100 protein-coding genes and 2 pseudogenes (2 of these 102 running past the window's edge) are annotated in these 115,343 nt (G+C 74.5%); 46 read left to right on the plus strand and 56 right to left on the minus strand.

Going from position 1 to position 115,343, the window contains the following annotated elements; all coding sequences use genetic code 11:
• Positions 1–242: the end of a spermidine synthase gene (locus H7X46_RS16050; RefSeq protein WP_186360171.1), read on the plus strand. It extends 637 nt beyond the left edge of the window; 242 of the gene's 879 nt are visible here — the last part of the coding sequence; its start codon lies off the left edge, out of view; its stop codon occupies positions 240–242.
• Positions 243–245: 3 nt separating this feature from the next.
• Here the strand turns inward: H7X46_RS16050 and H7X46_RS16055 are convergent, their stop codons facing one another.
• The 5 genes and pseudogenes from H7X46_RS16055 to shbA form a co-directional block, all read right to left on the minus strand.
• On the minus strand, positions 246–1,298 hold the full coding sequence (locus H7X46_RS16055) for a 2,3-butanediol dehydrogenase (RefSeq protein WP_186360172.1): 1,053 nt from the start codon (positions 1,296–1,298) through the stop codon (positions 246–248).
• Between the two features lie 89 nt (positions 1,299–1,387).
• Positions 1,388–2,518, minus strand: coding sequence for an endolytic transglycosylase MltG (gene mltG, locus H7X46_RS16060; RefSeq protein ID WP_186360173.1), 1,131 nt, complete (start codon positions 2,516–2,518; stop codon positions 1,388–1,390).
• Between the two features lie 140 nt (positions 2,519–2,658).
• Entirely contained in the window at positions 2,659–3,090 is a 432-nt protein-coding gene (gene ruvX, locus H7X46_RS16065; RefSeq protein ID WP_186360174.1) for a Holliday junction resolvase RuvX, read from the minus strand.
• The gene (gene alaS / locus H7X46_RS16070; protein ID WP_186360175.1) at positions 3,087–5,747 is read right to left on the minus strand and encodes an alanine--tRNA ligase; all 2,661 of its coding nucleotides are present in this window, start codon (positions 5,745–5,747) and stop codon (positions 3,087–3,089) included. Before alaS ends, ruvX begins: the two co-directional genes overlap by 4 nt.
• 592 nt (positions 5,748–6,339) lie before the next feature.
• Positions 6,340–7,011 (minus strand): annotated as a pseudogene (shbA, locus tag H7X46_RS16075) (RNA polymerase sigma factor ShbA); the annotation flags it as partial.
• Between the two features lie 375 nt (positions 7,012–7,386).
• On the opposite strand from shbA, the gene H7X46_RS16080 reads away from it, so the two are divergent.
• Positions 7,387–8,451 (plus strand): S1 family peptidase, encoded by a 1,065-nt coding sequence (locus tag H7X46_RS16080; protein ID WP_186360176.1) that lies wholly within the window; start codon positions 7,387–7,389, stop codon positions 8,449–8,451.
• Positions 8,452–8,477: 26 nt separating this feature from the next.
• Here the strand turns inward: H7X46_RS16080 and H7X46_RS16085 are convergent, their stop codons facing one another.
• Together H7X46_RS16085 and H7X46_RS16090 are read right to left on the minus strand one after the other, a co-directional pair.
• Entirely contained in the window at positions 8,478–9,650 is a 1,173-nt protein-coding gene (locus H7X46_RS16085; RefSeq protein ID WP_186360177.1) for an acyl-CoA dehydrogenase family protein, read from the minus strand.
• Positions 9,651–9,683: 33 nt separating this feature from the next.
• Positions 9,684–11,249 carry a class I adenylate-forming enzyme family protein gene (locus H7X46_RS16090; protein ID WP_255426147.1) on the minus strand — a complete coding sequence of 522 codons (1,566 nt, stop codon included), beginning with the start codon at positions 11,247–11,249 and terminating at the stop codon, positions 9,684–9,686.
• Positions 11,250–11,303: 54 nt separating this feature from the next.
• Here H7X46_RS16090 and H7X46_RS16095 point away from each other — a divergent pair, with 54 nt between their 5' ends.
• Positions 11,304–11,978 carry a TetR/AcrR family transcriptional regulator gene (locus H7X46_RS16095; protein ID WP_186360178.1) on the plus strand — a complete coding sequence of 225 codons (675 nt, stop codon included), beginning with the start codon at positions 11,304–11,306 and terminating at the stop codon, positions 11,976–11,978.
• Positions 11,979–12,073: 95 nt separating this feature from the next.
• Entirely contained in the window at positions 12,074–13,405 is a 1,332-nt protein-coding gene (locus H7X46_RS16100; RefSeq protein WP_186360179.1) for an MFS transporter, read from the plus strand.
• Positions 13,406–13,415: 10 nt separating this feature from the next.
• Here H7X46_RS16100 and H7X46_RS16105 read toward each other — a convergent pair whose 3' ends face one another.
• Both H7X46_RS16105 and H7X46_RS16110 read right to left on the minus strand, forming a co-directional pair.
• Positions 13,416–14,783, minus strand: a complete 1,368-nt coding sequence (locus H7X46_RS16105; RefSeq protein WP_186360180.1) for a replication-associated recombination protein A — start codon at positions 14,781–14,783, stop codon at positions 13,416–13,418.
• Between the two features lie 39 nt (positions 14,784–14,822).
• Positions 14,823–15,938 carry a hypothetical protein gene (locus H7X46_RS16110; RefSeq protein WP_186360181.1) on the minus strand — a complete coding sequence of 372 codons (1,116 nt, stop codon included), beginning with the start codon at positions 15,936–15,938 and terminating at the stop codon, positions 14,823–14,825.
• Between the two features lie 223 nt (positions 15,939–16,161).
• On the opposite strand from H7X46_RS16110, the gene H7X46_RS16115 reads away from it, so the two are divergent.
• Positions 16,162–16,383 carry a hypothetical protein gene (locus H7X46_RS16115; RefSeq protein ID WP_186360182.1) on the plus strand — a complete coding sequence of 74 codons (222 nt, stop codon included), beginning with the start codon at positions 16,162–16,164 and terminating at the stop codon, positions 16,381–16,383.
• Between the two features lie 12 nt (positions 16,384–16,395).
• Here the strand turns inward: H7X46_RS16115 and H7X46_RS16120 are convergent, their stop codons facing one another.
• A complete protein-coding gene (locus H7X46_RS16120) occupies positions 16,396–17,016 on the minus strand; it encodes a DUF4282 domain-containing protein (protein WP_186360183.1) in 621 nt (206 codons plus the stop codon).
• Between the two features lie 129 nt (positions 17,017–17,145).
• Between H7X46_RS16120 and H7X46_RS16125 the strand changes: the two genes are divergently transcribed.
• Positions 17,146–17,661 (plus strand): Lrp/AsnC family transcriptional regulator, encoded by a 516-nt coding sequence (locus tag H7X46_RS16125; protein WP_186360184.1) that lies wholly within the window; start codon positions 17,146–17,148, stop codon positions 17,659–17,661.
• Entirely contained in the window at positions 17,658–18,812 is a 1,155-nt protein-coding gene (locus H7X46_RS16130) for an aminotransferase class I/II-fold pyridoxal phosphate-dependent enzyme (RefSeq protein WP_186360185.1), read from the plus strand. The genes H7X46_RS16125 and H7X46_RS16130 overlap by 4 nt, the downstream gene beginning before the upstream one ends.
• Positions 18,813–18,821: 9 nt before the next feature.
• On the opposite strand, the gene H7X46_RS16135 is transcribed toward H7X46_RS16130, so the two are convergent.
• The 5 genes from H7X46_RS16135 to H7X46_RS16155 form a co-directional block, all read right to left on the minus strand.
• A complete protein-coding gene (locus H7X46_RS16135) occupies positions 18,822–19,670 on the minus strand; it encodes an SGNH/GDSL hydrolase family protein (RefSeq protein ID WP_370588799.1) in 849 nt (282 codons plus the stop codon).
• A 74-nt stretch (positions 19,671–19,744) separates the two neighbouring features.
• Positions 19,745–20,929: a hypothetical protein gene (locus tag H7X46_RS16140; protein ID WP_186360186.1), complete on the minus strand. Its 1,185-nt coding sequence runs from the start codon at positions 20,927–20,929 to the stop codon at positions 19,745–19,747.
• 11 nt (positions 20,930–20,940) lie between these two features.
• Positions 20,941–21,882, minus strand: a complete 942-nt coding sequence (locus tag H7X46_RS16145) for a DUF389 domain-containing protein (RefSeq protein ID WP_186360187.1) — start codon at positions 21,880–21,882, stop codon at positions 20,941–20,943.
• 3 nt (positions 21,883–21,885) lie between these two features.
• Positions 21,886–23,730: an aspartate--tRNA ligase gene (gene aspS, locus H7X46_RS16150; RefSeq protein ID WP_186360188.1), complete on the minus strand. Its 1,845-nt coding sequence runs from the start codon at positions 23,728–23,730 to the stop codon at positions 21,886–21,888.
• A gap of 33 nt (positions 23,731–23,763) precedes the next feature.
• Positions 23,764–25,830 (minus strand): intein-containing Rv2578c family radical SAM protein, encoded by a 2,067-nt coding sequence (locus H7X46_RS16155; protein WP_186360189.1) that lies wholly within the window; start codon positions 25,828–25,830, stop codon positions 23,764–23,766.
• 1,039 nt (positions 25,831–26,869) lie between these two features.
• Here H7X46_RS16155 and H7X46_RS16160 point away from each other — a divergent pair.
• The gene (locus H7X46_RS16160; protein ID WP_370588800.1) at positions 26,870–27,919 is read left to right on the plus strand and encodes a YibE/F family protein; all 1,050 of its coding nucleotides are present in this window, start codon (positions 26,870–26,872) and stop codon (positions 27,917–27,919) included.
• A gap of 4 nt (positions 27,920–27,923) precedes the next feature.
• Here H7X46_RS16160 and H7X46_RS16165 read toward each other — a convergent pair whose 3' ends face one another.
• Positions 27,924–28,469: a bifunctional 2-polyprenyl-6-hydroxyphenol methylase/3-demethylubiquinol 3-O-methyltransferase UbiG gene (locus H7X46_RS16165; RefSeq protein ID WP_186360190.1), complete on the minus strand. Its 546-nt coding sequence runs from the start codon at positions 28,467–28,469 to the stop codon at positions 27,924–27,926.
• Positions 28,466–29,794, minus strand: a complete 1,329-nt coding sequence (hisS, locus tag H7X46_RS16170) for a histidine--tRNA ligase (protein ID WP_186360191.1) — start codon at positions 29,792–29,794, stop codon at positions 28,466–28,468. Before hisS ends, H7X46_RS16165 begins: the two co-directional genes overlap by 4 nt.
• A 175-nt stretch (positions 29,795–29,969) precedes the next feature.
• Between hisS and H7X46_RS16175 the strand changes: the two genes are divergently transcribed.
• Entirely contained in the window at positions 29,970–30,794 is an 825-nt protein-coding gene (locus H7X46_RS16175; RefSeq protein ID WP_186360192.1) for a peptidylprolyl isomerase, read from the plus strand.
• Positions 30,795–30,836: 42 nt separating this feature from the next.
• On the opposite strand, the gene H7X46_RS16180 is transcribed toward H7X46_RS16175, so the two are convergent.
• The 8 genes and pseudogenes from H7X46_RS16180 to ruvC all read right to left on the minus strand — a co-directional run.
• Entirely contained in the window at positions 30,837–33,125 is a 2,289-nt protein-coding gene (locus tag H7X46_RS16180; protein ID WP_186362710.1) for a bifunctional (p)ppGpp synthetase/guanosine-3',5'-bis(diphosphate) 3'-pyrophosphohydrolase, read from the minus strand.
• Positions 33,126–33,227: 102 nt separating this feature from the next.
• The gene (locus H7X46_RS16185) at positions 33,228–33,797 is read right to left on the minus strand and encodes an adenine phosphoribosyltransferase (RefSeq protein WP_186360193.1); all 570 of its coding nucleotides are present in this window, start codon (positions 33,795–33,797) and stop codon (positions 33,228–33,230) included.
• Positions 33,794–34,960, minus strand: a complete 1,167-nt coding sequence (secF, locus tag H7X46_RS16190; RefSeq protein ID WP_186360194.1) for a protein translocase subunit SecF — start codon at positions 34,958–34,960, stop codon at positions 33,794–33,796. Before secF ends, H7X46_RS16185 begins: the two co-directional genes overlap by 4 nt.
• Entirely contained in the window at positions 34,957–36,687 is a 1,731-nt protein-coding gene (secD, locus tag H7X46_RS16195; RefSeq protein ID WP_186360195.1) for a protein translocase subunit SecD, read from the minus strand. Before secD ends, secF begins: the two co-directional genes overlap by 4 nt.
• A 166-nt stretch (positions 36,688–36,853) precedes the next feature.
• On the minus strand, positions 36,854–37,249 hold the full coding sequence (gene yajC, locus H7X46_RS16200; RefSeq protein ID WP_186360196.1) for a preprotein translocase subunit YajC: 396 nt from the start codon (positions 37,247–37,249) through the stop codon (positions 36,854–36,856).
• 571 nt (positions 37,250–37,820) lie between these two features.
• Positions 37,821–38,849: a Holliday junction branch migration DNA helicase RuvB gene (gene ruvB / locus H7X46_RS16205; protein ID WP_186362711.1), complete on the minus strand. Its 1,029-nt coding sequence runs from the start codon at positions 38,847–38,849 to the stop codon at positions 37,821–37,823.
• Positions 38,850–38,905: 56 nt separating this feature from the next.
• Positions 38,906–39,514, minus strand: a complete 609-nt coding sequence (ruvA, locus tag H7X46_RS16210; protein ID WP_186360197.1) for a Holliday junction branch migration protein RuvA — start codon at positions 39,512–39,514, stop codon at positions 38,906–38,908.
• 536 nt (positions 39,515–40,050) lie between these two features.
• A pseudogene (gene ruvC / locus H7X46_RS29740) lies at positions 40,051–40,641 on the minus strand (crossover junction endodeoxyribonuclease RuvC); the annotation flags it as partial.
• A 768-nt stretch (positions 40,642–41,409) separates the two neighbouring features.
• Here ruvC and H7X46_RS16220 point away from each other — a divergent pair.
• Complete coding sequence (locus tag H7X46_RS16220; protein WP_186360199.1) at positions 41,410–41,916, plus strand: hypothetical protein; 507 nt, start codon at positions 41,410–41,412, stop codon at positions 41,914–41,916.
• 76 nt (positions 41,917–41,992) lie between these two features.
• Here the strand turns inward: H7X46_RS16220 and polA are convergent, their stop codons facing one another.
• Together polA and H7X46_RS16230 are read right to left on the minus strand one after the other, a co-directional pair.
• Entirely contained in the window at positions 41,993–44,767 is a 2,775-nt protein-coding gene (gene polA, locus H7X46_RS16225; RefSeq protein WP_186360200.1) for a DNA polymerase I, read from the minus strand.
• An 83-nt stretch (positions 44,768–44,850) separates the two neighbouring features.
• The gene (locus H7X46_RS16230; RefSeq protein ID WP_186360201.1) at positions 44,851–45,600 is read right to left on the minus strand and encodes a YebC/PmpR family DNA-binding transcriptional regulator; all 750 of its coding nucleotides are present in this window, start codon (positions 45,598–45,600) and stop codon (positions 44,851–44,853) included.
• A 274-nt stretch (positions 45,601–45,874) separates the two neighbouring features.
• On the opposite strand from H7X46_RS16230, the gene H7X46_RS16235 reads away from it, so the two are divergent.
• A complete protein-coding gene (locus tag H7X46_RS16235) occupies positions 45,875–46,153 on the plus strand; it encodes a DUF1490 family protein (protein ID WP_186360202.1) in 279 nt (92 codons plus the stop codon).
• Positions 46,122–48,323 carry a heavy metal translocating P-type ATPase gene (locus H7X46_RS16240; RefSeq protein WP_370588801.1) on the plus strand — a complete coding sequence of 734 codons (2,202 nt, stop codon included), beginning with the start codon at positions 46,122–46,124 and terminating at the stop codon, positions 48,321–48,323. Before H7X46_RS16235 ends, H7X46_RS16240 begins: the two co-directional genes overlap by 32 nt.
• A 7-nt stretch (positions 48,324–48,330) precedes the next feature.
• On the opposite strand, the gene H7X46_RS16245 is transcribed toward H7X46_RS16240, so the two are convergent.
• On the minus strand, positions 48,331–49,641 hold the full coding sequence (locus H7X46_RS16245; protein ID WP_186360203.1) for a DUF1996 domain-containing protein: 1,311 nt from the start codon (positions 49,639–49,641) through the stop codon (positions 48,331–48,333).
• Between the two features lie 690 nt (positions 49,642–50,331).
• Between H7X46_RS16245 and H7X46_RS16250 the strand changes: the two genes are divergently transcribed.
• Complete coding sequence (locus H7X46_RS16250; RefSeq protein ID WP_186360204.1) at positions 50,332–51,408, plus strand: hypothetical protein; 1,077 nt, start codon at positions 50,332–50,334, stop codon at positions 51,406–51,408.
• Positions 51,409–51,444: 36 nt separating this feature from the next.
• Here the strand turns inward: H7X46_RS16250 and H7X46_RS16255 are convergent, their stop codons facing one another.
• Together H7X46_RS16255 and H7X46_RS16260 are read right to left on the minus strand one after the other, a co-directional pair.
• Positions 51,445–51,906, minus strand: a complete 462-nt coding sequence (locus tag H7X46_RS16255) for a hypothetical protein (protein ID WP_186360205.1) — start codon at positions 51,904–51,906, stop codon at positions 51,445–51,447.
• Between the two features lie 98 nt (positions 51,907–52,004).
• The gene (locus tag H7X46_RS16260; RefSeq protein ID WP_255426625.1) at positions 52,005–52,388 is read right to left on the minus strand and encodes a cupin domain-containing protein; all 384 of its coding nucleotides are present in this window, start codon (positions 52,386–52,388) and stop codon (positions 52,005–52,007) included.
• A 3-nt stretch (positions 52,389–52,391) separates the two neighbouring features.
• Here H7X46_RS16260 and H7X46_RS16265 point away from each other — a divergent pair, with 3 nt between their 5' ends.
• Positions 52,392–52,751, plus strand: coding sequence for a PIN domain-containing protein (locus tag H7X46_RS16265; protein WP_255426626.1), 360 nt, complete (start codon positions 52,392–52,394; stop codon positions 52,749–52,751).
• Between the two features lie 65 nt (positions 52,752–52,816).
• On the opposite strand, the gene pdxT is transcribed toward H7X46_RS16265, so the two are convergent.
• Positions 52,817–53,443 (minus strand): pyridoxal 5'-phosphate synthase glutaminase subunit PdxT, encoded by a 627-nt coding sequence (gene pdxT, locus H7X46_RS16270; RefSeq protein ID WP_186360207.1) that lies wholly within the window; start codon positions 53,441–53,443, stop codon positions 52,817–52,819.
• A 177-nt stretch (positions 53,444–53,620) separates the two neighbouring features.
• Here pdxT and H7X46_RS16275 point away from each other — a divergent pair, with 177 nt between their 5' ends.
• Positions 53,621–54,199, plus strand: a complete 579-nt coding sequence (locus H7X46_RS16275; protein ID WP_186360208.1) for a dihydrofolate reductase family protein — start codon at positions 53,621–53,623, stop codon at positions 54,197–54,199.
• A 37-nt stretch (positions 54,200–54,236) separates the two neighbouring features.
• Here H7X46_RS16275 and H7X46_RS16280 read toward each other — a convergent pair whose 3' ends face one another.
• A complete protein-coding gene (locus H7X46_RS16280) occupies positions 54,237–55,643 on the minus strand; it encodes an NAD-dependent malic enzyme (RefSeq protein ID WP_186360209.1) in 1,407 nt (468 codons plus the stop codon).
• Positions 55,644–55,752: 109 nt separating this feature from the next.
• Between H7X46_RS16280 and H7X46_RS16285 the strand changes: the two genes are divergently transcribed.
• The gene (locus H7X46_RS16285) at positions 55,753–57,846 is read left to right on the plus strand and encodes an elongation factor G-like protein EF-G2 (protein WP_186360210.1); all 2,094 of its coding nucleotides are present in this window, start codon (positions 55,753–55,755) and stop codon (positions 57,844–57,846) included.
• 16 nt (positions 57,847–57,862) lie between these two features.
• On the opposite strand, the gene H7X46_RS16290 is transcribed toward H7X46_RS16285, so the two are convergent.
• Positions 57,863–59,128 (minus strand): DUF4032 domain-containing protein, encoded by a 1,266-nt coding sequence (locus H7X46_RS16290; RefSeq protein WP_186360211.1) that lies wholly within the window; start codon positions 59,126–59,128, stop codon positions 57,863–57,865.
• Between the two features lie 6 nt (positions 59,129–59,134).
• Positions 59,135–60,154: a LacI family DNA-binding transcriptional regulator gene (locus tag H7X46_RS16295; protein WP_186360212.1), complete on the minus strand. Its 1,020-nt coding sequence runs from the start codon at positions 60,152–60,154 to the stop codon at positions 59,135–59,137.
• A 231-nt stretch (positions 60,155–60,385) separates the two neighbouring features.
• Here H7X46_RS16295 and H7X46_RS16300 point away from each other — a divergent pair, with 231 nt between their 5' ends.
• From H7X46_RS16300 to H7X46_RS16315, 4 genes are read left to right on the plus strand one after another with little or no spacing between them, the layout of a single operon-like run.
• Entirely contained in the window at positions 60,386–61,687 is a 1,302-nt protein-coding gene (locus tag H7X46_RS16300; protein ID WP_255426148.1) for an extracellular solute-binding protein, read from the plus strand.
• On the plus strand, positions 61,684–62,631 hold the full coding sequence (locus tag H7X46_RS16305) for a carbohydrate ABC transporter permease (RefSeq protein ID WP_186360213.1): 948 nt from the start codon (positions 61,684–61,686) through the stop codon (positions 62,629–62,631). The genes H7X46_RS16300 and H7X46_RS16305 overlap by 4 nt, the downstream gene beginning before the upstream one ends.
• Positions 62,632–62,633: 2 nt before the next feature.
• Positions 62,634–63,467: a carbohydrate ABC transporter permease gene (locus tag H7X46_RS16310; protein WP_186360214.1), complete on the plus strand. Its 834-nt coding sequence runs from the start codon at positions 62,634–62,636 to the stop codon at positions 63,465–63,467.
• 37 nt (positions 63,468–63,504) lie between these two features.
• On the plus strand, positions 63,505–64,746 hold the full coding sequence (locus H7X46_RS16315) for an ABC transporter ATP-binding protein (protein ID WP_186360215.1): 1,242 nt from the start codon (positions 63,505–63,507) through the stop codon (positions 64,744–64,746).
• Positions 64,747–64,911: 165 nt separating this feature from the next.
• Here H7X46_RS16315 and H7X46_RS16320 read toward each other — a convergent pair whose 3' ends face one another.
• From H7X46_RS16320 to H7X46_RS16330, 3 genes are all read right to left on the minus strand, one after another.
• On the minus strand, positions 64,912–66,375 hold the full coding sequence (locus H7X46_RS16320) for a DUF2867 domain-containing protein (protein WP_186360216.1): 1,464 nt from the start codon (positions 66,373–66,375) through the stop codon (positions 64,912–64,914).
• A gap of 207 nt (positions 66,376–66,582) precedes the next feature.
• Complete coding sequence (locus H7X46_RS16325) at positions 66,583–66,891, minus strand: AzlD domain-containing protein (protein ID WP_186360217.1); 309 nt, start codon at positions 66,889–66,891, stop codon at positions 66,583–66,585.
• Entirely contained in the window at positions 66,888–67,532 is a 645-nt protein-coding gene (locus tag H7X46_RS16330; RefSeq protein WP_370588802.1) for an AzlC family ABC transporter permease, read from the minus strand. Before H7X46_RS16330 ends, H7X46_RS16325 begins: the two co-directional genes overlap by 4 nt.
• A gap of 111 nt (positions 67,533–67,643) precedes the next feature.
• Here H7X46_RS16330 and H7X46_RS16335 point away from each other — a divergent pair, with 111 nt between their 5' ends.
• Positions 67,644–68,201, plus strand: coding sequence for a helix-turn-helix domain-containing protein (locus H7X46_RS16335; RefSeq protein ID WP_186360219.1), 558 nt, complete (start codon positions 67,644–67,646; stop codon positions 68,199–68,201).
• Here the strand turns inward: H7X46_RS16335 and H7X46_RS16340 are convergent, their stop codons facing one another.
• The 8 genes from H7X46_RS16340 to thrS form a co-directional block, all read right to left on the minus strand.
• The gene (locus tag H7X46_RS16340; protein ID WP_186360220.1) at positions 68,202–69,425 is read right to left on the minus strand and encodes a glycoside hydrolase family 16 protein; all 1,224 of its coding nucleotides are present in this window, start codon (positions 69,423–69,425) and stop codon (positions 68,202–68,204) included.
• Between the two features lie 803 nt (positions 69,426–70,228).
• On the minus strand, positions 70,229–71,146 hold the full coding sequence (gene pdxS, locus H7X46_RS16345; protein WP_186360221.1) for a pyridoxal 5'-phosphate synthase lyase subunit PdxS: 918 nt from the start codon (positions 71,144–71,146) through the stop codon (positions 70,229–70,231).
• Between the two features lie 16 nt (positions 71,147–71,162).
• On the minus strand, positions 71,163–71,744 hold the full coding sequence (locus H7X46_RS16350; RefSeq protein WP_186360222.1) for an NUDIX hydrolase: 582 nt from the start codon (positions 71,742–71,744) through the stop codon (positions 71,163–71,165).
• Positions 71,741–72,907 carry a glycosyltransferase family 4 protein gene (locus H7X46_RS16355; protein ID WP_186360223.1) on the minus strand — a complete coding sequence of 389 codons (1,167 nt, stop codon included), beginning with the start codon at positions 72,905–72,907 and terminating at the stop codon, positions 71,741–71,743. The genes H7X46_RS16350 and H7X46_RS16355 overlap by 4 nt, the downstream gene beginning before the upstream one ends.
• The gene (locus tag H7X46_RS16360; RefSeq protein ID WP_370588803.1) at positions 72,904–73,812 is read right to left on the minus strand and encodes a phosphatidylinositol mannoside acyltransferase; all 909 of its coding nucleotides are present in this window, start codon (positions 73,810–73,812) and stop codon (positions 72,904–72,906) included. The genes H7X46_RS16355 and H7X46_RS16360 overlap by 4 nt, the downstream gene beginning before the upstream one ends.
• Positions 73,805–74,419, minus strand: a complete 615-nt coding sequence (gene pgsA, locus H7X46_RS16365; protein ID WP_186360224.1) for a phosphatidylinositol phosphate synthase — start codon at positions 74,417–74,419, stop codon at positions 73,805–73,807. Before pgsA ends, H7X46_RS16360 begins: the two co-directional genes overlap by 8 nt.
• A gap of 46 nt (positions 74,420–74,465) precedes the next feature.
• The gene (locus tag H7X46_RS16370; RefSeq protein WP_186360225.1) at positions 74,466–75,041 is read right to left on the minus strand and encodes an HIT domain-containing protein; all 576 of its coding nucleotides are present in this window, start codon (positions 75,039–75,041) and stop codon (positions 74,466–74,468) included.
• A 16-nt stretch (positions 75,042–75,057) separates the two neighbouring features.
• Positions 75,058–77,106, minus strand: coding sequence for a threonine--tRNA ligase (thrS, locus tag H7X46_RS16375; protein WP_186360226.1), 2,049 nt, complete (start codon positions 77,104–77,106; stop codon positions 75,058–75,060).
• A 691-nt stretch (positions 77,107–77,797) separates the two neighbouring features.
• Here thrS and H7X46_RS16380 point away from each other — a divergent pair.
• The 3 genes from H7X46_RS16380 to H7X46_RS16390 all read left to right on the plus strand — a co-directional run bounded on the left by H7X46_RS16380 (position 77,798) and on the right by H7X46_RS16390 (position 82,559).
• On the plus strand, positions 77,798–78,805 hold the full coding sequence (locus H7X46_RS16380; RefSeq protein WP_186360227.1) for an LLM class flavin-dependent oxidoreductase: 1,008 nt from the start codon (positions 77,798–77,800) through the stop codon (positions 78,803–78,805).
• A gap of 1,156 nt (positions 78,806–79,961) precedes the next feature.
• Entirely contained in the window at positions 79,962–82,283 is a 2,322-nt protein-coding gene (locus H7X46_RS16385) for a transglycosylase domain-containing protein (RefSeq protein ID WP_370588804.1), read from the plus strand.
• A gap of 63 nt (positions 82,284–82,346) precedes the next feature.
• Complete coding sequence (locus H7X46_RS16390) at positions 82,347–82,559, plus strand: hypothetical protein (protein WP_186360228.1); 213 nt, start codon at positions 82,347–82,349, stop codon at positions 82,557–82,559.
• A 5-nt stretch (positions 82,560–82,564) separates the two neighbouring features.
• Here H7X46_RS16390 and H7X46_RS16395 read toward each other — a convergent pair whose 3' ends face one another.
• Entirely contained in the window at positions 82,565–83,455 is an 891-nt protein-coding gene (locus H7X46_RS16395; RefSeq protein ID WP_186360229.1) for a LysR family transcriptional regulator ArgP, read from the minus strand.
• A gap of 74 nt (positions 83,456–83,529) precedes the next feature.
• On the opposite strand from H7X46_RS16395, the gene H7X46_RS16400 reads away from it, so the two are divergent.
• Genes H7X46_RS16400 through H7X46_RS16425 form a run of 6 tightly spaced genes read left to right on the plus strand, consistent with a single transcriptional unit; the run spans position 83,530 to position 87,310 of the window.
• Positions 83,530–84,126: a LysE/ArgO family amino acid transporter gene (locus tag H7X46_RS16400; protein ID WP_370588805.1), complete on the plus strand. Its 597-nt coding sequence runs from the start codon at positions 83,530–83,532 to the stop codon at positions 84,124–84,126.
• A gap of 44 nt (positions 84,127–84,170) precedes the next feature.
• Positions 84,171–84,920 carry a MerR family transcriptional regulator gene (locus H7X46_RS16405; RefSeq protein ID WP_186360231.1) on the plus strand — a complete coding sequence of 250 codons (750 nt, stop codon included), beginning with the start codon at positions 84,171–84,173 and terminating at the stop codon, positions 84,918–84,920.
• Between the two features lie 11 nt (positions 84,921–84,931).
• On the plus strand, positions 84,932–85,780 hold the full coding sequence (locus H7X46_RS16410; protein ID WP_186360232.1) for an AraC family transcriptional regulator: 849 nt from the start codon (positions 84,932–84,934) through the stop codon (positions 85,778–85,780).
• On the plus strand, positions 85,777–86,169 hold the full coding sequence (locus H7X46_RS16415; protein ID WP_186360233.1) for a glyoxalase/bleomycin resistance/extradiol dioxygenase family protein: 393 nt from the start codon (positions 85,777–85,779) through the stop codon (positions 86,167–86,169). Before H7X46_RS16410 ends, H7X46_RS16415 begins: the two co-directional genes overlap by 4 nt.
• Entirely contained in the window at positions 86,166–86,567 is a 402-nt protein-coding gene (locus H7X46_RS16420) for an MmcQ/YjbR family DNA-binding protein (protein WP_186360234.1), read from the plus strand. The genes H7X46_RS16415 and H7X46_RS16420 overlap by 4 nt, the downstream gene beginning before the upstream one ends.
• A complete protein-coding gene (locus H7X46_RS16425) occupies positions 86,564–87,310 on the plus strand; it encodes an alpha/beta fold hydrolase (protein WP_370588806.1) in 747 nt (248 codons plus the stop codon). The genes H7X46_RS16420 and H7X46_RS16425 overlap by 4 nt, the downstream gene beginning before the upstream one ends.
• Before the next feature lie 161 nt (positions 87,311–87,471).
• Here H7X46_RS16425 and H7X46_RS16430 read toward each other — a convergent pair whose 3' ends face one another.
• Positions 87,472–87,897 (minus strand): TIGR03668 family PPOX class F420-dependent oxidoreductase, encoded by a 426-nt coding sequence (locus H7X46_RS16430; RefSeq protein WP_186360236.1) that lies wholly within the window; start codon positions 87,895–87,897, stop codon positions 87,472–87,474.
• A 91-nt stretch (positions 87,898–87,988) separates the two neighbouring features.
• On the opposite strand from H7X46_RS16430, the gene H7X46_RS16435 reads away from it, so the two are divergent.
• The 5 genes from H7X46_RS16435 (at position 87,989) to H7X46_RS16455 (ending at position 93,820) form a co-directional block, all read left to right on the plus strand.
• Positions 87,989–88,975 (plus strand): pirin family protein, encoded by a 987-nt coding sequence (locus tag H7X46_RS16435; protein ID WP_186360237.1) that lies wholly within the window; start codon positions 87,989–87,991, stop codon positions 88,973–88,975.
• Between the two features lie 74 nt (positions 88,976–89,049).
• On the plus strand, positions 89,050–89,406 hold the full coding sequence (locus tag H7X46_RS16440; protein ID WP_186360238.1) for a metalloregulator ArsR/SmtB family transcription factor: 357 nt from the start codon (positions 89,050–89,052) through the stop codon (positions 89,404–89,406).
• Positions 89,403–89,885, plus strand: a complete 483-nt coding sequence (locus H7X46_RS16445; RefSeq protein ID WP_186360239.1) for an SRPBCC family protein — start codon at positions 89,403–89,405, stop codon at positions 89,883–89,885. Before H7X46_RS16440 ends, H7X46_RS16445 begins: the two co-directional genes overlap by 4 nt.
• Before the next feature lie 37 nt (positions 89,886–89,922).
• Positions 89,923–92,997: a DEAD/DEAH box helicase gene (locus H7X46_RS16450; RefSeq protein ID WP_186360240.1), complete on the plus strand. Its 3,075-nt coding sequence runs from the start codon at positions 89,923–89,925 to the stop codon at positions 92,995–92,997.
• Complete coding sequence (locus H7X46_RS16455; RefSeq protein ID WP_186360241.1) at positions 92,990–93,820, plus strand: SWIM zinc finger family protein; 831 nt, start codon at positions 92,990–92,992, stop codon at positions 93,818–93,820. Before H7X46_RS16450 ends, H7X46_RS16455 begins: the two co-directional genes overlap by 8 nt.
• 238 nt (positions 93,821–94,058) lie before the next feature.
• Here the strand turns inward: H7X46_RS16455 and H7X46_RS16460 are convergent, their stop codons facing one another.
• On the minus strand, positions 94,059–94,529 hold the full coding sequence (locus H7X46_RS16460) for a DoxX family protein (protein ID WP_186360242.1): 471 nt from the start codon (positions 94,527–94,529) through the stop codon (positions 94,059–94,061).
• Positions 94,530–95,165: 636 nt separating this feature from the next.
• Complete coding sequence (locus H7X46_RS16465) at positions 95,166–95,495, minus strand: DUF3817 domain-containing protein (RefSeq protein ID WP_186360243.1); 330 nt, start codon at positions 95,493–95,495, stop codon at positions 95,166–95,168.
• 181 nt (positions 95,496–95,676) lie between these two features.
• Between H7X46_RS16465 and H7X46_RS16470 the strand changes: the two genes are divergently transcribed.
• The 8 genes from H7X46_RS16470 (at position 95,677) to H7X46_RS16505 (ending at position 104,815) form a co-directional block, all read left to right on the plus strand.
• Positions 95,677–96,258, plus strand: coding sequence for a TIGR03086 family metal-binding protein (locus H7X46_RS16470; protein WP_186360244.1), 582 nt, complete (start codon positions 95,677–95,679; stop codon positions 96,256–96,258).
• 116 nt (positions 96,259–96,374) lie between these two features.
• Positions 96,375–97,352: a helix-turn-helix domain-containing protein gene (locus H7X46_RS16475; RefSeq protein ID WP_186360245.1), complete on the plus strand. Its 978-nt coding sequence runs from the start codon at positions 96,375–96,377 to the stop codon at positions 97,350–97,352.
• Between the two features lie 65 nt (positions 97,353–97,417).
• Complete coding sequence (locus H7X46_RS16480; protein ID WP_186360246.1) at positions 97,418–97,972, plus strand: dihydrofolate reductase family protein; 555 nt, start codon at positions 97,418–97,420, stop codon at positions 97,970–97,972.
• Positions 97,969–98,646 carry a DUF998 domain-containing protein gene (locus tag H7X46_RS16485; RefSeq protein WP_186360247.1) on the plus strand — a complete coding sequence of 226 codons (678 nt, stop codon included), beginning with the start codon at positions 97,969–97,971 and terminating at the stop codon, positions 98,644–98,646. Before H7X46_RS16480 ends, H7X46_RS16485 begins: the two co-directional genes overlap by 4 nt.
• Positions 98,646–101,066, plus strand: a complete 2,421-nt coding sequence (locus H7X46_RS16490; RefSeq protein WP_186360248.1) for a M28 family peptidase — start codon at positions 98,646–98,648, stop codon at positions 101,064–101,066. Before H7X46_RS16485 ends, H7X46_RS16490 begins: the two co-directional genes overlap by 1 nt.
• Positions 101,063–102,553, plus strand: coding sequence for an MFS transporter (locus tag H7X46_RS16495; protein ID WP_186360249.1), 1,491 nt, complete (start codon positions 101,063–101,065; stop codon positions 102,551–102,553). Before H7X46_RS16490 ends, H7X46_RS16495 begins: the two co-directional genes overlap by 4 nt.
• 182 nt (positions 102,554–102,735) lie before the next feature.
• Positions 102,736–103,242: a DUF309 domain-containing protein gene (locus tag H7X46_RS16500; protein WP_186360250.1), complete on the plus strand. Its 507-nt coding sequence runs from the start codon at positions 102,736–102,738 to the stop codon at positions 103,240–103,242.
• Between the two features lie 55 nt (positions 103,243–103,297).
• Entirely contained in the window at positions 103,298–104,815 is a 1,518-nt protein-coding gene (locus H7X46_RS16505; RefSeq protein ID WP_186360251.1) for a GDSL-type esterase/lipase family protein, read from the plus strand.
• A 161-nt stretch (positions 104,816–104,976) separates the two neighbouring features.
• Here the strand turns inward: H7X46_RS16505 and H7X46_RS16510 are convergent, their stop codons facing one another.
• The 4 genes from H7X46_RS16510 to H7X46_RS16525 form a co-directional block, all read right to left on the minus strand.
• Positions 104,977–106,101: an NDMA-dependent alcohol dehydrogenase gene (locus H7X46_RS16510; RefSeq protein WP_186360252.1), complete on the minus strand. Its 1,125-nt coding sequence runs from the start codon at positions 106,099–106,101 to the stop codon at positions 104,977–104,979.
• A gap of 132 nt (positions 106,102–106,233) precedes the next feature.
• Positions 106,234–106,980 (minus strand): SDR family NAD(P)-dependent oxidoreductase, encoded by a 747-nt coding sequence (locus tag H7X46_RS16515; RefSeq protein WP_186360253.1) that lies wholly within the window; start codon positions 106,978–106,980, stop codon positions 106,234–106,236.
• Between the two features lie 97 nt (positions 106,981–107,077).
• Positions 107,078–107,566 carry a hypothetical protein gene (locus tag H7X46_RS16520; RefSeq protein ID WP_186360254.1) on the minus strand — a complete coding sequence of 163 codons (489 nt, stop codon included), beginning with the start codon at positions 107,564–107,566 and terminating at the stop codon, positions 107,078–107,080.
• Entirely contained in the window at positions 107,563–110,031 is a 2,469-nt protein-coding gene (locus tag H7X46_RS16525; RefSeq protein WP_186360255.1) for a molybdopterin oxidoreductase family protein, read from the minus strand. Before H7X46_RS16525 ends, H7X46_RS16520 begins: the two co-directional genes overlap by 4 nt.
• 102 nt (positions 110,032–110,133) lie before the next feature.
• Here H7X46_RS16525 and H7X46_RS16530 point away from each other — a divergent pair, with 102 nt between their 5' ends.
• Both H7X46_RS16530 and H7X46_RS16535 read left to right on the plus strand, forming a co-directional pair.
• Positions 110,134–110,973: a shikimate dehydrogenase gene (locus H7X46_RS16530; protein ID WP_186360256.1), complete on the plus strand. Its 840-nt coding sequence runs from the start codon at positions 110,134–110,136 to the stop codon at positions 110,971–110,973.
• A 55-nt stretch (positions 110,974–111,028) separates the two neighbouring features.
• On the plus strand, positions 111,029–111,826 hold the full coding sequence (locus H7X46_RS16535; RefSeq protein WP_186360257.1) for a methyltransferase domain-containing protein: 798 nt from the start codon (positions 111,029–111,031) through the stop codon (positions 111,824–111,826).
• A 53-nt stretch (positions 111,827–111,879) separates the two neighbouring features.
• Here the strand turns inward: H7X46_RS16535 and H7X46_RS16540 are convergent, their stop codons facing one another.
• A complete protein-coding gene (locus H7X46_RS16540; RefSeq protein ID WP_186360258.1) occupies positions 111,880–112,467 on the minus strand; it encodes a bifunctional 2-polyprenyl-6-hydroxyphenol methylase/3-demethylubiquinol 3-O-methyltransferase UbiG in 588 nt (195 codons plus the stop codon).
• A gap of 21 nt (positions 112,468–112,488) precedes the next feature.
• A complete protein-coding gene (locus tag H7X46_RS16545; RefSeq protein ID WP_222131333.1) occupies positions 112,489–113,391 on the minus strand; it encodes an RNA polymerase sigma-70 factor in 903 nt (300 codons plus the stop codon).
• A 169-nt stretch (positions 113,392–113,560) separates the two neighbouring features.
• Between H7X46_RS16545 and H7X46_RS16550 the strand changes: the two genes are divergently transcribed.
• On the plus strand, positions 113,561–114,046 hold the full coding sequence (locus H7X46_RS16550; protein WP_186360260.1) for a carboxymuconolactone decarboxylase family protein: 486 nt from the start codon (positions 113,561–113,563) through the stop codon (positions 114,044–114,046).
• Positions 114,047–114,080: 34 nt separating this feature from the next.
• Here the strand turns inward: H7X46_RS16550 and H7X46_RS30730 are convergent, their stop codons facing one another.
• Positions 114,081–115,343: the 3' portion of an ACT domain-containing protein gene (locus tag H7X46_RS30730; RefSeq protein ID WP_186360261.1), read on the minus strand. 489 nt of this gene lie beyond the right edge of the window; the window shows 1,263 of its 1,752 coding nt (coding positions 490–1,752); its start codon lies beyond the right edge, outside the window; it ends in the stop codon at positions 114,081–114,083.

The raw sequence follows: 115,343 nt of genomic DNA on the forward strand, positions 1-115,343 counted from the left end.
CGCTGATGGCGGCGCCGGACGTGCTGCACGGGCGCCGGTTCGGCAACCTCGTGCTGATCGGGTCGTGCCCGGAGCGCGACCTCCCGCTGCCGGGGCTCGTGCGGCGGGCCGCGGCGGACCCGTTCCCGGCCCGGGTGCTCGACGACGGCGGAACCCGGGCGCTCGGCCGGGGCGCCGCCGTCGTCACCGATGCGACCGCGGCACCGTCGCCGCGCCCGCCATCCGGGCTCTGGGGCCAGTAGCGATCAGGAGATCGACGGGTCGACCAGCACCTTCATCTTCTGCCCGGCCTTCAGCGCCTCGAAGCCCTCGGCCACGACGTCCGGCATCGCGATCTTCTCCACCCACCCGGTCGTGTCGTAGTGCCCCCGCCCCATCAGGTCGATCACCGCCCGGTAGTCCTCGGCGGTGTAGCAGAGCGAGCCCTGGATCCGGGACTCGTTCATCACGAGGTTGATCAGCGGGGTCTCGATCGGGGTCTCGTAGATCGCCACGCTGACCGTGGGCCGCCCGTTCCCGACCGACGCCGTCGCCGTCTCCACCGCGGCCCGCACCCCGGCCGCGTCGTAGGCCGCGTCGGCGCCCCGGCCGTGCGTGAGGTCCGCGACGACGGACGGCACGTCCACCTCGGCCGGGTCCAGGGTGCGGGCACCGAGCCGCTCGATCGAGCTCCGGCGGGTCGCCGACGGCTCGACGACGTGGACGTCCTGCAGCCCCAGCCCGAGCAACGCGAACCACAGGCCGATCCCGATCGGCCCGGCGCCGAACACGAGCGCCGTCGAGTCGGGGTTCACGTCGCCGAGCTTGGCCGCGTGGTAGGCCACCGACATGGGCTCGACGAGCGCGCCCATCTCCAGGGACACCCCGTCGGGCAGCTTGTGCAGCATGTGCTGGGGCACGATCGTCGTCTCGGCCATGCCGCCGTCGGCCATCAGGCCGTGGAAGCCGATCTGCGCGCACACGTTGTAGCGGCCGTCCGTGCAGGCCGGGCAGGTCCCGCAGTAGTAGAGCGGCATGACGGCGACCCGGTCGCCCTCGACGACCCCGTCGACGCCCTGGCCGACCTCGACGACGGTGCCGGAGAACTCGTGCCCCAGGGTCAGCGGGAGCTCCCGGCCGGTGAGCGGGTGCTTCTGCCCGTGCGGGATGAAGATCGGGCCGGCGAAGTACTCGTGCAGGTCGGTGCCGCAGATCCCGTTGAAGCCGACCCGCAGCCGTACCTCGCCGCTGCCGACCGGGGCCTCCGGCACGTCGGTGATGTCGAGGTTCTCGCGTCCCCGGTAGACGACCGCACGCATGGTTGTTCCTTCCCGCCGACGACTGGTGCGCCGACCGGTCTACCAACCGCGTGTGGCGCCGGTCACGGGTTGGACCGGGGTTGCATGCCTCAGAAAGCCCCCACCGCCTGGGCGCGCGCGACGTTGCCGCGGTGCTCCTCGAACGTGGCGGCGAAACAGGACCCGCCCTCGGGGGTGCAACGGACGAAGAACAGCCACGGTCCGGGCGGCGGCTCCTGCGCGGCGGCGAGCGCCGCCGTCGACACCGAGGCGACCGGCGTCGGCGGCAGCCCGGTGTTGAGGTAGGTGTTGTACGGCCCCGGAGCCCGGCGCGCCTCCGCCGTGGTCCGGAGCGCCTGGACGTCCAGCGGGTAGTTCACCGTGGAGTCCATCTCCAGGCGCTGGTTCACCGCGAGCCGGTTCTCGATCACCCGCGCGACCCGGGGCATGTCCGGTGCGAGCGCTTCTTTCTCGACGACCGAGGCAAGCACCAGCGTGCGGTACGCGTCCGGGCCGTCCAGGCCGGCGTCGGCGAGCCGCCCCGCGGAGACCGCGAGGACCTGGCGCAGCACGTCCTCCGGGGTGCCGCGCGGGTCGATGTCGTACGGGCCGGGGGCCACCAGGCCTTCGAGCCGCCGTTCCGGGGCGGCGGCGCGGTAGCCGGCGCGGGCCCATGCGGGCACGCCGAGTGCGGCCGGGTCGGCCGTGGCCATCGCCTTGCGCAGCTGCTCGACGCCGGTGCAGCGGGGCGCGCCGTCGGCCTCGCCCAGGCAGGTCGCCCCGGAGATCTGGCTGAGCACGCCCGGGCTGACCGCGCCGTTCGGGGCGCGGGTGTCGTCGAGCTGCACCCCGCCCTTGACGTCCAGGAACCCGACCCGGCGTTCCGGGTCGACCAGGGCCTCGGCGGCGGCGCTGCCGGACATCCGGGACCGCAGCTCGTAGTAGCCGGGCTGGATGCGCTGGATGCCCGGTTCGTCCTCGGCGGCCTCGACGAACGCTGCCCGCGACCGGACGACGTCCTGGGCGGCCAGGGACTCCCCGATGGCGCTGGTGGAGTCGCCGACCCGCACCCGGACGACGACCGAGCCGGTGCCGTCGCCGGTGTAGTCCGACGGGCCGAGCAGGAAGACCGCGGCGCCGACGAGCAGCGCCCCGACCAGCAGGGCGGAGCCGAGCAGCGTCAGCCGGCGCCGGCGGAAGTCGACGGGCGCAGGACGGTGGCGGACGGGTGGGGCGGTCACCGCCGCGCTCACACCCCGCCCCGTGCCGGGGGGCGTCGGTGCACGTCGTTCTCGCCGGGACCGGTCACGTGCCCGAGGGTAACGGGCCGGTGACCCGGCCGAGCAGCCGCCCGCGGGCCATGATCATGATCCGGCGACGGTCAGCCACGCGCCGTGTCCAGCCAGCCCTGCAGGATCTGCACGGCCGCCGCCTGGTCGACGACCGCCCGCTGCTTGCGCCCCCGGACGCCGCGCCCGGACAGCTGCCGGGCGGCGACGACCGTCGTCATCCGCTCGTCGGTCAGCTCCACCGGCACGTCGAGACCGGCCCGGAGGGCGTCGGCGAACTCGCGGGCCGACCGCGCGGCCGGGCCGTCCTGCCCGCGGAGGTTCCGCGGCAGCCCGAGCACGACGCCGACGACGTCGTACTCGGCCACCAGCTCGGCGATCCGGCGGACGTCCGCGCCGCCCTCGGCGTCCCGCGGGACGGTCTCGACCGGGGTGGCGAGGATCCCGTCGGGGTCGCACATCGCGACCCCGACCCGCACGGCGCCGACGTCGATGCCGAGGCGCCGGCCCCGCGACCAGCTCACCGCCGGATCGCGGCACGCAGCTTCTGCACGGCCGCGTCGATCCCGGACGGGTCGGTCCCGCCGCCCTGGGCGAGGTCCGGCTTGCCGCCACCGCGCCCGCCGACGGCCGGCGCGAACTCCGGGATCAGCTTCCCGGCGGCCAGCCCGCCGTCGCGGGCGGCCTTCGTGGTGGCCACCACGAACGACACCTTCCCGTCGGCGACGGCGAACAGCGCCACCACGCCGGGCCGGTCACCGAGCCGGCCGCGGACGTCGGCGGCCAGGGTCCGCAGGTCGTTGCCGGTCACCCCGTCCGGGGCGGTGACGGCCACGAGCGCGGTCCCGTCGAGGTCCTCGGCCTGCTGCGCGAGGGTCCCGGCGGAGGCGAGGACGGCGTCGGCGCGGTGCTTCTCCAGGTCCCGCTCGGCGGTGCGCAGCCGCTCGACGAGTCCCTGGATCCGGTCGGGCAGCTCCTCGGGACGGGCCTTGAGCTGGTCGGCGAGCTGGGAGACCAGCAGGTGCTCGGTGGTGGCGTGCCGGTAGGCGTCCAGCCCGACGAGGGCCTCGACGCGCCGGACCCCGGACCCGATGGACGCCTCGGACAGCACCCGGACCAGGCCGAGCTCACCCGTCCGGCGGACGTGCGTGCCGCCGCAGAGCTCACGGGAGTAGTCGCCCATGTCGACCACGCGGACGCGGTCGCCGTACTTCTCGCCGAACAGCATCATGGCGCCGAGCCTGCGGGCCTCGTCCATCGAGGTCTCGTAGGTCTGGATCTCCCGGTTCTCCTGGAGGACCGAGTTGACCTCCTCCTCGATCTCCGTCAGCGCCGCGGGCGGCACGGCCCCGGTGGGCGAGGTGAAGTCGAACCGGAGCCGGCCCGGGGCGTTCAGCGAGCCGGCCTGGGCGGCGGCCGAGCCCAGCGCACCGCGGACGCCGGCGTGCACCAGGTGGGTGGCGGTGTGCGCCCGGGAGACCGCGGCCCGGCGGTCGCCGTCGACCGAGGCGACGACCTCGGCGTCGAGCGTCACGGTCCCGGCGGTGACGACACCGCGGTGCACCCGCAGGCCGGCCACCGGGGACTGGACGTCGTCGACCCGGACCTCGAAGCTCGCCCCGCGCAGCACACCGGTGTCGGCCTGCTGGCCGCCGGCCTCGGCGTAGAACGGGGTGCGGTCGAGCAGCACCTCGACCTGCTCACCGTCCTCGGCGGCGGGCACGGTCTGCCCGCCGCGGAGCAGCCCCACGACGCGGGACTCCGAGTTCAGCGTCTGGTAGCCGAGGAAGTCGGTGGCCCCGTGGGTGTCCAGCACGGCCCGGTAGACCGACGCGTCCACGAAGCCGACCTTGCGCTCGGCGGCGTCGGCCTTCGCGCGGGCCCGCTGCTCGTCCATGAGCGCGGTGAAGCGCTCCCGGTCGACGGTGAGCCCGGCCTCGGCGGCCATCTCGAGGGTGAGGTCGATCGGGAAGCCGTAGGTGTCGTGCAGCTGGAACGCCTGGTCGCCCGGCAGGGCGGTCCGGCCCGCCCGGCGGGCGTCGGACACGGCTCCCTCGAAGATCTTCTCACCGGCGGCGAGGGTGGACCGGAAGGTGTCCTCCTCGGCCCGGATCACCGCGGAGATCCGCTCGAAGTCGGAGGCCAGCTCCGGGTAGGTCGGCGACATGGCGTCCCGGACGACGGCGGCGAACTCGCCCAGGCACGGACCGGTGATGCCGAGCAGCCGGGCCGAGCGCACGATGCGGCGCAGCAGCCGGCGCAGCACGTAGCCGCGGCCCTCGTTGCCGGGGGTGACACCGTCGCCGACGATCATCACCGAGGAGCGGGCGTGGTCGGCGATGACGCGGAACCGCACGTCATCGTCGGGGTCGTCGCCGTACTTCTTGCCGGACAGCTCCTCGGCCTTGGCGATCACCGGCCGGACGAGGTCGGTCTCGTAGACGTTGTGGACGTCCTGGAGCAGGAACGCGACCCGCTCGACACCCATTCCGGTGTCGATGTTCTTGTGCGGCAGGGTGCCGACCGGCGGGTGCCCCTTCTTCGGGGACAGCTCGCCGCGCTCGTCCTGCATGAAGACGAGGTTCCAGATCTCCAGGTAGCGGTCCTCGTCGGCCTCCGGGCCGCCGTCGGCGCCGTACTCCGGGCCCCGGTCGAAGTAGATCTCCGAGCAGGGCCCGCCCGGTCCGGGCACGCCCATGTCCCAGTAGTTGTCCTCGCCGCCGCGGCGCTGGATGCGCTGCTCGGGGAGACCGGCGATCTCCTTCCAGAGCTCGATCGCCTCGTCGTCGTCCTGGTAGACCGTGACCCAGATGCGCTCCGGGTCGAAGCCGTAGCCGCCGTCGGCCTGGCTGTTGGTGATCAGCGACCAGGCGAGCTCGATGGCGCCGCGCTTGAAGTAGTCGCCGAACGAGAAGTTGCCCGCCATCTGGAAGAACGTGGTGTGCCGGGTGGTCTTGCCGACCTCGTCGATGTCCGGGGTCCGGACACACTTCTGGATCGACGTGGCGCGCGGGTACGGCGCGGGGACGTCACCCAGGAAGTACGGCTTGAACTGCACCATGCCCGCGTTGACGAACAGCAGCTGCGGGTCGTCGAGGATCAGCGACGCGCTGGGCACCGGCGTGTGCCCGTTCTTCTCGAAGTGGGCGGTGAAACGACGGACGATCTCGTGGGTCTGCACCGGTTGGTCTCTCGTGACGGGTACGGCGACGGCTGGGCGGCGACGACGACGCCGTCGCGCGGGAACACCGTACGGCGGGACGGCGCGGGAGCGCCGGGGAGGCTCGCGAACGCGGGGCCGGGTCAGGCGCCCGCGCCGGGCGCTCGGTCCCGGAACGGTTCGCGGGGCACGGGGAACGGCACGACCGCAACGGGCACGCCGCCGGTCATGCGGATCCCTCCCCTCGTCCGGCCCTACGCGGGAATCGCCGTCCAGGCTACTCCCCGCGGGCGAGAGGGTTTCCGCCGGTCACCGGGACACGCCCGGGCCGCCACGGCGGGCGGCGGTGCCGCGGGCCTGCCGTTCCCGTCACGAGAGCGGACGCTCCTTCGTGGCGACCCCTCCCCACGAAGGGGCGTCCGCGTGCGGGAGGCGGCTAGACGGCGACGGGGAGGGCGGGCTCGGCGACGACGATCGGGGACCGCGGGTCCGGGATCGGCGGCGGGGTGACGGGCACCGGGTGGTGCCGGCGCGGCGCGGGCGGGGCGGGCTGCGGGCGGCGGTCCCGCGGCGCGGCGTGGGGACGGCGGTCCCGCGCCGCGGCGTCCCGCCGGACGGCGCGCTCCTCCAGCTCGCGGCGCAGCCGCTGCAGCGCCCGGTGCTGGGCGACGCGGACCGCACCGGGCGTGGACCCGAGCACGTCCGCGGTCTCCTCGGCGGACAGACCGACCGCGATCCGCAGCGTGAGGATCTCGACCTGCCGGGGGCCGAGGACGCTCATGAGCTCCCCGAGCCGCTCGTTGCGTTCGGTGTCCAGCACGACCTGCTCCGGGTCGTCCTCCCGGCTGATCCGCTCGGGGATGTCCGGGACCGCGTCGCAGCGGTTGCGGGCCATCGCCCGGAACGCGTCGGCGATCTTGTGCCGGGCGATGCCGAACACGAAGGCCCGGAACGACATGCCGGACAGCCGGTAGTCGGGCAGCACGGTGAGGACGGCGGTGCAGACGTCCTGGGCGACGTCGGCGGCCGATCCCAGGGTGGTCTCCCGGCGGCCGAGCCGGGCCCGGCAGAATCGCTCGACCTGGGGCTGGACCTTCGCCAGCAGCAGCGCGACCGCGGCCGGGTCACCCGCGACGGCGGCCTGCAGCAGCTCGGGCGGCAGCAGGTCGGTCGTGGGGCCCGGCGGGCGTTCCGCATCCACCACGGCGACGTCCTCCTCCGCGGGGGCGTCGTCGGCGATCACGACCGCGACGAGCGGTTCGTCCGGCACGGGTCCGTCGTCCATCGTTACCCAGAGCTCCTTCGCTGCAGCCCCCGCCGCACCCGCCCCGCGATGCCGCCGGTTCGGCTCATCGAGGAGGTGATCGGCAGCACGCTCCGTGTCCGACGACCGGGACGGTGACGCTCCGCAGCGCCGCTCGGCCGCATCCCGATCTGCGATCAACCCTGGCCAGACACCCGATCGGGGTCAATCAACATGCTCAATTTGCGGTACGTCGCGACGCGCGGTAGTGACGTTCGTCCCGAAGGCGCAACCGGAGCGGTTGCCGCGCGTCGTCGTCGACGTCACCGCGTCGCGTGCCGGCGCGGAGCGTGACCCGCACGGAGCAGTGTCGTTGAGCCGAGTGTCCGCTCCCCACGCTCCCCGAAGGACCCGCACGTGCCCCTGCGCCGCTCGAAACGTCTGCTCCTCGCCGTCGCCGGTACCGCCGCGATCGGGCTCGGCGCCGTCGCGACCGCCGTCCCGTCGGTCGCGGCCCCGCCGCTGGACCTCCCGGTGCTCTCCGAGGGGGCCGCGGCCGAGCTGGTGCCCGCGGTGACCGAGGCCGCGGGCGACTCGCTGGCCGGGGTCTGGTTCGAAGACGGCAAGCTCATGGCCGGGACCTGGGACCCCGCCCGCGCCCCGGTGCTGAGCGGCCTGGGCGCCACCCCGGTCGTGCGGGACGAGCCGCGCCGCGACCCCGCCGCCGTGCTGGACCAGCTCACCGTCCGCACCGCCCCGACGATGCCGGCCGGGGTGGCGTCCTACGGGGTCGACCCGCGCACCCAGCAGGTGGTGCTCGACGTCGTCGACGGGCCCGGCGCCGACACCCTCGCCCGGGAGCTCACCGCCGGTCTCGACCCGTCCGCCGTGCGGGTCGAGCGGGTCGCGGCCGCGCCGCACCGCCAGGCCGCGGTCGCCGGCGGCGACACGATCAGCGACGGCAGCCGCCGCTGCACCGCGGGGTTCGCGGCCTCCGACTCGGCGGGCGACTGGATCCTCACCGCCGGGCACTGCACCCGTGGGTCGTCGACCTGGTACGACTCCGGGCAGGAGTCCCTCGGCACCGGGGAGCCGCGGTCGGCCGAGGAGGGCATCGACGTCGGCGCGATCCCGGTCGAGCCGGGCAGCGCCTCCCCCACCGTCGCCGGGACCCGCGTGACCGGGTCGAAGGCGGCGCCGGTCGGCGCGTCGGTCTGCCTGTACGGCTCGAGCAGCGGCCAGTCCTGCGGCCCGGTCGAGCGCACCGACGTCACGGTGAACTTCGAGGGCCAGCAGCAGTCCGGTCTCACCTCGGTCGCCGCGTGCGCCCGGGAGGGCGACTCGGGCGCGCCGTACATCACCTCGGACGGGCAGGCGCAGGGCCTGCACACCGGGGCCGGCGGCGCCGACAACTGCACGAGCTACTTCACCCCGATCCGCACCGCCACGGACGCGCTCGGGGTGTCGCTCACGACGGGCTGAGGATCATCGGGTGCTCCCGCGGTCCCTCACGCCAGGAGGTTCTTCGCGATCCCGTTCTTCTGGATCTCCGAGGACCCGGTCAGCACCCGGAACATCCGCAGCCTGCGGAACAGCGACTCGATCTCCGATCCCTGGACCATGCCGGCCTTGCCGTGGATCTGCATGGCCTCGTCGGCGATCCGGAAGGCGTTCTCGGCGACGAACAGCTTGCACATGAACGCCTCGGTCGTCGGCTGCCGGCCCGCGTCCATGGCCGCCAGCGCGTCGTAGGTCATGGACCGCGCCGCGTAGTGCGCGGTCGCCATGTCCGCGATCTTGTGCTGGATCGACTGCAGCTCGGCCATCGGGCCGCCGAACACGTTCCGGTTCTTCACGAAGTCCACGGTCAGGGCGATCAGCCGCCGGGTGCTGCCGAGCACGGTGGGGCAGTGCAGCAGCCGGTTCGCCGTCACCCGGCCGATCCCGATCCGCAGCCCGTCACCCACCCGGCCCAGGAGCTGCTCGGGACCCACGTAGCAGCCGTCGAGCACGATGTCGGCCTCGATGTGCTGCCCGGACAGCGGGACCTCGCCGGCCGTCACCGTGCACCCCGCGGAGTCGAGGTCGACCAGGAACGCGGAGAACGCCTCCTCGTCCCCGGCCATCCGGGCGACCAGCACGGCGAAGTCGGCAAAGGGCCCGGCCGAGCTGAAGACCTTGTGCCCGCTGATCCGCCAGCCGTCACCGTCCGGGGTGGCCGTCGTGCGCATCGCGCGGACGTCCGACCCCGCGTCGGGCTCGGTCAGCGAGAAGCAGCAGGCGCGGTCGCCCTCGACCACGGGCCGCAGGTAGCGCTCGAGCTGGTACGGCGTGGCGAACCGGAAGATCGGGCCGACCCGGAGCGGGCCGCCCATGTCCCCCAGCACGCTGTGCCCGAGCACCCGCCCGGAGGCGGCCACCTCCTCCTTCAGCACGCCCAGCTGGGAGGCCGTCAGGCCCCGGCCGCCCAGCTCGGGAGGCAGGTGGATGCCGTAGAAGCCCAGCTCGCGGCTCCGCTTCCACACCGGCTGCAGGACCTCGCGCCCGTAGACCGAGTCGTGCCGCAGGCCGTGTCGGCGTTCGTGGTCGGCGAGCTCGCCGTCCAGGTAGGTGCGCAGCTCCTCGATCACCGGGTGCAGCTCCGGGTGCTCGGCGTGCTCCGGGGTCAGATCGAACGTCATGACCGTCCTCGTCTCGGGGATCGGATGGCGGGGTCAGCCGATGCGGCGGGCGCTGCCCGCCCAGTCGCGCTCGCGCAGGGCGCGCCGGTCGACCTTGCCGGTACGGGTGCGGGGCAGGCTGTCCAGGAACTCCACGACCCGCGGGAGCTTGTGCCGGGCGATCCGTGCCGCGCACGCGGCGACGAGGCCGTCGGCGTCCACCGAGGCGCCGGGGCGGCGCACGACACAGGCCTTGACCGTCTCGCCCCAGCGCTCGTCCGGCACGCCGTAGACGCACACCTCGTCCACCTCGGGGTGGGTGTACAGGGCGGACTCGACCTCCGAGCAGTACACGTTGTACCCGCCCGAGACGATCATGTCCTTCTTGCGGTCGACCAGGAACAGGTAACCGTCCGCGCGGAACCGTCCCAGATCGCCGGTGAACACCCAGCCGTCACGGAACGTCGCGGCCGTCGCGTCCGGCGCGTCATGGTATTCGCCGACGCAGTCCGGCCCGCGGGCCACGACCTCGCCGACCACCCCCGCCGGGACCGGACACCCGGCCTCGTCGACGACCCGGACCTCGGTGTCGAAGACCGGCCGCCCGCAGGAGAGCAGCAGTTCCGGGTCGGACTCGATCCCGCGCAGCACCTCCGCCGCGGACAGGTGGGTGATCGCGCTGGTGGTCTCGGCCTGGCCGTAACCCTGCTGGACGACCGGGCCGAACGCCGCCACCGCCTCCCGGAGCCGGGTCGGGCTGACCGGGGCCCCACCGATCGTCAGCGACCGCAGGCACGACAGGTCACGTGCCGCGAGCGTGGGCGAGGCCAGCACCCGGTTCAGCATCGCGGGCACCAGGAACGTCGACGTCACGCGTTCGCGTTCCAGCGTGTCGAGATAGCCCTCGACGTCGAAGGACGGCAGGACGACGACGGTCGACCCGCGGAAGAAGCAGGCGAGGATCCCCATGCCGCTGGCGTGTGTGATCGGTCCGGGCGCCAGGTACACCTCCGGCTCACCGGTGCCCCGCATGACGAGCTTGCGCATGTTCGCGAGCCGGTTGCCGACGGTCTGGACGGCGGCCTTGAGCGTCCCGCTCGACCCGGAGGTGAAGTTGAGGACCGCGGGGGTGCCTGCGGTGACCTCGACGGCGACGGCGGCGTCGTCGCCCTCCGCCACGAGCGTGTCGTAGGTGGTGGCGGTCCCGCCCGCGACCGGGTCGAGGTCCACGACGAGTGCCCCGCTCCCGGCGGCGTGCACGGTGCCGCGACCTGCCCGGTCCACGAGGACCGCGGTCGGGGCCGAGTCCGCGAGCAGCTGCCCGACCTCCGCCGGGGAGAGCCGGGGGCTCAGCGGCACCCGGACGTGGCCGGCCTTGCACATCGCCATCTCGGCGACGACGAGCTCGCCCCGGTTTCCCGCCAGCGTCGCCACCCGGGATCCCGGGCCGATCCCGCGGGCCAGCAGCGCCGACGCCAGGCGGTTCGACTCGGACTCGAGCGCGGAGTAGGACCACCGCCGGTCGCCGCAGACGAGTGCGGTGGCATTCGGCCGGTGCTGGGCGGTCCGGGTCAGGTAGTAGCCGAGGTTCACGTCGCCTCCTTGCAACATGCTGACCATTTATAGACATCATGTCCAGGATTGTCGAGAGAGCCCTGCTGGTAGAAACCGGGCATGCCCGCTGACGCCTCGACCGCCACCGACCGGCCGCACCGCGACACCCCGCCCCGACGCGAGGACCGCCGGACCCGGCGGACGCGGACGGCCCTGCAGCACGCCCTGGTCGAGCTGGCGCTCGAACGGGGCTACGCCCACCTGACCGTCGAGGAGATCGCCGAACGGGCCGACGTGGGGCGCGCGACCTTCTACACCCACTACCGCGACAAGGACGAGCTGCTCGACGCGGTCGTGCGGACCCTGCTCGACGAGCTCCGCGACCTCCTCGCCACGGAGCTCGACGACGACACCGGCTTCACCGGCCGGCCGGTGCACGTCCTGTTCCGGCACGCCGCGCAGCGCTCGGCCCCGTACCGCCTGATCCTGCGCGGCGACGGCGACGGCCGGGCGCTGCTCGCCCTCACCGACGCGCTCTCCCGGTCGACGTGGAGCATCTTCACCCGGCGGATCGCGGCGCACGGCGTGACACCGCGGGTCGACCCGGAACTCCTGGCCCGCGCCTGGGTCGGCGAGCAGCTCGCCGTCCTGACCTGGTGGTTCGACCGGCCCGATCCGCCGATGTCCCTCGACGACGCGGCGCGGATGCTGGCCGACCTGTCCCGGCACGGGCGGTGGTGGGCGACCGGGTTCGACGGGCCACCGCCGGAGGGGGGCGGCACACCACCGGCCTGAACGACCCCCTTGAGCGACTGCCGACCCTCGCGCTACTTTCCTGGACGCTGCGTCTATCAATAGACGTGGCGTCTTCAATGGTGAGGAGTCGTACCGTGCTGCCACATCGGCGTGAGCTGCAGACCTACCCGACCGGTGCCCGACGGCGCGCGTTGCTGGCCGTCGCGATCCTGGCGTTGTTCCTCACCGCTTACGAGGGTCAGCTCGCCCCGATCCTGAGCCTGCTGCTCGCCGACATCGGCATGTCCCTCAGGATGTACGGCCTGATCACGGCCTCGTCGCTGCTCGTCGGCGCGATATCCGGCTACGTCGGCGGCCGGATCGTGGACCGCATCGGGCGGGTGCGGCTGATGGTGCCGTTCCTGTTCCTGTCCGGCCTGTCGTGCCTGTTCATGGCGACCGCGGAGTCGGTCGGCCAGTTCACCGTCGCGCGGATCGTGCTGGCCCTCGTCGAGGGGATCGCGGCCGCCGGGACCGCGCCGCTGGTCCGCGACTACGCACCCCGGATGGGCAGGGCCCAGGCATTCGCGTTCTGGTCCTGGGGCCGGGTCGGCGCCAACTTCTTCGCCGCCGCGGTCACGGCGCTGACCCTGGACCTGCTCGGCGGGACCTGGCAGGCCCAGCTCTACCTGATGACCGTCATCTCGCTGGTGGGCTCGGTCGTGGTCGCCGCGACGATGCGGGATCTCTCGCCGGAGGTGCGCCGGGAGATCAGGCACTCCGAGGAGGCGCACACGCGCCCGCCGGTCACGGGCCCGGAGGCCGACGGCCCGCGCCCGCTGCTGCGCGACGGCACGGTGTGGATGTTCGTGGCGGCCATGTCGTCGCTGTTCCTGCTGCTCGGCACCCTGAACGCCTACGGCCAGATGCTCGTCATCGAAGCGCTCGACACGTCGGTCCGCTCCGCGTCCGCGATCGTGATGTTCTTCTGGGGCGCGAACCTGGTCGCCAGCCTCACGGCGTCGCGCTGGTCCGACCGGCTCCAGCTGCGCATCCCGTTCCTGCTCGCCGGCGGCGCGGGCTCGGCGGCGGCCCTCGCGGCGCTCGCCGCCCTGCTCCTGATGGGCGGCCGGGCACCGACCGCTCTCGTGATCACTGCGTTCGGCGGGCTCGGGATCGCGCTCGGCGCCGTGTTCGGGCCCTGGATGGCCGCGTTCTCCAGCTACGTGGAGGAGACCCACGTCGACGGCCAGGGGACCGCGTTCGGGCTGGAGCACCTGGTCAGCCGCCTCGTGGTGCTCGGCGCCGTGCTGCTCGCCCCGGGGATCGCGGCAGCGGCGGGATGGGCGGCCTGGACCGTGATGACGCTCCTGGCCGTGCTGGTGTTCGTCGCCCTGACCGTGGTCCTGCACCGGCGGGTGCCCGAGCGGACGGCACCGACGCCGTCCGGCACCTCGACGCCGGGCGTGCGCGATCGCGCGTCGTGAGGCCCCGGCGTCAGGTGTGCCCGCCGCCCCGCACCACCCGGCGCAGCTTCGGGACCCGCTCGGCGAGCGTCCGCTCGTGGCCGCGGCCCGACGGCGTGTAGTAGTCGACCCCGACGACGTCGTCGGGCGGGTACTGCTGGCGCAGCACGCCGTCCGGGTCGTCGTGCGGGTACCGGTACCCGACGGCGTTGCCGAGCTTCTGCGCGCCCGCGTAGTGCCCGTCCCGCAGGTGCGGCGGGACGGCACCCACCTTCCCCGACCGCACGTCGGCCATCGCCGCGTCGATCGCGGTGATCACCGCGTTGGACTTGGGCGCCGTGGCCAGGTGCAGGGTCGCCTGGGCGAGCGCGATCCGCGCCTCCGGCATCCCGACGAGCTGGACGACCTGCGCGGCCGCGGTCGCGGCGGACAGCGCGGTCGGGTCGGCGAGGCCGATGTCCTCGGACGCGTGCACCATCAGCCGGCGCGCGATGAACCGGGGGTCCTCCCCCGCGACGATCATGCGGGCGAGGTAGTGCAGCGCCGCGTCCGGGTCGGAGCCGCGGATGGACTTGATGAAGGCGCTGATGACGTCGTAGTGCTGGTCGCCGGCCCGGTCGTAGCGGACCGCGACCTCGGTGACGGCCCGCTCCACGGCGTCCAGGTCGATCACCGTGGACCCGCCTGCCGCCCCGAGGACGCCGTCGGCGGCCGCCTCCAGCGCGGTCAGCGCCCGGCGGCCGTCCCCGGTGGAGAGCCGGACCAGCGCGTCCTCCCCCTCGGGGGCGAGGGTGACGGCGCCGTTCAGGCCGTGCTCGGAGGCCACGGCGCGGCGCAGCAGCGTGCGCACGTCGTCCTCGGACAGCGAGTGCAGCTGCAGCACCAGCGAGCGGGACAGCAGCGGGGACACCACGGAGAACGACGGGTTCTCGGTGGTCGCGGCCACGAGCAGGACGAGCCGGTCCTCGACGGCGCCGAGCAGCGCGTCCTGCTGGGTGCGGGAGAAGCGGTGCACCTCGTCGATGAACAGGACCGTCGTCGTGCCGCTGCGGTCGCGGCGCCGGCGGGCCTCCTCGATGACGGCCCGCAGCTCCTTCACCCCGGCCGAGAGCGCGGACAGCGCGACGAAGTGCCGCTCGGCGCCGCCGGCCCCCGCCATGAGCCGTGCGAGGGTGGTCTTGCCGGTCCCGGGCGGGCCGTAGAGCAGCACGGACGCCGCCGCACCGCCCTCGAGCAGGCGGCGCAGCGGCGCCCCCGGCTTCAGGAGCTCGGCCTGGCCGACGACCTCGTCCAGGCTGCGCGGGCGCATCCGCGCCGCGAGCGGGGCGTCCGGGCGCGGGCCGGAGCCGGGTTCGTCCTCCGTCACGGGGTCGATGTCGAACAGGCCGTCGGTGCTCATCGCGTCCAGCCTGCCAGGGCACCGGTCCCGGCAGGCGCGTCAGGGGCGGTCGATCTCGTCGGCCAGGACCGGGGTGTGCACCGGGTTGTACTCGTGGAACCGGTTCTCGGCGTAGGTCACGACCGTCGCCCCGGCGGCCACCACGGCAACCGGGATGCCGATCAGCACGGTGCTCACCAGCTGCCCCAGCACAGGGCTCAGGGTCACGATCGGCCCGACCACCAGGCTCACGAGGAGGCTCGCCACGATCGCGGCCACCAGCAGGACCAGCAACCGCCCGAGCACCGGGAAGAACCGGGGGTTGACCAGCGTGAACGCCCGCCCCATCCCGGCCCGTTCGACGACGACGACGCCGAGCAGCGCGCCGGCGAACACGGTCGCCAGGTAGATGCCCGGCAGGACGAGGGCGAAGAACCCGAGCATCACGAGCAGCCCGGCGAGCAGCGACCAGCCGATCACCGGGAGGGCGCGGCTCCGCGCGAACGCCAGCGCCTGCTGCGGGGTGTAGGGCCGCTGCGCGGCGTCGCGGACGACCACGAACACCGAGGCCGCCTGCCCCAGGGCGGAGACCACCAGTGACACCGCGAACAGCAGCAGTCCGACCAGCAGCGTCCCGGTCAGGAATCCCGGGGACGGGAGGCCGGTCGGGTCGAGCCCGCTGGTGGCCGCGGTGTAGCCCGCCAGCGCAGCAACGGCGTTCAGGATCGCGATCGGGATGTAGACGGCCAGCTGGATGAGCGCCAGGGGCTTCCAACTGCGCTGCACCACGCCCACGATCTTGCTGAACCAGTCCCCGAACGAGAACGGGACGAGCGGGTCCGGGGACGTCCCGGACGGCGCGGCCGGGTACGCGGGATACCCGCCGGGGGCCGGGTACGCGTACGGCTGGCCGGTGGGCTCCGGTCCCCCGTACTGCTGGGCGCCGTAGTGCTGGCTGCCGTACTGCGGTGTGCCGTACTGCTGGCCCCCGTACTGGGGTGTCCCGTACTGCTGGCCGCCGTACTGCGGCTGCTGGCCGCCGTACTGCGGCCCGTAGGGCGGCGGCTCGTACCGCCCGCCGTGCGGCTGCTGGGCACCCGGCCTGTCCGGTTGCCCCGGCGACGATCCCCCTGCCCCCTGACGGGGGTCACCGCCCTGTGGCGGCTCATCACTCATGCGGGCGCACCCTAGCCCTGAACCGGCGATCCGGGGCCGGGTTCGGCCACATCTCCCCACGATTCGTGATCCGGCCCCCGGTTCACCCGGTCTGCCGCGGCGGCGGGGTCGCCTCCGGACAGCCCCGCTCCCCTGGGCGCGACCCCGGATCGTCGACGGAACGCAACGCCCGCGACGCGCCGCGTCACCGTCCGGCAACACGCGCCGGGCACCCTCACGGGGCATGGACACGATCCTGTGCTGCCCGCTCTGCACCCGTCTCCGCACCCCGGCCGACGCCCGCGGCCTCGACTGGAGCAGTCACCACGGCCCGGGCGGCCCCGTGTACGTCTGCGGTCCGTGCACCCGCGCCCACCTCGTCGACCTCGAGTGCGGCCTGCTGGACCCGGCCCGGCGGGTCCCGGCCGCGGGTCAGGTGCCCGCACCCGCCCGGCGGGCCGCCTGACCGGGGGCGCGGTCAGCGCCGGTGGTGGATGTCCTCGGACATCCGCACGACGGCGTAGTAGAACTCGAGCGTCACCCGGATCAGGGTCAGGTAGATCAGGAACGCGAGTGCGCCGCCGACCAGGGCCAGCAGCCCGACGCCGATCCCCTGCGTGAACCCGGCGATCACGACGCCGATCCAGCCGATCACCAGCACGGCGGTCAGCAGGATGTAGAGGAACTTGACGACGTAGGGCGTCACGAACTGGTTGAAACCGAAGTCGAACAGCGCCGTCAGCGGGTTCGACGGCGGCGGCGACGGGTTCGCGCCCGACGACGACGGGAACGGCGGGTAGCCGGGCGGCCGGCCCTGCTGCGCCCCGGCCGGGCCGGCGCCGTAGGGCGACTGCGCGTGCTGGGTCGGCTGCCCCTGCGGACCGGGCTGGCCCGGCTGGTTCTGCTGGCCGTGCTGCCCGGGCTGACCCGGCTGACCCTGTCCCGGCTGGCCCGGCTGGCCCGCCTGGCCGGGCTGGCCGTACTGCCCCGGCCCCTGCTGCCCGTACGGGCCCGGCTGCCCGGGCTGCTGCTCCGGCTGACCGTACTGATTACTCTCCGGGCGCTCTCCGGAACCGCCGAATGGAGGCTGATTGCTCATGGCTCGGGACGATATCCCGGGCCACCGATAGTGACGCGATCCGGAACGCGATCGTGTCGTGCCGTTCGGCCGCCCGTTTCCCTCGTGGCACCGGGCGGACCGCGGCGGACGGGTCGTAGGGTGCGGGGCGTGCGGGAGATCCTCGAGTTGCTCGAACGCGACGCGTCCCTGAGCCACGCCACCGTCGCCACCATGCTCGGCCTGCCGGTGGAGGAGGTCGACGCCCGGATCGCCGACTGGGAACGGACCGGGGTGATCCGGCGGCACAAGGCCGTCGTCGACTGGGCCCGCTACGAGGACGGCGGCCCCGGCGTGGAGGGCGCGGGCCGGGCCGGCGCCCAGGTCACCGCGTTCATCGACGTCTCGGTGACCCCGGCCCGCGGGGTCGGGTTCGACGACGTCGCCGCCCGCATCTCCCGGTTCGCGGAGGTCCGCGACTGCTACCTGGTCTCCGGCGGGCACGACCTGCGCTGCACGGTCGTCGCACCGGACATCCGGGCCGTCTCCGACTTCGTGTCGCACAAGCTGTCCACCATCGACCGGGTGCGGTCCACGGCCACCCACTTCGTGCTGGCGACCCACAAGCGCGACGGCGACACCTTCGCCGAGCCGGAGTCCGACCACCGCCTGCCGGTGACGCCGTGAAGCCGCTCAACGAGACGATCACGGCCATCCCGCCGTCCGGGATCCGGCGCTTCTTCGACATCGCCGCGGAGATGGAGGACGTCATCTCGCTCGGCGTCGGCGAACCGGACTTCGTGACCCCGTGGCGGATCCGCGAGGCCGGGATCTACGCGCTCGAGCACGGCTACACCACCTACACCGGCAACGCGGGTCTCCCGCGGCTGCGCGAGCTGATCTGCGCCGACCTGGCGTCCCGGTACGACGCGCACTACGACCCGGCCACCGAGTGCCTGGTCACGACCGGGGTCTCCGAGGGCCTCGACCTGGCGTTCCGGGTGATCCTCAACCCGGGCGAGGAGGTGCTCGTCCCGGAGCCCTGCTACGTGGCGTACCAGCCGTGCGTGTCGTTCGCCGGCGGCGTCCCGGTCGGGGTCCCGACCCGCGCCGAGGACGGCTTCCTCATCGACGTCGCCGCCGTCGAGGCCGCGGTCACCCCGCGCACCAAGGCGATCCTGATCGGCTCGCCGGCCAACCCGACCGGCGCGGTGCAACCGCCGGAGGTGCTGCGCGCGCTCGTCGCGCTGGCCGAGCGGCACGACCTCTACCTGCTGTCCGACGAGATCTACGACCGCTTGACCTACCAGGGCACCCACACCTGCCTGGGCGCGGTCCCGGGCGCCCGCGAGCGGACGGTGGTGCTCGGCGGGTTCTCCAAGGCGCAGGCGATGACCGGCTGGCGGGTCGGCTGGCTGGCCGCACCCCGCCCGATCGCGGAGCTCTGCCTGCGGGTGCACCAGTACACGATGCTGTGCGCACCGCACATCTCCCAGCTGGCCGCGGTGGAGGCGCTGACCCACGCCGAGGGCGACGTCGCCGAGATGGTGGCCGACTACGACCGGCGCCGCCGGGTGTTCGTGAAGGGCCTGCGCGAGATCGGCCTGGACTGCCGGGAACCGGAGGGGGCGTTCTACGCGTTCCCGAGCATCCGCGCGTCGGGGCTGGACTCGGAGACGTTCGCGGAGCGGCTGCTGCGTGAGGAGTCGGTCGCCGTCGTCCCCGGGGACGTGTTCGGCCCGTCCGGTGAGGGCCACATCCGGTGCTCGTACGCGACCGCGCTGCCGCAGCTGGAGCAGGCCGTCGAGCGGATCGGGAACTTCCTGCGCCGGCTGTGAGCCCGCGGCTCACCGCAGCCGTGCACCCTCCGCCACCCCGCGGAGCATCACCGGGCCGAGGTCGCGGCCGCGCCGGCACAGCCACGGCACGCCCTTGACGACCAGCCACGCCCCGCGGTGCCACGCGGTCACCTCCCGGCCGCCCTCGGGTGCCAGCCCGACCGTGCCGGGCACCGCCCAGCCGCGGGCCGCGAGCAGCTCGGCCATCCCCCGGGCGAGCAGCCGGTGTCCCAGCTCGGACGGGTGCAGCCGGTCGACGCTCCAGGCTGCGGCCTCGTAGGAGGCCGGCACGTCCAGGTCGAGCACGCCCACCGGGATCCCCGCGTCGGCGACCGCGCCGTCGAGCGCCGCGTTGAGCGCCGCGATCCGGGCCGCCAGTGCCCGGCGCAGCACGGCCGGCAGCCGGAACACCCGGGTGTGGTCGTGGAACCGGACCAGCAGCACGGTCACCCCGGCCCGGCCCAGCAGGTCGAGGGCCTCGGCACAGTCCCGGCGGAGCGCCGCCGGGTCGAAGTCCGAGCGCATCGTGTCGTTCATGCCCGCGCACAGCACGACGACGTCGGGGCGGGCGGCCGCAGCCGCCGGGACCTGCTCGTGCCGGGTGGCGGCCATCCGGGCGCCGGTGCGCGCGTGGTTGTCGAGGCGGACGTGCCCGTCCGGGCGGGACGGGTCGGACAGGGCGTCCCGCAGCAGCGGGCCGAACCCCCGCCAGCCGCCGCCGGGCCGGGGGTCTCCCAGCCCGACGGCGGTGGAGTCGCCCAGCACGACCAGGTGCCGGACGGGGCGCCCGCTCCCCGGCGGGGTGGCGCGGGTACGGGCGGGATCGGCGACGGTGGTGGACGCGATCACGGGGCGCACGCGCCCACGATCACCCGCCGGCCCTCCGCGGGGGTGTGCAGCCGGTGACGCGTCCCGGACCGGGACGCGAACAGTTACCGGTCGGGCACCCGGAACGCCGGGAACACCGGGAGCTCGGACGGCGCGTCCGGGAACCGGGCGTCCAGCGCGTCGACGACGGCGCCCGCCAGGTCCGCGGTCGCCGGCCGTTCGGTGTCCGCCGCGACCGCGGCCAGCCCGCGCCAGTAGTGCCGCAGCGCGGTGGAGATCCGCGGGGACCGGCCGGCGTCGGCGCCGATCGGGCCGTCCCGGTGCAGCAACCGGGGCAGCAGCAGCCAGGTCGACCACCACACCCACAGCAGGTGCGCGTCACCGAGCCGGGACTCGAGCACCTCCGGGTCGTCGAGCTCGGGCCACACCGGGGTGACCTCGGCCCGCCAGGCGTCGAGCATCTGGGTCGCCACCGGCGCGGGCAGCGCGAAGCTGGCCGCGCAGGCGGGGAACGGGAGGCGGACGTAGGCGGCGTCCAGCACGACGTCCCGGAAGCAGCCCCACTCGAAGTCGACGAACCGGACCCCGCGGCTGGTGACCAGGTTGTTGTCCGGGCAGGTGTCGGACGGGCTGAACGCCCGGAACCCGGTCCCGCCGAGCAGCCGGACCCCACCGTGCGCCTCCAGCACCGCCAGGTCGGGCACGTGGACGCCGAGGGCGTCGGCGAGCAGGTCCGGGAGCCCGGCGAGCGCGGCGCGGGCCTGGTCTGCGACCGGGTCCCGGCGGACCTTCTCGCCGAGGCGGCGCAGCAGCGCCCCGAAGTCGCCCTCCCGCCCGGCGGTCGCCGCCTGCATCCGGCCCAGGCCGCGCGCCCAGCCGAGCAGGCAGGTGCGGGCGGCCTCCCGGTCCGGGCCGAACAGCTTGTCGGCGAGCGTCATGCTGCGGCCCAGGTCCTCGAGCACGAGCAGCCGCTGGTCCGGGTCGTGCGCGATGATCACGGGGCTGGGCCGGACGTCGGCGGGCAGCGCGGTGAACAGCTGGCAGGACGCCACCTCGTAGCGGAACGGGTCGGAGGGCCCGGGGACGTCCTGGTACTGCTTGATGACGACGCTGCGCCGGTCCGAGAAGGGGTTCTGCGCCATCCGGGCCCGGGCCACGACCGAGCTGCCGCTCCCGCCGAGGTCCTCCGGTTCGGAGAGTTCCACCTCCGAGCCCGCCCGCCGGGACAGCAGCCGCGCGGCGCCGGCCACCGCCGCGACCGCGCCGGGAGTCGCCTGCGGATCGGTCATCGGAGGAGACCCTACCCGTCGGGGAGCCCGCGGTCCGCGCCCCGACGCCGGGTACGCCGGCGGGCCAGCAGCAGGACCAGCGCCGCCGCGACGGTCATCCCCGCCAGGTTGACGCCCAGTTGCAGGGCCGACATCCCGGCCTCGTACCAGCGGCCCTCGACGGCGGCGGCCGACGCGAACCCGGCGGCCGGCACCGTCACCACCGAGATGAACACCCCGACCAGCGCCGAGGACCGTGCCGAGGTCAGCGACAGCATCCCGGCCGCGCCCGCCAGCACCGCGACGACCAGCGAGAACGGCCCGACCTCGTAGATGAAGTCGGTCTGGGGCAGGTGCGCGAGCGACGACGCCGACAGCCAGCCGAACAGGTCGAACAGCAGCGTGGCGCCCGCGGTCACCAGCATCGCGAACGGGAACCCGGCCGCCAGGGCGAGGCCGCCGCGGCGGAGCAGGTCGCCCCGGCGCAGCACCAGGCCGACCGCCGTCGCCGCGATCGGGCCGAACTCCGGGCCGAGCACCATCGCCCCGACCACGGTGACCGGGGAGTCGGTGACGGCCCCGATCGCGCCGAGCAGGCAGGCGATCGTGAGGAACGCGAGGAACGTGGCCGAGAGCCGCGACTCGGTGCCGGTGCGGTTGATCAGCTCGTCCCAGACGACGGCGTCCGTCCCGTCCCCGGGGGCGGCCTCCTCGGCCGCGTCGGCCCGGTCGGACAGCACGGTGTCGAGCTCTTCGAGGGTGATCCCGCCGTCGTGGTCGACCCCGAGGTCGGCGAGGCGCGCGAGGACGTCGTCGGCGCACTCGCGCGCGACGACGGCCTCGACCAGGTCCCCGGCCGGCTGCACCGCGACCCCGCGCTGGACGACCAGGTGGGCCGCCCCCGGCTCGCCGGTGAGGACGTCGCGGACGTCGGCGGTCCGCTCGGGCGGGCAGACCACGCGCAGGTGCAGCACGGGCTACGCGGCGGGCCCGGGCTTCTCCGGGGCACCGCCACCGGTCTCGCCGGGCTTGCCGGGGGCGGACCCACCGGGGGCGCGACCGGCCGGCGCCGCGTCGACCCCGGCCTCCTTGCGCTGGGCGGCGGTGATCGGCGCCGGCGCGTGGGTCAGCGGGTCGAAGCCGCCGCCGGTCTTCGGGAACGCGATGACCTCCCGGATCGAATCGACGCCGGCGAGCAGCGCGGTGATCCGGTCCCACCCGAACGCGATCCCGCCGTGCGGGGGCGGGCCGTAGGAGAACGCGTCGAGCAGGAAGCCGAACTTCTCCTTGGCCTCGGTCTCGGACAGGCCCATGACCTCGAAGACCCGCTTCTGGACCTCGGGGTCGTGGATACGGATGGAGCCGCCGCCGATCTCGTTGCCGTTGCAGACGATGTCGTAGGCGTACGCGAGCGCGTTCCCGGGGTCCTGCTCGAAGGTGTCGATCCACTCCGGGGTCGGCGAGGTGAACGCGTGGTGCAACGCCGTCCAGGCCCCCGAGCCCACCGCGACGTCGTCGGTGTCGGCGGTCGACTCGAACAGCGGGGCGTCCACGATCCACACGAACGACCACGCGGACTCGTCGATCGCGCCGATCCGCCGCGCGATCTCGCCGCGGGCGGCGCCCAGCAGGGCGCGGGCCTCGGACGGCGTGCCGGCCGCGAAGAAGATGCAGTCGCCGGGGTTCGCACCGGTGGCCTCGGCCAGCCCGGCCCGCTCGGCCTCGGACAGGTTCTTCACGACCGGGCCGCGCTCGTCGACCGTCCCGTCCTCACCGATCAGGACGTAGGCGAGCCCGCGGGCGCCGCGCTGCTTGGCCCACTCCTGCCAGCCGTCGAGCACCTTGCGCGGCTGCGCGGCACCTCCCGGCATGACGACGGCGCCGACGTAGGGGTTCTGGAACACCCGGAACCCGGTGTTCGCGAAGTACCCGGTGAGCTCGGTCAGCTCGATGCCGAACCGCAGGTCCGGCTTGTCGGACCCGAAGCGGGACATGGCCTCGGCGTAGCTCATCCGCGGGATCGGCGTCGGGATCTCGTGGCCGACCAGCTTCCACAGCGCGACCAGCACCTTCTCGGCCAGCGCGATGACGTCGTCCTGCTCGACGAAGCTCATCTCGATGTCGAGCTGGGTGAACTCGGGCTGCCGGTCGGCACGGAAGTCCTCGTCCCGGTAGCAGCGCGCGATCTGGAAGTAGCGCTCCAGGCCGCCGACCATCAGCAGCTGCTTGAACAGCTGCGGGCTCTGCGGCAGCGCGTACCACGAGCCGGGCCGCAGCCGGGCCGGGACGAGGAAGTCCCGGGCGCCCTCCGGGGTCGAGCGGGTCAGGGTCGGCGTCTCGACCTCGATGAAGTCCTCGCCGGCCAGCACGTCCCGGGCGGCCTTGTTGACGTCGCTGCGCAGCTTCATCACCGACGCCGGGCCGGTGCGGCGCAGGTCGAGGTAGCGGTGCGTCAGGCGGATCTCCTCGCCGACGCCGGTGTGCTCGTCGATCGGGAACGGCAGCGGCGCCGACTCGGACAGCACCCGCAGCTCGGTGACCGTGACCTCGATGTCACCGGTGGGCAGCTCGGGGTTCTCGTTGCCGGCGGGGCGCCGGACGACCTCGCCGACGACCTGTACGCAGAACTCGGCCCGCAGCCGGTGGGCCCGCTCGGCCATCTCGCCCTCGCGGAACACCACCTGGGCGCTCCCGGACCGGTCACGCAGGTCGATGAAGATCACGCCGCCGTGATCCCGGCGGCGCGCCACCCATCCGGCGAGGGTCACGGTCTGGCCGGCGTTCTCGGCACGCAGCGTGCCGACGGGGTGGGTTCGCATCACGGCGGACAAGGCTATCCGCCCGCCCTCGCGGCGTTACAGCAGGCTCAGCTGGCCGGCCCGCGGGTCGGGCACGGCAGGTGGCTCCTCCTGACGGGTCCAACCCAGATCCCGCACCGGCTTCCGCGACGCGGGGTCCCCGGCTGCCGGATCCCGCCGGTCCAGGCCGTGCCGGGCCAGCAGCGGGACGACCCGCCGGTGCAGCGCGGTCCGGTACTCCCGGTCGGCGTTGGCGCCCCGCCGGTAGAGCCGCTCGTAGCGCGGCAGCAACTTCGGGTACTCCCGGGCGAGCCACTGCAGGAACCATTCCCGGGTTCCGGGGCGCAGGTGCAGCGCGAGCACCGTCGCACCGGTCGCGCCGGCGGCGGCGATCTCCGCGAGCACCGCGTCGAGCGCCTCCTCGGAGTCGGTGAGCCAGGGCAGCACGGGCGCGACCATCACCCCGCACGGCAGCCCGGCGTCGGTGATCCGGCGGACCAGGTCCAGGCGGGCCCGCGGGCTCGGTGTCCCGGGTTCGAGCCGCGCCTGCAGGCCGCGGTCCAGCAGCGCGATCGACACCCCGGTCCCGACCCGGACGTCGGCGTTCGCGGCGGCCAGTTCCGGGAGGTCCCGGGTGAGGACGGTGCCCTTGGTGAGGATCGAGAACGGCGTGCCCGACCGGGCGAGCGCGGAGATCACGCCCGGCATCAGCCGGTAGCGACCCTCGGCGCGCTGGTAGGGATCGGTGTTGGTGCCCATCGCGACGTGCTCGCGGCGCCAGCCCGGCCGGGCCAGCTCCCGTTCCAGGACGCGGGCCACGTTCACCTTCACCACGATCTGCGAGTCGAAGTCGGCGCCCGCGTCCAGGTCCAGGTAGGTGTGCGTGTTCCGGGCGAAGCAGTTGTGGCTCACGACACCGGCCGCGACGAAGTCGCCGGTGCCGGTCGTGATGTCGACCATCGGGACGATCTCCCCGGTGTCCTCCACGTCGACGACCCGCGGGGCACCGTCCGGTGGTTCCTCCACGAGCGCGCCGCCGACGTCGCGCACCCGGGCCACGGCCGGGTCGGCGGCGGCGACCAGCCGCAGCTGCTCGGCAGCCCCGCCCAGCACCCGCAGGGCGCGGCCGCCCGGCCGGCCCGACGGTTCGGACGCGACCCGGAACCCGAGCCGGCGCAGCGCCTCGACGGTCGCCCGGGTGAGCACCTCGTCGGCGGGGACGACCCGCAGCACTCCGGCGCTCACCTCGCCGCACACGTCCAGCACGCCACCGAGGAAGCCGGCGGACCAGCCGGGGCCGGGTCGGTCCGGCCAGGCCGCCGGTGAAGGCCGCTCCCCCGCGACCGCCGCGACCCCGCCGGCCGCGGGACGCGGCGCGCGGTCCGGACCGTGCGCCACCACCGGCCGCGACGTGAGCAGGTGGTGGGCCCGGGCCAGCGCCTCCAGCTCCACCCATGCCGACGGGAACGGAGCGGCGGTCACCCGGCCGCGGACCGCATCGGCCCGGGCCAGCCCGCAGAGGTAGCCCTGCGCGTAGCCGTCCGGCCGGGGCCGGCCCGGCATCGCCGCGGCACCGGGACCGGCCAGCTCCGAGCCGGGGCGCAGGTGCGGCCGGTCCGCCGACGCCCGGCACCGCCCGGGCCGGACGTGCGCCCACCCGCCCCGGGTGAGGAAACGGTGTTCGGCCGAGGTCACCAGCAGCGTGCCGTCGTCGAGGACCACCCGCTGCGCCCGGCGATGGGTGGACCAGCGCGCCAGCACCGGGGTGCGGACGAACCGCCGCCGGCCGCGCGCGTCGGGCACCGTGCCGACGACCTCGTCGCCGGCCCGGAGCTCGCCGATGGGCCGGGAGCGGCCGTCGGCGGTCAGCACCGGGGTCGCCCCGTCCAGGCAGTAGGTGCAGGCATGGGAGCAGCCGCGGTACGGGTTGACCGTCCAGCCGAACGGCATCGGCGACGACGACGGCACCCGGTTCAGCACCGACCGCGCCTCCACCTCGTGGAAGACCGTGCCCGCGAACTCCGGGGTCCGCACGCTGCGCAGCAACCCGCGCATCCCGGGCAGCGCCGCATCGGTGCCGATCCCGTCGAGTCCCACCTGCTGTCCGCTCCACCGCACACCCATATTCGAACACAAGTTCGAGCAGCCGGCAACCGGTCGTCGCCGGACGGTGTCGTCCGGGCGAGCGCCGGTCGGCGATCCGGAGATCGACTGCGAGGATGCGGGGGTGCACCCGCCCGATCCGCGCCGTCCGGGCCCGCCGGACGCCGAGCCGCCGCGCCGGAACCCGCGCCGGCCGGACGGGCGACGGCCGGACGGACGCGGACCGGACGCCCCCCGACCGAACGACGCCGGACCGAACGACCCCCGGCAGGACGACCCCGGGCAGGACCCGCGCAGGCAGGACGGACCCGGGCAGCACGAGCCCGGGCGTCGCCGGGCCGGGGGCAGCCGGCACCGGGCGGCGGAACCGGACACCGAGCAGGTCACCCGCGCCCGCCGCGCCGCGCACCCCACCGGCGGCGACGACACCCCCCGGGCACCGAGACACGCATCCGGCCCGGCCGAGAACCGTCCGGTCACGAGCGGACCGGCCGAGAACCGCCCGGCCGAACACCGCCCGGCCGAGAACGGCCCACCCGCGGAGTGGTGGGGCCGGTACCCGATGGCACCCGGCGACCGGACGGGCGGGCATCCGGCCTCTCCCGCGTCACCGCCGGACCGGCCCGGCGCGCCGCCGGCAGGTGAGGCCGGGAGCGCGGCCGTCGACCGGTCCCCGACGTCCGGCACCACGAGGTCACCCGGACCGGAATCCGACCACCCAGCGGAGGACGGTCCGGAGGGCACCGGCTCGTCGCGGGCCCGGTCGGCGGCCCCGGAACCGGCCCGCCGGCGCCGCCGGCCGGCTCGCGGACCGGCACGGTCCGGCGGTACGCCCCCCGGAACCCGGCACACACAGCCCGGCGATGCGCCCCCCGCGACCGGGCACGCACAGCCCGGTGGTACGCCCCCCGCAACCGGGCACACACAGCCCGGCGATGCGCCCCCCGCGACCGGCCACGGGCACGGCCACGGGCACGGCGCCGCCACCCCGGCCGGCCGCCGCGTCCGGAACCTGCTGGTCGCCCTGCTCGTGCCGTGCGCGCTCGCCACCCTCGCCGGGGTGGCGCTGCTGTGGCCCGGGCAGGCCCCGGTGCCCGAGCTGCCGCCGACCCAGCAGGTCCGCGCCGAGGTGACGGCCGTGCAGGTCGCCGACTGCACCCCCGGCTCCGGGGACGGCGCCTGCACCGGCGTCACCGTCACCATGACCGACGGTCCACGGGCCGGCCGGACCCTCGTGCAGCTCGTCCCGGACGAACCGTCCAGCCCGCGCTTCGCCGCCGGCGACCCGGTGACGCTCGCCTGGTCCGGGGGCAACCCCGACGAGGCCGGGTCCTACCAGCTCAACGACTTCCAGCGCGGACCCCCGCTGATCTGGCTGGCGGCGGCGTTCGCGCTGGCCGTCGTGCTGCTCGGCCGGCTGCGCGGGCTCGCCGCGCTGGCCGGGCTGCTCCTCAGCTTCGCGGTGCTGCTGTGGTTCGTGCTGCCCTCGATCCTGTCCGGGCGCTCGCCGCTGGCGGTCGCGGTGACCGGCGCGTGCCTGATCATGTTCGTGGTGCTGTACCTGACGCACGGGTTCAGCGCCCGGACCTCCTGCGCCGTGCTGGGGACGCTGGCCTCGCTCGCCCTGATCGGCGTGCTCGGCTCCGCGTTCACCGCCGCGGCCCGGCTGACCGGCCTGGACGACACGACCACGAACCTCATCGGCACCCTCGGGCCCGGCGTCCCGATCGACCCGCGCGGGCTGGTGCTGGCCGGGCTGGTGATCGGCGCCCTGGGCGCGCTGGACGACGTCACGGTCACCCAGGCGTCGGCCGTCTGGGAGCTCGGTGCCGCCGACCCGGAGCTCGGTGCCGGGAAGCTGTTCGCCGCCGGGATGCGGATCGGGCGGGACCACGTCGCGTCCGCGGTGAACACCCTCGTGCTGGCCTACGCCGGCGCCGCGCTGCCGTTGCTGCTGCTGTTCAGCGTCGCCGCCGGCGGGGTGACCGAGGTGCTGACCAGCCAGGACGTCGCGACCGAGATCGTCAGGACGCTGGTGGGCAGCATCGGGCTGGTGGCCGCGGTGCCGGTCACCACGGGCCTCGCGGCACTGGTCGTCGCGCGGCGCTGACCCGTCAGGCGGGGCGCCTCGCCAGCAGGTGCGCCTCCCCGGCGTCCTCGTGGTGCGCCACGATCTCCAGGTCTGCGAACGCCCGGACCAGCTCGCCGGGCGCGGCGCGGAACCGCCCGCCGGCGTCGCCGACCTCGGACAGCACGGTGATCGCCAGCAGTCCGCCGGGCGCGACCGCCGACGCCAGCACCGGGTACAGCGCGGGAGCCCGGAACCGCTGGCAGACGACGACGTCGTAGGTCCCGTCCTCGATCGGGAACCCGTCGTCGAGATCGGCCTCGACCCAGCGGATCCGGCCGGGCGGCCGTTCCGCGGTCGCCAGCTCCGCCGCGGCGGCCAGACCGGCCGGCGAGACGTCGACGGCGACGACGTCCAGGCCCCGGCCGGCCAGCCACACGGCGACGGCGCCCCGCCCGCACGCCACGTCCAGGGCACGGCCCTGGGCCGGCACCAGGTCGAGGTGCCCGCGCAACGCGTCCGGCGGCTGCGGCGTGCCCGGGCCGAGCCCGAGGTGCCGGGCGTCCCAGCGCTCGCGGTCCTCCCCGCTCATCGGCCGCCGGGATCGACCTCGGCGGCGACCGCGGTCACCACGGCCTCCACGACCGCGTCCAGCGGCACGTCCTGCTGCTCGCCGGAGACCAGGTCCTTGAGCCCGATCGTCCCACCCGCCAGGTCCCGCTCGCCGAGCACCAGCGCGAACCGGGCTCCGGACCGGTCGGCGGACTTCATCGCGCCCTTGAGCCCGCGGCCGCCGTAGGACAGGTCCACCCGGACCCCCCGCGCCCGCAGCCCGGCCGCGATCGTGACCAGGCGGCGTTTCGCGGCGTCCCCGAGCGGGACGCCGAACACCTCGGAGCGTGCCGCCGACCACGGCTGGACGCCCTCGACACCGCAGGCCAGGAGCGTCCGGTCGACGCCGATGCCGAACCCGACCCCGGACAGCTCCGGCCCGCCGAGGGTGGCCATGAGGCCGTCGTAGCGTCCGCCGCCGCCGATCCCGGACTGGGCGCCGAGCCCGTCGTGCACGAACTCGAAGGTCGTCTTCGTGTAGTAGTCCAGGCCGCGCACCATCCGCGGGTTCGGTGTGTACGCGACACCGAGGTCGTCGAGGTGTTCGAGGACGGCGGCGTGGTGCGCCGCGGCGGCGTCCGACAGGTGGTCCATGAGCAGCGGCGCCTCGGCCATGGCGGCGCGAACCTCGGGCCGCTTGTCGTCGAGCACCCGCAGCGGGTTGATCTCGGCGCGGGCCTTCGTCGGCTCGTCGAGGTCCAGCCCGGCCAGGAACTCCTGCAGCCGCGCCCGGTAGGCGGGACGGCACTCGGCGTCCCCGAGCGAGGTGATCTCCAGCCGGTAGCCGGTGAGGCCGAGCGCCTTGAAGCCCTCGTCGGCGATCGCGATCACCTCGGCGTCGAGCGCGGGGTCGTCGACGCCGATCGCCTCCACGCCGACCTGCTGCAGCTGCCGGTAGCGCCCGGCCTGCGGGCGCTCGTAGCGGAAGAACGGCCCCGTGTAGCGCAGCTTCACCGGCAGGCCCTGCTTGTCGAGGCTGTGCTCGATCACCGACCGGACGACGCCCGCGGTCCCCTCGGGCCGCAGCGTCACCGACCGCTCGCCCCGGTCGGCGAACGTGTACATCTCCTTGGAGACGACGTCGGTGGACTCCCCCACCCCGCGGGCGTAGAGCCCGGTCTCCTCGAAGACCGGCAGCTCGATGTGGCCGTACCCGGCGCGGGCCGCGGCCGCGGCGAGGGTGTCCCGGACGTGCACGAACCCGGCCGAGTCCGGCGGCAGGTACTCCGGGATGCCCTTCGGCGCGGCGAACGGCTCGGGCTTGCGCGCCCGGGCGCCGTCGGCTCGCTGCTCGGTGGCGGTCACAGTGGGTCCACGTCCTCTCGATGCCGGCAGGTGCGCGGAACCCGCGCCCGGCCACGGTCGAATGCGCAGGGTCCCGCGCCCCCACCCTAGAACCGTGGTCTCCCGGATTCGCTCCCAGGTCGCCCCGCTACCCTCCCCGCGGGACGAGTGATCATCGCAGGGGAGTCGGCGGAGCGTGGCGACGAATCAGCAGCGCCGGGAGGCGGCGAAGCGGAAGCTGGCGGCCCAGCAGGCCCGCCGGGCCGAGCGGGCGGCGAAGCGGAAACGAACCACCACGATCGCCGCGGTGGCGACGGTCCTCGTGGTTGCGCTGGTCGCCGCCGTCGTCTACGCGCTCACCTCGGCGTGGAGCGGGCCGGCCGAGCCGGCGGCCGCGGGCGGCGGGCCGGACACCTCGGCCCTGCCGACGGTGCCGCTGCCGCAGCGCCCGACCGCGCTGCCCGCGTCGGTGAACTGCGACTACCCCGCGTCGCCCGAGCCGGCGTCCAAGCCGGTCGGCCCGCCCGCCGCCGGTCCGGTGCCCGCCGCGGGCACGGTGCCCGCCACCCTGCAGACCAGCGCCGGGCCGATCGACCTCACCCTCGACCGGGGGCTCGCGCCGTGCACGGTGCACAGCTTCGTGCACCTCGCCGAACAGGGTTTCTTCGACGGCACCTCCTGCCACCGGCTCACCACCAGCCCCGGCCTGCAGGTCCTGCAGTGCGGTGACCCGACCGGGCAGGGCAACGGCGGCCCCGGCTACTCGTTCGCGGACGAGGTCTTCCCCGGGCTCACCTACGGCCGCGGGCTGCTCGCCATGGCGAACGCCGGCCCGGACACCAACGGCAGCCAGTTCTTCATGATCTACGGCGACGCCCAGCTGCCGCCGAACTACACGGTCTTCGGTTCGATCGGCCCGCAGGGCCTCGCGACCCTGGACACCGTCGCGAAGGGCGGCGAGTCGGCCGGGTCCGGGGACGGCACCCCGAACGTCCCGGTCCGCATCGAACGCACCTCGTGAGTGGACAGGAGGGCTCCGGCCCTCCCATCCACTCACGGGCGGCTACGCCGCACTCGTGACGCGGTAGACGTCGTAGACGCCCTCGATGTTGCGCACCGCCTGCAGCAGGTGCCCGAGGTGCTTGGGGTCGCCCATCTCGAAGGAGAACCGGGAGACCGCGACCCGGTCCCGGGACGTCGTCGTCGACGCCGACAGGATGTTGACCTTCTCGTCGGCCAGCACCTTCGTCACGTCGGACAGCAGCCGGTGCCGGTCGAGCGCCTCCACCTGGATCGCGACCAGGAACACCGACTCCGGCGACACCGACCAGGCGACGTCGACCAGGCGCTCCTCCCGCGCGGTGAGGTCGCCGGCGTTGGTGCAGTCGGTGCGGTGCACGCTGATCCCGCCGCCGCGGGTGACGAAGCCGAGGATCTCGTCACCGGGTACCGGGGTGCAGCAGCGGGCGAGCTTGACGTACAGGTCGCCCATCGGGTTGCCGTCGGCGTCCTGCACGACGACGCCGGCGTCCCCGGACGGCCGCCGGTGCCGGACCGTGGACGGCGTCGCCCGCTCGGCGAGCTCCTCCTCGGCCTCCTCCTCGCCGCCGAACCACGCCACCAGCCGCTGGACGACGTGCTGGGCGCTGGCCTGGTGCTCGCCGACGGCGGCGTAGAGGGCCGAGACGTCGGTGAAGTGCATCTCCCGGGCGATCGCGGACATCGCGTCGGCCGAGACGAGCCGCTGCAGCGGCATCCCGGTACGCCGCGCCTCCCGGGTGATCGCCTCCTTGCCCTCCTCGACGGCCTCCTCGCGGCGCTCCTTGGCGAACCACTGCTTGATCTTCGCCTTCGCCCGCGGGGACTTGGCGATCTGCAACCAGTCCCGGCTGGGGCCCGCGTCCTCGGCCTTCGAGGTGAAGATCTCGACGACGTCGCCGGAGGACAGCTCCCGTTCCAGGGCGACCAGCTTGCCGTTGACCCGCGACCCGATGCAGCGGTGTCCGACCTCGGTGTGCACCGCGTACGCCAGGTCGATCGGGGTCGCCCCGGTGGGCAGGGTGACGACGTCGCCCTTCGGGGTGAACACGAAGATCTCCCGCGCGGCGAGGTCGAAGCGCAGCGAGTCGAGGAACTCGCCGGGGTCGGCGGCCTCGCGCTGCCAGTCGAGCAGCTGGCGCATCCACGCCATCTCCTCGACCTCGACCTCCTTGCCCGCGCCGCCGCGGACCTCCTTGTACCGCCAGTGCGCGGCGATGCCGTACTCGGCGGTGCGGTGCATCGCGTGCGTGCGGATCTGCACCTCGAGGGGCTTGCCGTCGGGGCCGATGACCGTGGTGTGCAGCGACTGGTAGACCCCGAACCGGGGCTGGGCGATGTAGTCCTTGAACCGGCCCGGCATCGGCTGCCACAGCGCGTGCACCATGCCGATCGCGGCGTAGCAGTCGCGCACCTCGTCGACCAGCACGCGGACGCCGACGAGGTCGTGGATGTCGTCGAAGTCCCGGCCCTTGACGATCATCTTCCGGTAGATCGAGTAGTAGTGCTTCGGGCGTCCCTCGACCTTCGCCGGGATGCGGGCCGAGTCCAGCTGCGAGGTCACCTCGTCGATGACCTGGCGCAGGTAGGTGTCCCGGGACGGCGCCCGGTCGGCGACCAGCCGCACGATCTCCTGGTACTTCTTCGGTTGCAGGATCGCGAACGACAGGTCCTCCAGCTCCAGCTTCACCGTGGCCATGCCGAGCCGGTGCGCGAGCGGGGCGAACACCTCCAGGGTCTCGTTCGCCTTCTTGACCTGCTTCTCCGGCCGCAGGAAGCGCATGGTGCGCATGTTGTGCAGCCGGTCGGACAGCTTGATGACGAGCACCCGCGGGTCACGGGCCATCGCCACGACCATCTTGCGGATGGTCTCGGCCTCGGCGGCCGAACCGAACTCGACCTTGTCGAGCTTGGTGACGCCGTCGACCAGGTGCGCGACCTCGTCGCCGAAGTCGGCCCGCAGCCGTTCCAGGGAGTAGTCGGTGTCCTCGACGGTGTCGTGCAGCAGCGCCGCGACCAGCGTGGTCGTGTCCATGCCCAGCTCGGCGAGGATCGTCGCGACGGCGAGCGGGTGGGTGATGTACGGGTCACCGGACTTGCGGGTCTGGCCCTCGTGCTTGGCCTCGGCGACGTCGTAGGCCCGCTGGAGCAGGACGAGGTCGGCCTTCGGGTGCAGCGAGCGGTGCACCGCGGCCAGCGGCTCGAGGACCGGTTTGACGATCGCCACCCGCTGCGGGGTCATCCGGCGCGCGATCCGGGCCCGGACGCGCCGGGTCGCGGACGGGCGCGGCGGTTCGTCGTCGGCAGGGGTCAGCGGCCGCGTGGCGGGGTGGACACTCGTCCGGTCGACCTCGGTCACCGCACCTCCTGCTCGTGCCGGGTGGCGGGAGTGTGGTCCCACCGGTGAGGATAGTCCCTACGCGTTCAACAGCGCGTCCACCCGCAGGTCACCCAGCCGCGACCGACCGTTCAACGTGGTCAGCTCGATCAGCGTGCCGAACCCGGCGACGTCCGCGCCGGCGTCGGCGAGGAGCGCGCAGGCCGCGGCGGCGGTCCCGCCGGTGGCGAGGACGTCGTCGACGACGTACACCCGGGTGCCCGGTTCGATGACACCGGCCGGGACCTCCAGCGTGGCGCTCCCGTACTCCAGCTCGTAGCTGCGGGACGCGGCGACGGCGGGCAGCCTGCCGGCCTTGCGGACCGGCACCGTCCCGAGCCCGGCGACGAGCGCGACCGCGGCGCCGAGCAGGAACCCGCGGGCCTCGACCCCGGCGACGAGGTCGGCGTCGCCGGTGTGCGCGGCGAGCTCGGTCACGACGGTCGCGAACGCCTCGCCGTCGGCCAGCACCGGGGTGATGTCGCGGAACAGCACCCCCGGGGCGGGATGGTCGGGCACCGACCGGACGAGCTCGGCGACCCGCAGCAGGTCCGCACCGGACTCGGCGTCGATCCCGGGGCCGACCCGGATGCCGCCGACGGCGGTCACCGTCGCCTCCGCCCGGTCTTGCCGGTCGGGCGGGCACCGGGCCGCGGCGGGGCCGGGGCGGTGCTGCTCACGGCCGCGAGGGTGTCGTCGGCGGCCGGGTGGCCGTCGCCGGTCTCGGGCACGGCCTCGCCGTTGCGGACGGCGGCCACGCGGGCCCGGCGGGCGGCGACCCGCTCGGCCTGCTCGCGGAAGCGCCGGTCGCGCATCTTGAGGTCCACCAGGACCGGGGTGGCGAGCAGCAGCGACGAGATCACACCGGTGATCATGCCGACGAGCTGGACGAGCGCGAGGTCGGCCAGCGTGCCGACCCCCAGCAGGCCGACCCCGATCACCAGCAGGCCGAGCACCGGCAGGATCGCGATGAGCGAGGTGTTCAGCGACCGCATGAGGGTCTGGTTCAGCGCGAGGTTCGCCGCCTCCGGGTACGTGCGCCGGGTCAGCTTCAGCAGCCCGCGCGAGTTCTCCCGCACCTTGTCGAACACGACGACGGTGTCGTACAGCGAGAACCCGAGGATCGTCAGCAGGCCGATCACGGTGGCCGGCGTGACCTCCAGACCGATGATCGAGTACACGCCGGCGGTCACGACGATGTCGTTGACCAGCGCGACCAGCGCCGCGACCGCCATCGCCCGCTCGAAGTAGACGGCCAGGAAGATCGTGACCAGCACGATGAACACCGCCAGCGCGATCAGCGCCTGGGTGGTGACCTCGCCGCCCCAGGTGCCCGACACCTGGGAGTCGCTGATCGCGGCCGCGCTGGGTGCACCGCCGGCGCCCAGCGGTTGCAGCTGCGTGAACAGCGCGTCCCGCAGCGGGACCAGCCGGTCCGCCCCGAGCGGCTCGGACTGCAGCACGATCGACGCCGACTCCCCGGTGCCGACGGACTGGGTCACCTCCGGCGCGGTCCCGACGACGTCCCGGTAGACCTGCTCGACCTGCTGCACGGTGATCGGCCCGCCGGCGCCGTTCGCGGGCAGCTGGATCTGGGACCCGCCGGTGAAGTCGATGCCGAGGTTGAAGCCCCGGAACACCAGCGAGAGCACGCACACCGCGAGCAGCACGCCGAAACCGATGTACCAGATCTTGGTGCGGCCGACGATGTCGACGCTCGCGGTGCCGGTGGTGAGCCGGGCCCAGCCCGACAGCCGCTCGGGGGCCGTCATGATCCTGCTCCCTTCGCGGTGGTGGTGCGCCGCCCCACGGCGGGCTTGTCACGGCGGTGCCGGGCCCCGATCCGGTCGACCGCACCCAGCCCGGACAGCCCGGGGCGCCCCAGCGACTTCGACCGGGAGATCAGCATGACCAGCGGGAACGTCACGAGGAACACGACGACCAGGTCGAGCACGGTGGACATGCCGAGGGTGAACGCGAAGCCGCGGACCTCACCGACGGCGAGGATGTAGAGCACCGCCGCGGCGAGGAAGCTGACCGCGTCCGCGGTGAGGATCGTCCGGCGGGCCCGCTCCCAGGACCGCGGGACGGCCGAGCGGAACGTCCGGCCCTCCCGCATCTCGTCCTTGAGCCGTTCGAAGAAGATCACGAACGAGTCCGCGGTGATGCCGATGGCGATGATGAACCCGGCGACGCCCGCCAGGTCGAGGGTGAACCCGATCCAGCGTCCGAGCAGGATCAGCACCGCGTAGACGACCACGCCGGACAGGGCCAGCGACAGGATCGTCAGCACGCCGAGCAGCCGGTAGTAGAACAGGCAGTAGGCGAACACCAGCGCCAGCCCGATCGCACCGGCGATCAGTCCGGCCTGCAGCGAGGCCAGGCCGAGGGTCGCCGACACGGTCTGCGCGGTGCCGGAGTCGAACGACAGCGGCAGCGAGCCGTAGCGCAGGGTCTGCGCGAGGTCCTGGGCGCGTTCCTGGTTGAACTGCCCGGAGATCTCGGTCGGGCCGAAGATCGGGCCGTTGACCCGCGGCGCGGAGACGACCTCGCCGTCGAGCACGAACGCGGTCTGCTTGCCCACGTTCTGCGTCGTGTACTGGCCCCACGCGTTCGCGGCGCGCGGCTCGAAGGTCAGGCTGACCACCCAGCCGGCGCCGGTCTGGCTCTGCTGGGCCTGCGCGGACGCGATCTCGGTGCCCTCGATGAACGACGGGCCCAGCACGTACTTGGCCGTGCCGTCCTCACCGCAGGTGACCAGCGGCTTCGTCGGGTCGTCGTAGCCCTGCAGGGGGTCCGGGGCGCCGCAGTCGAGGGTGAGCAGCGCCTGCACCTGGGTCGCCGGGTCCTCGCTCTGCCGGGTCGCCCGCAGCCGCTGGACCTCGGCGGCGACCCGCGGGTCGTCCGGGGAGGCGGCCCCGGGGGGCGGCGGTTCCGGTGCCGGCGGGGGGTCCTGCAGCGGGGCCGTGGCCGCGACCGGTGCGACGGCGCGGGTCTGCGCGGCCGGGTCGCCCTGGCTCTGCGGCTGCGACGGCGCCGGCCCACCGGGTGCGTTCCCGGGCGGCGCCTGCCCGGGCTGCCCCTGGCCCGGCTGCCCCTGCCCGGGCGGGGCCGCCGGGATCTCCTGGACCACCTCGCGGAACCGCAGCTGCGCCGTCTGCCCCAGCGAGCGGGCCTGCTCACCCTCGTCGCCGGGGACGGTGATGACGATGTTGCTGCCGTCCAGCTGCACCTCGGCGCCGCTGACCCCGAGGCCGTTGACCCGCTGCTCGATGATGTCCTGCGCCTGCACGAGCTGGTCGCGCGGCGGCGGCTGGCCGTCCACCGTGCGGGCCGTGAGCGTGACGCGGGTGCCACCCTGCAGGTCGATGCCCAGCTTCGGCGTCACGTTCCCGGCCCCGGTGAACAGCACCAGGGAGTAGAGGACGACGACGATGCCCAGGAAGGCCGTCAGGTAGCGCCAGGGGCGCACGTGCTGCTGCCCCGACGACGTTGCCACGTGTCTGTTCTCCTGATCCGACTCGCGAGGCGGCTGCGGCCGACGGCACGGCCGGCCGACCGGCGCCGGCCGGCCCGGTCGTGCGGACCGCGCGGGGCCGCGGCACCGGACCCGGCCGTGCGACCGAGCCACCGGAACGGGCCGCGCGGCCCGCTCCCCGTGGTGCTCAGTGAATCGTCGGCTTGTTCTCCGACTGGTCCGTCTGGGCCGGCTTGTCCGCCTCGGCGGTCTCCTCGGTGGTCTCCTCGGCGGTCTCGTCGGGGGCGGCGGCGACCTTCTCCCGGATCGCGGCGCGCAGCCACGTCGTGACCACACCCTCGGCGATCTCGAGGTCGACCGTCTCCTCGTACGAGCTGTCGACGATCGTGCCCCGCAGCCCGGACGTGGTGACGACGACGTCGCCGTCCTCCAGCGCCTGCTGCATGGCCTGGGTCTCCTGCATCTGGCGGCGCTGCTTGCGGCCGTTCAGGAACAGCGGCACGAACAGCAGCAGGATGATGAGGAAGGGCAGCAGCGACAGCAGGCCCGAACCACCGGCCTCCTGTGCAAGGATCAGATCCATCGTGCGGGGTCTCCGTCTCGTCTCGTCGTCGTGAGTGTGCCAGCCGGGACCGACACCGACGGGCGGGCCCCTCCCGGGGCGTGGACCGCTCGTCGCACTGCGCCGGGCCGAACGGTGCCCGCGGGCGACCGGCCCGCGGGACAACGGCCCGGATGTCCGGATCGTTCCGGCGTGCTCACCACCGGACGTCGTGACGTCGCACGGTGTCCGGGTTCTCCCGCGCGGTGCGCGGACCCACCAGGATGCCTCGCCGGCCACCCGATGGCTGCCCGATCCGTTCGGTCCGTCCGGATCCTCCCACGCCCGCTTCCGGAGCGTGCGCCCCCACTCACCCACATGCCGCACCGGGTGGGTCCGGGGCCGCACGCGGGCCTCCCCGAAGCCGGGGGATCACCGATTCGGCGTGATTCCGGCCGTCGATGGCCGGATCCGCGCCAGATTCGTGATCACCGCCGACGGCGTCCGACAGGGCGGCCCTCGCCGTGTGATCGCCGGTTCGGCACGGTGTCCGGCCATTCCTGACCGGGTACCGTGCCCGACCGGCGATCACCGCGGGCGGCGGGCCGGTCGGTCAGAAGAGCGGGTCGACGCGGTGGCCCGCCGGGGCGTCGGCGGGCGGGGTGAGGCCGAGGTGCGTCCACGCCAGCGGGGTGGCGACCCGGCCCCGGGGCGTCCGGGCCAGCATCCCGGCCCGCACCAGGTACGGCTCGCACACCTCCTCGACCGTCCCGGCCTCCTCCCCCACCGCGACGGCGAGCGTCGAGATCCCGACCGGGCCGCCGTGGAACGAGCGGACCAGCGCGGTCAGCACCGCGCGGTCGAGCCGGTCGAGGCCGAGCTCGTCGACGTCGTAGACGGCCAGCGCGTCCCGGGCGACGTCGCGCCGGATGACGCCGTCCGCCCGCACCTCGGCGAAGTCGCGGACCCGGCGCAGCAGCCGGTTCGCCACCCGCGGCGTGCCGCGGCACCGGCCGGCGATCTCCTCCGCGCCGTCCGGGCGCAGGTCGATGCCGAGGATCCCGGCCGCCCGGTTGAGGACCTGCTCCAGCTCGGCGTCCTCGTAGAACTCCATGTGCCCGGTGAACCCGAACCGGTCCCGCAGCGGCCCGGTCAGCGAGCCGGCCCGCGTGGTCGCGCCGACCAGCGTGAACGGGGCGACGTCGAGCGGGATCGACGTCGCGCCCGGCCCCTTCCCGACGACGACGTCGACCCGGAAGTCCTCCATCGCCAGGTAGAGCATCTCCTCGGCGGGCCGGGCGGTGCGGTGGATCTCGTCGATGAACAGGACGTCCCCGGGCACCAGGTTCGACAGCATCGCCGCGAGATCACCCGCGCGTTCCAGGGCCGGCCCGGAGGTCAGCCGGATCGCCGCCCCCAGCTCCTGCGCGATGATCATGGCGAGGCTGGTCTTGCCGAGCCCGGGCGGCCCGGACAGCAGGATGTGGTCCGGCGGGTCACCGCGCCGCTTCGCGCCCTCCAGCACGAGCTCCAGCTGCTCGCGGACCCGGGGCTGCCCGACGAACTCGTGCAGCGACCGCGGGCGCAGCGACGCCTCGACGTCGGCCTCGCCGGGCTGCGCGGTCGCGTCGATCTCGCGCATCCGGTCGAACGCCCCGGCGTACGGATCGGTCTCCTCCACCGGACCCGGCTCGGGGTTCATCGGGACCGGCCCAGCGTCGCCAGCGCGGTGCGCAGCAGCACGCTCGCGTTGCTGTCAGGTTGCTCGGCGAGGACGCCGTCGACGGCCTGCTCGGCGGGCTTCTGCGGGAACCCGAGGCCGAGCAGCGCCTCGACGACCTGCTCGCGAACGCCGAGCACGGGCGTCGGTGCCGATGTCGCGGCTGCGCCGGCCGGCGCGGGTTCGGGCGCGGTCACCTTGTCCCGCAGCTCGACGACCAGCCGCTCGGCGCTCTTCTTCCCGACGCCCGGGATCCGGGTGAGGACGGCCAGGTCACCGTCGGCGAGCGCCCGGCGCAGCGTGTCCGGTTCGAGCACCGCGATCGTGGCCAGGGCCAGCCGCGGCCCGATCCCGGAGACCGTCTGCAGGAGCAGGAACAGCTCGCGCTCGTCGGTGTCGGCGAACCCGAACAGCGTCAGCGACTCCTCGCGCACCACGAGGGTGGTCGCGAGCCGGGCCTCCTCGCCACGGCGCAGCCCGCCGAGCGTCGCCGGGGTCGCGTGGACGGCCAGGCCGACCCCGCCCACCTCGACGACGGCGTGGTCCAGCCCGATCTCCAGCACCGGGCCGCGCACCGAGTGGATCACCGAGGAGCCCCCCTTCCGCGAACGGTCGTTCGATCCGGGACGGTACCGCGCGCCCCCGACGGTCCCGCACCCGACACGGCGCCCGCGGGCCGTGCAGGGCCGCGGCCCCCTCGACACGTGCGGCGACGGCACGGTGCGGCGGTGACTCGGCGCGGTGCCCACCGGCACGAGCAGCGCCGCCCCGTCCCACCGGAGATCGACGATTGTGGAGTGCAGCGTTCGTGTAGCGAGCGCTGCACTCCACAACGGGTGATCACCGCCCGAGGGCGAGCCGGATCGCGGCAACTCGGCCAGCGGCTGGACCCGGCGCAGCAGGGCGGTCGCGCCGCCCGCGTCGACATCGGGTACGCGCCGACACCTCGTCGACGACCGGGTCGACACCGGGGGCCGGCGACGGTGAGGAGGTCGATCGGCCGGCCGCGCCGGATCGGTCAGCGGCGGCGCGCGTTGCCCCGGCGGTCGCCGGTCACCGCCGGGCCGGGTGCCGTCCACGTTCCCGCGGAGCGGGCGTCGGCGGCCGCCCGGGCGGCCGCCCACTGCTCGGCCGCGGTCGGCGCTCCGCCCTGGTGCGCGGCCCGGGCCTCCGCCAGCCGCGCGCGGTGCACCGCGGCCAGCTCCTCGGCCCTGGCCTGCGCCTCGGCCATCCGGTCCAGCATCGGCGAACGCCAGCAGTGGCAGATCGCGAGGGCGAGCGCGTCGGCGGCGTCGGCAGGCTTCGGCGGGGCATCCAGCCCGAGCACCTTGGTGACCATCGTCGTGACCTGGGCCTTCCCCGCCCGGCCCTCCCCGGTGACCGCCGCCTTCACCTCGCTGGGGGTGTGGAAGGCGACCGGCAGCCCGGCCCGTGCGGCGACCAGCGCGACGACGCCGCTGGCCTGCGCCGTCCCCATCACCGTGCGCACGTTGTGCTGGCTGAACACCCGCTCGACGGCGATGACGTCCGGCCGGTGCCGCGCCACCCAGCGCTCCACTCCGTCCGCGACGGCGAGCAGCCGGCGCTCGAGCGAGAGGTCGGACCCGCTGCGTACGACGCCGACGTCCACGAAACCGACCGAGCGGCCGGCGCCGGACTCGACGACCCCGATCCCGCACCGGGTCAGGCCGGGGTCGACCCCGAGCACCCGCACCGCGTCACCCCTTCCGCACGCACGTTCGAGCCCGCACGCTACCGGCCACCGCCCCACGCCGGGCCGGGGCGCGCCCGGGACCGATGAGACGCCCGTATTCGCCCTGGCCGGGGCGGGATCGTGCCGATCGACCCGGCCGGGGCATTCCCGTTGCACGATGTCGCCCCGCCCGGGGCACCATCGTGCAGATCGACTCGGGTCCGCTACTCGGGGCGCACGGTGTCGTCCCACCGAGGGCGGCAACGTGCAGCTCGATCCCCGCGCAGACCTCGAGGTGCACGATCCCGCCCCACCCAGGGCAACACCGCGCAGATCAACTCGACCTCAGCGCTCGACACGCACGCTCCCGCCCCAACCAGGGCGACAACGTGCGACTCAACCCCGCCCAGCCCCCGAGATGCACGATCCCGCCCCACCCAGGGCAACACCGCGCAGATCAACTCGACCACAGCCATCCCGACTACGGCCCGGGCCGACCGCGCAGTCGAATGGGCTCGGCGCACAACGACGCACCTCGCGCCCGCCCGGAAGGCGGGATCGCGCTGATCGACCCGGGCCGCGGGTGCCGAGATGCTCCTCGATGCCGCCACGCTGGCCGAGCCCCGGTCGTCCGGGCGGCGCCCGGGTCACGTCCCAGCAAGCGCCCCGAGTCCGACCACCGCGTTCGCTGATTTCGGCGATGCACCGACCCGCCGATCCGGCGCACCCTGACGCGAGCCGGCCGCGGACGGTGCATCGGCCGCCGCGACGGCACGGAGGGGGACGGCCATGACGACGACGGACCCCACCGGCCACCGCGGTCCCTCCCCGGCCCGCGACGACGTGCACGAGGTCGGCGCGCTTCCCGGGACCCGGATCGAGTGGGTGATCGCGGCGGCGCGCGCCTCGGGGCTGCTGCTCGCCCTGCGCGCCGCCGAGGTCGCCGGCCGTGCGGCCCCGCCCCCACCGCTGGACAGTGGCCGGGCGCTGCGGGCGTGGGCGCGCGTCGTGCGGCCGGTGCTGGACCGCTCCGGGTGCACGACGGTCGGGGTCGGGCTCGACGACCTGCGGATCGTGGCCGCGGCGGCGGCCGCGCTCGGGTCGGCGCTGTGCCGCTCCCGGGCCGGCGGCACCGCCGATCCGGTCGTGGAGGTGCTCCGGGCGGACGCCGCGGCGCAGCAGGTGACGGCGGAGGACCTGGTCGCGCAGCTGGCCCGGGTGCACGGTGTGCTCACCGCAGCCGGCCCGGGATCGGCCGCGGAGATCTGGTGGGCCGGGGCCACGCCCCGCGGGTAGGCGTCAACCGCGCGGAGAGCCGTCTGCGGTCGACGCCAGGCGTCCGGCGCGGCGCATGCCCCGGGCGCGGCCCCGCTCAGTGCGCCGCCGCGTCCCAGCTGCGGCCGTAGCCGACCGACACCTCCAGCGGCACCGACAGCTCCGCGGCGGCCGCCATCTCCCGGCGCACGAGCGCCTCGAGGACCTCATGCTCACCGTCGGCCACCTCGAGCACCAGCTCGTCGTGCACCTGCAGCAGCATCCGGCTGCGCAGCCCCTCGGCCTGCAGCGCCCGGTGCACACCCAGCATCGCGACCTTGATGATGTCCGCGGCGCTGCCCTGGATCGGCGCGTTGAGCGCCATCCGCTCGGCCATCTCCCGGCGCTGCCGGTTGTCGCTGGTCAGGTCGGGCAGGTACCGGCGGCGGCCGAGGATGGTGGCGGTGTAGCCGTCCTTGCGGGCCTGGTCGACGACCCCGCCGAGGTAGTCCCGCACCCCGCCGAACCCGGCGAAGTAGTCCTCCATGAGGCCCTTGGCCTCGTCGGTGGAGATCCGCAGCTGCGTGGACAGGCCGTACGCCGAGAGCCCGTACGCCAGGCCGTAGTTCATCGCCTTGATCTTGGCGCGCTGCTCGACGGTCACCGCGGCCGCGTCGACGCCGAACACCCGGGCGGCGGTCTCGGCGTGGAAGTCGTGCCGCGACCGGAACGCCTCGATCAGCGCCGCGTCCTCGGACAGGTGCGCCATGATCCGCATCTCGATCTGGCTGTAGTCCGCGGTCATGAGCTCGGCGTACCCCGGCCCGACGACGAACGCGTCCCGGATCCGGCGCCCGGCGGCCGTCCGGATCGGCACGTTCTGCAGGTTCGGATCGGTCGACGACAGCCGGCCGGTGGCCGCGATCGTCTGCGAGTAGGTGGTATGGATCCGCCCGTCGTCGGCCACGGACTTGATCAGCCCGTCGACGGTGACCTTCAACCGGGTCGCGTCCCGGTGCTGCAGCAGGTACTGCAGGAACTCGTGACCGGTCTGCTCGTAGAGGCTCTGCAGCGCGTCCGCGTCGGTGGTGTAGCCGGTCTTGGTGCGCTTGGTCTTCGGCATCTCCAGCTCGTCGAACAGCACGACCTGCAGCTGCTTCGGCGACCCGAGGTTGATCTCCTTGCCGATCACGCGGTACGCGTTCTGCGCGGCCTCGCGGACCTGGCCGCCGAAGTCCGACTCCAGGTCGGACAGGGCCTCGCCGTCGACCGCGATCCCGGCCGCCTCGCAGTCGGCCAGCACGAACGCCAGCGGCAGCTCGAGATCGGCGAGCAGCTCGGTGCCGCCCCGGTCGGCCAGCTCGGTGTCGAGCGCGTCCGCCAGCTCGGCGATCGCCGACGCGGCCAGCATCTCCTGCTGAGCCGCCTGCTGGTCGGCCTCCTCCTCGCCACCCAGCAACGACAGCTGCCCGTCGGCCGGCTCCTCGGTGCGCAGCTCGCGGCGCAGGTAGCGCAGCGCCAGGTCGGCCAGGTCGAACGTCCGCTGTCCCGGCCGCGCCAGGTACGCGGCCAGGGCGGTGTCGCTGGTCAGCCCCTCGAGGGTCCAGCCGCGCGCACGCAGGGCGTGCAGCACGGCCTTCACGTCGTGCGCCGCCTTCGGCACCGACGCGTCGGCCAGCCACTCGCCGAGCGCCGCCTCGTCGTCCGGGGTCAGGCCGGTCAGCGTGAGGTACCCGGCCTGCGGCACGCCCGCGGCGGCACCGGCGGCGCGCTGCTCGACGGTCGCCTCCCCGGTGGCGAGCGCGATCCCGGCGACGTCGCGGGCCGCGACCGGACCGCTCACGCCGGCGAAGCTGAGCGCGACCCGGCGACCGTCCCGGGCGTGCGCGTCGAGCCACGCCCGCACCCCGCCGGGTGCGATCACCGCGCCGGAGATGTCGAACCCGGACTCGGCCTCCGGCTCGGCCGACTGCAGCGTGGCGAACAGCCGCTCACGCAGCACCCGGAACTCGAGCTCGTCGAACAGCCGGTGCACCGCGTCGCGGTCCCAGGAGCGCACCTCCAGCTGCTCCGGGCCGATGCCGAGGTCGACGTCCCGGACCAGCTCGGTGAGTTGCCGGTTCAGCAGCACGTTGGCCAGGTTGGCCCGCAACGCGTCACCGGCCTTGCCCTTCACCTCGTCGACCCGGTCGGACAGCGCGGCCAGCGAGCCGAACTCGCGCACCCACTTGGCCGCGGTCTTCTCCCCCACTCCGGGGATCGACGGCAGGTTGTCCGACGGGTCTCCACGCAGCGCCGCGAAGTCGGGGTACTGCTCCGGGCTGAGCCCGTACCGCTTGTCCACCTCGGCCGGGTCGATCCGCCCCAGGTCCGACACGCCCCGCTTCGGGTAGAGCACGGTGACGTCGTCGGTGACCAGCTGGAACGCGTCCCGGTCGCCGGTCGTGATGAGCACCTGCATGCCCTGGGCCGCCGCCCGCGTGGCGAGGGTGGCGATGAGGTCGTCGGCCTCGTAGCCCTCGACGGCGAACACCGGGATGTTCAGCGCGGCGAGGACCTCCTTGATGAGGTCGATCTGGCCGCGGAAGTCGTCCGGCGTGGTGGTGCGGTTCGCCTTGTAGTCGGCGAACCGCTCGGCCCGGAACGTCTTGCGGGAGACGTCGAACGCCACCGCCAGGTGGGTCGGCTCCTCGTCGCGCAGCAGGTTGATCAGCATCGACGTGAAGCCGTAGACCGCGTTCGTGGTCTGGCCGGTGCCGGTGCGGAAGTTCTCCGCCGGCAGCGCGAAGAACGCCCGGTAGGCCAGCGAGTGGCCGTCGAGCAGCAGCAACCGGGGGCGGTCGGAGGTCGGCGTCGCCGCCTGCGTCGAGGCGGTCCGTGTGGCGGGGCTCATCGGCGGCGAGTCTAGAACCGACCCCCGACAACGAACGCGGCCGCGCCCCGGTGGGACGCGGCCGCGGGGGGGGTGTAACGGCGTCAGCCGACCTCGGCCATGACCTCGTCGGACACGTCGAAGTTCGAGTAGACGTTCTGCACCTCGTCGGAGTCCTCCAGCGCCTCGATCAGCCGGAAGATCTTCTTGGCCCCGTCGGCGTCCAGCTCGACCTGCATCGACGGGATGAAGGTGGCCTCCGCCGAGTCGTAGTCGATGCCGTTCTCCTGCAGCGCCGTGCGCACCGCGACGACGTCGCCCGCCTCGGACACGACCTCCCAGCTGTCGCCGAGGTCGTTGACCTCCTCGGCGCCGGCGTCGAGCACGGCCGCCAGCACGTCGTCCTCGGCCAGGTCGCCCTTCGGCAGGACGACGACGCCCTTGCGGGAGAACAGGTAGGCCACCGACCCGGGGTCGGCCATGGTGCCGCCGTTGCGGGTCATCGCGGTCCGGACCTCGGTCGCGGCCCGGTTCCGGTTGTCGGTCAGGCACTCGACCAGGACGGCGACGCCGTTCGGCCCGTACCCCTCGTAGGTGATCGCCTGGTACTCGGCGCCCCCCGCGTCCGCCCCGGAACCGCGCTTGACGGCGCGGTCGATGTTGTCGTTGGGGACCGAGCTCTTCTTCGCCTTCTGGATCGCGTCGTAGAGCGTCGGGTTGGCGTCCGGGTCACCGCCGCCGGTCCGGGCCGCGACCTCGATGTTCTTGATCAGCTTGGCGAACATCTTGCCGCGGCGGGCGTCGATCACGGCCTTCTTGTGCTTGGTCGTCGCCCACTTGGAGTGGCCGCTCATCGGCTGTCTGCCCACCTCTCGTGCTCGGGCCGCGCGCGTGCCACGGCCGGGGCAGGCCTCCGCCCGGCGGCGGCACGGGCCGCGACGGGTGGACCTGCGGGAACCCCTCGATGCTACCGGCGGCGCGGTCGCGCGCCCGCCCGCCCCGCACGACCGGCCGCCCGGCGACGTCCGCCGCACCGCGACGGCGGGTGCCGGCCGGGAGCGCTACCCTCAACGTTGTCGACCACGATTGTCGTTCGTTCGGGTGGTCGGTGGCGGAAGGAGCGGGCACGTGCTCGGAGCAGCGCTGGGGAAGGCCGCCGGCCTGGTGGCGAGCGGGCTGGCCGGTGCCGTCGCGTACGACGGCGTGAAGCGGGTCGCCCGCTCCGGCGCGGTCCGGGAGGCCGCCGTCACCATGACGTCGTGGGGGCTGCGCGGCGCCCGCGCCGCCGAGACCGGCGCCGAGAAGGCCCGGCTGGCCACCGCCGACATCGTGAGCGAGGCACGCGGCCGGATCGGCGAGGAGGCCCCGGTTCCGGGTGACGGCCACGGGCACGGCCACGAGCACTGAGGCGGGCATCCTGAGCACCGAGACCGGCGGCCCGGCCCTCACCGTCGTCAGCGACGCGGCCGGGCGCGTCCGCTTCACCGCGCCCGCGCTGCGCGGCCGGGTCGCACTGGCCGTCGCCGTCGAGGACGAGGTCGACCACGTCGCCGGCGTCCGCCAGGTGCACGCCTACCCGCGCACCGGCAGCGTCGTCGTCTGGTACCGCGCCGGGTGCGACCGGGTGGAGCTGACCGAGGCCATCGGCAAGGGACTCGGCGCCGACCCCGAGGCGACCGCCGCCCGCTCCCCGCGCTCGGCCGACACCCACCACGGGGAGCTGGCCCGGCTCGTCGTCGGCGGGGTCGCGCTGGCCGCGCTCGGGTTCCGCCGCTACGGCCTGCGCCGTCCGCCGCTGCTGGGCCCGACCAGCCGCACCGTCGCCACCGGCGTCACGATCTTCACCGGGTACCCGTTCCTGCGCGGCGCGCTGCGCTCGCTGACCGGCGGCCGCGGCGCGGGCACCGACGCGCTGGTCTCGGCGGCGACCGTGGCCAGCCTGGTGCTGCGGGAGAACGTCGTCGCGCTCACCGTGCTGTGGCTGCTCAACATCGGCGAGTACCTGCAGGACCTGACGCTGCGCCGGTCCCGGCGGGCGATCTCCGAGCTGCTCACCGGAGCCACCACCCGGGCCTGGACCCGGCTCGCGTGCGGCACCGAGATCGAGGTCGACATCGCCGACCTCGTGCTCGGCGACGAGGTCGTGGTGCACGAGCACGTCGTGCTCCCGGTCGACGGCGAGGTGGTCGACGGCGACGGCGTCGTCGACCAGGCCGCGATCACCGGCGAGCAGCTGCCGGTCTCGGTGGCGCCCGGCGCGCGGCTCCACGCGGGCTCGGTGCTGCTGCGCGGCCGGATCGTCGTCCGGGCGACGGCGGTCGGCCCGGACACCGCGATGGGCCGCATCCTCGACCGGGTCGAGCAGGCCCAGGGCGACCGGGCCCCGATCCAGACCGTGGGCGAGAACTTCTCCCGGCGGTTCGTGCCGGCGTCGTTCCTGCTGGCCGGGCTGACCCTGCTGACCACCCGGGACGTGCGGCGCGCGATGACGATGCTGCTCGTCGCCTGCCCGTGCGCGGTGGGCCTGTCGACGCCGACCGCGATCAGCGCGGCGATCGGCAACGGGGCCCGCCGCGGCATCCTCATCAAGGGCGGCGCGCACCTGGAGGCCGCGGGCCGGGTCGACGCGATCGTGTTCGACAAGACCGGGACGCTGACCGAGGGCCGCCCGGTCGTCACGAACGTCATCTCGTTCCACGACGGCTGGGCCCCCGAGCAGGTGCTGGCCTACTCGGCGTCGTCGGAGATCCACTCCCGGCACCCGCTGGCGCAGGCGGTCATCCGGTCCACCGAGGAGCGCCGGCTCGAGATCCCGCCGCACGAGGAGTGCGAGGTGCTCGTCGGGCAGGGCATGCGGGTGCAGGCCGACGGCCGGGTGCTGCTCATCGGCTCCCGCGAGCTGCTGCGCGCCCAGGGCGTGCCGGTGAGCCGCCGGGCCGCCGACTGGGTCCGCAAGCTCCAGAAGGCTGCCGAGACCCCGCTGCTGCTGGCCGTGGACGGCGAGCTGGTCGGCCTGGTGTCGCTGCGCGACACCGTCCGGCCCGAGTCCCGGGACGTGCTGGCCCGGCTGCGCGCCGACGGCGTCCGGCGGATCGTCATGCTCACCGGCGACAACCCGCGCACCGCGCAGGCGGTCGCCGCGGAGCTGGGCATCGACGAGTTCCGCGCGCAGGTGATGCCCGAGCAGAAGCAGGACGTCGTGCGCGCGCTGCGGGCCGAGGGTCACACGGTCGCGATGGTCGGCGACGGCACCAACGACGCCCCGGCGCTCGCGCTGGCCGACATCGGGATCGCGATGGGGGCGGCCGGCACCGACGTGGCGGTCGAGACCGCCGACGTCGCGCTGGCCGCCGACGACCTGACCGCCCTGCTCGACCTGCGGGACCTGGGCCGGCGCTCGCTCACCCTGATCCGCCAGAACTACGGCATGTCGATCGCGGTCAACGCGGCCGGCCTGCTCGTCTCGGCGGGTGGGGCACTGTCCCCGGTGGTGGCGGCGATCCTGCACAACGCGTCCAGCGTGGCCGTCGTCGGGAACAGCTCGCGGCTGATCCGCTACCGGCTGCCGGCCGCCTGACCTCGAGTCAGCAGTCGCGGCCGCTGTTGATGCAGTCCGCCGCCGCACGGGCCCGTTCCTCGGGGAGCAGGCTCTGGAAGTTCCCGTGGTCGGTCTTCGGGCTGTGCTGCTGCTCGGGGAACGTGTCCATCGCGAACGACCGACCGGCGGGCTGGTCGTAGGTCAGCGTCATCCGCAGCTGCGGGATGGCCACGCGACCGTCCGCGCACCGCCCGTCGGACTCCGGGAACACGACGGCGTCGTTCTCGGCGTTCGAGCGCAGGTTCTCGCCGTCCCAGCAGCTCGGGAAGTCCAGGAACCGCATCAGCTTGCTGCCCGACGGGCAGATCGGGTACTTGCCCGTGGTCCGGTCGGTGAAACCGCTGCAGGTCCACTTGGACACGACGTCCTCGTCGCCGTTCGTCTTCGCCTTCGCGTCACCGGTGATCATCCGCAGCCCCTGCGGCATCGGTTCGGTCGCCTGTCCCGGATGCCCGTGGAAGGTCATCTGCGCCGAGGTCGGTGTCAGGATCGAGCCGACGTTTCCGTCCTTGCCGCCACCGTCGGCGTTCGCGTCGTCACCGACCCCGTTCAGGTCGCGGACGACCGGCCAGTAGAACGTCGACCTGTCACCGTTGGTGCAGGAGGTGTCGCCGGCCTCGAGGCTGTCGTCGTCGGAGAAAGCGTCGGTCGTGGTGTTGCCCACGTAGTCGTGGACGTGCTGGGCACCGTTCCGCTTGCCCGGGGCCGCCTGGTAGTTGTCGGAGTTGCGGTGGTCGCTGGTGCCGCACTCCGAGGTGAAGGTGCCACCGGCGAACACCCCGCCCTTGCCGGCCGGGCCGCTCCCCGGCTCCACGTCGGTGATGTCGACGAAATCGTCGGCGGCCGGTGGCGCCGCCTCGTCCCGGCCGGGGAACTGCTCGTCGTCACCCTGGCCCGCGCCGTCGTCCTGGTCCTGGTCGCCGCCCTGGTTCTGGTCGCCGCCCTGGCCCTGGTCGCCGCCCTGGCCCTGGTCGCCGCCCTGGCTCTGATCGCCACCCTGGCCCTGATCGCCACCCTGGCCCTGATCGCCACCCTGGCCCTGGTCGCCACCCTGGTCGGCGGCCTCCGGGTCCGAACCGTCCCCGGACGCGCCGTCCTCGGTGCCCGACCCGAGCAGGCCGCCGACTTCCCCGGTCGTGGAGTCCCGCGCGGAACCGGAGCCGTCGGCGGGCGCCGTCCCACCGAAGGCCACGGCTGCGGTGCACACGAGCAACGCGACCACGGCGGCGGCCAGGCGTACCGGTCTGGCGAGCAGGGGTACCGGTCTGATGATGCGGTGCCGACCATGTCGGGGCATGGGCGAACCTCCTCGGTGTGTGGGCCCCGGGCATGCGGCACCCAGCGCCGATGGTGATCACCGGTGGTGGCCGTGCCGGGACGCGGGGAGCGCTTCGTTCCGCGGATCGCTGCGGTGCGGGGACACCGCTGCGTCCGTCAGGCGCGGCCACGCTAGGGAGCGGCCGGTGGCGCGGTGACGCTCCTGAGAGGGACCCTGCGGTGTCACCGGCGAGAGGTCGATGCTGCGCGATGAGCGACGCCGTGGCTGCGTCGGTCAGCGGTGTCGTGTGCTCCATTCGCCGATGCCGGTTCTCAGGCCGGCATGGCGGCGGGGCGCGACGGTCGGGCCCCGCACCACGGTCCGGGCCGGTGCGCGGGCCACGACCTCTGCGCGATCCGGACGCGGCGCCCACCCACCAGCTTCCTGTGAGTCGGACTGATCATCCGGAGGTATCCGCTGGACCGGTCGGAGCACCACGCCCCCACTCGTCGCCGGAGCGCCGCCGGACGGCGGTCGAGACGTCAAGGAACGCGCACCGGCCCCCGATCCGCTGCCTAGGGTCGATCCCGGTCGCGTCGCGGTCGCTCCCCCTCGTCCCCGGCGACGCACCCCCGCACGGTGGCCGTCGCCCCCGGGACCCCCGACACGAAACAGACCCCGATGCTCCGACCTCGTCCAGCGTGTCCACGCGCTTCCCACCCCCGCCCCGTGCTCGCTGCGCCGGGCACCGCCGAGCCGCCGTCCACCGGACGGGCCGGGCCGGGCCCGTCACGGGTGGGGTTGCACGTCCTGCTCGCCGGACTGCCGTTGCTGTCGATCTCCGCGCACGTCTTCGGCCTGATGTCGATGAAGCTCTCCGCGGCGGTGCTGGTGATCCCCCTGGCCGCCGTGACGGCCACGCTGACCGTGTTCGCGCCACACCCCGCTGACCGGGTCCTCGCCCACGGCCTGGGCTGGGGTGTGGTGGCCTGCGCGGTCTACGACGTCTTCCGGCTGGACACGGTGTACCTGCTCGGCCTGTGGGGAGACTTCATCCCCACCATGGGTACCTGGATCACCGGCCACCCCGACGGCCTGGGCGGTGCCGTGGTCGGTTACCTGTGGCGCTACCTCGGCGACGGCGGCGGGATCGGCATGACCTTCTTCGTCGTGGCGTCGATATGCGGGTTGCACCGGCGTTCGCGCGCCCGGGTCGTGCTCGTGGCGGTCGGCTTCGCGGTGGTTCCGGTCTGGGCCGGACTGATCGGCACGGTCGCGCTGGCGGCCCGCGGTGAGGAGCTCATGTTCCCGCTGACCCCGACGACGGTGACGTTGTCGCTGATCGGCCATCTGATCTTCGGTGTGGTCCTCGGGCTGGGATTCTGGCGTTCGCGGGCCGTGCAGGCGCACTGGCCGTGGGAGCCGCTGCGGCCGCCGCGGTTCCGCGAAGTGATCCCGGCGGCCGCCGCACCGCGAGGGTCGTCGACAGCCGCGGCCCCTGTCACCGCCTCGCCGGCCGTGGTCCCGGCAGTCCCGCGTGCCGTGTCACCGGCTGCCGTTGTGGACGCGGTCCCACCGGCGCCTGCCACGGTGCTGCCGGGCGGTGATGCATCGGGGCCCGTCCGCATGCCCCGGCAGCGCACGTCGTCCACCCCACCTGCCGCGCGCACCCTCGACCCGGACACCTGGGCGCGGTGGCAGCGACGCCTGGAGACCGCCGAACCCGGACGCCGCGCGCATGCGGGCGGACCGTCCGGCCGGCCCGGCGCAGTCCTGCGTGAGTACCCCGCGCCGCGAGCGCGCTGACGGCGCGGGATGCCGCCCCGGCCCGCGGTGGGGCCGTCACGCTCCCGGATCCGGCCCGAAGAACGCCCGCGCCGCCGGGTGGAACAGCAGCCCCAGCGCACCCAGCACCTCGGCCAGGTGCAGCCCGCGCAACCCGGCCGCGGCAAGCTCCGGCCCGGAGGCCGTGACCAGGAACTCGGCCGGCGAGGCCCCCGCCAGCAGCGCCGCCACCGGTTCGACGACCAGCGACAGGGTCCCGAGCACGCCCAGCACCACCACGACCGTCCACCGGATCCCGTTCCGGCCGGTGCGCAGCAGCACCACCAGGACGGCGAGGACGAGGTAGGTGCCCGCCCGGCCGGCCAGCTCGGAACCGGTCGGCGGCGTCTCGGTGGCCAGCCGGACCAGTGCCTCGGCGAACCCGGCGAGGATCGCCCCCAGCCACAGCGCGACGCTGAGGGCCACGGCCGACGGCGGGGCGGGCCGCACGGCCGGGCGGGTCGCGGTGAGCGTGCTCATGGCGGACCTCCTCGACGGCGGTCCGCCCAGCGTCGCCCCGTGCGGCCCGCCGGCACAGACGGCACTCCCCCGGCCGGAGGTGGGGCCAGCCCTACCCGTCAGCCGCCCGGAACCGGGGGCGGGCCGAGGATCTCCACCCCGAACTCGCCGGCGACGCGGGCCAGCTCCGCGACGTCCGGGGGCTCGGTGGCCGGCGGCGGGATCGTCAGGGACGGGGCCGGCTCGCCGGTGGCGAAGAAGAACCGGTCCAGCGCGCTGTTCGTGGACAGGGCCAGGAACCGGGCCTCGTCGGACTCGACGCAGAACGTGTGCGCGACGTCGCGCGGTGCCCACAGGAAGCTGCCGGGCTCGGCCCGGACGACGTCGTCGCCGACGTACACGGTGAGCTCACCGTCGAGGACGTAGAACGCCTCGTCCTCGCGGGCGTGCCGGTGCTTCGGCGGGGCGTAGCCCCGCCGGGCTCGCGGCCGGCGCGGTCGCAGCGGTTGACCAGCGGGACCCGCGACCGTGCCCTGTTCCCGGACGGGTACAGCCTGACGGCCGGCATCGGGTCGGTGCTCCTCCTGCCGGAGGTGCTCGCGAAGCCGATGCGGGAAGGTCGCTCCGACGAGGTCACCGCGCTCGCCGGGCTGCTCAGCAGGCTCCAGCTCCGGTCCGTGGATCCGGTCACGGCCGAGGTCGCCACCTCGCTCGCCGTCGCCTACCGGCTCCGGACGGCCGACGCGGCGCACCTCGCGACCGCCGTCGTCGCGGGCGCGGACCGGTTCGTCACGAACGACCGGCGGGACCTCGGTTCACGGATCGCGGAGATCGCGGTCGTGTATCCGGACGAGCTAGCCGGATGACCCCGGCCCGCCGGCGGGCGGCCCCGGCGGCCCCGCTGCGCGCGCATCCCGGTGCTCGCCGGGTGTCAGCCGGCCCGCACCATGTCCACGAACAGCGCGTGCACCCGCCGGTCCCCGGTCAGCTCCGGGTGGAACGACGTCGCCAGCACCGGCCCCTGCCGGACGGCGACGGCCCGCCCGGCGGCCTCCCCCGCCGACCGGCCGTCGCTGGTGACGTGCGGGACGGCGGCGAGCACGTCGACGTCGCCGCCGGTCTTCTCGACCCACGGCGCCCGGATGAACACCGCATGGATCGGGCCGCCGTCGAGGCCGTCGAGGTCGAGGTCGGTCTCGAACGAGTCGACCTGGCGGCCGAACGCGTTGCGCCGCACGACGACGTCCAGGCCGCCGAGCTGGTGCTGGTCCGGGCGTCCGTCGAGGATCTCCCCGGCCAGCAGGATCATCCCGGCGCACGAGCCGTAGGCGGGCAGGCCGGCGCGGAGCCGCGCGCGCAGCGGTTCGAGCAGCTCGAAGGCGTCGAGCAGCTTCGACATCGTGGTCGACTCGCCCCCGGGGAGCACGATGCCGTCCACGGCGTCCAGCTCGGCGGGGCGGCGGACCGGCACCGCCGTCGCGCCGGCAGCGGTGAGCGCGGCCACGTGCTCGCGGACGTTGCCCTGCAGGGCCAGCACACCGACGGTCGGGGAGGACATGCCTCCAGGGTAGCCGCGTCCCACCTGCTCAGAACGTCCCCGCCGGGGGTGAGCCCACCCACCCGCCGGCGGGGGTCGGGTCACCCCCGGACACGCCGCGGGCCGACTCCGACAGATGAGTTCCGCCGTCGCCGACGGTCCCCACCCCGACACGACACCGCACCCGAGGAGCGCCCCATGGCCGTCACCTACACGTTCGACGTCTTCTCCAGCCTCGACGGCTTCGGCGCCGCGAGCGGCAGCTGGACCGGCTACTGGGGCAAGCAGGGCCCCGAGCTGCTCGACCACCGCCTGGCCCTCTACGGCGAGGAGCAGCGGATGGTCTTCGGCGCGACCACCCACCGGGCGTTCGCGCAGATGCTCGCGGAGAGCACCGAGGACTCCGACGTGCGGGACCCCTGGGTCACCCGGATGGTGAACCTGCCGGCGACCGTCGTGTCGACCACCCTGGAGGAGCCGCTCGACTGGCCGGACGCCACCGTCGCGAAGGGTGACGCCGTCGACGTCGTCGCCCGGCTCAAGGAGGAGTCCGCGGTGCCGCTGCGCTCGCACGGCAGCCTGTCGATGAACCGGGCGCTGATGGCCGCCGGGCTGGTCGACCGCGTCCAGGTGACGCTCTTCCCGGTGATCACCGGCCGGTCCGGGGTGGACCCGATCTTCCGGGGTGCGGACGACTTCGACCTCGAGCTGATCGAGCAGCGGACCCTCGACGGCCACACCCAGGAGCTCGTCTACCGGCCCACCCTGCACTCCTGAGCAGGATCAGCACCGAGGTTCGTTCCGCAAGCTCCTCTCAGCCGGCGGCGACCTCGCCCTTCTCCGCCTGCTTGGCGGCCGCCGACCGCACGGCCTCGGCGACGGCCGGGGCCACGCTCTGGTCGAACACGCTCGGCACGATGAACGACGGGTTCGGCTCCGGCACGACGTTCGCGATCGCCTCGGCCGCGGCCAGCATCATCGCGTCGGTGATGTCGTGGGCGTGCGAGTCGAGCAGCCCCCGGAACACCCCGGGGAACGCCAGCACGTTGTTGATCTGGTTCGGGTAGTCCGAGCGCCCGGTCGCGACGACGGCGGCGTGCTGCATCGCCACCGCCGGGTCGACCTCGGGGTCGGGGTTGGCGAGCGCGAAGACGATCGCATCGTCGTTCATCGTGGCGAGCTCGGTGGCCCCGAACAGGTTCGGCGCGCTCACCCCGATGAACACGTCCGCGCCGACCAGGGCGTCGGCGAGCGTCCCGGTCTTGCGCTCGCGGTTGGTCTGCGCGGCGATCGAGCGGAGGTTGTCGTCCAGGCCCTCGCGCGCGGGGTGGACGATGCCGTCGACGTCGACCGCGATCACGTCGGCGGTCTCCTCCGAGCCCAGCAGCCGGATGATCGCCGACCCAGCCGCGCCGACGCCGCAGACGACGACGCGGACGTCGGAGAACTTCTTGCCGACCACCCGCAGCGCGTTGCGCAGCGCCCCGAGCACGACGACGGCGGTGCCGTGCTGGTCGTCGTGGAACACCGGGATGTCGAGCATCTCGCGCAGCCGGCGCTCGATCTCGAAGCAGCGGGGCGCGGCGATGTCCTCGAGGTTGATGCCGCCGTAGCCGGGGGCGATCAGCTGGACCGTGCGGATGATCTCCTCGGTGTCCTGGGTGTCCAGGCAGACCGGCCACGCGTCGACGCCACCGAACTGCTTGAACAGCGCCGCCTTGCCCTCCATGACCGGCATGGCCGCGGCGGCGCCGATGTTGCCCAGGCCCAGCACCGCGGACCCGTCGGTGACGACGGCGACCGTGTTGCGCTTGATGGTCAGCCTGCGGGCGTCGGTCGGGTTCTCCGCGATCGCCATCGACACCCGGGCGACGCCCGGGGTGTAGGCGCGGGACAGGTCGTCACGGGTGCGGAGGTTGACCTTCGACTGCACCTCGATCTTGCCGCCGAGGTGCAGCAGGAAGGTCCGGTCCGAGACCTTGCGGACCGAGAACCCGTCGAGCTGCTCGATCGCGGCCTTGATCTCGTCGACGTGGTCGGTGTTGCGGGCGTTGACCGAGATGTCGACGACGAGGTGCTCGGTCCGGGCCTCGACGACGTCGAAGGCGGTGACGACGCCGCCGACCTGGCCGACGGCGGCCGTCAGGTCACCGGCGGACGTGGGGTGGGCAGGGGCGTCGACGCGAGCGGTGATGGCGTAACCGGGACCGGGAATGGACACGAACCGGGACAGTACCGCCGGCCGCGGTGCCGCGGCGGGACGACCGGGGTTGCGCACCCGGGAGCCAGGGGTGTGTGATCCAGGACACGTCGTCGGGAGGTGGTCGCCAATGGCCGTCAAGGCTGATCGCACGCGGGCCAGGGCGGCCGGGTACGCCGCCGTCACGGATCCGCAGCTGGTCCGCAACGTCGCACTGGTGGGGCCCTCCGGGAGCGGGAAGACGACGCTCGCCGAGGCCCTCCTCGCCCACACGGGCACGATCCCCCGGGCCGGATCGGTCACCGAGGGCAGCACGGTCTGCGACCACGACCCGGCCGCCACCCGCCAGCAGCGCTCGGTCGGGATCGCGGTCGCGCCACTGGAGTGGAACGGGATCACCGTCAACCTCGTCGACACCCCCGGCTACGGCGACTACCTCGGCGGGCTGCGGGCCGGCCTGCGCGCGGCCGACGCGGCGCTGTTCGTGGTACCGGCCGGTCAGGGCCGCGACGGCACCCTCGAACCCGGCACGGTCGCGCTGTGGGAGGAGTGCGCCGAGGCCGGGATCCCGCGCGCGGTGGTCGTCGGCCGCTGCGACGCCGACCCGGCCGACGTGCAGGCGACCATGCAGGCCTGCCGGGAGTCGTTCGGCGAGGCCGTCGTGCCCTGCTACCTCCCGCTGCGCGCCGACGACGGCACGCCGACCGGGCTGTACGGCCTGCTCACCCAGACCCCGGAGGGCGCGGCGCCGGCGGACGCCGCGCAGGCCCGCTCGGTGCTCATCGAGGGGATCATCGAGCAGTCCGAGGACGAGGAGCTGATGGAGCGCTACGTCGCCGGGGACGACGTCGGCGTCGCGACGCTGATCGACGACCTCGAGACGGCGGTCGCGCGCGGCGGGCTGCACCCGCTCGTCCCGGTCGACGCGGCCGGCGGCACCGGCCTCGACGCCCTCCTGGAGATCGTCACCCGCGCGTTCCCGGCCCCGCCGGAGCGCCCGCTGCCGGCGAGCACCGAACCGGGGCGTCCACCGCTGCAGGCCGACCCGGACGGCCCGCTGGTGGCCGAGGTGGTGCACACCGGGGCCGACCCCTACGTCGGCCGGATCTGCCTGGTCCGGGTGTTCAGCGGCACGCTGCGCCCGGAGACGACGGTGCACGTCGGCGGCCCGCTCCCGGCGCCGCGCAGCAGCCCGGAGGAGCCGCACGAGCTCGACGAGCGGATCGGGCACGTGTACTCGCCGCTCGGCGGGACGCTGCGGGAGACCGAGGGCTGCGTCGCCGGCGACCTCTGCGCCGTGACCCGGCTGGAGGCCGCGGTCGGCGACACGCTGTCCGATCCGACCGACCCGGTGCACCTGGTGCCGTGGCCGCGGCCGGAACCGCTGCTGCCCGTCGCGGTCGTCGCGCACACCCCCGCCGACGAGGACGCCGTCGCCCGCGGCCTGGCCCGGCTCATCGCGACCGATCCGGGGCTGCGGCTCGAACGCGACCCCGACACCCGCCAGACGGTGCTCTGGTGCGCCGGGGAGGCGCACGCCGACGTCGCGCTCGGCCGGCTCCGCGACGCCGGGGCGCAGGTCGACGTCGAGGACGTCCGGGTCGCGTTCCGGGTCACCCTGGCCGGCTCCGGCCGGGTCACCGGCCGCCACGTCAAGCAGTCCGGCGGGCACGGCCAGTTCGCGGTGTGCCACGTCGAGTTCGCGCCGCGACCGGGCGGGGCCGGCATCGAGTTCACCTCCGCCGTGGTCGGTGGCGCGGTCCCGACCCAGTACGTGCCGAGCGTGCAGAAGGGAATCCTGGCCCAGGCCGAGCGCGGGCTGCCGGTCACCGACGGCGGGGAGGCGTACCCGGTCGTCGACTTCGCCGCGACGCTGGTCGACGGGAAGGCGCACAGCGTCGACTCCTCCGACGCCGCGTTCCAGACCGCGGGGGCGCTGGCGCTGCGGGCGGCCGCGGAGACGTGCGGGCTGAAGCTGCTCGAACCGGTCGACGAGGTCCGCATCCGGATCCTCGACGAGCATCTCGGCGCCGTGCTCGGCGACGTGTCCGGGCGCCGGGGCAAGGTGCTGGGCACCGACCCGGACGGGACCGGGCACACCCTCGTCCGCGCCGAGGTGCCGCGCACCGAGCTGCTCCGGCACGCCGTGGACCTGCGCGGGCTGACCGCGGGCACGGCCGTGGCGACCCGGGCGTTCGCGCGTTACGCGGTCCGCCCGACCTGACCCCCGTGGCCCGGGCTCAGCCGTCGCTGATCCGGGGCAGCTGGTCGGTCTCGGCGTCGGCGACGGCCATCTTGGCCGCCGAGTCGGTCGGCGCCCGGCCGCCGAGCGCCGCGAGCGCGGCCTCGTTGCCGGCGTCGGCCCCGGCCCGCTCCGACAGCAGCCAGCGCACCTCGAGCAGGTCGCAGTACGCCTGCACCTCCGACCCGACCCCGCCGAGCGCCCGGTGCGCCGCGCGCATCCCCGGCTCCAGGCAGTGGTCGACCCAGCTGCGCGCGGCCGCCCGCTCGGACACGTCCTGCCCGGTCCGCCGGCGCATCCACTCGCGGTGCGCGTTCAGGTCACCGAGCAGGATCCGGGCCTGCCCCTCCCCCACCTCGACGCCGGTGAGCCTGCGGAGCTGCGCGGAGTGGTAGTTCCGGTCGCCGACGGCGATCTGCAGCCGGGAGCGGCCGTCGCCGACCGGCTGCAGCGCGACCTCGTCGACGGCGAACCCGAGGTCGTTGAGCTCGCGGATCGCGGCTTCCACCCGGTAGCGGTCGTCGAAGGGGAACTCCGGTGCGGCGTGCAGGGCGTCCCACAGCTGCCGGTACCGCTCGGGCAGCGCGGTGGCCTCGTCGATGAGCTGCGGGACGATCTCCGGCGGGCGTTCCAGCGCCGTCGCGAGGTCGATCATCCCGGCGGCGACGTTCTCGACCAGGATCGACAGGTCGTGCTCGCGCTGGCCGTCGGAGAGCCCGCCCGGGTGGATCTCGCTGGTCTCGGCGTCCACCAGGTAGGCCTGCAGGATCTGGCCGTCCCGGGCGAACAGCGTGTTGTTCAGCGAGCAGTCGCCCCAGAACACACCGTGCCGGTGCAGGTCGACCAGCAGCGAGACCATCGCGTCGAACAGCCGGGCCCGGTGGCGGGGCCGGTTCGGCGGCAGCCGCATGAACAGCCGCCGGTACTGCCAGGACCCGTCGAGGAAGCGGGTCACCAGGATCGCGGTGTCGTGGCCGGGCTGGTTCACCAGTCCTGCCGCGCGCACCGCCGGCAGGCACCCGTCCTCGAGCCGGCGCAGCACGTCGTACTCGCGGCGGGCGATCCGCTCCGGGAGGTCCTTCAGCGCCCACAGCGCGCCGTCGGCCTCGACGAACCTGACGAGGTGCCGGCTCGGGCCGACCTCGACGTCGCGCAGCGGGACCTCGGTCTCGTCCCATTCGGCCAGCGGCAGGTCCCACGGCAGCGCGATCAGTTCCGGACCGGGGCTGCGCAGGACGACCTCGGGCGGCCGCGACGTGGCCATGTCAGCTCACCGCCGCGGGGTGCCGCGGGGCGGCGCCGTCGACCCGCGGATGACCAGCCGGGTGGGCACGGTCACGGTCCGCTCCACCGGCTCCCCGGCGAGCTCGGCCAGTGCCATCCGTCCGGCCGTCGCCCCCTGCTCGGCCACGGGCTGCGCCACGGTGGACAGGTCGGTGAGCGCGGCCAAGGGGTGGTCGTCGATCCCGATCACCGAGATGTCCTCGGGGACGCGCAGGCCGGCCCGGCGCAGCGTCCCGACGGCGCCGAGGGCGACCTCGTCGGAGTGGGCGTAGACGGCGGTCGGCGGGTCGGACAGCCCGAGCAGGCTGCCCATCGCGTGCGCCCCGCCCTCGGGGCCCCACGGCACCGTCACCGACAGAGCCGGGTCGGCCGGCACCCCGGCGTCGGCGAGCGCGCGGTGGTACGCCGCGGCCCGGCCCTCGGGCTGGGCCGGATCCAGGTCCGGGTCGGTCGTCACGATCATGCCGATCCTCCGGTGCCCCAGGTGCAGCAGGTGGTCCACGGCCTGCCGCCCGGCCGCGTACTCGTCGATCGACACCGAGGGGTGGCTGCCGATCCGGGTACCGGCCGACACGATCCCCATCCCGATCCGGTCGAGCCGCTCGCGTTCCCGGCCGTCCACGCCGAAGCCCAGCAGCACGACCGCGTCCGCCCGGCGCCGGGCCGGCAGCTCGGAGAAGAACGCCTGCCGGGCCGCCGCGTCGCCGAGCCGGTACAGCAGCACGTCCTTCCCGGCGTCCCGCAGCACCCCGGCCAGCCCCTCCAGTGCGGCGCCGAACCACCACCGTGCCAGGTGCGGGACGACGACGGCGATCCGCCCGGTCCGCCCGCGGGCGAGCCCGGACGCGTCCGGGGACACCACGTACTCCAGCGCGCGCGCCGCCTCCCACACCCGCGCCCTGGTGGCCGCGGCCACGTGCGGGTGGTCGCTGAGCGCGCGCGACGCGGTGGCCGGCGAGACCCCTGCCCGCCGGGCGACGTCGGCCAGGTTGACCGGTCCGGACACGGCACATGTATGCCGAAAATCGGAAGCGATTGCAAGCCCAGATGTTATCCGGGCGAGCTGGACCGGAGCGATCTGATCAGCAATGCTCAACGACCGGCCTGCGGATTCCTGTGACCCTTGACACGATCGTGTCGAGGACGCACAGTCAGCGGGTGCAAGCGCTTCCAAACGTGGGGGCACACCGTCGCCGGCCCGGTGGTACCGGCCGATCGAGCACGGGGGAGTTCGGAGTTGACCATTCGTCGCGCACGGTGGAGACGGGCGCTGGCGGCCGCGGTGGCCGCCGCCGCCCTCGTCGGCCTGGCCGGTTGCGGGGGCGCACCCGCGGGCCCGCCGGTCCTGAACTGGTACATCAACCCGGACGACGGCGGGCAGGCCGAGATCGCGCAGCGCTGCAGCGCGGCGTCGAACGGCGAGTACCGCATCGAGGTGTCGCAACTGCCGCGCCAGTCGTCCGAGCAGCGCCAGCAGCTGATCCGGCGGCTCGCGGCCAACGACAGCTCGATCGACATCATGAGCATCGACCCGCCCTACATCCCGGAGTTCGCGGAGGCCGGCTTCCTGGCCCCGGTGCCCGAGGGCGTCGCGCAGCGCACCACGCAGGGCATCGTGAACTCCGCCCGGGAGGGCGCGAGCTGGAACGGCAGGCTGGTCACGGTGCCGTTCTGGGCCAACACCCAGCTGCTGTGGTACCGCAAGTCACAGGTGCAGGGCACGGGCCTGGACCTGTCGAAGCCGGTGACCTGGGACCAGGTCGTCGCCGCGGCGCAGCGGAAGAACTCGACGATCGCCGCGCAGGGGATCCGCGCCGAGTCGCTGACCGTCTGGCTGAACGCGCTGGTCGAGTCCGGTGGCGGGCAGATCGTCACCAACCCCTCGCCGGACGACCCCGAGGGCGTCCGGCTCGGGCTCGACTCTCCGGCCGCGACGCGCGCCGCCGAGATCATGAAGACCGTGTCCGCGGTCGGCGGGCCGGGCTTCTCCACGGCGTCGGAGGACGAGAACTCCGAGGCCTTCCAGGACGGCAGCGCGATGTTCCAGCTGAACTGGCCGTTCGTGTGGGGCAAGGTCAACAGCGCGATCGAGGAGGGCACCGTCGAGAAGGCGACCGCGGACGACTTCGGCTGGGCGCTGTACCCGCAGACCACGGCCGGCCGGCCCTCGGCACCGCCGTACGGCGGGATCAACCTGGGCGTCGGAGCGTTCAGCCCGAACGTCGACCTGGCCTACAAGGCGGCCGAGTGCATCGTGTCGACCGAGAACCAGAAGTACTACTTCCTGTCCAACGGCAACCCGGCGGCGCGCACGTCGGTGTTCACCGACCCGGAGGTCGTGAAGGAGTTCCCGATGGCACCGGTCATCGCGCAGTCGCTGCAGCAGGCCAAGCCGCGACCGCAGACCGCGTACTACGCCGAGGTCTCCGAGTCGATCCAGCGCACCTACCACCCCACGGCCGGCATCGACCCGGCCACCGTCGGCCCCGCGACCGCCGACCTGATCCGCGCGGTCCTGGCGAAGGAGGAGCTGCTGTGACCACGACGGAGGTGAAGCCGGACACGACGGCGCCCGCCGGCGCTGCGGCGAGCGACCGGTCCCGCTCCGAGCAGCGCCTGGGCTGGATGCTGGCCGGCCCGGCGTTCGTGATCATGCTGCTGGTCACGGCGTACCCGATCGCCCAGGCGGTCTACTACTCGCTGTTCGACTACCGCCTGACCGACCCGGAGAACATCTCGTTCGTCGGGCTGAACAACTACGCCGTGATCCTCACCGACCAGATCTGGTGGATCTCGTTCGGCGTCACGGCGTTCATCACGATCGTGACGGTGGCCGTCGAGCTGGTGCTCGGCTTCGCCCTCGCCCTGGTGATGATGAACGCGCTGAAGGCGATCCGGCCGGTCCTGCGGGCCGCGATCCTCATCCCCTACGCCGTCATCACGGTCGTGTCCGCGTTCGCCTGGCAGTACGCCTTCTCGCTGGACTCCGGGTTCGTCAACTCGTGGTTCGACTGGGTGCCGGGCGTGGCCGCGGACACCGACTGGTTCGGCGGCACCTGGGACTCGCTGTTCGTGATCTGCCTGGCCGAGATCTGGAAGACCACGCCGTTCATCTCGCTGCTGCTGCTCGCCGGGCTGGCCCAGGTCCCGGACGTGCTGCAGGAGGCGGCCCGGGTGGACGGCGCGACCTGGTGGCAGCGGATGTGGAAGGTCACCATCCCGAACATGAAGGCCGCGATCATGGTGGCCCTGCTGTTCCGGACGCTGGACGCGTTCCGGGTGTTCGACACGGTGTTCGTCATGACCAACGGCGCCAACAGCACCGAGACGGTGTCCTTCCTGGCCTTCCGGCAGACGATCTCCCGGGTCGAGATCGGCCTGGGCTCCGCGGTGTCGGTGCTGCTGTTCCTGTCGGTCGTCATCATCAGCGTCGGGTTCATCAAGGGCTTCAAGGTCGACCTGTCCCAGGCCCGAGGGGAGTAGGGATGTCCACCCGCGAGAAAGTTCTGTGGATCGTCGCCGGCATCGCGATCGTGATCTACGCCCTGTTCCCCGTGGGCTGGATCGTGTCGCTGTCGCTCAAGTCGTCCGACGACATCGCCAACGGGCAGTTCCTGCCCACCGCCCTGTCCTGGGAGAACTACCAGACGATCCTCGTCGGTGACGCCGCCGAGCTCTTCCTGCCGGCGCTGCGCAACTCCTTCGGCATCGTGCTGATCGCGACGTTCATCGCCTGCGTGCTGTCGATGTTCGCCGCCTACGCGATCGCGCGGCTGGACTTCCGGGGCAAGCGGCTGATCCTCTCCACGGCGCTGGCGGTGGCGATCTTCCCGGTCATCTCGATCGTGACGCCGCTGTTCAACCTGTGGCGCCAGATCGGGCTCTACGACACCTGGCCGGGCCTGATCATCCCCTACCTGTCGCTGACCCTGCCGCTGTCGATCTGGACGATGTCGGCGTTCTTCCGTGAGATCCCGTGGGAGATGGAGCAGGCCGCCCAGGTGGACGGCGCGACGACCTGGCAGGCGTTCCGGAAGGTGATCGTCCCGCTGGCCGCGCCGGGCGTGTTCACGACGGCGATCATCGCGTTCTTCATCGCCTGGAACGACTTCGCCTACGGCATCTCGCTCACCTCGACCAGCGCGTCCCGCCCGGTCCCCGCGGCGCTCGGGCTGTTCTCCGGCGCCTCGCAGTTCGAGTCGCCCAACGGCCCGATCGCGGCGGCGGCGGTGATCGTGACCATCCCGGTCGTCGTCCTCGTCCTGATCTTCCAGCGGCGGATCGTGGCGGGCCTGACCAACGGCGCCGTCAAGGGCTGACCCCACACCTCGTACCCACGAAAGGAACCGACCGGCCATGGCGTCGATCGAGATGCGCAACATCGTCAAGCAGTACGGGGACGGCTACCCGGCCGTGAACGACGTCAGCGTGGACATCGCCGACGGCGAGTTCATGATCCTCGTCGGTCCGTCCGGCTGCGGGAAGTCGACCCTGCTGCGGATGATCGTGGGGCTGGAGGACATCACCTCCGGCGACATGGTCATCGGCGGCAAGCGGGTCAACGACAAGGCACCCCGCGACCGCAACCTGTCGATGGTGTTCCAGAACTACGCCCTCTACCCGCACCTGTCGGTGTACGAGAACATCGCGTTCCCGCTCCGGCTGGCCAAGGCGCCCGAGGCGGAGGTGAAGCGCAAGGTCACCGAGGCGGCGAACGTCCTCGAGCTCGGCGAGCACCTCGAGCGCAAGCCCGCCAACCTCTCCGGCGGCCAGCGGCAGCGCGTCGCGATGGGCCGCGCGATCGTCCGGGACGCCGACGCGTTCCTGTTCGACGAGCCGCTGTCGAACCTCGACGCGAAGCTACGCGGGCAGATGCGCACCGAGATCGCCCGCCTGCAGCGCAGGCTCGGCATCACCACGGTCTACGTCACCCACGACCAGACCGAGGCGATGACCCTCGGCGACCGCGTCTGCGTGCTCCGCAAGGGCGTCATCCAGCAGGTCGCCTCGCCCCGCGAGCTCTACGAGCAGCCGGTCAACCTGTTCGTGGCCGGGTTCATCGGGTCGCCGCCGATGAACTTCCTCCCGGCGACCCTCTCCGGGACCACCCTGGAGACCCCGTTCGGGACGATCGAGATCGACGAGCAGCGGGCCGAGAAGGTCAAGGGCCGGGAGCTGGTGCTGGTCGGCATCCGGCCGGAGTACTTCGAGGACGCCTCGCTGGTCGACGAGGCGAAGAAGCCGCTCGGCTCGACGTTCACCGCGCGGGTCGACGTCACCGAGTGGCTCGGCGACTCCCAGTTCGCCTACATCCCCTACGAGGCGCCGCCGGAGGTCGACGCCAAGCTCAAGGAGCTCTCCCGCGAGCTCGACTCCGACCAGCTCCGAACCCAGGCGATCGTGTCCATCGACTCGACGAGCCGGATCCGGGAGGGTCGCGACGCCGAGTTCTGGCTCGACGCACGGAAGATCCACGTGTTCGACCCGGAGTCCGGCGTGAACCTGACCCGCGACCCCGAGGCCGGCGCGGAGCTCACGAGGATGGCGGAGGAGGACCGCGCCGAGCAGGTCGCCCAGGCTCGCGGGGAGGCCTCCTGACCCTGCCACTCGTGCGCCCGCACCCCCCGTGCCACTCATGGCCCTTTGGTCCCGCCGCACGGGACTTAAGCTCCATGAGTGGCACCCGGGGCGGGGCGCGAGTGGGGCGCGTGAGGCCGGTGAGGCGGGTGAGACGCGGCGCGGGCGGTCACGGAGGGCGGGCGGTCACGGGGAGCGGACGGCCTCCCGGTAGCGGGTCTCGGCGACACCGGTCAGGGTCCGCGCCATCACCGCGCACACGAACCGCTGGGCGGGGAGGGCCGCGAGCCACGCCAACCGCCCGGCGAGCCCGCGCGGGCGGAACCGGAGCGTCTGGGTGTAGGCGCTGCTCAGCCGTCCGGTCGGCCGCACCCGGATGTCCAGGTGCGCGACCCCCGGCAGCGGGGCGGTAGCACGCAGCAGCAGCCGGGAGCCGGGCTCGACCGCCTCGACCACCCACCCGTCCAGCGGCTCCCCCGCGACCAGCCGGGGCCGGCCTGCCGGGTGCCGCCGCGGCAGCCGCCCCGGCCCACCGGCCAGGACGTCGAGGAACCCGGCCAGCGTCGACACCCCGGGGACGGTGTACCAGCCGTGCTCGCCGCCGAGCGTCCCGATCACCGACCAGACCGCGTGGGCCGGGGCGTCGACGTCGTGCGCGTCGGTCGTCTCCCAGGCCAGCGGGCCGCTGCCGGGCACGTCCGACGGGCCGGGCCCGGCCGCGCCGACACCGTCCAGGGCGCGGCGGACGGCCGTCCGGTACGGCGTGTGCCCACCGGGTGGTGGGCCGATCAGCGCGTCCAGTGCCGTCGTGTCGGCGGGGTCGGCGACCAGGTCGTGGCGCATCGACTCGACGAGTGGCCCCACCAGCTCCCGGTCGACCGGGGTGAGCGCGGCGACGGCGCGGGCGGTCAGCCGGGGCGCGGACACCGGCACCGGCACCGGGAACGGGCGGACCAGACCGACCTCGGCGGCGTACTCGCTCATCATGGCGCGGTAGGTGAGGACGTCCGGTCCGCCGATGTCGAACCCGCGGCTCACCTCGGCAGGCAGGCCGAGGCTGCCGGCGAGGGCGTGCAGCACGTCGTCGACGGCGATCGGCTGGATCCGGTTCCACGCGCGGTCCGGCAGCAGCAGCATCGGCGGTCCGCCCATCGCGACGTCGCTGAGGTGGCGGACCATCTCGAAGCTCGCCGAGCCGGTCCCGACGACGATCCCGGCCCGCAGCACGACCGCCGGCACCGGACCCGCGAGCAGGACGTCGCCGACCTCGCGGCGGGACCGCAGGTGCGGTGAGACCGGCCGGCCGTCGTCACCGGGTTGCAGCCCGCCCAGGTAGACGATCCGGCGGACACCGGACGCGGCGGCGCCGTCGGCCAGCGCGTGCGCGGCGGCCCGGTCCCGGTCGGCGTAGCAGGGCCCGTCCATGGCGTGCACCAGGTGGACGACGGCGTCGACGCCGTCGCACGCCACGGTCACGTCCGCGGGGCTCCGGGCATCCCCGGCGACGACCTCGACCCGGTCGGCCCAGGCGTGCGCGGGCACCCGGTGCGGGGCACGGGCCAGGACGCGGACGTCGTGGCCCGCGCCGAGCAGGTGCGGGACGAGCCGCGAACCGATGTAACCGGTGGCGCCGACGACGAGGACGTGCATGGTGGTGATCCTCGCGGCAGCCGCCGTCCGGCGCGCGGTGGGGTTCGCCGGTCGGTGCCGGAGCCCGTCCGGCGGACCCGCGGGCTCGCCGGTGGGCTCGGCCGGGCCCGAACGCGGCCCCGCGCAGGGCGGGCCCTGACCGACCTGCGGACGATCACCGGGGCCCGGCCCGCCGTCCGCTCCGACCGGTCGCCACGCGCCGCCGGGTCAGGGCACGCCCACGAGCCGCAGGACGGCCGTCGTCCCGGCGGCGAGGACCACCACCAGCACGAACGGCAGCCGCCACCAGATCCCGGCCGCGGCGACCGCCACCCCGGCGGAACGGGCCCAGCCGGCGAACTCCCGGCCCTCGAACCAGGTCCCGGTCGCGACCAGGGCGACCAGCAGCGCGACCGCGCCGAGCTCGACGAGCCGGACCGTCCGGTCCGAGAACCGCACCCGGTCGTGGAGCAGGAGCGGGGCCAGCCGCATGAGGTACGTGCCGCCGGCGAGGACGGCCAGCGCGGTGATCGTCACGACGTGCCGCCCGCCGTCCCGTCCGGCCGCGGTGCCGCACCGAGCCCCAGCATCCCCGCGAGCACCGGGATCCCGGCCGGCAGGAACGGCGCGCAGGCGAGCGAGACCGCCGCCGCGGTACCGGCGACCCGCCGCGCGTCGGCACGGCGCAGCATCGGGACGAGCATCGCGAGCAGTGCGGCGGGGAACGCCGCGTCGAGGCCGAACGCCGACGGGTCGGGTACGGCGGCGCCCAGCAGCAGCCCACCGGCGGTGCCGAGCTGCCAGCAGCCGTACTTGACGGCCCCGAGGAGCCAGAACGCGCGCCGTGCGCGGCCGTCGGTCCCACCGGTGCGGGCCAGGACGAACGCCGTCGACTCGTCGGTGACGACGTGCGCCCCCGGGAACCGCGCCCATCCGCCGCCGAGGTGGCGGGCGAGCGCGAGGCCGAACGGCAGGTGCCGCAGGTTGAGCACCAGCCCGGCGGCGACCGCCGCCCAGATCCCGCCGCCGGCCGCCAGCACGCCGGTGACGAGCAGCTGCGCTCCGCCGGCGAAGACCAGTACGGACATCGCCATCGTCATGGCCGGGGACAGCCCGGCCGCGGGCGCGAGGGCGCCGAAGGACACACCGACGAGCCCGACCGCGACCGAGATGGTCACCGCGTCACGGAGATCTGCCCGGGTCTCCGCGCGTTGTGTTCGCTGCACCGAACGCATGGCCGTTACAGTGAACCCGTCACCGCACGTTCGTCAAGTCGAACGAGAGGACCGATGGAGCGAACACCACCGCCGCTCGCCTCGATCGCCGCCGCCATCCGGCGCGAGCGCGAACGCCTGGGCATCTCCTCGGCCGAGCTCGCCCGGAGGGCCGGGATCGCGAAGTCGACCCTGTCCCAGCTGGAGGCCGGCACGGGCAACCCGAGCGTCGAGACGCTGTGGGCGATCGCCGTCGTCGCCGGGGTGCCGTTCTCCGTGCTGGTCGAGCCGGCCTCGGCGCCGGTCCGGGTGGTCCGCGCGGGCGAGCGGCCCGCGATCCGGTCGGAGACCTCGCCGTTCACCTCGGCGCTGCTGTCGGCGTGCCCGCCGGGAGCCCGGCGGGACCTGCACGTGATCACGTCCGAGCCGGGCGAGCCGCGGGCGTCCGCCGCGCACTCCCCCGGCACGATCGAGCACATGATCGTCGGGAGTGGACGGTGGAACGCCGGCCCGGCCGGCGAGGAGGTCGACCTCGACCTCGGTGACTACGTCACGTTCCCCGCCGACCGGCCGCACGGCTACCGGGCCCTGACCGCGGGCGCCTCCGCCGTCCTGGTCATGGAGTACCGCTGATCACGTCCCGCTCGGGCCGCGGACGCCGGAGCCGGGCACGTCGTCCGGCGCACCCTCGGTGAGGCGGTTCAGCAGGCCGCCGACGAGACCCTCGCCCCGGCCGCCACCGCCCTTCTCGGACTCGGGCAGCGGGTACTGGCGGACCCAGTCGACCTCCATCGTGGACGGCTTGACCTTCCCGTCGCCCTCCGGGAACCAGTCGAGCTGGATGCACAGGTGCATGGGCCCCGGCGGCAGGATCGACGTGTCCTTCGTGCGCCACCACTCCTTGCCGTCCACATAGGCCACGACCCCCTCAGGGCTCCACTCGACCGCCCAGTTGTGCCACTGGGTCGCGTCGATCGCGACCTCGCCCTGGACCTGGCTGTTGTCGTGTCCGTAGTGGAGGAAGAGTTCGGTCGTCTGGCGCGTGTGGTCGGTCATCTCCATGAAGTCGATCTCGCCGCCGATCGGGAAGTTCTCCGCGGTCGGCCAGAGCAGCAGCAGCGCGTTGTACGTCGGGTCCGAGGCCGGTGCCCGGACCCGGCCCTCCCAGCGGCCGTACTTCTGGCTGGCGCCGGTCCAGGCCATGCCGGCGGTCTTGCCCTCGGAGTCGCCGTTGATGGTGAGGACGCCGTCCTTCACCGACACCGCCTCCGGGGAGCGGATGCCCTTACCGGCGTGGCCGGGGCCGTCGTAGATGTTCCAGCCGGGGAGCCCGGGGTCGTCGAAGTCGTCGACCTTGTTCGGCTCGCCCCAGCCGTGGAGGGCAGCGGCGCTGGTCTCCGCGCCCGGGTACGCCGGTTTCGGCGCGTCGTCCTGCCCGCCCGGGCCCTGGGTGGACGGTGGTGTGGCCGGCCGGGCCTGCGGGGCCGGCGGTGCCGCCGGGGCGGACGGAGCGGGCGACGTGCTGCCGGGGTCGCAGGTGGCGGAGGGTTCGGACGAGGTCGGGTCCGTGGCGGCAGGTTCGGCGGCGGCAGGTTCGGCGGCGGCAGGCTCGGTGGACGTGGGCTCGGTGGAGGTGGGCTCGGAGGGAGCGGGTTCCGACGCAGTCGGCTCCGAGGCAGCCGGCTCCGAGGCAGCGGGCTCCGAGGTGGCAGGCGCGGAGGTGGCAGACGCGGAGGTGGCAGACGCGGAGGTGGCAGGCGCGGAGGTGACAGGCGCGGAGGTGGCAGGCGCGGAGGTGGCAGGCTCCGACACGGCGGCGTCGGAGGCGGCCGAGTCGGCCCCCACCGGCTCGGACACGGCCGGCTCCGACGCCGGCGCCGACCCAGCCGCAGCGGTGCCGGTGTCCGGCCCGCCCGCACCCGGCTCGGCGCTGCGCTGCCCCCCGGTCGCCCGGCCGTCGCCCTCACCGGGCGCTCCGGCCCCGGTTCCGGCGCCCGCAGCGTGGTCGCGTCCGGAGGCGCCGGGCTTCCCCGACCCGACGCCTCCGTCACCCCCGTCGGCGGGCGCGTCCGATCCCGGTGGCCCGACCGGACCGGAGCCGGGGGGCCGGCAGTCGGCCGCCGTCGGGCTCGACCGATCCGCCGGCCCGGTATCGGCGAACGCCGCCGCCGGGAAGCTGATCAGCATTGCGGCGGCGATCACCACCACTCGCACAGAGCGTCCCATCAGGCTCCTCCGCCTCATTGGTCTCGTTGTTCGCATGCGAACGTAAACGCCACACAGTCACCGCGCGCCCCAGAGTCACCGAATCGGGTAGGCAACCCCGCCCGCGAGTGACCAACGAAAGCGCACGAAACGGACACAACCCGCGACAGGGTGACCGATCACGTCACCCGTTCGTGTCGGCGGCGGCGACGGCACCCCCACGCTCACCGAGCCCGTCGCCGGTGACCCGGTCGCCTGGCCCGGCCGGCGTCCGCGGCCATGATCGACGCTTGCGGAGTGCAGCGTTCGCGACGCGAGCGCTGCACTCCACAACGGGTGATCACCGGCCCGGAGCGGTGCACCCCGCCGGCGGGCCACCCGCAGACAGCACGAGAGCCCCCGCCCGGCGTCGCCGGTGCGAGGGCTCTCGGGTGCGGAAGAGCGAGGAGGTGGACCTACCAGCCGCGCGCCGCGTAGCGCTGGTCCTCCGGCAGGTCCGGGATGTTGATCCCGACCATGGCCTCGCCCAGCCCGCGCGAGACCTTGGCGATCATGTCCGGGTCGTCGTGGAAGGTCGTGGCCTTCACGATCGCCGACGCCCGGTGCGCCGGATCGCCGGACTTGAAGATCCCGGAACCGACGAACACGCCCTCGGCGCCGAGCTGCATCATCATCGCCGCGTCGGCCGGGGTCGCGATCCCGCCCGCGGTGAACAGCACCACCGGCAGCTTCCCGGTCCGCGCGACCTCCGCGACCAGCTCGACCGGCGCCCGCAGCTCCTTGGCCGCGACGTAGAGCTCGGCGGCGTCCAGCGACGCCAGCCGGCCGATCTCGGCACGGATCGAGCGCATGTGCCGGGTGGCCTCGACGACGTTGCCGGTGCCGGCCTCACCCTTGGAGCGGATCATCGCCGCGCCCTCGGAGATCCGGCGCAGCGCCTCGCCCAGGTTGGTCGCCCCGCACACGAACGGCACGGTGAACGCCCACTTGTCGATGTGGTGCGCCTCGTCGGCCGGGGTCAGCACCTCGGACTCGTCGATGTAGTCCACGCCCAGCGACTGGATGACCTGCGCCTCGACGAAGTGCCCGATCCGGGCCTTCGCCATGACCGGGATGGAGACCGCCTCGACGATCCCGGCGATCATGTCCGGGTCCGACATGCGGGCCACGCCACCGTTCGCGCGGATGTCGGCCGGGACCCGCTCCAGGGCCATCACGGCGACGGCGCCGGCGTCCTCGGCGATCTTCGCCTGCTCGGGAGTGACCACGTCCATGATCACGCCGCCCTTGAGCATCTCGGCCATGCCGCGCTTGACCCGCGCGGTGCCGTGCTGCGGACCGGCGTTGTCCGGGGTGTTATCAGCTGCGGACACGGGTGATCGGAGCTCCTCACATGGCGGTCGGATGACGCCACGATTCTACGTCAGCGTCGCCCGGTGCTACCGGGGGTTCCGGATCGGCGATCTCGAAGTACACCGGCTCCGGGGCGGAACCGTGCAGCCGGAGCCACCGGACCAGGCGCCGGGACCGGAGTACCCGGGTGTCGCGCACGGCGTCGTTGTGCACCCGCCGGGCCAGGACGACGAGCTGCTGGGCGTCCGCCAGCTCCGCCGCCAGGCCCCCGGGCAGCCCGGCCGGGTCGACGGCGGCGAGTTGCCTGGTCAGGACGTTCTCCGCGGTCTCGCGTGCCTCGCGAGAGCCGGCCGGGTCCCGGCCGTCGGGCGCCAGGGCCGGTCCCGCCGCGAGCGCCGTCGCCGCGGCCCGGACACGCCGGTTCCCCGGCGGACCCAGCACGTCCGCGACCCGCAGCGCGACCGCCACCCGCCGGTCCAGCGCCATCCCCAGGCCGGCCCGGGCCGCGTCCACCCGGACGTGCAGCCGGTGCAGCCGGCGCACACGTGTCGTGCACCACACCGTGAGGGCGGCCACGACGATCAGCGCTGCGCACGCGACGAGCGCCGGGGCGCTCATGGCGTGCTCCGCGCTCGTGAGTACTTTTCAGGGCCCTGACCCGCATAACCACTCACGGGCGGCGCAGCCGCGACCGCGGCCCGGTACACGCGCAGGACGTCGTCGGCGACGGTGGCCCAGTCGAAGCGGGCCGCCCGCGCCCGGCCGGCGGCCGCCAGCGTCGCCCGGGCCGCGTGGTCGTCGAGCAGGCCGGCCAGCGCGGACGCGAGCGCGGAGGCGTCCCCCGGCGGAACGAGCCGGCCGGCGCCGGCCAGGACCGCGCGGAACGACTCGATGTCGCTGGCCAGCACCGGCGCGCCGGCGGCCATCGCCTCGGTGAGCACCATCCCGAAGCTCTCGCCGCCGCGGTGCGGGGCGCAGTAGACGTCCATCGCCCGCAGCGCGGCGGCCTTCGTCGGCTCGTCGACGGCACCGAGCAGGTCGATCCGGTCGGCGAGCTCGGGGCCCGCGGAGCGGCGCAGCGCGGCGGCGTCCCCCCGGCCGACGACGAGCAGCCGCAGGTCGGGCCGGTCCCCGGCCAGCGACCGCAGGGCCGACAGCAGCACCGGCATCCCCTTGCGCGGCTCGTCGAACCGGCCGAGGAACCCCACCCGGGGCCCGGGCGGCAGGCCGGGGACGAGGTCGTCCAGGGCCGGGCCACGGGCGAACCGGGCGACGTCGACACCGTTCGGGATCTCGGTGGCGTCACCGCCGAGGTGTTCGACCTGGACCCGGCGCGCGGTGGCGGACACCGCGATCCGCGCCGTGACCTTCTCCATCAGCGGGCGCAGCACCCCGCCGAACGCGGTCAGCGTCCGGGACCGCTCGGTGGAGGTGTGGAAGGTGACCACGATCGGGCCGTGCGCGGCCAGCAGTGCCAGCACCGACACCGAGAACGTCGTCGGCTCGTGCAGGTGCAGGACGTCGAACTCGTGCTCGGCGAGCCAGCGGCGGGTGCGGTGGTAGGTGAGCGGGCCGAACGCGACCCGCGCCACGGAGCCGTTGTAGGGCACGCCGACCGCCCGCCCCACCGGGGTCACGAACGCGGGCGTGTCCTGCACGGCCGGGGCCAGGACGTCGACCCGGTGGTCCCGGGCCCGCAGCGCGTCGGCGAGGTCGAGGACGTGGTTCTGCACTCCCCCCGCCACGTCCAGGGCGTACGGGCAGACCATCCCGATCCTCATCCGGCACCGACCGGATGCAGCAGGTGCCAGTCCTCCGGCCGGCGCGCGACGAGCTCGCCGAACGCGTCGGCCATCGCCTGCACCGCCTTGGGTTCGGCGGCCCGGTCGGGGACCGGGATCTCCGGGCCGACGTGCACGCCCCAGGCGTCGCCGGCGAAGACCGCGTACGCCGGGTGCAGCGCGGCACCGGTGGTCCGCGCCAGCCGGGCCGGGCCGGCCGGGAGCCGGGCCGGTGCGCCCAGGAACGAGACGCCGACCCCGGGGCCGGACAGGACCCGGTCGGCGACCAGGCAGGCCACGCCGCCCCGCCGCAGCCGCGCGGTCAGCGCCCGGTGCGCGGTGCGCGGCTCGTCGGCCGGCACGACCTCGAACCCGAGCGAGCGCCGGTAGTCCACGAAGCGCCGGAACAGCGACTCCGGGCGCAGGCGCTGCACCACCGTGGTGATGGCCGGTTCGAGCCCCAGCCGGGCGAGCTCGCGGACCATGTAGACGCCGGCGACGTCCCAGTTCCCCGAGTGCGGCAGCGCGTACAGCACGCCGCGCCCGGCGCGCAGCGCGTCCAGCGAGCCCTCGATGCCGTGCACGTGCGGGTGCATCGCGGCGTGCACGGCGTCCGGGTCCATGCAGGGCAGCGCGAACGCCTCCCGCCAGTAGCGCGCGTAGCTGCGCATCCCGCGCCGCACCAGGTCGTCCAGCTCGGCGGGGGTCGCGTCCGGGCACACCAGGGACAGGTTCGCGCGCAACCGGCGCACCCCGGGCCCGTCCTGCCGGACGGCGAGGTCGGCTCCGGCGTCGAACACCCGCGCGACGACGCCCGCCGGGACCTTCCCGGCCAGCGCCCAGCCGGCGGCGTAGCCGGTCGCGGCCAGCGCCTCCCGGATCCGCTCGAGGGCGGCGTCAGGCACGGGGCACCTCGCGGGAGCTGCGGCGCACCGCCAGGATCCGCTGGCCGAGGGTCACCACCGTCCCGATCGCCAGCACGACCAGCGCGACGGTCAGCGCGTACGGCACACCCAGCCCGGACAGGAACGCGCCGAACAGGCCGAGGATCAGCCGTTCCGCCCGCTCCACCAGGCCACCCTCCGCGGTGAGCCCGACCGACTCGGCACGGGCCTTCACGTAGGACACGATCTGCCCGCCGACCAGCGCCACCAGGGCGGCCGCGCCGGCGACGGGCTCGCCGCCCGCGGTCAGCGCCCACCAGGCGAGGGCGCCGAACAGGGCGCCGTCGGCCATCCGGTCACAGGTGGAGTCGAGCACGGCGCCGAACGGCGTGCCGTGGCCGCGGGCCCGGGCCATCGCCCCGTCGACGAGGTCGGTGAGCACGAACAGCGTGACCAGTACCGACCCCAGGACCAGCCATCCGGCCGGCAGGAAGACCACCGAGCACGCCACCGCGCCCACGGTGCCGAGGACCGTCACCGTGTCCGGGCTGATCCCCCGGGCGACCAGGCCGCGCCCCACCGGATCGGTGAGCCGGTTGACGTGCCCGCGGGCGAACAGGTTGAGCATCGTGGGCGACGTACTCCCTCGAAAACGGGCGGATAACCCAGCGTATCTAGTCCGGCGGTGGTTCCGCCCGTCGCGGCGGCTCCCACGCCGCCGCCAGCTGCGCCCGGGTCTCGGCGAGGAGCTGCGGGATCACCTTCGTCTGGCCGACGACCGCGATGAAGTTGGCGTCCCCGCCCCACCGCGGCACGACGTGCTGGTGCAGGTGATCGGCCAGCGACCCGCCCGCGACGTGGCCCAGGTTCAGGCCCACGTTGAACGCGTGCGGGGCCGCCACCTTCTTCATCGTCACCACGGCCTGCCGGGTGAACGCCATCAGCTCGGCCGTCTCGGAGTCGGTGAGGTCCTCGAGGTCGGCCACGTGCCGGTAGGGCAGCACCATCAGATGGCCCGGGTTGTACGGGTGCAGGTTGAGCAGCGCGTACACCTCGACACCGCGGGCCACGACGAGGTTGTCCACGTCCGGGTCCGACGAGTCGTCGCCGGCGTCACCGCGCCCGATCCGGCAGAACGGGCAGCCGGTGTCCGAGGCGCCCTTGATGTAGGCCAGCCGGTGCGGGGTCCAGAGCCTGGCGAACCCGTCTGGCGTCCCGACCCCCTCCTGCGGGACCCACTCCTGCGCCATGAGCCGATCCTAGGCCTCAGCCCGGGAGGAACGACTCGGCCTCCGGCGAGGTGTTGGTCCGCGACCGCACCCACTCCACGATCGCCTGCACGGCCTGGTCGACGGGCACGCCGTTGCGCTGCGAACCGTCCCGGAACCGGAAGCTGACCGCGCCCGCCTCGACGTCCCGGCCGCCGGCGAGCAGCAGGAACGGCACCTTCTGCAGGGTGTGGGTGCGGATCTTCTTCTGCATGCGGTCGTCGCCGGCGTCGACCTCGACCCGCACACCCTGCGCACGCAGCCGGGACGCGACGTCGCGGACGTAGTCCTCCTGGGCGTCGGTCACCGGGATGCCCACCACCTGGACGGGCGCGAGCCACGCCGGGAAGGCACCCGCGTAGTGCTCGGTGAGCACGCCGAAGAACCGCTCGATCGACCCGAACAGCGCGCGGTGGATCATGACCGGGCGCTGCCGGGAGCCGTCCGGCGCGGTGTACTCCAGCTCGAAGCGGTCCGGCAGCATCAGGTCGACCTGGATGGTCGACATCTGCCAGTAGCGGCCGATGGCGTCCCTGGCCTGCACCGAGATCTTCGGCGCGTAGAACGCGGCCCCGCCCGGGTCGTCGCGCAGCTCGAGACCGAAGCCCTCCGCGGCCTGCCGCAGGGCCTCGGTGGCCTCGGCCCACGCCTCGTCGGACCCGATCGACTTGTCCGGGTTGCGGGTGGAGAGCTCGAGGTAGAAGTCGTCGAGGCCGTAGTCGCGCAGCAGGTCCAGCACGAACTGCAGCAGCGAGCGGATCTCCTCGCCCATCTGCTCGCGGGTGCAGTAGATGTGCGCGTCGTCCTGGGTGAAGCCGCGGGCCCGGGTGAGCCCGTGCACGACACCCGACTTCTCGTACCGGTAGACGGTGCCGAACTCGAACAGCCGCAGCGGCAGCTCCCGGTACGACCGCCCGCGCGACCGGAAGATCAGGTTGTGCATCGGGCAGTTCATCGGCTTGAGGTAGTAGTCGACGGCCTGCTTCTTCAGGTTGCCCTCGGCGTCGCGCTCCTCGTCGAGCTGCATGGGCGGGTACATGCCCTCGGCGTACCAGTCGAGGTGCCCGGACAGCTCGAACAGCTGCCCCTTGGTGGCGTGCGGCGAGTAGACGAACTCGTAGCCGGCCTCGGCGTGCCGGATCCGCGAGTAGTCCTCCAGCTCCTTGCGGACGACACCGCCCTTGGGGTGGAAGACGGGCAGGCCGGAACCGATCTCGTCCGGGAAGCTGAACAGGTCCAGCTCGGACCCCAGCCGGCGGTGGTCGCGGCGCTCGGCCTCGGCGATCCGCTCCAGGTACGCGTCCTGGGCCTCCTGCGACTCCCAGGCGGTGCCGTAGATCCGCTGCAGCTGGGCGTTGTTCTGGTCGCCCCGCCAGTACGCCGCCGCGGACCGGGTCAGGGTGAACGCCGGGATGAACTTCGTGGTCGGCAGGTGCGGGCCGCGGCACAGGTCGGACCAGACGACGTCACCGGTGTGCGCGTGGACGTTGTCGTAGATGGTCAGCTCGCCGGACTCGTCGACCTCCATGACCTCGGAGTCGCTGCCGCCCTTGAGGTCGATGAGCTCCAGCTTGTAGGGCTCGCCGGCCAGCTCGGTCCGCGCCTCGTCGGCGTCGGCGAACCGGCGGCGGCGGAACCGCTGCCCCGACTTCACGATCTTCTTCATCGCCGACTCGATCTTCTTCAGATCGTCGGGGGTGAACGGGGTGTCGACCTCGAAGTCGTAGTAGAAGCCGTCGGTGACGGGCGGGCCGATGCCCAGCTTGGCCTTCGGGAACAGCTGCTGGACGGCCTGGGCGAGGACGTGGGCGGCGGAGTGCCGGATGACGCTGCGCCCCTCCTCGGTGTTCGCCGGGACCGGGACGACCTCGGCGTCGGCCTCCGGGGCCCAGGCCAGGTCGCGGAGGGTTCCGTCGGCGTCCTTGACGACGACGATCGACTCCGGGCCGCTGGTCGGCAGGCCGCCTTCCCGGATCCGCTCGCCGGCGGTCGTCCCGGCCGGCACCCGGATCGGGGCGGACGCGGGCGGGGCGGGCGGTGCGGACACGGTGTGGCCTCCAGGGCGGTCACGGTGGATGCGGGACTCCGGTGCCGGAGTCGACGTCGATGCTAATAGGGGTGCGGGAGCCGGTTCCCGTCGGCGTGCGGTCGGCGGCGCTTCCGCCCGCACGCCCCGTCACGGGTGCCCCCGCCGCGGTCGGGTCCACTCCCCGCCCGCTCCGACGCCTCGGTCCACGGGTCGATCCGCACCATCCCGCTGCGGCAGGGGCGACGTCGTGCAGATCGCGTGCCCCGCCGGGATCGATCAGCACGGTGTCGCCCCGGGCAGGGCACCACCGTGCACCTCGAACGCCAGGCCCGGATCGATCAGCACGCTCCCGCCCCCGACACGGCAACTTCGTGCGACTCGCACCCCACGCCCGGACCGATCAGCACGATGTCGCCCCGGACACGGCAACTTCGTGCGTCTCGGACCCCGTACCCGGATCGATCAACACCTTGCCGCCCCGGACAGGGCACCATCGTGCGACTCGGGGGCCACCCCGAATTCGATCAGCACGTTCCCGCCCCGGACACGACGACAACGTGCGTCTCGCGCATCGCTACACGAGGTCGATCAGCACCATCCCACCCCGAGAGGGCGACATCGTGCAGGTCGCCCGCCGCGCCGGGATCGATCAGCACGGTGTGGCCGTCCCGCCGGGAAGAGGCCCGGCGGCGCCCGTGTTGCACCGGGCGTGGTTCCCCTCTCCGTCCTCGATCTGGTCCCCGTCGCCGACGGCTCGTCGGCCACCGACGCGCTGGCACACAGCACCCGGCTGGTGAAGCGCGCCGACGAGCTCGGCTTCACCCGCTACTGGGTGGCCGAGCACCACGCCATGCCCGGGATCGCGAGCTCGTCGCCGCCGGTGCTGATCGCGCACCTGGCCGGGGTGACCGAACGGATCCGGGTCGGGTCCGGCGGCGTGATGCTGCCCAACCATCGCCCGCTCGTCGTCGCCGAGCAGTTCGGCACCCTCGAGGCGCTGCACCCGGACCGGATCGACCTGGGGATCGGCCGCGCGCCCGGCACCGACCCGAAGACCGCGGCGGCGCTGCGCGGGATCACCGCGGCACAGCTCGGGACCCCCGACGACTTCCCCGACCAGCTCGTCGAGCTCGCGTCGTACTTCCGGGGCGACGCGGACGTGCTTGCGGTGCCGGCCAGGGGAAACGCGCCGTCACTGTGGTTGCTGGGGTCGTCCGGGTACTCGGCGAAGGTGGCCGGCATGCTCGGGCTGCCGTTCGCGTTCGCGCACCACTTCAGCGCGCACAACACCCTGCCCGCCCTGGAGATGTACCGGGAGCACTTCCGGCCGTCGGCGATGCTCTCGGAGCCGTACTCGATGATCGCCGCCGCCGTGTTCTGCGCCGACACCGACGAGGCCGCCCGCGATCTCGCGCTCCCGTCGGCCCTGCAGTTCCTGCACCTGCGCCTGGGCAACCCGCGCGAGCTCCCCGGGCCGGACGAGGTCGCGGCGTTCGAGTGGACCGACTCGGCTCGGGCGTTCGTCGAGCAGCGGCAGGCCGATCAGATCATCGGGGCACCGGCGACGGTGCGGGCCGGGGTCGAGGAGCTGGTGGCCCGGACCGGGGTCGACGAGCTGATGGTGACGACGGCGACCTACCGTGGCGAGGACCGGTTGCGGTCCTACGAGCTGCTCGCCGAGGCGGTCGGCATGCCGCGGGCCGTCGCCGCGGCGTGATCCACTCCATCCCACTCCGCCGTACGGCGCAGGCATGATGGTGCTTGCGGTGGACGTTCCCCGGTGCGAACGGTCACCCGCTGGCGCACGATCCCGATGACGTGCCGACATTCGAGTGATGTCGATCTGGCGAGCACATCGCAACGCACCGGTAACTCGTTGACCGGCCGAGCACGCGCGTGCCCGGACCCCGACCATGCGCCGGCCCACCCCGCCGGCCGGACCGTGAGAGGAGAGGCGGTTGACCGCAGGCCCGCCCCCACCACCGCGGTCCCGGCGTTCCCCCGACGACTCCGATCCGTACGGCGTCCCCCGCGCCGTCCGGACCGAGGAACGTCCCTCCGGCCGGCACAGCAGCGACGAGGTCGCCCGCGACGACTCCGGACGCCCGCCGCGGCACGGCGCGCCGGCAGCGTCCGCGCCGGGCCGGCACTCCGGTGGCCGGGTCCGGCCCTCCGGTGGCGTCCCCCGGCACCCGAACGGCGCCGCGGCGGCGTCGGCCCGCGGACCGGCCCCCGCGCCGACGCCCACCCCCGAACCGGCCCAGGACACCGCCCGCACACCGGCCGCGCAGCCGGCGCGCCGGTCCGGGGAGACGAGCAAGGTCGGTCTGCGGGTGCGGGGTGGCCCCGTGCCGCGCGACCCGGGGCCACCACACCGCAACCCGGGCACGGCGACCCGCGACCCGCGTACGGCACGGCGCGACCCGAGCTCGGCACCCCGCGACCCGAGCACGGCGCGGCCGCCGTCCCCGGCCTCGAACACCGCTCCCCCGCCCCCGCCCGCCGGCACCGCTCCCGCCGGGCCGCGGACCGGTGCCACACCCGCCGGGCCTCCGGCATCCGGCACCCCGTCGACCGGCACCCCGTCCGGCGCGACGATGTCCGGCACGACGATGTCGAGGCCAGCAGGCTCCCCGCCCGCCGGGCCTCCGACACCCGCCGGCCCTCCGGCACCCTCGGGCTCCGCCCCCGCGCGGCCGTCGACCGGCCACGCACGCCCCGGACAGCCGTCGGGTGCGGTGCCCACGGCATCCCCGGCCGCCACCGCACCCGTCCGGCCGCAGCGGGGTGCGCCCCCGGCCGGTCCCGCACCGCACGGTCCCCGCCCGGGCTCCGCCCCGGGGCGCGAGGACTCCGGCCCGAACGACACCGCGGTGTCCGCTCCCCCCGCCGGCCCCGGCCCGACCGGTGCCCCCGACACCGACGACGAGCACGAGGCGAACGTCGACGCCCCGCGGCCCCGGCGGGGCGGACGCCGCCGGGCCGAGCCGGACGGCCCGCTGGACCGGGTCGTCGCGCTGGTCGGTCCCGGGATCGGGACGGTCCGGCGCCGGCTCGGCATCCTCGACGCCGAGCAGAAGGCCGCGCTCACCCCCGAGCAGCGCCGGACCCGCCGTCGTACCCAGATCCGCTACTCGGTGATCGGCTCGCTGGCATCGGTCGTGCTGCTGCCGCTGCTCCTGTTCGGGCTCGGCTGGCTGATCTTCCCGGTCCCCACCACCGACGAGGCGGTCCAGAAGCAGATCGCGACCGTGTCCTACGCCGACGGCGGCCAGCTCGCCCGGCTGGTCCCCGAGCAGGGCAACCGGATCCGGGTGGGCATGGAGGCGATCCCGCCGCACGTCCGCGAGGCGGTGCTGGCCGCGGAGGACCGGACGTTCTACTCGAACCCGGGCTTCGACGTCACCGGGATCCTGCGGGCCGTGTTCAAGCAGGTCACCGGCGGCGCGGGCGGCGGCTCGACGATCACCCAGCAGTACGTCAAGAACACGCTGGTCGGCAACGACGCGACGTACTGGCGCAAGTACAAGGAACTGATCGTCTCGCTGAAGGTCTCGGGCCAGAAGACCAAGGACGAGATCCTCAACGACTACCTGAACGCGATCTACTTCGGGCGCGGCGCCTACGGCATCGAGTCCGCCAGCCTGGCCTACTTCGGCAAGCCGGCGGCCGAGCTGACCATCAGCGAGGGTGCGCTGCTCGCCGGTGTCATCCAGGCCCCGTCGAACTGGGACCCGGCGAACTCCCCGGAGCGCGCCCAGCAGCGCTGGAACTTCGTCCTCGACGGGATGGCCCAGCAGGGCTGGATCTCGAAGGCCGAGCGGGACACCGCGGTCTTCCCGCAGACCGTGCCGCCGGAGAACACGTCCCGGTCGTCGTCGCTGACCGACGAGCGCGGGCACGTCCTCAAGGCCGTCCGCTCCGAGCTGGGCACCCTGGGCATCTCCGAGCAGGCGTTCGCGCAGGGCGGCCTGCAGGTCACGACGACCATCGACCCGCAGCGCCAGCAGCAGCTGACCGACGCCGTCCGCGCCGAGATGGAGGGCCAGCCCGAGGTCCTGCGGTCCGGTGCGGTCGCGATCGACCCGCGCACCGGCGGGATCGTCGGCTACTACGGCGGCGAGAACGGCGCCGGCATGGACTACGCCCAGGTGGTGAAGCAGCCCGGGTCGACGTTCAAGCCGTTCGCCGTGCTCGCCGGGCTGATGGAGGACCCGCCGGTCGGGCTGGGCACCGTCTTCGACGGCTCGGAGCGGCCCGGCCTGCGCAACGCCGAGGGCGCCAGCTGCCCGCGGTGCGACCTCAAGCAGGCGATGACGATCTCCAACAACGTCGTCTTCACCAAGCTGGCCGCGCAGGTGGGTCCGCAGAAGGTCGCCGAGGCGGCCCGGCTCGCCGGGATCACCGCGCCCCTGGAGAACCCGGACGCCCGGCTCCCGCTGGGCAACAAGGAGGTCACCCCGGTCCAGCTGGCGTCGTCGTACGCGACGATCGCGGCCGGCGGCGTCTGGCACGCGCCGCACATGGTCTCGAAGGTCGTCGACTCCGAGGGCCGGGTGCTCTACGAGCACTCCCCCGGCGAGGGCGAGCAGCGCTTCTCCGAGCAGGTGGCCCGCAACGTCGCCGAGGCGATGATGGACGTCGTCACGCACGACGACCTGGAGCTCCCGGACGGGCAGCAGGCGGCCGCGAAGACGGGCACCGTGCAGTCCCGCTTCGAGGGCGAGAACAACGACGCCTGGTTCGCCGGCTTCACCCCCGACCTGGTCACCGCCGTGTGGATCGGCACCGACCGCAACGACCCGATCCGCTCGGCGTCCGGTGCCCCGATCAACGGCCGCGACCTGCCCGGTGACGTCTGGCAGGAGTTCATGTCCAGCGCGGTCCGCAGCTCCGGTGTCTCCGAGTTCCCGACCTTCCGGGCCATCGGGGAGGAGCCCTCGGAACTGGCGGCGAACGAGCCGACCGAGACCCCGGAACCGACGGCGACCAGCAGCGCGCCGCCGCCGTCGGCATCGCCGACGCCGAGCCCGCAGCCGCCCGAACCGGCGGCACCGCCGCCCGCGAACCCGCCCGAGCCGACCGGCACGCCGGAGCGGACCGCCGACCCGCGGATCGCCCCGCAGCGGGAGCTGCAGCCCGAGGACCCGCAGCCGGGTGAGGACGCCGCCCGGGACGAGCCGACCGTCGGCTGACCGGCCCCGCGGCGCCGCGCCGAACGGTGCGCGCGCCGGTCACCGCCGGGCTACCGTGGGGCCGTGACCGGACACCATCACTTCGAGGTGGTGGCCTGGCGGGCCGACCGCAGGCTCACCCTCTACGTGCCCGGGATCGAGGCCTCGACCACCGTCGACGACCCGCGGGCCGCCGAGGACGCCGTCCGGGACCTGATCGCCGACCTCACCGGCGTCGACCGGCGCGAGATCACCTGCGACATCCGGCTCGGCCGGCCCTGGCGGTCCGGGATCTGACCCCCTCACGACGGCGGGACCAGGACCCGCGCCGCGACCTCCTGCACCGCACCGGTCAGCGCGTCCAGCACGGGCGTGGACAGCGTCCAGTGCTGCCAGTACAGGGGGACGTCGAGGTGCCGCTCGGCGTCGAGCAGCACGATCCGGCCCGAGTCCGCGGCCGCCCGCGCCGGGGCGTCGGTGAACAGGCCCCAGCCCAGCCCGGCCCGGACGGCGTCGTGGTAGCCGTCGGCGGCCGGGACCCGGTGCGCCGGCCCGGTGCACGGCCGGTGGGTGAGGGTGCGGACGAACCGGGTCTGCAGCCGGTCCTTCGGCCCGAAGTCCACCCGGGGCGCGGCCGGGAACGCGGTCGCGGGATCGCGCCCGGCGAACCAGCGGTCGTACACCGGCCGGGCCGCCACCGGGCGGTAACGGGTGGCTCCGATCGGTTGCACCGCGCAGCCCTGCACCGGGGTCGCCGACGTCGTCACCGCGCCGATCACCGCGCCCTCGCGGAGCAGGGCCGCGGTGTGCTCCTCGTCGTCGACGTGCAGGTCGAGCCGGACGCCGTAGCGGGCGGCCAGCGGCACGACGGCGCGCAGGAACCAGTGGGTGACCGAGTCGGCGTTCACCGCGATCGGCAGGTGCAGGGCCGTCGCGTCGTCGTCGCCGAGGCTGCGCGCCACCGAGTCCTCGAGCACCGCGATCTGGCGGGCGAGCCGCAGCAGCGTCTGCCCGGCCTCGGTCGCGACGCAGGGCCGGGACCGTCGCACCAGGATCTGCCGGGACTGCCGTTCCAGGGCCTTGATCCGCTGGGACACTGCCGAGGGCGTGATCTTCAGGAGTGCGGCGGCCGCCTCGAAGCTGCCCTCCTCGACGACGGCGCTGAGCGTGGCCAGCCGGGCCCGGTCGTACATGAAGCGATCCTAAGGTTCATGAAGGATCCTGAACCAGAACCATGATTCCCGGACGCCCGGCCTACGGTCGCCGGGTGAGCGTGGTGGTGGGGTTCGGTACCGGGTTGTCCCTGATCGCGGCGATCGGCGCGCAGAACGCGTTCGTGCTGCGGCAGGGGCTGCGGCGCGAGCACGTGTCGGCGGTGGTCGTGTTCTGCGTGCTGGCCGACCTGGTGCTGGTGACGGCGGCGGTGGCCGGTGTCGGCCTGGTGCTCGCCCGGGTCCCCGGCCTGGTCGAGGTCGTGCGCTGGGGCGGGGTCGCCTACCTGGCCGGCTACGGGCTGCTCGCGCTGCGCCGCGCCGTGCGGCCCGGGACGCTGACCGCCGACGTCCGCGGCAGCTCCCGCCCGCTGGTCCCGGTGCTGGGCAGCGCGGCCGCGTTGACCCTGCTCAACCCGCACATGCTGCTGGACCTGCTGGTGCTCGGGTCGCTGGCCGCCGCGCACGGCGACGACGGCCGGTGGGCCTTCGCCGCCGGGGTGGTCGCGGCCAGCACGACCTGGTTCGCGGGGCTGGGGTACGGGGCGGCCCGGCTGGCCGGCCTGTTCGCCCGGCCGGTGGCCTGGCGGGTGCTGGACGGCGTCGTCGCCGCCGTGATGCTGGGCCTCGCCTCCGCGATCGCCCTCTCCTGAGAAAGGTTGCGGTTGACGTCGCGTCAACTTCTACGGTCGTCACCGTGACGACGGAGGAGAGCTGGACGACCGACCAGGTGGTCCGGCTGGCCGGGGTCAGCTCGCGCACGCTGCGCCACTACGACCAGGTGGGCCTGCTCCGTCCGGCCGCGACCGGGCCGGGCGGGCGCCGGATCTACCGGCGGCCGGAGCTGCACCGGCTGCAGCACGTGCTCGTGCTGCGGGAGCTGGGCCTGGGCCTGCCGGACATCGCCGCGGTGCTCGATGGGGGGTCCGAGGTGGACGCGCTGCGCGCCCACCACGAGCGCCTGCGCCGCGAGATCGGGCGGCTGCGCCGGCTCGCCGACACCGTCGCACGGTCCATCGAGGAGAGAGAAGGGGGAGATCCGATGTCCGCCGACGAGATGTTCGCCGCGTTCCGCGACGACCCGCACGCCGAGGAGGCCCGCGAGCGCTGGGGCGCCGAGGCCGTCACCGTCCAGGAGAAGGTCGCGGGCTGGGACCGCGACACGGCCGCCGACGTCCACGCCGGGATGACCGAGGTCCACCGGCGGCTGGCCGGCCTGATGGAGTCCGGGGCGCCGGTCGACGCGCCCGAGGTCCAGGACGCGGTCGCCGCGCACCACGCGTGGGTGAGCCGGTTCTGGGTGCCCGGCCGCGAGGCCTACACCGGCCTCGGTGCCCTCTACGTCGACGACCCGCGGTTCACCGCGACCATCGACGCCTACGGTGACGGGCTCGCCCGCTACCTGCGCGACGCGATCGCGGTGTACGCACGGGCCAACCTGGAGTAGAACCGCAGGGCATGGACGCCGAGTACGTGCCGGCGCGGCCGCCCGCCGCGCTGCGCCGGCACGTGCTCCGCTATCTCGGCTACCGGGAGCGATCCGACACCCCGGTGCGGCGCCGGCAGCCCCCGGCCGCCGGCGTCGCGCTGATCCTCGGGTTCCACCCGTTGACGCTGGCCGGCCCGGCGGTCGGGTCCGGGACGGTCGCCGCGTTCGTCGGCGGGCTCAGCGACACCTGGGTGCTCACCGAGTTCACCGGCCCCCAGGCCGGCGTCCAGGTGGACCTGACCCCGCTCGGGATGTTCACGCTGCTCGGCGGGCGCACCGTGCCGGGCGGCGCGATCCCGGCCCTCGACGACCTCGACGACCCGGAGCTGGCGGCGCTGCCCGACCGGCTCGCCGCCGCCCCCGGCTGGGCGGAACGCTTCGCCCTGGTCACCGGCCTGCTCGCGGGCCGCCTGCTCGACGTCCGGGCGCGGCGGCCCGCACCGGAGGTCGCGCACGCCTGGAACCGGCTGGCCGCGACCCGGGGCCGGGCCTCGATCGCCGGGCTGGCCGCCGAGACCGGCTGGAGCCGCCGGCACCTGCAGGCCCGGTTCCACGCCCAGATCGGGCTCGCGCCGCGCACCGCTGGGCGGGTGCTGCGGTTCGCGGCCGCGTCCCGGCTCGTCGGCGCGAGCACCACCCCGCTGGCCGACGTGGCCGCCGGCTGCGGGTACGCCGACCAGGCCCACCTGACCCGGGAGTTCCGGGCACTGGCCGGGACGACGCCGTCGGCGTACCGGGCCGAGTGGGCCGGCTGGGCGGCCGAGTTCCCGTCCGTTCAAGACCCGGCCGCCCGCACCGGCCAGGATCGGCCGGCATGAGCATCCACCCCACCTTCCGCTACGACGACCCGCGGGCCGCGATCGACTTCCTGACCGGGGCGCTCGGGTTCCGCGAGCTGACCTGCCACACCGACGACGCCGGCCGGGTCGCGCACGCCGAGCTCGGCTGGACCGACGGGGTCGAGGACGGCCCGGTCACCGGCGTCCTCGCCCTCGGCACCCGGGGCGACGCCGACCCGTTCGACACCGGCCGGGCCGTCACCTACCTGACCTGCGACGACCCGGACGCGCTGCACGACCGTGCGGTCACGGCGGGCGCCACGGTGGCGATGGGCCTCACCGACCAGGACTACGGGTCCCGCGAGTTCGCGATCAGCGACCCGGAGGGCAACGCGTGGTGCCTGGGCACCTACCGGATGGGCGGATGACCCCGGCACGCCACCCGGACCCGGCCGACCCGCTGCCCTGGCTGCGGGAGATCTGCCTGTCCCTGCCCGAGGTGATCGAGAAGCTCAGCCACGGCTCGCCGTCGTGGTTCGTCCGGAAGATGTTCGTGTCCTACGCCGAGCACCACCACGGCCATCCCCACATCGCGTTCTGGTGCGCGGCGCCGCCCGGGGTGCAGGAGGAGCTGGTCGCCGAGGACCCGTCACGGTTCTTCCGCCCGGCCTACGTCGGGCACCGGGGCTGGCTCGGCGTCGTCCTGGACGGCACCGGAGCCCCCGGCGGTCCCCCGCCCGCCGACCGGGACGAGATCACCGAGATCGTCACCGACGCCTACCGGTGTGTCGCGCCGAAGCGCCTGGTCGCTTTACTGGACGGGTGATCGAACTCGACGGCCTGCGCTACGAGTACGACGACGTCCCGGGCCCGCCGGACCGCGCTCCCCTGCTCTTCCTGCACGAGGGGCTCGGCTCGGTCGGGTTGTGGCGCGGGTTCCACCGGCGGATCGCCGAGGAGTCCGGCCGGCGGACGGTGGCCTACTCCCGGCTCGGGCACGGCCGCTCCGACCCGCCGCGCAGCCCGCGCTCCGTGGGGTTCATGGCCGACGAGGCCGCGACCGTGGTCCCGGAACTGTGCACGGCACTCGGCCTGGACCGCCCGGTGCTGGTCGGGCACTCCGACGGCGGGACGATCGCGCTGCTGGCCGCCGCGGCGATGTCGGTGAGCGGGGTCGTCGTCCTCGCCCCGCACGTGCTGGTCGAAGGGTTCGCGCTGGAGGCGATCCGCGCCGCGCGGGACGCGTTCGAGACCGGGGACCTGCGCGACCGGATGGCCCGGCACCACGACGACCCGGACGCCGCGTTCCGCGGCTGGAACGACGTCTGGCTCGCGCCCGCGTTCCGGGACTGGGACGTCCGCGACCGGCTCGGCGCGATCACCGCGCCGGTGCTGGGGATCCAGGGCGACAAGGACCCGTACGGCAGCGAGGTGCACGTGCGCTCGGTCGCGGAGCGGGCCGCGGGGCCGGTGGGGATCACGGAGCTGCACTGCGGGCACTCGCCGCACCTGGAGCTCCCGGACGAGACCGCCGCCGCGATCACGGCGTTCCTCGCCGATCTCCCCTGAGCCCCGCGCACACCGCCGCCCGCCGCCTCCCGCCACCACCGCTGCAGCCCCGCACTACTGCCCCCACACGGCACACTCATGTACCAAAAGTCCTGTGCCACGGGGCTTTCGGTCCATGAGTGGCAGCCCGGGACGGCGCGGCAGCCGTGAGGCGGGGGCAATCAGCGCGCGGACCAGGCTGTCCAGCGGGTGGGGGTCAGGGCCAGGACCGGGCCCGCGGGCGGCTGCGCCCGGTAGGGCGGGTACTTCGCCGCGAGCGCCTCCACCGCCCGCGCGTGCAGCCCGCCGTCGTGGTGGGTCTCCGCGGTCGCGTCGAGGCGCACCCACCACAGCTGCGACCAGTCGTCGTCGTAGTGGTCGGCGAGCAGCCCGACCCGCGGATCGGCCTCGATGTCGCGCAGCCGCGCCAGCCGGCGGTGCCGCTTCGGCTTCACGTCGTCGACGGCGGACACCACCAGGTCGTCGACCAGCGCGAACGTGATCGGCACCAGCCGTGGGGTGCCGTCGGACTGCCGGATCGTGGCCAGGCGGGCGATCCGGGCGGCGGCGAGCAGGGGGCGGGCGGCGGTCTCGTCGAGGGCGGGCACCGGGCCGATCCTGCTCCCCCGGGAATGCCGCCGCCACCGACGTGGTTGAGCGTGCAACAAGCCGGTTCCGCTCCGATCCGGGAGGTTCCCGATGCCCGCCGTCACCGTCTCCGACGTCAGCACGCTGCCCCGCGTCCCCGCCCTCGGCCCGGCCGATCTCGACCGCGGGGTCCGCAGCGTCACCACCGCTCCGCAGGGCTACGAGGGCGAGGGGTTCCCGGTGCGCCGCGCGTTCGCCGGCGTCGACCTGCGCGACCTCGACCCGTTCCTGCACCTGGACCAGATGGGCGAGGTCGAGTACGCGCCCGGCGAGCCGAAGGGCACGTCCTGGCACCCGCACCGCGGCTTCGAGACCGTCACCTACATCATCGACGGCACCTTCGAGCACGGCGACTCGCACGGCGGTGGCGGCACGATCACCAACGGCGACACCCAGTGGATGACGGCGGGCTCCGGCCTGCTGCACATCGAGCGCCCCCCGGAGGAGCTCGTCCGCACCGGCGGGCTGTTCCACGGCCTGCAGCTGTGGGTGAACCTGCCGCGCAAGGACAAGTGGCTCCCGCCGAAGTACCAGGACCTGCGCAGCGGCGCGTCGGCGCTCGTCGCGAGCCAGGACGGCGGCGCCCTGCTGCGGGTGATCGCCGGCGACGTCGCCGGGGTGTCCGGCCCGGGATCGACGCACACGCCGATGGCCATGGTGCACGCGACCGTCTCGCCGGGCGCGGAGCTGCGGCTGCCGTGGCCGCGCGAGTTCAACGCGCTGGTCTACGTGCTGAACGGCGCCGGCACGGTCGGGGCGGACCACCGTCCGATCCGGACCGGCCAGCTCGCCGTGTTCGGCCCGGGTGACGCGATCACCGTCGGCGGCAACGTCTCCCAGGAGTCCCGCCACCCCGCGCTGGACGTGGTCGTGCTCGGCGGGCTGCCGATCCGGGAGCCGGTGGCCTGGGCGGGCCCGTTCGTGATGAACACCAAGGAGGAGGTGTACGCCGCGTTCGAGGACTACCAGCGCGGCCGCCTCGGCGTCGTCCCCTCCGACTACGTCCCGCACGGGTCGCTGCCGGGCTCGCTCAGCTAGTTCAACCAGAGGGTTGAATACGAGCCGGTCCTTCGCTACCGTCTTGTTCAACCGAAAGGTTGAAAGGAGGCGTCGTGGAGGACCGGCTCTCGAAGGTGTTCGCCGCGCTGGCGGACCCGATCCGGCGTGACATGGTGGCCCGGCTGGCCACCGGCGACGCGACCGTGAACGAGCTCGCCGAACCCTACGACGTCTCCGTCCAGGCCGTGTCCAAGCACATCAAGGTGCTCGAGGACGCGGGGCTGGTCCGGCGGAGCCGGCAGGCCCAGCGTCGCCCGGTGCACCTCGACGCGGAGGTGTTCGACCTGATGACGGCCTGGATCGAGCGGTACCGACGGCAGGTCGAGGAGCGCTATCGGCGCCTCGACGACCTGCTCGCCGCGAGCGAAGACGACACCGGCAACGCCACCAGCAAGGGAGCTGCATCATGAGCACGACCACCCGTGAGACCGCCATCGAGGCCGTCCGGGACCAGCCGATCATCCGGATCGCCCGGGAGTTCGACGCCCCGCCGGAGCGGGTGTTCGACGCGCACGTCGACGTCGACAAGGTGACCCGCTGGCTCGGGCCGCGCGGACTCAGCATGACCGTGCAGCGGTGGGACGCCGAGACCGGCGGCGGCTACCGCTACTCGCACACCGACGACGAGGGCGAGTACCGCTTCTTCGGTTCGTTCCACGAGGTGCGCGCCCCGGAGCGGATCGTGCAGACCTTCACCTTCGAGGGCTGGCCGGAGGCGGTGTCGCTGGAGACGGTGCGGCTGACCCCGCTGCCGGACGGCCGGACCCGCCTGGAGTCGACGTCGGTGTTCGAGACCGTCGAGGCCCGGGACGGGATGCTGTCCTCCGGCATGGAGGTCGGCGTGACCGAGGGCTACGAGCGCCTCGACGAGCTGCTCGCCGGCGCCTGACCGCATTCCTGTCGGGGGCGGCCTCTAGCGTGGGGCTGTGCTCGTCGTCCACGCCCTCCACTCCCCCGGCCGGGGCGTGCTGCTCTGGGCCGAGGACGGCGAGCGACCCGCGCGCAGCGACCGGCGCTCGCTGCGGACCGCGCGGCCGCACCCGTTCGCGGTGCCCTCCGACGAGCTGGCCGCCATCCACCCGGGCAAGGCCGCGTCGGTGACGGTGCTGCTGCCCTCGCACGCGGGCGGGCCGCAGGACTCGCCGGGCCTGGTCCGCACCACCCCGCGCGGCCGGTCCCGCAGCGCGCCGGCGCTGGCCCCGTGGACCGTGCCCGCGGTGGTGGTCGACCCGTCCGAGCTGACCGACCCCTACCCCGACGTCCGCTACGGCGACGGCTTCCGGCACCTCGCCGAGCTGGTCGGCTTCGCCGAGGAGCTGGCCGCCCGGGGGCGGGTGCTGCCGGTGCTGGTCTCCGAGTCCGGCCGGCCGGCGGCCCGGTGGCGGCCGGTGGTGCAGGGACTGGACGCCGTCGCCCGCGCCGACCTGGTGCGCCGGCTCCCACCGGTGGCGCGCTGCGAGCAACGCCGGCCCGGCGACGTCGCCGGCCAGGATCCCGACGAGCTCGTCGACACCGCGCTCGCCCGGTTCACCGACGCCGCCGTCCGGGAGCGGCTGGGCCGCAGCGCGGCGATGCCGGTGCCGCTGCCGGACCGGCCGAGCGCCCCGGCGGCCCTGCTGCACGCGCTCACCGGGCCGTCGCCGGAGGTCCCGGCCACCGAGGAGGGCCTGTCCGCGCTGCGCGAGGCACTCGCCGCGTGGAGCGATGTCGGCCGCGAGCAGCCGGGCGCGGGGACGGCCCTGTTCCGGCTCAGCGAGGTCTCGTCGATGCACGACCCCGCCGACCCGGGTCCGGACCCGCTCGACCAGACCGGCGACGGCACCCGGTGGGAGGTGCAGTTCGCGCTGCAGTCCACCGAGGACCCGAGCCTGCAGCTCGACGCCGCCGACGTCTGGGCCGGCGGTGCGGACCACCTGATCGCCGGCGCGCAGGACGTGCTGCTCGCCGAGCTCGGCCGGGCCGCGCAGGTGCTGCCCGACCTGGTCCGCGCGCTGCGCCACGCCCGGCCCGCCGCGCTGGCCCTCGACGTCGCGGGCGCGCACCGCTTCCTCACCCGGGACGCGCCGGCGCTGCTGGCCGCCGGGTTCGGCGTGGCGCTGCCCCGGGGCTGGGACGGGACGCGGTCGCTGGGGCTGAAGCTGTCGACGTCGTCGGCACCGGCGCCCGGGGTGGTCACCCGCGGCGGGCTCGGCCGCGACGAGCTGGCGCACTTCCGCTGGTCGCTGGCGGTCGGCGACGACGAGCTGGGCGAGGACGAGATCGCCGCCCTCGTCGCGGCGAAGGCCCCGCTGGTCCGGCTGCGGGGCCGCTGGGTGGCCGTCGACGCCGACGCGCTGGCCCGCGGCCTGGACTTCCTGCGCCGCTCCCGGGACCGCACCCCGACCGTGCACGACGTGCTGGCGGCCGCCCGGGGCGACGTGGACGCGCCGCTGCCGGTCACCGACGTCGACGCCCGGGGCCGGCTCGGTGCCCTGCTCGACGGCACCGCCGACCGCGACCTGGAGCCGCTGCCGGTCCCGCCGGGGTTCACCGCGACGCTGCGGCCGTACCAGGAGCGGGGCGTGGCGTGGCTGGCGTTCCTGTCCTCGCTGGGGCTCGGCGCCTGCCTGGCCGACGACATGGGCCTGGGCAAGACCGTGCAGCTCCTCGCCCTGGAGGCGCACGACCGGGCCGGTCCGGTCGACGCCCCGACACTGATCGTCTGCCCGATGTCGATGGTCGGGACCTGGCAGCGGGAGGCGGAGCGGTTCGCGCCCGGCCTGCGCGTGCACGCCCACCACGGGGCCGCCCGCCCGCGCGGGTCCGCGCTGCACGAGCGGCTGCGCACGACCGATCTCGTCGTCACCACGTACGCCACCGCCACCCGGGACGCCGAGGACCTGCGGGCGTGGCGGTTCCACCGGCTCGTCCTCGACGAGGCCCAGATGATCAAGAACTCGTCGGCGGCGGCGTCGCGGACCATGCGCTCGCTCGGCGCCGCGCACCGGATCGCGCTCACCGGCACCCCGATGGAGAACCGGCTGGCCGAGCTGTGGTCGGTGATGGACTTCCTCAACCCCGGGATCCTCGGCTCGGCCGAGACGTTCCGGCAGAAGTTCGCGGTACCGATCGAGCGGCACGGCGACGCCGGCGCCGCGCGGACCCTGCGCCGGATCACCCGGCCCTACCTGCTGCGCCGGGTCAAGACCGACCCGCAGGTGATCGACGACCTGCCGGAGAAGATCGAGATCGTCCAGGACCACCGGCTCACCCGGGAGCAGGCGTCGCTGTACCGCACCGTCGTCGACGACATGATGGAGAAGATCGAGGGCAGCGACGGCATCGAGCGGCGCGGCAACGTCCTCGCCGCGATGAGCAAGCTCAAGCAGATCTGCAACCACCCGGCCCAGCTGCTGCACGACGGCTCCCCGATCCACCGGGCCGGCGGCCGGCACCGCTCCGGGAAGGTCGCCCGGCTCGAGGAGATCCTCGAGTCCGTGCTGGCCGCCGGGGACAAGGCCCTGCTGTTCACCCAGTACACCGAGTTCGCCGCGATGCTGCGGCCGCACCTGTCCGCGCGCTTCGACACCGAGGTGCTCTACCTGCACGGTGGCACCCCGAAGAAGCGCCGCGACGAGATGGTGGCCCGGTTCCAGGCCGACGGCGGGCCGTCGCTGTTCCTGCTCTCCCTCAAGGCCGGGGGCACCGGGCTGACGCTGACCGCGGCCAACCACGTCGTCCACCTGGACCGGTGGTGGAACCCGGCGGTCGAGGACCAAGCCACCGACCGGGCGTTCCGGATCGGGCAGAAGCGCTCGGTGCAGGTGCGCAAGTTCGTCTGCCCGGGCACCGTCGAGGAGCGGATCGACACGCTGGTGACCTCGAAGCGGTCGCTGTCCGAGATGGTCGTGACCGACGGGGAGGACTGGCTGACCTCGCTGTCCACCACCGAGCTGCGCGAGGTGTTCGCGCTCGGGTCCGGCGCCGTCGCGGACTCCGAGGAGGGCGATCCCGATGAGTGACCAGCCGTTCTGGGCGCAGGGCGACTACGTGGGCGGCCGCCCGATCCGGGTCGAGGGCGGCATCCGGATCCATGCCGCGAAGGGAGCGGTGGCCCGCACCTGGTGGTCGGCCCGGTTCCTGTCGGTGCTGGAGCAGCTCGGCGTCGGCGGGCGGCTGTCCCGCGGGAAGACCTACGCCCGGTCCGGGCAGATCGTGTCCCTCGACGTCGACGCCGGCGCGGCCGTCGCGCTGGTGCAGGGCACCCGGCCGCAGCCCTACCGGGTCCGGATCGGGCTGCGCGTCTGGGACAAGCCGGAGTGGCGCCGGGTGGAGGAGGCGCTCGCCGCCGACGCCTGGTACGCGGCCGCGCTGCTCGCCGGGACGGTCCCACCGGAGATCGAGGAGCTGCTCGACGGCCTCGGGCTGTCGCTGTTCCCGGCGGCCGGCACCGACCTGTCACAGGACTGCACCTGCCCGGACGCCACGGTGCCCTGCAAGCACCTCGCCGCCGTGTTCTACGTGCTGGCCGAGCGCTGCGACACCGACCCGTTCACGTTGCTCACGCTGCGCGGCCGGGACCGCGGCACCCTGCTGGAGCGGCTGCGCGAGGAACGCGACCGGGCCGCCGGGGCCACCGCGCCGTCCGGGCCGGCCGCGCTGGCCGACCTACTCGACGACTTCTGGACCGCCCCGGTGGGGGGCACCGCTCCGCCGCGCCCGCCCGAGACCGAGCCGGACGCCGTGCTGGACCAGGTGCCGGAACCGTCGCTGCGGGCGGGCGCGGACACGCTGACCGACCTGCTGCGGCCCGTCTACCGGGCGCTGGTGCACCCCGACCGGTGACGGGTGCGGGCGCGCGCCGGCCCCTCGGTGGCCGCCGCCCCGGCCGCCCACCGGTCATGGGTGCCGCGAGCCGGGGTCGTCGGCCCGCGGATCAGGGGTCCGGATGAGCCGGGTCGTGAGCCCACCGAGCACGGGTGCCGGAGAGCCGAGTCGCGAGCCCACCGAACATGAGTGCCGGAAAGCCGAGTCGCGAGCCCGCCGAACAGGGGTGACGGCACACCGGGTCGCCAGCCGGCGGTCACGGGGCGTCGCGGCCGACGAGCCGGGTCGCGAGCCGCCGGTCCAGCGCCGCAGCCCCGGGGCCCGCCCACAGCACGTACAGCATGACCACCAGCAATGCCGGGGCGAGGCCGAGGTGGACCGGGCCGCCCACCCTCACCCCCGCGGTGGCGATCGCACCGATCATGTTGAGTCCCAACCCGAGCGCCGCGAGGCGAGTGCCCAGGCCGAGGACCAGCATCAGCCCGGCGCCGAGCTCGAGGACGCCGACCAGGTACACGAGCAGGCTCGACGCGGGGAACCCGAAACGGACGAACTCGGCGAGCTCGTGCTCGTGGAGCAGGAACTTCAACAGCCCCATGAGCACGAACATCAGCCCTGCGAGGACGCGGAGCACCGCGGTCGCGGTGGCTGCCCGTCCGGCGACACGGTCCCGGACGAACGCCCGCCCGGCGCGGTGCCACGGGGCGTCGTGCTGGTGCTGGGTCATGGGACGTCCTCACCGAGAGGGTCCCAGCGTACGAGGCCCGGGAAGGGAACGGCCCGGCCGCTGTGGTCGAGGCGGCCGGGCCGTGATTCCCGAACTGACGCGCCGCTCCCACCACGAAGCGACACGACTCAAGTTAGCCTAACCTCATCGAAACCGTCAAGGGTTCCGACCGACCGGCGCGCCGGCTCGCACGTGCCCGGACGATGCACCCACCGCCGGCACCGGAGTCGATCAGCGCGTTCCTGCCGCCGCCAGGGCGAGAACGCCCTACTCGGCGCCCGCCCCGCAGTCGATCAGCGCGGATCCGCCGCCGCCAGGGCGACAACGCGCCACTCGACACCCACCCGCGAAGTCGATCAACACGACCACGCCCCCAACAGGGCCAGAACGCGCCGCTCACCGCCCAACCCCGAGTCGATCAGCACGAAACCGCCCCCACCAGGGCAACAACGTGCGACTCGGCGCCCGCCCCACCGTCGATCAGCACGAATCCGCCCCCACCAGGCCGACAACGTGCGCCTCACCCCGCCCGACCGCCGGAGCGAGGGACGGCCCGGCCGCTGTGGTCGAGGCGGCCGGGCCGTGGTCGGTGAGCCGGTGCACCGCTCGAGGCGGCCGCCCGGCTCGGAGCGCGGGTCAGCGGGCCGGCTCGGCCCGGACCGCGTCGAGCCGGCCGGACCGGGCCGCGTGCCGCTCGAACCAGATCGTGGTCAGTGGCGGGATGCTGGCGAGCAGCCCGACCACGAGGGTCCGCAGGTCCCAGCGGAACAGCCGCGCCGCCCACAGCGTCACGAGCACGTAGGCGACGAACAGCGCCCCGTGGATCGGGCCGAAGACCTGTACCCCGACCTCGCTGACCGCCAGCACCCACTTGACGAACATCCCGGCCAGGAGCCCCGTCCAGGAGGCGGCCTCGGCGATCGCGACGGCCCGGAACACCCGGGCGACGGTGAGGGGGTCGTTCATGACGGTGGGTTCCTCCGGGCGGGGATCGGGGGACGGGTGCCGGCTCCACTCTGCCGCATCCGCCCCGACGAACTTCTACTGGGTGTCGAAATGGCGCGTGCGAGATGAGTTCCGGTCCCGTCCTCGGTCGTCCCCGGTGAAACGGCCCGCCACCGCGGGCCCGAGCTGCCCGGGAGGCATCGTGACGATCGACCTGACCCCCACCACCCGCGCTGTGGCCGCCGTCGTCACCGGCATCGGGGACGACCAGCTCGACCGGTCGACGCCCTGTACCGGCATGACGGTGGCCGCCCTGCTCGACCACCTGCACGGCCTGGCCCACGCGTTCCGGCTCGCCGCCGAGAAGGCGCCCGAGGCCCTGGAGACCGCGCCGCGCGCGGACGCCGCCCACCTGGAGCCGGACTGGCGCACCGCGATCCCGGCCCGGCTCGACGCCCTTGCCGACGCCTGGCGCGACCCGTCCGCCTGGACGGGCATGACCGCCGCCGGCGGGATCGAGCTGCCCGGTGAGGTGGCCGGCACGGTCGCCCTCGACGAGCTGGTGCTGCACGGGTGGGACCTCGCCGTCGCCACCGGCCAGGACTTCACTCCTGACGACGACGCCGTCGGCGCCGTTCTCGGGTTCACCGAGTCCATGTCCGCACCCGGCCAGGAGGCCTCCCGGGAGGGCCTGTTCGGCCCGGTCGTCCCGGTGCCCGAGGACGCGCCCGCGTTCGACCGGGCGCTGGGCTTCAGCGGCCGTGATCCGCAGTGGAAGCCCTGAACGGCCGGCGCTGTCTCCACCGATCGAGCGTGGGTTCCATGCCGGATCGGTGATCAGCGCCCGCGGTACTCTGAGCAGCTCCGGCGCTGCCCGGGCGTCCGGTGTCGGAGGGGGTCGTGACCACACGGATCTGGTTCACCGCCGACGACCTCGCCCGCACCCGGATCGCCGCGCCGGATCCGTTCGCGGAGACCCTGCTCAGCCTGGTCCCGCTGCGCGGCGGGCCGCACCCCGAGTGGCGGCGGCGCGTGTGCCCGCAGCTGTCCCGGCCGTTGCGCCTGCTCGCCGGGATGCATCCCCGGCCCGGGTTGCTGCTGGACCTGGAGAGCGTCGCCGGCCCGGTCCGGACGCTGGACGAGGGGCTGGACGCGCTGCTCGGCGCCGGCCGCACCGTGTGGGACGCCGAGATCGAGTCCTTCGCGCAGGCCAACGGGACGGTCCCGCCGGGCCTGCGCCCTCTCCTGCCCGCCGCGGGACGAGCGCCGCGCGAGCTCGCGTCCGCGGTACGCGCCTACCACGACGTCGCGGTCGGTCCGTACTGGCGCCGGCTGCGCGAGCACCTGGAGACCCAGCGCGAACGGGCCGGGCGGCTGGTCCGTGACGGCGGCGTCGAGGGCCTGTTCACCGGCCTGGACGTGCCCGGGCTCCGGTGGCGTCCGCCGGTGCTGGAGGTGCGGGACGCCGGCAACCGCCCCGACCGGGACGTCCAGCCCGGGGGTCGCGGGCTGCTGGTCCGCCCGACGGCGTTCATCGCGCATGCCCAGCACTCCCGGGACCTCAGCGGTCGGCGGCCCGATCTGCTGATCTACCCCGCTCCACCGCCCGCGCCGGCCGGGGCGTTCTGGGCGACGCCGGGCGACCGCGCGCTGGCCGGCCTGCTCGGCGCGACCCGCGCCCGGGTCCTCGCTGCGGCGGCCGGTGGCGCCAGCAGCGGCGAGCTGGCCCGCCGGGCCGGGACCGCGCCGTCGTCGGCGAGCGAGCACGCCCGCGCGTTGCGTGCGGCCGGGTTGCTGCGCACCGAGCGGCACGGCGGCGCCGTGCGGCACGACCTGACCGATCTCGGCCTGCGGCTCCTGGACCGGGACGGGGCCTGACCTGCACCTTTCGGGCCAGCTCGAAAGGCATGGCGGGTGCGGTACCGCGGTCGCACGCTGTCGTCATGACAGCGAGCACCGGGCGGATCACCGCCGGACTGATGACCACGCTCGACGGTGTGGCCGACAAGCCGGAGACGTGGCAGGCGCCCTACTTCGACCCGGGCATGGGAGCGATGATCGGCGCGCAGCTCGCGGCGGCCGACGTCCTGCTGCTGGGCCGGCGCACCTACGAGGAGTTCGCCGGCTACTGGCCGCACACGACGCCGTCAGCCAACCCGATGGCCGAGCGGATGAACACGATCCCGAAGCTCGTCGCCTCCACCACGCTCGGCGGCACCGCGTGGCAGCCGGCAACGGTCGTCGGAGAGGACCTGGGCGACGCGCTGCGCCGGTGCACCGGGCGCGGCGAGACCGTCCAGGTCACCGGCAGCATCTCGCTGGTGCAGTGGCTGCTGCACGCCGGCCTGCTCGACGAGCTCGCGATCATGGTGCACCCGCTGACCGTGGGCGCCGGCCGCCGGCTGTTCGACGGCGCCGGACCCCGCGCCTTCTCCCTGCACGACACCCGTGCCTTCGCGTCCGGGGTCGTCGCCCTCACCTACCGGGGCGCGTCGTGAACCGCCATCCCGCACCGGTCCGGCACGCCACCGCGCCGGCCACCCGGACGCTGCTGGCCTGCGGCGTCGTCGCCGGCCCGCTGTTCCTGGTCGCCGCGTTCGTGCAGGCCTTCGCCCGCACCGGGTTCGACCTGCGCCGGCACCCGTTCAGCATGCTCAGCCTGGGCGAGCTGGGCTGGGTCCAGATCACCAACTTCGTCGTCGTGGGGTTGCTGTTCATCGCCTGCGCAGCCGGGATGCGGCAGGTGCTGCGCGGACACCCCGGCGGCAGCTGGGGGCCGGTGCTCGTCGGCGTCTTCGGGGTGGCGCAGGTCGCGGGCGGCGTGTTCGTCGCCGACCCGGCGCTGGGCTTCCCGGCCGGCACCGGCGACGGTCCGCCGGCCTCCCTCAGCTGGCACGGCATCATGCACGGGCTCGCCTTCGCGGTGGGGATGCTCGCGCTGGTCGCTGCGTTCGCCGTGTTCGCGCGGGTCCTCGCCGCCGCCGGTGACCGCCTCCGGGCGCGGTTCAGCCTGGCGGCCGGCGTCGTGTTCGTCGTGCTCGGCGGGACCGGTGCCGGGGTGGGTGACTGGCGGTTCGTCGCCGTCGCCATCGCCGTCGGATGGTCGTGGGCGGCGTGGGTCGCCCACCGGCTGCGGTCCCCCGGACCGTCCGGGCGACCGGGACGGCGGTGATGCGCGTCGACGACCGGCCCCGAGCGGGGGGCGGGACCGGGCGGCGGCGAGACCCGGCCGGCTCCGGTACCGGGCGCCGCGGCCGGGCCGCAGGCCTGGCCGGTCTCGTCGCGCTGGCCCTGGTGGTGGGCGCGGCCTGGACGGTGCAGCGGCCGCCGGCGCCGGTGCCGGCCTCGGCACCGGCCACGGAGTTCAGCGCGGAGCGGGCACTGACCCACCTGCGGGCGATCGCCGGAACGGCGCCGACACCGATCGGCAGCGCCGGCGGCGACGCGGTGCGCGACCACCTCGTCGCCGAGCTCACCGCGCTGGGTCTCGACGTCGACGTCGACGTGGGGGTGGGCGTGCACCCCCGCCGGACCGGGATCGACGTGGGCCGGGTCGAGAACGTCGTCGCGACGCTGCCGGGCCGGTCCCCGACCGGGCGGGTGGTCCTCGCCGCGCACTACGACACCACCGCCGGGAGCCCCGGCGCCTCGGACGACAAGTCGGCGGTCGCCGCGATCCTGGAGACGGTCCGGGCGGTGACCCGCGGCGCGCCGCTGCGCAACGACGTCGTCGTGCTCCTCACCGACGGGGAGGAGCCGGGGATGCTCGGGGCGTCGGCGTTCACCGCGCGGCATCCCTACGGTGCGCAGGGCGGGGTCGTCCTGAACGCCGAGGCGGTCGGGAACCGCGGCCCGTCGGTGCTGTTCGAGACCGGTCCCGGCAACGCGGCGCTCCTCGACGAGTACGCCCGGTCGGCGCCGTCCCCGGTCGCCGACTCCGGGACCGCCGCGCTGTACGCGATGACGGACTCGCTCGACACGGACTTCACGGTCCTGCGGGAGGCCGGCTTCACCGGCCTGAACCTCGCTCTCCTCGACGGCAACGCCGCCTACCACCACCCGCTCGACACCGTCGACCGGCTCGACCCGCGCAGCCTGCAGCACCAGGGGGCGACCATGCTCGGGCTGGCCCGCGGGTTCGGCCAGCGGGACCTCGCCGCGTTCGGCCCGGGCCCGGACGCGCTCTACGTCACCGTCTTCGGGCAGGTGGTGCGCTACCCGGCGGCGTGGGCGCTTCCGCTCGCGGGTGCCGCGCTCGTCGCCGTGGCCGGGTTCGCCGTGCTGGCCCGGCGCCGCGGGCTGGTGACGGTGCCGGGCGCGGCCGCCGGCACGGTCGCGGCGCTGGTGGTGCTGGTGGCGGCGCCCGCGGCCGCGATCGGGCTGTGGGAGCTGCTGGTCGCCCTCCGGCCCGGGTACGGCGCGCTGTTCATGGGAGACCCGTACCGTCCGGCGCCGTACCGGTGGGCACTGGGCACACTCACCGCCGCGGTCGTTCTGGGCTGCCACCTGCTCGTGCGCCGCCGGACCGGCCCGGCAGCGCCGGTGCTCGGCGCGCTGATCTGGACGGCCGTGCTGGGTGTGGCGTGTGCCGTGCTGGCGCCCGGGCTGGCGTTCCACGGGACGTTCGCCGCCGCGGCCGCCGCCGCGGGCGCGATCGTCGCGGTGTTGGCGGGGCCGTCCCGGCCGTGGGTGCGGGCGGCGGCGTCGGCACTCGGTGCGGTCCCCGGCGCGGTGCTGCTCGTCGGCGGCGGCACCGGCCTGCTCGGGATCCTCGGCGTGGCGGGCGGCGCGGCGGCGACGATCTTCTTCGCGCTGGCCGGGCTGCTGGTGCTGCCACTGGTCGAGCAGGCGCTGCCGGCGCGGCGGGCCGGTCGCACCGCGCTGCCCGGCGTGGCGCTCGCGCTCACCGCCGCCCTCACCGCGGCGGGGCTGATCGTGGACCGCGTCGACGCCGACCATCCCGAGCCGGCGAGCCTGACCTACGTCCTCGACGCCGGGGCCGGTCGCGCCGGGTGGGTCAGCCGCGACACCCACCCGCATCCGTGGACGGCCGGCTACGCGCCCGACCGGGCCGGCGACGACCCGGCCGGCCTCCCGCTGCCGTACGGCGCGACCCCCCGCCGGACCGGGGCCGCACCGGTCCTGCCGCTGCCGGCACCGGACCTGACCGTGCTCGGCGCCCGCGCCGACGGGGCCGCAGTGGTCCTGGACCTGCGGCTCGCGTCCGCCCGCGACCCCGACGTCGTCGTGCTGCACGCCGACCGCCCCGTCGAACGGGCCACGATCACCCTCGCCGGCCTCCCCGCGATCACGTCCGCGCCGACCGGCGGCGGTGACCGCGGGTGGCCGTTCGAGCTGCGCGTCCACGACCCGCCCGCCGGCGGGGCGCACGTCACCCTCCGCGTGCCGGGCGCCGAGCCGCCCCGGCTCGCGGTCGGCGACCACACCGTCGGGCTGGAGCGGGTGCCCGGGTTCACGGCACGCCCGCCGGGGCTCGCCCGCTCCCCCGCCCACGACTCCGACCTCCTCGTCGTCGGCCGCCTCCACCAGCCGGCGACGGTGGCACCCACCCGGGAAGGAACGGATCGATGACCGAGGGCATCACCCACCGTGCGGGGCGCCGCGAGTGGACCGGGCTCGCCGTGCTCGCGCTGCCGTGCCTGCTCTACTCGATGGATCTCACGGTGCTCTACCTGGCGGTCCCGTCGCTCACGGCGGACCTCGCGCCGACCGCCGCGCAGCTGCTCTGGATCACCGACGTCTACGGGTTCCTCCTCGCCGGGTCACTGCTCACCATGGGCTCGGTCGGGGACCGCATCGGGCGCCGCCGCCTGCTGCTGATCGGCGCGGCCGCGTTCGGTGCGGCGTCGGTGGTCGCCGCGCTCGCCACCCAGCCGCTGGTGCTGATCGGGGCGCGCGCCCTGCTCGGGGTGGCCGCCGGCGCGCTGGCCCCGTCGACCCTGTCCCTGCTGCGCAGCCTGTTCCCCGACCCCCGGCAGCGGTCGATCGCGATCGGGGTGTGGGCGGCGAGCTTCTCGGTCGGCGCCGCGCTCGGGCCGCTCGCGGGTGGGCTGCTGCTGGAGTTCTTCTGGTGGGGTTCGGTGTTCCTGCTCGCGGTGCCGGTCATGGCGCTGCTGCTGGTGCTCGGGCCGCGGCTGCTCCCCGAGCATCGCGATCCGCACCCCGGCAAGGTCGACCTGCCGAGCGCTGGTCTGTCCGTGGCCACCGTCCTGGCGGCGATCGCGGGGCTGAAGATCGTCGCCGTGGGCGGGAACACCGCCGTCGCGGTCGGGCTCCTTGCCGCCGCGCTGCTCGTCGGGTACGTGTTCATTCGCCGGAAGCAGCACCTGGCGCACCCGCTCGTCGAGCTCGCCCTGTTCCGGGATCGCGCGTTCGGCACGGCCTTCGCCGCCAACCTGCTCAGCCTGGCCGTGCTCGCCGGGTTCGAGCTGTTCGTCGCGCAGTACCTGCAGCTCGGGTTCGGCCTGTCGCCGCTGCTGGCCGGGGTGTGGACGGTGCCGTCGGCGGGCGGGCTGGTCGCGGGGGCGATGCTGGCGCCCGTCCTCACCCGGGTTCTCCGGCCGCGGACGGTGCTCGTCGCCGGTTTCGCCGTCGCCGCCGGCGGCTTCGCCTGGTTCGCCGTGATCAGCGCGCAGCCCTCGCTCGGCGCCGTCGTCGCGGCCTCGGTGGTCGTCGCGGTCGGCGTCGCACCGGTCGGGACCCTCGGCGCGGACCTCATCGTGGGGACCGCGCCCGCGGACCGGGCCGGGATGGCGTCCGGGATCTCCGAGACCGGCCTCGAGCTCGGCGGCGCGCTCGGCATCGCCGTGCTGGGCAGCATCGGGACGGCCGTCTACCGCCGGCACGCGGGCGGGTCGGGGGGCACCTTCGGCGAGGCCGTCGAGCGCGCCGGGCACCTGCCGGGCCCGGCCGGCCGGGCAGCGCTGTCGGCCGCGAGGGACGCCTTCGCGGCGGGCATGCAGGTCGCCGCCGCGGTGTGCCTGGCCCTGTGCGTCGCGACGGCCGTCCTGGTCCGCGTGCTCCTGGCCCGGTCGTCCGGCTCGGCTCCGGTGCGGTGATCACCGAACGGGTGTGGATTCCGGCCGGATCTGGCCACTTCCCACGCCGGATCGCTGATCACCGCACCGCGTCGCCGCGAACCTGTCCCGCCGACGGCGCTCACCCGGGTCGAGGACGCACCACGGCGGCGAGGCCGCGGGGCCCGGTCGCACGCCGCCCGGTCGCCTGGCAGGGTCGACGCATGACCCGATCCCGTGACCGCGACGCCGAAGGCCGGGCCCGGAACGCCCGCCCCCGGGACGCCGCCGGGCGCCCGCTGCCCCACGGGACACCCGGCGTCGAGCGGGTGCCCGACGACCTGGAGCTGCCGCCCGACGAGGCCGTGTCCGAGGCCCAGCGTCTCCTCGACGAGGGGCTGCCGTTCCAGGCGCACGAGGTCCTCGAAGGGACCTGGAAGGCCGCCGACGACGGCAGCCGCGAGCTCTGGCGGGCGCTGGCCCAGCTCGCCGTCGGGCTCACCCACGCCCAGCGCGGCAACGCCCGCGGCGCGGTCGCGCTGCTGCGGCGGGGCGCCGAGGGCGTCCGGTCGTGGCGGACGACCCACTCCGGTGCCCCGGCCGGGCTGGACCTGGACGGCATCACCGCGCACGCGGACGTCCTCGCCGACGACATCGAGGCCGGTGGCGCCGCGGCCGCCGGCGCCGACCGGCTCCGGCCGCGGCTGCGCGGCAACCGGCCCGACCCGTGACGCGGGGGCGCGGCGGCGGGCACCATGGCCGCATGCAGTCCCCCGACTCCATCGCGTGACGGTGACCGAGCGCCGCTCGCTCCCGGTCCGGCTCCGCGCGCTGGTGCGCGAGGCCCGGTCGCTGCCCACCCTCCTGCTGCTCGCGTTGATCGCGGTCGCAGGCGTCCCGTTGGTGATCATGCTGACGCCGGAGAAGCACGTCGAGGTGTTCGGGCAGGACATCGGCGTCGGGGCCCGGGTGCCGCCGCCGTCGCTGTCCGGTCCGGCGCAGATCGTGCAGCTCGGCAACGCCGAGTTCGACCTCACCCGGGTCCAGGTGTACGGCCCGATCCGGCCCCGGCTCTCGATCGGCCCGCTCCGGCGGCCCGCCGACAACGGGCCCCTGCTGACCCGGCACACGGTCGACGACCACGGCGGCGTCGACGGCGCCGTCCGCACGCTCACCGAGGGGTTCGCCACCTGGTACCTGTGGGGCGCCGCCGGGATGGTGCTGGCCGCGTTGCTGGGCAGCGCGCTGATGGCCTGCGCCCGGCTGCTGGTCGCGCTACGGCGGACCCGCACCCGCGGCCACCGGCTGCACTGGGACGACCACGCCGGCCCGATCGGGCGGATGACGACGATCGCGGTGACCGCGTCGGTGCTGCTCTGGGCCGGGGCCGGGGCGGCCGCGTTGCACGGCACGACGACCGGGCTCGGGAAGGTCACCTCGCTCACCGACCTCGTCGGCGCGACGACGGTCAGCCCGTCACCGGTCGGTCCCCCGGTCACCGGCGTGACCGGCGCGGTCATCGGTGACTCCCGGGCGGCCCGGGTCGGCGGCCCACCGGTGGAACGACCGGGCGGCGACGGCGACCGGGCCGACCGGGTGTGCGCCCGCAGCGCCGACTCCACGGCCGTGCAGCTGTCGCTGCTGCGCGGCGAGCCGGTGCTCAACCTGGCGTGTGCCGGGGCGAGCGTCCCGGCCGGGCTGCGCGGGCCGCAGCAGCGCGACGGCGTCACCCTGCCCCCGCAGGTCGGCCGGCTCAAGCAGGTGCAGGGGCTGCAGTGGGTCGTCGTCGCGATCGGGCCGAACGACCTGGCGTGGTCGGACTTCCTCGCCTACTGCTACGGCCTCGCCACCTGCGACGACCGGTTCTCCGATGGCGAGTTCGAGGCGCGGCTGGCCGGGTTCGCCCGCGACGTCGGCGCGCTGTTCGGCGACCTGGACGCACTGCCGGGGCGGCCGCGGGTCGTCGTCACGCTGTCCTACGACCCGTTCCCGGACCGGTTCGACCCGGGCTGCCCGGACATGCAGGGCCCACCCGGCACCCCCGGCCTGGACCAGGGGAAGCTCGACCTGCTGGCGGAGCGGAACCGGCGGCTCAACGACGTCCTCGCCGACGGCGCGGCCCGGTTCGGGTTCACCACGGCGCTGCCGAACCTCAGCCCGCTGTGCGCGGAGGCCCGGGACCGGCTGGGCCCCGACCTGCAGGGGCTGGACCGGCCGCACCCGTTCCACCCGACGGGCCTGGGCTCGCTCCGGATGGCGGCCTCGGTGGCCGCCGCGCTCGCCACCCCCGCCGGCCCGCCCTGACTACACCACCCGCCCCACCCGCCTCACCCACCCCGAACCGGACCGCACTCATGGAGCTTTAGTCCTGTGGCACGGGACAAAAGCTCCATGAGTGGCACGGCGGGGCGGGTGGGGCGAGGCGCGGTGGGGTGGGTGGGGCGGGATGAGGTGGTCGGGGTGGGTCAGTAGCGGATGACGCCGCGGATGTTCTTGCCCGCGTGCATGTCCTCGTACGCCGCCGCGACCTGGTCCAGGGTGTAGGTGGTCGTGACCAGCTCGTCGAGCTTCAGCGCGCCGGAGCGGTAGAGCTCGAGCTGGCGCAGGATGTCCCAGTTCGGGTTGGACATGCCGAACATCGCGCCCTGGATCCGCTTCTGGAACAGGGTGACGTCGGCCAGCGAGACCGGCAGGGCCTCGGTGCTGTTGATGTTCCCCAGCGCGGTGACGACGACGGTGCCCGCCTTGCGGATCGACGCCATCGCCTGGCCGACGTGCTCGGGCTTGATCACGCCGACGGTGACGATCGCCTGGTCGGCGCCCTGCCCGTTGGTGTACTGCTTGGCGAGCTCGGTGGCCTCCTCCATCGTCTCGACCGCGTGGGTGGCGCCCATCTGCTGGGCCTTCTCCCGCTTCAGCGCGACCGGGTCGACGGCGATGATCTGCGACGCGCCCGCGTGCGCGGCGCCCTGGACCGCGTTGATGCCGATCCCGCCGATGCCCATGACGACGGTGGTGTGGCCGGGCTGCACGCCGCCGGCGTTCACCGCGGAGCCCCATCCGGTACCGACCCCGCAGCCGACCAGGCAGGCGACCTCGAGCGGGATGTCGTCGGGGACCTTCACGCAGGAGTCCTCGGAGACCACGGTGGTCTCGCAGAACGTGGAGATGCCGCACATCTGGCCGACCGGGGTGCCGTCGTCGGCCAGCCGCAGCCGGGTGCTGTCCTCACCCCACCGGGTGCCGGCGAGCAGGCCCGCACCCAGGTCGCAGAGGTTCTGCATGCCGCTGGCGCACCAGCGGCAGTGCCCGCAGGACGGCAGGAACGAGAAGACGACGTGGTCGCCCTCTTTGAGGCCCTTCTTGTTGGCCCCGGCCTTGGTGACGATGCCGGAGCCCTCGTGCCCACCGGCGAACGGGTAGGTGCCGACCGGGATGTCCCCGGTCGCCACGTGGTCGTCGGAGTGGCACAGCCCCGACGCCACCATCTTCACCTCGATCTCACCGGGGCGCGGGTCGTCGATCTCCAGGTCCACGACCTCGTACTTGCCCGGTGCGCTCCGGACCACGGCTCCGCGGGTCTGTCCCACTGCTGTCCTCCTGGACGTCGTCGTCACGATCTGGGGATGCGCACGCGACCATATGACTGCGGTCACGGGAGCGGAAGTACTTCACACCGATTGCGCGACGCAGCGCAGGCGTCGATGGTTGTGGATACCCACTTATCGGGGCATCCGGCGCCAGACTGCCCGCGGCAGCAGCCGCAGCCCCGCGAACAGCCACCGCAGCGCGCCCGGCACCCACACGTCGGCGTTGCCGCGGCCCCTCCGCACCGCCCGCACGGTGGCGTCGGCGACCTGCTCCGGGGTCGACGGCAGCACGGCCGGCTCCATCCCGGTCGTCATCCGGCCGATCACGAACCCCGGCCGGACCAGCACCAGGCGCACCCCGGAACCGTGCAGGGCGTCCGCGAGACCGGAGGCGAACCCGTCGAGGCCGGCCTTCGCGCTGCCGTAGACGTAGTTGGCGCGCCGCACCCGCACCCCGGCCACCGAGGAGTAGGCGACCAGGGTGCCGCCGCCCTGTTCCCGCATCCGCCGCGCCAGCTCGGTGAGCACGTGGACCTGGGCGAGGTAGTCGGTGTGCACGATCGCGGCGGCATGCGCGGCGTCGGTCTCGGCGCGGGCCTGGTCACCGAGGATGCCGAACGCGACGACCGCGACGTCGATCCGGCCGTGCCGCGCGGTCACCGCGTCGAGCACCGGGCGGTGCGCGGACAGGTCGTCGGCGTCGAACTCGATCGTGTCGACCTCGGCACCGGCCGCCCGCACCCGGTCGCACTCGGCGGCCAGGTCGCCGGCCCGGCGCGCGGCCAGCACCACGGTGCCCGCCTCGCGTCCGGCCAGCCGCTCCGCGACCGCCACCCCGATCTCGCTCCGCCCGCCCAGGACCAGCACCGTTCCGCTCACCCGCGCAGCGTCCCACCCGCACCCCGGCCGACGGTCCGGCGGTGCCCGAGCCGGCGGGCCGCGGGGCCGGCGGCGCGACCCCCGGTCCGGCCCGCCGTCACCCGGTGACCATGATCTGGGCGGCATTCTCCTTGAGCTCGGCGTTCGCCCAGCGCAGCTGCCGCAGCGTGCCGGGGTGGCATTCCTGGCACAGGGCGAGCAGCGCCCGGTCCTTCAAGGCCTGTGCGGTCTGCGCCAGGATCTCCCAGTCCAGGGACACGCCCGCGGCGATGCGATGGATCCTGCGCAGGTCGTCGAGGATCAGCAGGGCAGGGTCGTGCCGGCGGCCGAGGAGCTCCGCGCCCTTGCGGCGCACGGTGGCCAGGACGGTGTCGTCGTCCTGCGCGTCGGGGTCCAGGGAGAGGCCGTGGTCGCGGCCGGCCTCGGCGAGGCGGCGGACGTGCTGCTGGGACCAGCGGGCCAGGTCGCGGCCGAGATGGAACAGCTCGTGGTCGGCTTTGTGCCGGTCCGATGCGGCAAGCAGCTCGCCGGCGAGGTCGTTCTCGGCCCGGTGGAGCTCGGTGATCGCCAGCCCCACGCGCGTCACCGGGCACCTCCGCCGGTGTCGGCGAATCGTTCGGTCGCCGTGCCCGCCGGTCCGCCACGGGTGTCCGGCACCCGGCCGGTGACCGGCTTCGACCCGGTCGTCGTCGGTGCCGGCGACGGCCGTCCGTCGCCGGGGGCGATGCGGTCCACCCGGGCGGCGGCGGTCTTGAACAGCGGCTGCTTCGACGCCGGGTCCCAGTCGGTTATGGTCAGCTCGTTGGCGGCGCGCCCGTCGCCGCCGTCCGGCCCGTGTCCGGCCGGGGTGTCCCAGTAGCCGTAGTGGAAGGGCAGGAACAGCACCCCGTCGCGGATGCCGCTGATCCGCAGGCGCGCCTGCACCCGCCCCCGCGGGGTGGTGACCTGGAGCAGGTCACCCTCGGCCCAGCCCCGTCCCTGCGCGTCGGCGGCGGACATCTCCACCCAGACGTCCGGGGCGGCCTGCTGCAGCTGGGGGGCCCGCCCGGTCTTGGTGCGGGTGTGGAAGTGGTACAGCGTGCGGCCGGTGGTCAGGACGAAGGGGAAGTCGTCGTCGGGTTGCTCGTGCGCGGGCAGGTACTCGGCCGCCTTGATGATCGCCTTTCCGTGCGGGTTCATCGACCCGTACTCGTCCGGCTCCAGCGGGGCGCCGGTGACCATGTCCCGGCCGTAGCTCTCGCAGTACTGCGGGTGGCTCCAGAACCGGCCGTCGGTGTAGAGGCGTTCGGTGCCGTCGGGGTGCTCGGCGGTGCACGGCCACTGGATGCCCCCGCTGCCGCGGAGCTTGTCGTAGCTCATGCCGGTGTAGTCGCACGGCCGGCCCGCCGAGCAAGCCTTCCACGCCTCGAACGCGCCCTCGGCGTCGTGCCAGCTCACCAGCGGCCCGCCGTCCTTGTCCCGCAGGTCCAGGCGCCGGGCGTAGTCGATGAGGATGTCGAGGTCGGGCCGCGCCTCGCCCGGTGGGTCCACCGCCTTCTCCGAGAGATGCACGGTGCGGTCGGTGTTGGTGAACGTCCCGGTCTTCTCCCCCCACGTGGCCGCGGGCAGAACGACGTCGGCGAGCTGCGCGGTCTCGGTCAGGAAGATGTCCTGCACCACGAGGAAGAGCCGTTCCTGGGCCAGGATCTCCCGGATCCGGCCGAGCTCGGGGAGCGACACCACCGGGTTGGTGCCAGACACGTGCAGGAACCGGATGGAGCCGTCCTCGACGTAACGCATGATCTTCATCAGGTGCGTGGGCGCGCTGTGGTGCGGGATCTGCATCGGGTCGACGTTCCAGACGTCCGCCAGGTCCTGCACGTGGGCGTCGTTGGCCCAGTTGCGAAAGCCCGGGAGGTCCCCGTCGGCGCCGCACTCGCGGGTGTTCTGCGCGCTGGGCTGGCCGTTCATCTGCAGGACCCCGCAGCCGGGCCGGCCGAGCATGCCCCGGACCAGATGGACGTTGTTCACCGACACGGCGGCCGCGGTGGCCTGGTGGGACTGGTAGAAGCCCTGCAGCACGGTGGACAGCAACCGCCGGGCCGTACCGAGGATGCGGGCGGCCTCGCGGAGGTCCTCGGCCGGAACCTCGCACACCCGGGCGGCGGCCTCGGGGGTGCAGTCCGCGACCTGGGCGGCCAGCTCGTCGAAGCCGACGGTGTGGGTGTCCAGGTAGTCCTGGTCGACCCAGCCGTGCTCGACGATCTCGTGCAGCAGCGCGTTCATCAGCATCACGTTGGTGCCGGGGCGCGGTGCGAGGTGCACGTCGGCCACCTGCGCCACCGGGGTGGGCCGGGGATCGACGCAGACGATCGCCGGGGGTTCGGGTCCGGCGAGGCGGTCCAGCACACGGCTCCAGAGCACGGTCTGGGTCTCGGCCACGTTGTGTCCGTACAGCGCGATGACGTCGGCGTGGTCGACGTCGGTGCAGGATCCCGGCTGGCCGTCGCAGGCGAAGGACTCCTTCAGCGCGGCCGCGGCCGTGGCGGTGCACAGCCGGGTGTTGCCGTCGATGTGGTTGGTGCCGATGCCGCCGTGCCCGATCAGCGCGAGGGTGTAGTACTCCTCCAGGAACAGCTGCCCGGTGGTGTAGAAGCCGATCGAGCTCGGCCCGCGCTCGGCCAGCAGCTCCCGGGTGCGACCGGCCACGGCGTTCATCGCGGTGTCCCAGTCGGTGGGGACGAGCTCCCCGCCGCGACGCACCAGGGGCCGGGTCAGCCGGTCGGCGGAGCTGGTGGCCTGCCACCCGAACAGGTCCTTGGGGCCCAGCCGGCCGTGGTTCACCCGGTCGTCGGCCCGGCCCCGGACGCCCACGATCCGCCCGTCCGTGACCGCGATGTCCAGGCCGTCGCCGTTCGAGTGCAGGATCGAGGCCGACCGGGCCCACCGCTGCACGTCGGCCTCGGTGACGCCACCCTCCAGATAGGAGTCGACCCGGGTCGGCCACCGCTGACCCGGTCCGTACGGCGTGCGGGTGCCCCACGGATCTGCGATGCGGTCGCTGCTGGGCATGCCGGCGTCCTACCCGGACACGGGGTGCGCAAACGCCGCCGGCGGGGCCGGGGGCACGACGGCGCCGAGGGAGCCGCACCGGGCGCGGCGCATACTGCGGGGGTGAGCACCCCCGTCCGCCGCGCCGCCGTCCTCGGCTCGCCGATCGCGCACTCGCTGTCCCCCGCCCTGCACAACGCGGCCTACGCCGCGCTCGGCCTCGACGGCTGGTCCTACGACCGGCACGAGGTCGACGAGGCAGGGCTGGCCGGGTTCGTGGCCGGGCTCGGCCCGGAGTGGGTGGGCCTGTCGCTGACGATGCCGCTCAAGCGGGTGCTGCTCGACGTCGCCGACCACGTCGCACCCGGTGCCGCGGCGATCGGCGCCGGGAACACCCTGGTCCTCGGCCCGGACGGCAGCAGCGCCCACAACACCGACGTCAACGGGGTCGCCGAGTCGCTGCGGGCGGCCGGCGCCGGCACCGGCCGCGCGGTGATCCTGGGGGCGGGCGGGACCGCGCAGGCCGCCCTGGCCGCCCTGCACGACCTGGAGGCCGACGAGATCGACGTGCTGGTCCGCGACGCCGGGCGGGCCGGCGACCTGCGCGCGACCGCGGCCCGGCTCGGCGCCGACGCGCGGGTGCACGCCGTGCTCGCCGACCCGGTGGCCGCGGCGGAGCTGCTGGAGGGGGCGGACGTCGTCGTCTCCACGCTGCCGACCGGGGCCGCGGACCCGCTTGCCGGCGCCCGGTGGCGGCCCGGGACCGTGTTGCTCGACGCCGTCTACGCGCCGTGGCCGACCGCCGTCGCCGGGGGCGCGGCCGCAGCCGGCGCGACGATCGTGTCCGGGCTGGAGATGCTGCTGCAGCAGGCGGTGGCACAGGTCGAGCTCATGACCGGCCAGCCGGGGCCGGAGGCGGCGATGCGCGCGGCGCTCGACGCCGCCGTGCTCGCCCGCCGCTGAGCCGCCACGAGTATCCGCTGCTCCAGGGCCGCCGATCGTCGGGCATCCTGCCCGGGTGCCCCGCGACACCTACACCCACGGCCATCCCGAGGTGGTGGTCCGCTCGCACGCCACCCGGACCGCGGAGAACTCGTGCGGGTACCTGCTCCCGCACCTGGCCGCCGGGACCAGCCTGCTCGACGTCGGGTGCGGCCCGGGCAGCATCACCGTCGACCTCGCCGCCCGGGTGGCGCCCGGCCGGGTCCGCGGGGTCGAGGTCGTCCCCGACACCCTGGACCGGGCCCGCGCCGCGGCCGCCGCGCGCGGCGTCGCGGTGGAGTTCGCCGTCGACGACGGCTACGCGCTGTCCGATCCGGACGGCACCTGGGACGTCGTGCACGCCCACCAGGTGCTGCAGCACGTGTCCGACCCGGTCGCGGTGCTGCGCGAGATGCGCCGGGTGGCCCGGCCCGGCGGGCTGGTCGCGGTCCGGGACGCCGACTACGCCGGGTTCCACTGGTGGCCGCACGATCCGCGGCTGGACCGCTGGCTCGAGCTGTACCGGGCGGTGGCGCGCGGCAACGACGCCGAGCCCGACGCCGGCCGGCGGTTGCTCGGCTGGGCCCACGCCGCCGGGTTCACCGACGTGACGCCCTCGGCCTCGGTGTGGTGCTACGCGACGCCCGCCGAGCGCGCCGCCTGGGGCGGGATGTGGGCGGACCGGGTCCACACCGGCGTCGGGCACGCGGCCGTGCGGCGCGGCCTGGCCGAGGAGTCCGAACTGGACGGGATCGCGCAGGCGTGGCGGGAGTGGGCCGCGCACCCGGACGGCTGGTTCGTGATCCCGCACGGCGAGCTGCTCTGCCGCGCCTGACACCGCCGCGACGCCGGCCCGGCCGATCCCCGGGGTACCGGGCAGAAGTCGGCTCAGCGGCGCCGGTGCAGCGCCACGACGTAGTCGCCGCCCTCGTACGGGTCACGGTCCCAGGTGGACCACCGCTGCTCGGGCACCAGGCCCGCGGCCGCGCACCAGCCGTCGTAGTCGCTCGCGGTGGGCCAGCCGGGCCGCAGCGCGAACCCGGCCAGCAGCAGCCCGCCCGGGCGCAGGTGCCGGGCACACCCGCCGACCACACCGGACCGGTCGGACGCGTACGGGATCACGTTGCCGGCCAGGACGACCAGCCCGAACCGTTCGGGCAGGTCCAGGTGTTCGAGACCGGCCGTCACCCAGCGCAGTCCCGATGCCTTGGCCCGCGCCGCGGCGATCATGTCCGGATCCGGGTCGGCCCCGGTGACGGCGATCCCGCGCCGGTCGAGCTCGATCGCGACGCGACCGGTGCCGCAGCCGCCGTCCAGCACCGGGCCCTCCTCCAGGAGGGCCTGCACGAGGCCGGCCTCGCCGTGCGGGTCGTGCCCGGCGTCCGCCATCGCCGCCCACCGGGCGTCGTAGGCGTCGAGATCGGTCCGGTCCTTCCAGGACGCCCAGTCGGCCGGCAGGTCCGTCTCCTCACGCATGGGCCGCAGCGTAGTTCGGGGTCAGCGGGACAGCGCGGTCGCCCGCTCCAGGTACCGGAGCTTCTCCGGGTTGCGGACCGCGTAGAGCCCGGTGACCAGGCCGTCGTCGACCCGGAGCGTCAGCACGCTGTCGAGCTCCCCACGGATCCGGACGATCATCGCGGGTTGCCCGTTGACCTGGACGGGCTGCAGCGACATCGCCCCGGCGAGCCTGGCCAGCCCGCCGGCCAGCACCCGCGCCACCCGGTCGGAGCCGACCACAGGCCGGGGCAGGGCCTGCTTGATCCCGCCGCCGTCGCCGACCAGCACGACGTCCGGGGCGAGCACGTCGACCAGCCCCTGCAGGTCGCCGGTCTCGACCGCCCGCCGGAACGCGTCGATCGCGGACCGGGTCTCCTGCGGGGACGCGCTCACCCGCGGGCGGCGCGCGGCGACGTGGCCGCGCGCCCGGTGCGCGATCTGGCGTACGGCGACCGGGGTCCGGCCGACCGCCTCGGCGATCTCGTCGTAGTCGACGGCGAACACGTCGCGCAGCACGAACACCGCCCGCTCGACCGGCGCGAGGGTCTCCAGCACCAGCAGCATCGCCATCGAGACGTTCTCGGCGAGCTCGACGTCCTCGGCCACGTCCGCCGTGGTGAGCAGCGGTTCGGGCAGCCAGGACCCGACGTAGGACTCCTTGCGCCGGCCCAAGGTGCGCAGCCGGGTGAGCGCCTGGCGGGTGGTGATCCGGACGAGGTACGCGCGCGGGTCACGCACCGCGGCGTGGTCGACGTCGGCCCAGCGCAACCAGGTCTCCTGCAGCACGTCCTCCGCGTCGGCGGCCGAGCCGAGCATCTCGTAGGCCACCGTGAACAGCAGGTTCCGGTGCTCCACGAACGCGGCCGTCGCGGACGGCTCCCCGGTCGTTCCCGGTGCGGGCATGGCCCGGCTCCTCTCCGTACGCGGTCCTGGCACCATCCGACGCCGGCCGGGCCCGGTCCGTGACAGCCGTCCAGGATGACGTGCGTCACACCGCTGCCCGGTCACACGGACCGGGGCACCGGCGTCCTGTGGGCGTCATCGGCACGCCACCACGAGTGAGGACGAGACCATGGACGCCCGATTCGACCTGTTCGACAACGCCTTCGCCGCCGAGTTCGGCAAGCGGTTCGCCGCGGCCGGCCTGCTCCTCGAACGGTCGCCGCTGCCGAAGGCCACCCGGGAGCTCGTGTCACTGCGCGCCAGCCAGATCAACGGCTGCGGCTTCTGCACCGACATGCACACCAAGGAGGCGACGGCCGCCGGCGAGGACGCCGTCCGGCTGCACCTGGTCGCGGCCTGGCGCGAGGCGACCGTGTTCACCGAGGCCGAGCGCGCCGCCCTGGCGCTGGCCGAGGAGGGCACCCGGCTCGCCGACGCCCACGAGGGCGTGTCCGACGAGACCTGGGCCCGGGTCCGCGAGCACTACGACGACGACCAGGTCGCCGCGCTGCTCTGCCTGCTCGCCCTGATCAACGCGGCCAACCGGCTCAACGTCGTCGCGCGGACCCCGGCCGGGTCCTACCGGGCCGGCATGTTCACCGCCGCGGCGCACTGAGCCGGGCGGCGACCGTCACCACCCGACCGGCCGGTCAGGTGGTGACGGTCGCCGCCAGCTTCCCGCGCAGCCAGCGGGCCAGGTGGAGGCCCCGGTAGAGCGGGTGCACGAGGATGACCGGCTCCGGCCCGGCCTCGGGGTCGGTCTCGTCGGCCTGCAGCAACGCTCCGGCCGCGACCAGGTGGCCGTCGGCGATCCGCACGACCAGGCACACCCCGAACGGCGGCAGCAGCATCGCCCGCAGGTCGGCCGCCGTCCAGCTCTCGAGGCCGGCGGCGTCGTCCGGGGTCCCGGCCAGGCAGGTGCGCAGCAACGTGTCCAGCTCGGCCACCTCGTCCCCGGTCGCCGGGGTCGCGAGCACCTCCTCGCCGTCGGGCAGCAGCACCTCGTACCCGGCGCGGCGCGGCTGCGCGGTCGCGGCCCGCAGGAAGCCGTCGGCCCGGGCCCGCTCGGTGACTGTGAACGCGGCCCAGCCGCGCCGGGCGACCAGCCAGTTCCCGCAGGGCGACAGCAGCCCGAGCGCGTGCTCGTCCGCGGGGTCCGGGGCCTCGGTCTCGACCGTGACGTCGTCGGCCGACAGCAGCACGGCCAGCCCCTGGGCGAGGGCTCCGCTGTCGTCGGCCCCGGCGTCCTGGGTGCGGACCTGGCTGACCAGGTCGAGCGCCCGGGTCGGGGCGTCGACGAGCTCGTGCGGGTCGGCCGCGATCACCCGGACGGCCTCCGGATCGTCGGCACGGACCACGCCGCGCACGACGGCGGTCAGCCGTGCCCGGGACAGCTCGCCACCGACGAGCATCTCGTCGACCACCGACCGGGAGTCCTGGCCGTGCACCGAGAGGCCGAGGATGTTGCCGCCCGCCTCGGCGACGGCGCCGGTCAGGCGGGCCAGCGCACCGGACTCGTCGGGCAGCCGGACCCGGACCTTGTACAGCGTGGGCGCGGCGTCCACCCCGCCCGGATCGTCCACGGCGGACGGCTCCGGCAGGGGCTCCGGCACCGCCCGCAGCACGGGACGGTCCGGCTCGGGGACCCGGCATGCAACCAGGGACTGGCCGGGGCCGACGGCCTGCATGCCGACCGCGCCGAGAGCCGCCCACATCGTGACCTGGTTGGCGGTCAGGACCGGCTTGCCGACCTCACGCTCCAGCTCGGCGATCACGTCGTAGGTGGCCAGGTTGGTGCAGGAGATGAACACCGCCTGCGCGTCCGGGTCGTCGGCGGCGCGCACCGCACGGACCACCTCGCTGTAGGAGACCCGCCAGATCTGGCCGAGCAGGCCCAGCCCGATGCGCTCGAC

Origin of the sequence: Pseudonocardia sp. C8, from assembly GCF_014267175.1 — a bacterium.
Taxonomy (GTDB): domain Bacteria; phylum Actinomycetota; class Actinomycetes; order Mycobacteriales; family Pseudonocardiaceae; genus Pseudonocardia.

What these genes read in the sequence shown, in the direction of transcription:
- H7X46_RS16480 (WP_186360246.1), top strand. Translation starts at nt 97,418, where the DNA reads ATGACAGCGAGCACCGGGCGGATCACCGCCGGACTGATGACCACGCTC.
- H7X46_RS16415 (WP_186360233.1), top strand. Translation starts at nt 85,777, where the DNA reads ATGAGCATCCACCCCACCTTCCGCTACGACGACCCGCGGGCCGCGATC.
- H7X46_RS16445 (WP_186360239.1), top strand. Translation starts at nt 89,403, where the DNA reads ATGAGCACGACCACCCGTGAGACCGCCATCGAGGCCGTCCGGGACCAG.
- H7X46_RS16500 (WP_186360250.1), top strand. Translation starts at nt 102,736, where the DNA reads ATGACCCGATCCCGTGACCGCGACGCCGAAGGCCGGGCCCGGAACGCC.
- H7X46_RS16540 (WP_186360258.1), bottom strand. Translation starts at nt 112,467, where the DNA reads ATGCGTGAGGAGACGGACCTGCCGGCCGACTGGGCGTCCTGGAAGGAC.
- secF (WP_186360194.1), bottom strand. Translation starts at nt 34,960, where the DNA reads ATGACGGCCCCCGAGCGGCTGTCGGGCTGGGCCCGGCTCACCACCGGC.
- H7X46_RS16420 (WP_186360234.1), top strand. Translation starts at nt 86,166, where the DNA reads ATGACCCCGGCACGCCACCCGGACCCGGCCGACCCGCTGCCCTGGCTG.
- H7X46_RS16490 (WP_186360248.1), top strand. Translation starts at nt 98,646, where the DNA reads ATGCGCGTCGACGACCGGCCCCGAGCGGGGGGCGGGACCGGGCGGCGG.
- H7X46_RS16120 (WP_186360183.1), bottom strand. Translation starts at nt 17,016, where the DNA reads ATGAGCAATCAGCCTCCATTCGGCGGTTCCGGAGAGCGCCCGGAGAGT.
- yajC (WP_186360196.1), bottom strand. Translation starts at nt 37,249, where the DNA reads ATGGATCTGATCCTTGCACAGGAGGCCGGTGGTTCGGGCCTGCTGTCG.
- H7X46_RS16550 (WP_186360260.1), top strand. Translation starts at nt 113,561, where the DNA reads ATGGACGCCCGATTCGACCTGTTCGACAACGCCTTCGCCGCCGAGTTC.
- H7X46_RS16545 (WP_222131333.1), bottom strand. Translation starts at nt 113,391, where the DNA reads ATGCCCGCACCGGGAACGACCGGGGAGCCGTCCGCGACGGCCGCGTTC.
- ruvB (WP_186362711.1), bottom strand. Translation starts at nt 38,849, where the DNA reads ATGCGCGAGATCGACGCGACCGCGCAGCCCGGCGAGGCCGACGTCGAG.
- H7X46_RS16370 (WP_186360225.1), bottom strand. Translation starts at nt 75,041, where the DNA reads ATGGCGCAGGAGTGGGTCCCGCAGGAGGGGGTCGGGACGCCAGACGGG.
- H7X46_RS16460 (WP_186360242.1), bottom strand. Translation starts at nt 94,529, where the DNA reads ATGACCCAGCACCAGCACGACGCCCCGTGGCACCGCGCCGGGCGGGCG.
- H7X46_RS16320 (WP_186360216.1), bottom strand. Translation starts at nt 66,375, where the DNA reads ATGCACGTCCTCGTCGTCGGCGCCACCGGTTACATCGGTTCGCGGCTC.
- H7X46_RS16495 (WP_186360249.1), top strand. Translation starts at nt 101,063, where the DNA reads ATGACCGAGGGCATCACCCACCGTGCGGGGCGCCGCGAGTGGACCGGG.
- H7X46_RS16220 (WP_186360199.1), top strand. Translation starts at nt 41,410, where the DNA reads ATGACGACGACGGACCCCACCGGCCACCGCGGTCCCTCCCCGGCCCGC.
- H7X46_RS16350 (WP_186360222.1), bottom strand. Translation starts at nt 71,744, where the DNA reads ATGAGCGCCCCGGCGCTCGTCGCGTGCGCAGCGCTGATCGTCGTGGCC.
- H7X46_RS16155 (WP_186360189.1), bottom strand. Translation starts at nt 25,830, where the DNA reads ATGGGTGTGCGGTGGAGCGGACAGCAGGTGGGACTCGACGGGATCGGC.
- pgsA (WP_186360224.1), bottom strand. Translation starts at nt 74,419, where the DNA reads ATGCTCAACCTGTTCGCCCGCGGGCACGTCAACCGGCTCACCGATCCG.
- H7X46_RS16455 (WP_186360241.1), top strand. Translation starts at nt 92,990, where the DNA reads ATGAGTGACCAGCCGTTCTGGGCGCAGGGCGACTACGTGGGCGGCCGC.
- H7X46_RS16095 (WP_186360178.1), top strand. Translation starts at nt 11,304, where the DNA reads ATGCCCGCTGACGCCTCGACCGCCACCGACCGGCCGCACCGCGACACC.
- H7X46_RS16245 (WP_186360203.1), bottom strand. Translation starts at nt 49,641, where the DNA reads ATGCCCCGACATGGTCGGCACCGCATCATCAGACCGGTACCCCTGCTC.
- H7X46_RS16255 (WP_186360205.1), bottom strand. Translation starts at nt 51,906, where the DNA reads ATGAGCACGCTCACCGCGACCCGCCCGGCCGTGCGGCCCGCCCCGCCG.
- H7X46_RS16355 (WP_186360223.1), bottom strand. Translation starts at nt 72,907, where the DNA reads ATGAGGATCGGGATGGTCTGCCCGTACGCCCTGGACGTGGCGGGGGGA.
- H7X46_RS16410 (WP_186360232.1), top strand. Translation starts at nt 84,932, where the DNA reads ATGGACGCCGAGTACGTGCCGGCGCGGCCGCCCGCCGCGCTGCGCCGG.
- H7X46_RS16165 (WP_186360190.1), bottom strand. Translation starts at nt 28,469, where the DNA reads ATGAGCGGGGAGGACCGCGAGCGCTGGGACGCCCGGCACCTCGGGCTC.
- H7X46_RS16310 (WP_186360214.1), top strand. Translation starts at nt 62,634, where the DNA reads ATGTCCACCCGCGAGAAAGTTCTGTGGATCGTCGCCGGCATCGCGATC.
- H7X46_RS16055 (WP_186360172.1), bottom strand. Translation starts at nt 1,298, where the DNA reads ATGCGTGCGGTCGTCTACCGGGGACGCGAGAACCTCGACATCACCGAC.
- H7X46_RS16105 (WP_186360180.1), bottom strand. Translation starts at nt 14,783, where the DNA reads ATGAGCACCGACGGCCTGTTCGACATCGACCCCGTGACGGAGGACGAA.
- H7X46_RS16335 (WP_186360219.1), top strand. Translation starts at nt 67,644, where the DNA reads ATGGAGCGAACACCACCGCCGCTCGCCTCGATCGCCGCCGCCATCCGG.
- polA (WP_186360200.1), bottom strand. Translation starts at nt 44,767, where the DNA reads ATGAGCCCCGCCACACGGACCGCCTCGACGCAGGCGGCGACGCCGACC.
- H7X46_RS16115 (WP_186360182.1), top strand. Translation starts at nt 16,162, where the DNA reads ATGGACACGATCCTGTGCTGCCCGCTCTGCACCCGTCTCCGCACCCCG.
- H7X46_RS16275 (WP_186360208.1), top strand. Translation starts at nt 53,621, where the DNA reads ATGGCCGTCACCTACACGTTCGACGTCTTCTCCAGCCTCGACGGCTTC.
- H7X46_RS16290 (WP_186360211.1), bottom strand. Translation starts at nt 59,128, where the DNA reads ATGGCCACGTCGCGGCCGCCCGAGGTCGTCCTGCGCAGCCCCGGTCCG.
- pdxT (WP_186360207.1), bottom strand. Translation starts at nt 53,443, where the DNA reads ATGTCCTCCCCGACCGTCGGTGTGCTGGCCCTGCAGGGCAACGTCCGC.
- H7X46_RS16140 (WP_186360186.1), bottom strand. Translation starts at nt 20,929, where the DNA reads ATGACCGATCCGCAGGCGACTCCCGGCGCGGTCGCGGCGGTGGCCGGC.
- H7X46_RS16315 (WP_186360215.1), top strand. Translation starts at nt 63,505, where the DNA reads ATGGCGTCGATCGAGATGCGCAACATCGTCAAGCAGTACGGGGACGGC.
- H7X46_RS16230 (WP_186360201.1), bottom strand. Translation starts at nt 45,600, where the DNA reads ATGAGCGGCCACTCCAAGTGGGCGACGACCAAGCACAAGAAGGCCGTG.
- H7X46_RS16110 (WP_186360181.1), bottom strand. Translation starts at nt 15,938, where the DNA reads ATGAGTGATGAGCCGCCACAGGGCGGTGACCCCCGTCAGGGGGCAGGG.
- H7X46_RS16525 (WP_186360255.1), bottom strand. Translation starts at nt 110,031, where the DNA reads ATGCCCAGCAGCGACCGCATCGCAGATCCGTGGGGCACCCGCACGCCG.
- H7X46_RS16435 (WP_186360237.1), top strand. Translation starts at nt 87,989, where the DNA reads ATGCCCGCCGTCACCGTCTCCGACGTCAGCACGCTGCCCCGCGTCCCC.
- H7X46_RS16465 (WP_186360243.1), bottom strand. Translation starts at nt 95,495, where the DNA reads ATGAACGACCCCCTCACCGTCGCCCGGGTGTTCCGGGCCGTCGCGATC.
- H7X46_RS16090 (WP_255426147.1), bottom strand. Translation starts at nt 11,249, where the DNA reads ATGGTCAGCATGTTGCAAGGAGGCGACGTGAACCTCGGCTACTACCTG.
- H7X46_RS16085 (WP_186360177.1), bottom strand. Translation starts at nt 9,650, where the DNA reads ATGACGTTCGATCTGACCCCGGAGCACGCCGAGCACCCGGAGCTGCAC.
- H7X46_RS16285 (WP_186360210.1), top strand. Translation starts at nt 55,753, where the DNA reads ATGGCCGTCAAGGCTGATCGCACGCGGGCCAGGGCGGCCGGGTACGCC.
- H7X46_RS16395 (WP_186360229.1), bottom strand. Translation starts at nt 83,455, where the DNA reads ATGTACGACCGGGCCCGGCTGGCCACGCTCAGCGCCGTCGTCGAGGAG.